Consider the following 107,593-nt stretch of genomic DNA (forward strand, 5'->3'; position numbering starts at 1 on the left):
GGTTCCCCTCACCCACCGTGGGCGTGCCGCTGCGGGGAACTGAGCGCCGTCCCCTTACCGGCCCCCGCACCCCCACCACCCGCCCCGGGGACCGGTAATGTGGGACGGATGACCACTGAGCAGCCCGGCAAGCCCGGCGGCACGCCGCCTCGCACGCCGCCGCGCACGCTGGCGGAGGATCTGCGGGCCCGCGGCGACGAAGCGCTGGCCGCGCTCCTCCGCGCCCGGCCCGACCTGCTCAGCCCGGTTCCGAACGACCTGACGCAGCTAGCGACCCGGGCGGCGACCCGCGCGTCGGTCGTGCGCGCGCTGGAGCGCCTGGACCGCTTCACCCTGCAGACCGTCGAAGCCCTCGCCGTCATGCCCGACGGCGGCGCCTACGCCGTACTCCGGGCGCTGATGACGGGCGACGCCGCGGACAGGGCCACCGACGCGGCCCTCCCGCACGCCGTCGGGAGCCTGCGCGCCCAGGGGCTGGTGTGGGGCGGCGAGGACCGGCTGCGGCTGGTGCGCACGGCACGTGACCTGCTCGCGCCGTCGGCGTCCGTACCGTCGCCCACCGGCCTGGGGCCGTCCGTCGCGGAAGCGACGTCCGGCATGTCGCCGGCGCGGCTGCAGGAGATCCTCGCCGACGTGGGGCTGCCCGCGACGCACGACCCGATGAGCGCGGTGGCGGCCCTGGCCGGGCTGTTCAGCGACCGCAAGCGGATGAAGAAGCTGCTGGCCACGGCGCCGGAGGGCGCCACCGCCGCGCTCGGCAAGCTGGCGTGGGGCCCGCCGTACGGCGAGGTCGGCGACGCCATCGCGCCGGTACGGGCCGCGACCGCCACCACGCCCGTGCAGTGGCTGCTGGCCAGGGGCCTGCTGCTGCCCGCCGGGCAGCACAACGTCGTGCTCCCCCGCGAAGCGGCCCTCCACCTGCGGGCGGGCCGCGCGCACCGCACCGTCGAGCCGGCGCCGCCGGCCGTCACGCCCGTCGAGCACTCTCCACAGGCTGTGGACGGCACCGCGGCCGGCCAGGCGTTCAACGCCGTCCGCACCGTCGAGGAACTGCTCAAGGCGTGGGAGACCGGCGGCCCGTCCGTGATGCGGGCGGGCGGCATCAGCGTCCGTGAGCTGAAGCGGGTCGCGACGGAGCTGGACGTGTCCGAGACGCTGGCCGCGTTCTGGCTGGAGTTGGCGTACGCGGCGGGGCTGCTGGCCTCCGACGGCGAGCTGGACGAGGCGTACGCGCCGACGCCCGCGTCGGACGACTGGCTCCGGCTGCCCTCGCAGGACCGCTGGACGGCGCTCGCCACGGCCTGGCTCTCCGCCACCCGCACCGCGGGCCTGGTCGGCAGCCGCGACGCCAAGGGCCGGGCACTGTCCGCGCTCGGGCCCGACCTCGACCGCTCCCTCGCGCCCGAGGTCCGGCGGCGCGTTCTCGAACTGCTCGCCGCGCTCCCCGAGGGGGCCTCCGCCGCCCCCGCGCAGCTGCTCGACCGGCTGCGCTGGGACCGGCCGCTGCGCGGCGGCGGGGGCACGGACGCGCTGCGCGCGGAGCTGCTGCGCTGGACGGTCACGGAGGCCGAGCTCATCGGCGTCACCGGCCGCGGCGCCCTGGCCGCCCACGCCCGCCCGTTCGTGGAAACGTCCCCGGCGGTGCCGCGCGGCCGCCGCACCAGCACGACCGCACCCGATACCGAAGCCGCGAACCGCCTCGCGCCGCTCCTCCCCGAGCCGCTCGACCACGTGCTGCTGCAGGCGGACCTCACCGCGGTGGCGCCCGGCCCGCTGGAGGCGCCGCTCGCGGAGATGATCGGCGTGCTGGCCGACGTCGAGTCCAAGGGCGGGGCGACGGTGTACCGGTTCACGCCGGAGTCCGTGCGAAGGGCGCTCGACGCCGGGCGGACCGCCGCCGACCTGCACGCCTTTCTCGCCGAGCACTCACGGACGCCCGTACCGCAGCCGCTCAGCTATCTGATCGACGATGTGGCCCGCCGGCACGGCCGGCTGCGGGTCGGCGCGGCCTCCGCGTATCTGCGCTGCGACGACGACGCGCTGCTCACCGAGCTGCTGGCGGACCGCCGGGCCTCCGGCCTCGGCCTGCGCCGCCTCGCACCGACCGTGCTCGCGGCGCAGTCCGCGCCGGAGACGCTGCTGGAGCGGCTGCGCGCGATGGGCTTCGCGCCGGCCGCGGAATCCGCCGACGGCGATGTCGTCATCACCCGCGCCGACGCCGTCCGCACCCCGCGAAGGGCCGCGCCCACCCCCGTCACCGACGGGCCGCCGGTCCCGGACGGCACGCTGCTCGGCGCCGCGGTCAAGGCGATCCGGGCCGGCGACCGGGCCTCCACCGCCGTGCACCGCGAGAGCGTCCCGGCCCCCGTGGCCAACGGCGGGCTGCCCAGGACGGCCGCGGCGGAGACCCTCGCCACCATGCAGGCCGCGGTGCTGACCGGCGACTCGCTGTGGATCGGCTATGTGAACGCGGACGGTGCGGCGAGCCAGCGCGTCATCGGCCCGGTGCGCGTCGAGGGCGGCTTCGTCACCGCCTACGACCACACCGCCGACGAGGTCCGCACGTTCGCCCTGCACCGCATCACCGGCGTCTCGGAACTGGCCGAGGACCCGGCCTGACCGCAGCGGTCAGGCGGCCTCGCGCCCGCGCAGACGCCGCCGCCCACCGCGTTCCCCGTCGGACTCGGACGGCCGCCGCCGCTGCCACCAGTGGTGGCGCCGGGGATGCAGGGCCCGGCCCAGCCGCCGGCCGAGCAGCAGGTAACCGATCAGTGCGCCGGTGGTGTTGAGGATGACGTCGTCGACGTCGAACGCCCGGCCCTCGACGATCATGCCCTGCGCCACCTCGACCAGCACCATCACGAACGCGGTCACGAGGACCACCCGCAGCAGGCCGCGCGTCTTCGGGAACAGGACGGGCAGCAGGACCCCGAACGGCACGCCCAGCAGCAGGTTGCCGCCGATCTGCTTCACCGTGTCGCGGAACGCCGGCTGGTCGACGTACTGGCGGATGGAGTCGCCGGGCTTCAGGTTCGTGTGGATGAGCGCGACCGACCCCGGCGACGGCTGGAGCGTCAGCTTCGCCAGCACCACGGCGAAGCCGACCATGCAGACGAAGGCCAGCAGCATCACCAGCGCACGGACCAGCCCGGCGCCGAAGGAACGCGGCGGACGTGCGTCGTCCCGTGCCTCGCGAATGGGCCGCGATTCCGGTTTCACCCTCGGTTTCGACGCCGGCTTCCGTGTGGTGTTCCACACGGGCTTCCACGACGCGGGCTTCCAGCGGGCCGCCACCTTCGAACGTGGCTTCTGCGGGCGCTTGGCCTGCTGACGGTCTCGGGCCGTCCGGAACAGATCCGTGCGGGTCATGTGTTCCCCCCATCAAGGTCGAGGTGGCGTATACCCCTTCCCCGCCGCCGTACGCGGTGCCGCCGCTGCCGATGACCGGGATGCGCGACACTGGAGGCTTGCCTCCATCACGAACCGAAGGGTGTGGCACTTGAACAACGGGCCTCTCATCGTCCAGAGCGACAAGACGCTGCTCCTCGAGGTCGACCACGAGCGCGCGGACGCGTGCCGCCGCGCCATCGCCCCGTTCGCGGAACTGGAGCGCGCTCCCGAGCACATCCACACCTACCGGCTGACCCCGCTCGGCCTGTGGAACGCCCGGGCCGCCGGACACGACGCGGAGCAGGTCGTGGACGCGCTCGTCGCGTTCTCCCGCTACCCCGTCCCGCACGCGCTGCTCGTCGACGTGGCCGAGACGATGGACCGTTACGGCCGTCTCACCCTCAGCAAGCACCCCGTCCACGGGCTGGTCCTGACCAGCACGGACCGGCCGGTGCTGGAGGAGATCCTCCGCTCGAAGAAGGTCCAGCCGCTGGTCGGCGCCCGGCTCGACCCGGACACCGTCGTCGTGCACCCGTCGGAGCGCGGCCAGATCAAGCAGACGCTGCTGAAGCTGGGCTGGCCCGCCGAGGACCTCGCGGGGTACGTCGACGGCGAGGCGCACCAGATCGACCTCAAGGAGGACGGCTGGGCGCTGCGCCCGTACCAGCAGCAGGCCATCGAGGGGTTCTGGCACGGCGGCTCCGGCGTCGTGGTGCTGCCCTGTGGAGCGGGGAAGACCCTGGTCGGGGCCGGTGCCATGGCGACCGCCAAGGCGACGACGCTGATCCTCGTCACCAACACCGTCTCGGCCCGGCAGTGGAAGCACGAGCTGATCAAGCGGACCTCGCTCACCGAGGAGGAGATCGGCGAGTACAGCGGCACCCGCAAGGAGATCCGCCCGGTCACCATCGCGACGTACCAGGTCCTGACGACCAAGCGGAAGGGCGTCTACGCGCACCTGGAGCTCTTCGACTCGCGCGACTGGGGCCTGATCGTCTACGACGAGGTGCACCTGCTGCCCGCGCCGGTCTTCAAGTTCACCGCCGACCTGCAGGCGCGGCGCCGGCTGGGCCTGACGGCCACCCTCGTCCGGGAGGACGGGCGCGAGTCCGACGTCTTCTCCCTCATCGGGCCGAAACGATTCGACGCGCCCTGGAAGGAGATCGAGGCGCAGGGCTACATCGCGCCGGCCGACTGCGTCGAGGTCCGCGTCAACCTCACCGACACGGAGCGGCTCGCCTACGCGACGGCCGAGCCGGAGGAGAAGTACCGCTACTGCGCGACGACCGCCTCGAAGCGGCGGGTCACGGAGGCGCTCGTCGCGAAGCACGCGGGCGAGCAGACGCTGGTGATCGGGCAGTACATCGACCAGCTCGACGAGCTGGGCGAGCACCTCGACGCTCCGGTGATCAAGGGCGAGACGTCCAACGCCCAGCGCGAGAAGCTTTTCGAGGCCTTCCGGCAGGGTGAGATCAGCGTGCTCGTGGTCTCCAAGGTCGCGAACTTCTCGATCGACCTGCCGGAGGCGACGGTCGCGATCCAGGTCTCCGGCACGTTCGGCTCCCGCCAGGAGGAGGCGCAGCGGCTCGGACGGGTGCTGCGGCCGAAGGCGGACGGGCACGAGGCGCGCTTCTACTCGGTGGTGGCGCGGGACACCATCGACCAGGACTTCGCGGCGCACCGGCAGCGGTTCCTCGCGGAGCAGGGGTACGCGTACCGGATCATGGACGCGGACGAGCTGCTGACGTAGCCCGCGCGGATCCGCCCCGCCGGAGGGTGACGGCCACGGCCGCCAGGAACGCCAGGCCCATCAGCGGGTATGGGGACGCGAGCGGTTGCTGCCACCAGGCGAGGTGGAGGTCGAGATCGCCGTCGTGGGGGGTGAGCCACATGCTGCGGCAGGCGAAAGCGGCCGCGGTCGCGAGGACCGCGGCGCGGCGCAGCGGGCGGCCGCGGGTGTGAGCGGCGAGGAGAGCGATCAGGGGGACGCACCACACCCAGTGGTGCGACCAGCTGATCGGCGAGACGAGGAGCGCGGTGACGGCCGCGCAGAGCACGCCCCACGCTTCGAGCCCGCGGCGGGAGGCGCGGACGGCGACGGCCAGGCCCGCGGCGGCGGTGAGGGCGGCCGCCGCCACCCAGACGAGGCCGGGGTGCGGGGTGTGCAGCAGCCGGGCGAGCAGCCCCTGGAGGGACTGGTTGTCGACGATCCAGCCCTTGCCGACGCGGTCGGTCTCGTACAGGCGCGTGGTCCAGAAGTCGACGGACGCGGCGGGCAGGACGGCGACCCCGACCAGGACGGTACCGGCGAACGCGCAGGCCGCGGTGGTGGCCTCGCGGGTGCGGCCGGTCAGGGCGAGATAGACGGCGAAGATCGCGGGGGTGAGCTTGATCCCCGCGGCGATGCCGACGGCGAGGCCCTTGCCCCGGGCGCCGTCGGGCCGGGACAGGTCCCACAGGACGAGGACCGCGAGCGCCAGGTTGATCTGGCCGTAGACGAAGGTCTGGAAGACCGGTTCCAGGCACAGGGCGCCGGCCGGGAGCGCGATCAGGGCGGCCGGGCCGGGGGCACCCCCGGCCGAAGGCTGGGGGACGGCGCCGCCGCGGCCCGTGCAGCGCAGCGACAGGTAGGTCAGGGCGGCGAGCAGCCCGAGGTTGCCGAGGACGAAGCCGCCGCGCAGAACGCCGAGGGGCAGCCATGTGGTGGGCACGAAGAGCAGCGCCGCGAAGGGCGGGTAGGTGGCCGGGAGGTTCCACCGGGTGACGCGGAAGCCGTAGAGGTCCTGTCCGGAGGCGACGGCGGCGCCTTCCGCGCGGTAGACGAGCATGTCCGCCATCGGGACCGGATACGTCGAGAAGAAGAGCGCGTATCCGGCGAGGGCGAGCGCCAGGGCCAGCAGGGATGCCAGGACGAGCAGCAGACGGCGGCGGGATGCGGCGCGTACGGTCGGTGGCGCCGGATGCACCTCGCTGAGAGCGGTCACCGCCGCGACGTTAGTGGACCGCCGGGTGGGGGCCGTGCTCCCTACGGGGTCAGCGGTGCTTGCCCTCGCTGCCGAGGAGGACCACCTCGACGGCGGTCTGCGCGAAGACGCGGACGGCGCGCAACGTGCTCCCCAGCAGGTGGCGGGGGTGTTCGTGGCTGGTGCCGAGGGCGGTGCTGCCGGCGGCGGAGGGGCCTGGGGCGAAGGTCTGTGTGGTCATGTCCCAAGGGTAGGAAATCCGCCGTTTGCAGTACATCGGGCGGAAGTCTGAACTCTCCCGTGTCACGTACGCCTCAGGGTTGACATCCGTCCCCTAGGTCGTGCCGGGGATCGACCCTGAGGGCCGTTCGGGGTGCCGCGAAAAGCATTCGCGGCGCTGCGGGCGGGAGCGTATGATCCACCGTCTTGCCGCCTCCCGATGGGAGCGCCGCCGCCCGGACGGAAACCGGCCGGCTTCTCTCTTCTTCCCTGCGTACGCACAAGCCGGAGGCAACGCCGTGCCCTTGCACGACCACGACCAGTCCCGTGACCAGTCCCCTGACGCGAACCCGCTCCTGACCGAGCAGACCCACCTCGCCGAATCCCGTTCCGCGCTGACCGCGATGCGCGCCGACGTGGAGGCGCTGGACATCACCGACGTGACCGGCAACTGGGTGAACGCCAAGATCCTCGCCGCCGAGATCGACAACCGGATCAAGGCCCTGGCCGACCTCTCGCACACCCCGCTGTTCTTCGGCCGGCTGGACTACCTGCACGCGCCCGGTAGGGAAAGCGAGAGGGGCAGCGCGCAGCGCTCCGGTGCAAGGGCGGTGGTGGGAGACGGGCGGGAAGAGGGCGCCGAGGGCGAGCAGTTCTACATCGGCCGCCGCCATGTGCACGACGCGCACGGCGACCCGATGGTCATCGACTGGCGGGCGCCGGTCTCGCAGCCCTTCTACCGGGCGTCGCGCGTCGAGCCGATGGACGTCCGGCTGCGCAGGCGCTTCGGCTACACCGGCGGGCAGCTGACCGCGTACGAGGACGAGCACCTCACCGACCCGGCGGAGGCCGCCACCTCCAGCAAGCTGCTGCAGACCGAGATCGAGCGGCCGCGCGTCGGCCCCATGCGGGACATCGTCGCCACGATCCAGCCGGAGCAGGACGAGATCGTCCGCGCCGGCATCGGCGGCACGGTGTGTGTGCAGGGCGCCCCCGGCACCGGGAAGACCGCCGTGGGCCTGCACCGCGTCGCGTACCTGCTCTACGCGCACCGCGACCGGCTCGCCCGCACCGGCACGCTCGTCATCGGGCCCAACCAGTCCTTCCTGCGGTACATCGAGCAGGTGCTGCCGGCGCTGGGCGAGTTGCAGGTCAAGCAGGCGACGGTCGACGACCTGGTCGCGCACGTCACGGTGCGCGGCACGGACCCGGCGGAGCGCGCCCGGATCAAGGGCGACGCCCGGATGGCGCAGGTGCTGCGGCGCGCGGTGCGCAGCGGCATCCGGATGCCGAAGGAACCGGTCGTCGTGGTCCGCGGGTCGCGGCGCTGGCGGATCCCCGCGTACGAACTCGAAGAGCTGGTACGGGAGCTGATGGAGCGTGACATCCGCTACGGCGCCGCCCACGAGGCGCTGCCGCAGCGGATCGCGCACAACGTCCTGGTCCGCATGGAGGAGGCCGGGGAGGCGCCGGACGACCGCGTCCAGGACGCGGTCGCCCGCACCCCCGCCGTCAAGGCCGCGGTGAAGGAGGTCTGGCCGAAGGCCGACCCGGCGAAGACGGTGCTGCGGCTGCTGTCCGACGCGGAGTTCCTCGCGGAGTGCGCGGAGGGCATCCTGACGCCGGAGGAGCAGGCGACCGTGCTGTGGGAGAAGCCGCCCCGCAGCCTGGCCTCCGCCAGGTGGGCCCCGGCGGACGCGGTGCTGATCGACGAGGCGCTGGACCTCGTACAGCGCACCCACTCGCTCGGCCACGTGGTGCTGGACGAAGCCCAGGACCTGTCCCCCATGCAGTACCGGGCCGTCGGACGGCGCTGCTCCACCGGGTCCGCGACGGTGCTCGGCGACATCGCGCAGGGCACCACGCCGTGGGCGACCGCGAGCTGGGAGGAAGCCCTCGCGCACCTGGGCAAGCCCGGCGCCCCGGTCGAGGAGCTGACCCGCGGCTTCCGCGTGCCGCGCGGGGTGATCGCCTACGCGTCGCTGCTGCTGCCCACGATCGCCCCGGGGCTGGCCCCCGCCACCTCGGTCCGCGAGTCGCCCGGCGACCTCGTGATCCGCCGGACGAGCGCGGAGGAGCTGGACTCCGCCGTGCTCGCGGCCTGCCGCACCGCCCTCGGCCACGAGGGCTCCGTCGGCCTCATCGCCGCCGACGACCGCATCGCGGCGCTCGCCGCCGCCCTGGACTCGGCCGGCCTGCCCTGCCTCGCCCCCGGCGAGGAGACCTCGGCGCAGGCCCGTCTCACCCTGGTCCCGGCAACGCTCGCGAAGGGCCTGGAGTACGACTACGTGGTCCTCGACGAGCCCGCCGCGATCGTCGCGGGCGAACCGGACGAGCGCACCGGCCTGCGCCGCCTGTACGTCGCCCTCACCCGCGCCGTCTCGGGCCTCGCCGTGCTGCACGCCAAACCGCTGCCGCCGGAGCTGGCCGGATAGGCCCTGCCGCGCCCTGACCGTGACCAGCAGATATGAGGAAGTTGTCAGGGCGCCGTAGCGATCGTGTTCGGGCCGCCGTCTGCGCTTACGCTCGCCCTCATGTGCGCACACGTGCTGGTCGCCGAGGACGACGAGAAGCAGGCCGAACTGGTCCGCCGCTATCTGCGGCGGGAGGGCCACACGGTCACCGTCGTCCACGACGGGCGCGCCGCCATCGAGGAGGCGCGCCGCCGGGAGCCCGACCTGCTCGTGCTCGACATCCAGATGCCGAGGGTGGACGGGCTGGACGTGGCCCGGGTCCTGCGGGCCGAGTCCGACCTGCCGATCCTGATGCTCACCGCCCGCTCCACCGAGGACGACCTGCTGCTCGGCCTCGATCTGGGCGCCGACGACTACATGACCAAGCCGTACAGCCCCCGCGAACTGATGGCCCGGATCCGCACCCTGCTGCGGCGCAGCCGCCCCCGCGTCCCGGACGCCGCCCCCGACCCCGTGCTGCGGGTCGGCGGGCTCACCGTGGACCCGGCCCGGCACGAGGTGACCGTCGACGGGAAGCCCGCCGACTGCACCCCCGGCGAGTTCCACATCCTCGCGGCCCTGGCCGCCCTGCCGGGACGGGTCTTCAGCCGGGCCCAGCTCCTCGACAGCGTCCACGGCTTCGACCGGTACATCACCACCAGGACGGTGGACGTGCACATCATGAACCTGCGCAAGAAGATAGAACCGGACCCCCGCCGCCCCCGCTACCTGGTGACGGTCTTCGGCGTCGGCTACAAGCTGACGGACGGCGGGCACGATGGCCCGTGAACCCCGGCAGGCCCGGGGCAAGGTCCCGTTCCGCAAGAGCCTGCTCGGACGGCTGCTGCTCTCCTTCGTCCTGGTCGCGACGTGCTCGGTCGCGGCCACCACCTGGCTCGCCGTGCAGACGACGTCCGGCTCCATCCAGCGGGAGCAGAGCCGCTACCTCGCCAACGACGCCCTGATCTACGGCAAGCTCGCCGAGTACGCGGCCACCCACGCGAACTGGGACGGCGTCGCCCCCACCGTCCGCCAGCTGGCCGCCACCACCCAGCGCCGCATCGCCGTCACCACCCAGGACCGGCGGCCGGTCGCCGACTCCGCGCCGGCGGGCTCCCCGCTCCCGCAGACCCAGTCGGCGGCCCTCGACCCGCTGCACGTCGACGCCACCATGGTCCCCGGCTCCACCGCCGGCGACATCGACCCGCGCGCCGTCGGCCCGTTCCGGCTGCTCCCCGCCGAGCGCAGGAAGCTGCACGACCTCGCCCGGCGCAGCGTCACCTGCCTCGCCGAATACTCGATCGCCGGCGAGATCGCCGAGGGCCCCAGCGGCCGCCCGTACATCAAGGTCGTCGGCGGCGACCCCGCCGGCATGCTCGACGATTACTGCGACGGCCGGCGGCTGGCCGCCGCGACGGCCACCGAGAGCTCGGCCGTCGCCGACCTCAACGCCCGGCTCAAGAAGTGCCTGACCGGCGAGAAGCTGCCGCCGCTCGAGCTCAACCCCGACCTCACCTGGGGCCGTTCGGGGCCCACGGCCGTCCAGTCGCCCGCCCCCCGGGCCCCGGCCCAGGATTCCGACGGACCGGCGCCGAGCGCGATGCCGATCCCGACCCCAACCCCGACGCCGACCCCCGTGGTCCGCGATCCGAAGAGCGGCGGCGTCACCGAGCGCAAGACCGCCGACTGCGTCGACACCGCGCGACGCGAGCAGCTCGGCGGCTTCGTCGCGCCCGCCGCGTACCTCTTCGTGACGGACCCGAGCGGCGCCACCACCCCCCGCTTCGCCCTCTCCCGCTCCAACACCCTGCGGATCGCCGGCGTCGCGGGCCTCGTCCTCGCCCTCGCCGCCGCGGTCACCCTCCTGCTCGCCGCCCGCCTCGTCCGACCCCTGCGCGCCCTCACCGACGCCGCGCAGCGCATGCGGGACGGCGACGACTCGGCGCGCGTCACCGTCGCCACCGGCGACGAGATCGGCCGGCTCTCGGCCGCGTTCAACGACATGTCCCAGGAGCGTCAGCGCCTCGCCGAGCAGCGCAAGGCCATGGTCAGCGACGTCGCCCACGAACTGCGTACCCCGGTCAGCAACATCCGGGGCTGGCTCGAAGCGGTGGAGGACGGCGTGGCGGAACCCGACGACGCCCTCAACTCCTCGCTCCTCGAAGAGGCGCTGCAGCTCCAGCACATCATCGACGACCTCCAGGACCTGGCCGCCGCCGACGCCGGGACGCTGCGCGTGCATCCCGAGGCGGTGCGCCTCGGCGACATCCTGGACCAGGTCGCCTCGGCCCACCGCGCCCGCGCCGCGGCCGCCGGGGTCGCCCTCACCGTCACCCCCGCCGACCTCGGCCTCCGGGCCGACCCGGTCCGCCTGCGCCAGGCCGTCGGCAACCTCGTCTCGAACGCCATCCGTCACACCCCACCGGGCGGCAGCGTCTCCCTGCGGGGCTACCCCGCCGACGACCACATCGTCATCGACATCACCGACACCGGCGCCGGCATCGCCCCCGAGGACATCCCCCACGTCTTCGACCGCTTCTGGCGGGCCGAGAAATCCCGCAACCGCTCCACGGGGGGCAGCGGCCTGGGCCTGTCCATAGTCCGCCAGCTGGCGGAATCCCACGGCGGCCAGGCCACCGCCGCGTCCCGCGGCCGGAACCAGGGCTCGACCTTCACCCTCCACCTCCCCGCCGGGGCCTGACCTGTGGGGCGCGAGGGGGGTGGGGCGGTCAGCCCACCGGCACCGGTGCGTCCAGCAGTGCTCGCCACTCTCTCGTCGCGGCGACGTCGACCGGGGAGGCCCAGCCCGCGGGGCGGACCGCTCCGCCGACGTGGAAGCCGTCGATCCCCGCCGCCCGCAGCGCCGGGAGGTGGTCGCGGGTCAGGCCGCCGCCTACCAGGATGCGGGGTTCGTAGCCCGGCTCCGAGGCCGGGCTGAGCGTCCGCGACGCCTCCGCGACCAGCACCGCGAGCCCGTCGTCGACGCCCGTCGGCGACCCGGCCGTCAGGTATGTGTCCAGTCCCGGCAGACCCGCCAGCTGCAAGCGCACCGCGTCACGGTCCGCCGCGCGGTCGATGGCGCGGTGGAACGTCCACCGGCAGCCGTCGATGACGTCGGTGACCGCGTAGACCGCTTCGAGGTCGGCCCCGCCGCGCGCGTCGAGGAAGCCGAGGACGAACTCGTCCGCGCCCTCGCGGCGCAGCCCCTCGGCCGCCGCGCAGAGCGCGTCGATGTCGCCCGCGGCGAAGCCGTCGGAGAGCCGGAGCATGACGCGCAGCGGAATGTGCACGGCGGCGCGGATCGCGGCGAAGGTCTCGCGGGACGGGGTGAGACCGTCCGCGGCCATGTCGGTGACCAGCTCGAGGCGGTCGGCACCGCCGGTCTGGGCCGCTACGGCATCGTCGACGCCGAGGGCGATCACCTCGAAAATTGGTCTAGACATATGAGCAAGAGTGCCACAATCAGCACCCCCGCGCGAGCCCTCAGGCGCACAATAGCCACCATGGCTGACACCCCCGCGACGACGCACCCGCAGCATGAGGCATTGCTCACCCAATGGTGTGACCTGCTGCGGCGCACCCGGGTCGCCCCGATTTCGGACACACACCCGTTCGCCCCCGAGGTCTACGGCGAGGACCTCCTGGGCCGCTGGGCCGAGGAGCAGCGGCGGTATCACACCACGGATCACCTGGTCGCCGTTCTCCACCACACCGTCGAGCTGGCCGCGTACGCCGACGACCCGGACGCCGTACTGCTCGCCGCCTGGTTCCACGACGCCGTCTACCGCCCGGACCGCTCCGAGAACGAGGAGCGCAGCGCCCACCTCGCCGAGCGGGCGCTGACCGAGGCGGGGGTCGACCCCGCGCGCACCGCCGAGGTGGTCCGGCTCGTGCGGCTCACGACCAGCCACGACCCGGCGCCCGAGGACCACAACGGCGAGGTCCTGTGTGACGCGGATCTCGCGGTGCTGGCCGGCGAGCCCGCCGCGTACGCCACCTACGCCGCCGCCGTCCGCCAGGAGTACGGCTTCGTGCCCGACGACGACTTCCGGTCCGGCCGCGCCGCCGTGCTGCGGCAACTGCTGGATCTCCCCCGGCTCTTCCGTACCCCCGTCGGCCACGAGCGCTGGGAGCACATCGCCCGCCGCAACCTCGGCACGGAGCTGGAGCTGCTCGTTGCCGCAGGCCCCACCGCCTGACCGGGAATACGCGGGCCACCCGAGGCGCTGACAACGGTTATGCCCCCCGCCGACGCCAGCCGCTCCCGCATGCCCATAGCCGTCTATGTCCTCGGCCTCAGCGTGTTCGCGCTCGGCACCTCGGAATTCATGCTCTCCGGCCTGCTGCCGCCGATCGCCGACGACCTCGGCGTCAGCATCCCGCAGGCCGGACTGCTCATCTCGGCGTTCGCGATCGGCATGGTCGTCGGGGCTCCGCTGCTCGCCGTGGCCACGCTCCGGCTGCCGCGCCGCACCACCCTGATCGCGCTGATCACGCTCTTCGGCCTCGGGCAGGTCGCCGGGGCCCTGGCGCCGAACTACGAGCTGCTGTTCGCCTCCCGGGTGATCAGCGCGCTGGCCTGCGCGGGCTTCTGGGCGGTCGGTGCGGCCGTGGCGATCTCGATGGTCCCGGTGAACGCGCGGGCCCGCGCGATGGCCGTCATGATCGGCGGACTGAGCATCGCGAACGTGCTGGGCGTCCCGGCCGGAGCCTTCCTGGGCGACCAGTTCGGCTGGCGCTCCGCGTTCTGGTCGGTGGCCCTGATGTCGGCGGTGGCGCTCGTCGGGGTGATCGCGCTCATCCCCCGCATACCGATCCCGGACTCCCGCCCCCGGCTCCGCGAGGAGCTGCGCATCTACCGCGACGGCAACGTATGGCTGGCCATCGCCATCACGGCCCTCGCGGCGGGCGGCGTGTTCTGCGCCTTCAGCTACCTCGCGCCGCTGCTCACCGATGTCGCCGGACTGCCGGAGGGTTCGGTCCCCGCGGTCCTGGGCCTCTTCGGGGTCGGCGCGCTGATCGGCACCGCCATCGGCGGCCGGTTCGCGGACGCCCACCTGTTCGGTGTGATGCTCAGCGGCATCACCGCGTCCACGGCCTTCCTCGCGCTGCTGGCGCTCACCGCGCAGAACCAGGTCGCCGTGATCGCGCTCTCGTTCCTGCTGGGCCTCTCGGCGTTCTTCACCGCGCCCGCGCTCAACGCCCGCATCTTCAACGTGGCGGGCGCCGCGCCCACACTCGCCGGCGCCACCACCACATCCGCCTTCAACACCGGCAACACGGCCGGTCCCTGGCTCGGCGGACTCGTCATCAGCGGTGGCTTCGGGTTCGCGGCCACCGCCTGGGCGGGCGCCGCCATGACCGCCGTCGCCATCGGCCTCGTGGTCGTCTCGCTGCGCCGGCACGGCGCGAGCCGCGTCGTCACGGGCAGCGTCGTCACCGGCAGTGCGGCGACCCACGTCCCGGCCCCCGCGGAAGCCTCACACTGACGCGTCACCCGGCGGGGCCTTGCGACGGCGCAGCCCCGCGCCGATGAGCCGCCGCACGATCTCCTTGCTGCCGACCTCCACCGCGCCCAGCTCGACGGCCGCGGCGTAACGCGCGGCCGGAACGTCGTAGTGGTCCCGCTCGAACGCGCGCGGCGGGCAGCCGATGCGGGCGGCGAACGCGTGGAGCTCGTCGTAGGACACGTCGCTCACCAGGTGCGACCACATGCGTCCGTGCCCCGGCCACGTCGGCGGGTCTATGTAGACGGTCATCGACCGACCGCCTCGGGATCTCCGGTGGCCACCATCGTCAGCTCAGCCCGCCGACCGGGGCGACGACCGCCCCCGCGGTCTCGCAGACCCAGTGCGGATCGGGCCCGAGCTCGGGCTCCACGGCGAGTCCGTGCGGCTCCTCGCACAGCGGGCACAGGGGCCAGCGTCCGAAGCGCGACAGCAGCGCGTCCTGGACGTCCTGGGCGACGAGCCCCGCGAGGAACTCGCAGCCCTCGGGCCACTGCTCCACCCACCAGCGCCGCTGCGCGACGGCGTTCTCGACCAGGGAGACGACGTCCGGGCCGGCGACGTCCCGGGCGGCGAGGTCGGCGAGGATGAGCGCCCGCGCACCGTGCAGGGCCCCTTCGAGATCACGATCCATCCGTCCATTCTGCCTGCTGTCCCCTTGACGCCCCACCGGACTGAAAATATCTTTCACGATGTGACGTACAGCGTGAAGGAAACTTTCCCCCCGCGGGCACGGCCATCGCGTGACGCGTCCGCCGCCCCCGCCGCCGTGCCCGCCAAGAGCCCCGACCCCGGGACGCTGGCGGCAATCGTCCGTACGGTCGGGCCGTCGATGACGCGCTCGATGCAGCGGGTGGCGGAGGCCGTGGCCAACGACCCCGCGGCCTGCGCGCACCTCACGGTGACCGCGCTCGCGCAGCGCACGGGCACCAGCGAGGCCACCGTCGTCCGCACCGCGCGCCTGCTCGGCTACCCCGGCTACCGCGATCTGCGGCTGGCGCTGGCCGCCCTCGCCGCCCAGCAGGCGGCAGGCGTCCCGCCCGCCGTGACGGCGGACATCGCCGTCGACGATCCGCTGACCGACGTGGTGGCGAAGCTGGCGCGCGAGGAGCAGCAGACGCTCGCCGACACCGCCGCGCAGCTCGACGTGGCGCAGCTGGAAGCGGTCGTCGGGGCGCTCGCCGCGGCACGCCGCATCGAGGTCTTCGGCATCGGCGCGTCCAGCCTGGTGGGCCAGGACCTGGTCCAGAAACTGCTGCGGATCGGACTGATCGCCCACGCGCACGGCGACCCGCACCTGGCCATCACCAACGCGGTCCAGCTGCGGCCCGGCGATGTGGCGATCGCGATCACGCACTCGGGGAACACCCATGACGTCATCGAACCGCTGCGGGTCGCCTTCGACCGGGGTGCGACGACGGTGGCGATCACCGGCCGTCCCGACGGGTCGGTCACCCAGTACGCCGACCACGTGCTGACCACGTCCACCTCGCGGGAGAGCGAGCTGCGGCCTGCGGCGATGTCCAGCAGGACCAGCCAGCTCCTCGTGGTGGACTTCCTCTTCATAGGCGTCATGCAGCGCACCTACGAGACCGCCGCACCCGCCCTGTCCGCTTCGTACGAGGCGCTGGCCCACCGGCACAGCCCGCGCGCCACCCGCTCCTGACGGAACGGCGGCGCCGGAATCCCTCCCGCGAGGGAACGCGGGACGTGGCAGACAGCTCCTAGCAGACAGCACCCAGAACGCAGCACCATGCCGTGACGCGATGACGTGGCGCCGCGGCTCACCGCTTCACGTAAGGACGTACGAACCGCATGTCCCCCTCCACCGACTCCGATTACACCGAGCTGCGCCGGGAACTGGAAACCCTCACCACCGAGGCGTTCCGGCCCGAGCTCGCCGAGATCGACCGGCAGTCCACCCTGGAGATCGCCCGGACGATGAACGCCGAGGACAGCACCGTCCCGGCCGCGGTCGCCGCGCAGCTGCCGGCCATCGCCGCGGCCATCGACGACATCGCCGAGCGGATGGCGCGCGGCGGGCGGCTGCTCTACGCCGGGGCGGGCACCGCCGGGCGGCTCGGCGTGCTCGACGCGAGCGAGTGCCCGCCGACGTTCAACACCGAACCCGGGCAGGTCGTCGGCCTGATCGCGGGCGGCCCGGCCGCGATGGTCACCGCGGTGGAAGGTGCGGAGGACAGCAAGGCGCTGGCCGCCGCCGACCTGGACGCCCTGGCGCTGGGCCCGGACGACACCGTCGTGGGCGTCTCGGCGTCCGGCCGCACCCCGTACGCGATCGGCGCCGTCGAGCACGCCCGCTCGCTGGGGGCGCTCACCGTCGGACTGTCCTGCAATTCGCCCTCGCCGCTCGCGGCGGCCGCCGCGCACGGCATCGAGGTCGTGGTCGGCCCGGAGCTGCTCACCGGTTCGACCCGGCTGAAGTCCGGTACGGCGCAGAAGCTCGTGCTGAACATGCTCTCGACGATCACGATGATCCGGCTCGGCAAGACGTACGGGAACCTGATGGTCGACGTCCGGGCGTCGAACGAGAAGCTGCGGGCTCGGTCCCGGCGGATCGTCGCCCTGGCGACGGGAGCGCCGGACGCCACGATCGAGGCGGCGCTGACCGCGGCGGACGGCGAGGTCAAGCACGCCGTCCTGGCAATCCTGGCCGGGGTGGACGCTTCCACGGCGGCGCGGCTGCTGGCGAAGAGCAACGGCCATCTGCGCGCGGCCCTGGAGTCGGCCGGCGCCTGACGCCCGCTCCCCGGCACGCACGGAAACGCCTGAGGGCGGCACCCCCGGTGGGGGATGCCGCCCTCAGGCGATTACCGCTACGGCCGACCGGATGGGTTGTTTTCACAACCCTTTGACCAGGCCTGATGACTGGCTATGCCAGTGCGGTGCACAGCTTAAGCACCGCCTTCAGCACAGCCTTTTGTCCTCTTTCGAGCCCTCCCGAAATGCGTAGAGGGATCGCCCGTCACGGCTTCTGCAGGAAGTAGCTGTCATGTGATCAGCCGGTGCGTCGGATGACGGCCCAGCTGCCCCATCCTGCGGCGGCTTCGGTGGTGTGCCAGTGGCCGGGGAGTGCGGCGGCGACGTCTTCGGCGGGCAGGTACAGCGGCCCGTCCTGACCGAGCTGGTTGATCCACAACAGCAGGCCGTCCGGGGCCAGGACCCGTGCGAGTTCGCCGGGGAACAGGAGCATGTCGATTGCCGCGACAGCGGCAATCGACGCGTTGGGCACGGGCAGTGCGCCGGCGTCGGCGCGTACGCGGGCCGGAGAGCGGCCGGCGGCCTGGTGGAGCATCTGCTCGGACAGGTCGAGGCTGATCACGGCAGGGAAGGCGGTCTCGAGGAGCGGGGTGAACTGGCCCGTGCCGGAACCGATTTCCAGGCAGGGGCCGTTCGGAAGGGGTCCGCCGCGGGTGAGGGCGTCGCGGAGCGGGTCGTCGCGGCCGGTGGCTTGGGTGCTGTCCCAGTCTGCGGCGAGCTGGTCGAAAAGTCCGCCGAGAAAGGTGGCTTCTGCAGCGGTCCAGGGGCGTCGGCCGGTGGCCAGGTCACGGGCGAAGGAGCGGAAGGCATCCGCTGTGTCCCTCGGTGGCAGCGGTTTCCCGTCCGGGCTGGGCAGGACGCGCGGCAGGGTGCGGCCCATGGGTCCAGTCGAGCACCGGCGGGGCGGTGCGGGGAGCGGCTCGGGGGTGGGTTGCTGGGCTCCATTCCCGGGTGGTGTTGCTGAGGGGTTAGCCATGGTTGGTGTGTCCTTGGTGGTTCCCGCTGTGTGGTGCCTGGGTGTGGGTGTCGTCGTGCCCGTGGTGGTCGTCGTTGGTGGCGGGTGCGCCGCCCATCATGCGGAGCATGTCGCGTCCGCCGGTGCGCAGGAATCGGATAAGGAGGGCGGCGGCCAGGAAGAGGAAGGCGATGTTGAGGAAGGTGGTGTAGTTCCAGGTGATGCCTTCCGTGGGGAGTTTTGCGTCGGCCTGGTCGGGGATGAGGCCGAGGCCGCCGAAGGTGAACTCCACGATGTATCCGGCGATGACGGTGGCCACGTAGAAGGTGCCGAGGAGAAACAGGGCCATCTTCGCCCCGTAGTACTTCCGGTAGATATTGAGGATCGGCAGGATCAGCAGGTCGGCGAAGATGAACGAGACGACTCCGCCGAAGCTGATACCGCCCTTCCACAACACCACCGCCAGCGGCACATTGCCGATCGAGCAGACGAACGACGCGATTGCCACCAGCGGGCCGATGACCGGCCCCCACAGTTTGGACGCCAGCGGGTGGCCCTCGAAGAAGAACGTGCTCCAGAACGAGTCGGGCACCCAGGCGGCGATGGCCCCGGCGATGAGCAGGCCGATCACCAGGTCCCGCAGGATCGCCGCCCATTCCATGACGAAGACATGGCTTGTCGAGGTGAAGCCCTCACCGGACAGCAGACGGCGGGCGAAGGAGCCTTCCCGCTGCACGGACATGTCCATCGCGGCGTGGCCCTCCATGGACCCGGCCAGTCCGCGGTCGGCCTGCTCGCGTGCCTGGCGCAGCAGCTTGTCGCGCAGGAACAGGCGGAACAGCACCGCGAGTACGACGATCATGATGGGCCCACCGACGAACTCCGCCGCGGTGAACTCCCAGCCCATCAGCAGCGCCAGGATGACGCCGAGCTCGACGACGAGGTTGGTGGAGGCGATCTCGAAGGCCATCGCGGCGGTGAAGTTCGCGCCCTTGCGAAACAGCGACCGGGCCAGGGCCACCGCGGCATAGGAGCACGAGGAGGAGGACGCGCCGAGGCCGGCAGCGATGGCCAGGGTGCGGGGGCGGTCGTCCCCGAGCAGGGTGACAACCGTGGACTTGCGAATGACCGCCTGGACCACGGCGGACAGGGCGAAGCCCAGGATGAGGGCCCAGGTGATCTCCCAGGTCATGGAACCGGCGATCGACAGGGCGTGCAGGACGGCGTCCACGCATATGCCTTCCGGGCGGAGGGAGGTCGACGGGCCCCGGGCCTTCACGTAGAGGAAGGCCCGGGCCCCGTACGGTGGTTAGAGCCGGTCGAGGATGGTGTTCATCTTCTCGATCTCGGCGGTCTGGGCCGTGATGACGGCGTCGGCGAGCTTCTTCGCGTCGGCGTTGTTGCCGTGCCTCTGCTCGTTCTTGGCCATGGTGACCGCGCCTTGGTGGTGGCCGATCATCAGCTGGGCGAACTTCTTGTCGAAGTCTTTGCCCCGGGAGGCCGTGAGAGCCGCCATGTCCTTGTCGGACATCATCCCGGGCATGCCGGACGAGTCGCCGGAGCTGTGATTCATGCCGGGCATGTCACCCATCGACGACGAGGCCGAGGGCTGCGGCTTTCCCCAGGACTTCAGCCAGAGCGTCATCGTCTTGATCTCGGGGTCCTGGGCTTTCTCGATCGCGGTGGCCAGGTCCTTGATCTCGGGGTCGGCGGCGCGGCCGTCGGCGAGCTTGGCCATCTCGATGGCCTGCTGGTGGTGCGGGATCATCTGCTGGGCGAACGCGATGTCCGCATCGTTGAACGCATCGCCCGGGGTGGCCGGGGCGGAGGTGTTGCTGCCCTGGCTGTGTTTCATGCCGGGCATGGATGAACTGTGTGACGTGGAGGTGCCGGAGGAGCCACAGGCCACGAGGGCCAGCGCGAGGGCGGCTGTGGTGCCGGTCGCCGCAAGGGTGTGGCGGCGGGCGGTGGGACGAGAGGCAGCGAACATGATGGTGGTCTTTCCGGGTGGGCGCACCACGCCGGGCGGGCGCGCGAAGCTGGCAGGACACGTCGCCGGGCCCGGTCGAAGATCCGGGTTCCGGCGCGGTCCGCTCAGGTCCGCGCGATACACACCGTCAGGAGCAGACTTCGCCCGCCTGGTGGCGGTGGTCCGCGCCGCGTCGGCCGGCCCAGGGGCACCGGCCGGTGCGCGAGAAGGCCGGCCGCCAGCACTGCGACGACGACCATGAGGGCGCTGCCAGCGGGCAGCGGGGTCCGGTCCCGAGCGGGAGTCGAGACGCACATCGCGCCGCGCATCGCCGACGCATCCGCAACGTGCTGCTGCGCGCCGGGAGGTGTCATCACCGTAGACGGTGCAGGCGTCATGGCCTCGGGGGCCGTGGAGTTCATCGCGGTGGTGGCATGGCCGTGCGCCGTTGGCGAGGCGGTGGACATCGCGCCGTGGCAGCCGTCAGCCGCGGTGGCCGGTGCGCCGTGCATGAGGAACAGGCCGAGCAGCACCGCGCACAGGGTCAGCAGTCGGGCGATGCTCCGTCTGCGCGCCTGTCCGGTGCCTGCCACTGCCGGTTCCCTTCTCTCACCATGTGGAGCGCCCCCGAGGGGCGCGACCTTCCGACCATACCCCGGGTGGGTACTTGGTGTCGGGGATCGCGTCCCGGCGGCCAGAGCCCGGGCCTGTTCGGGCGTCAGCCCGCATGGTGCGCCAGGAGGGCGTGCGGGTCGCCGCTGCCGGTGGTGTGGTCGGTGTGTACGGTGGCGGCGGTCAGCCGGGGAACGGCGTGGATCAGGGCGTGCTCGGCGGCAACCGCCAGGGCGTGTGCCTGCACCACGGTCAGGTGCGGGTCGACGACGATGTCGGCCTCGCCGCGCAAGGCGTGGCCGATCCACCGCATCCGCACCTGCCCGACATCGCGGACGCCGTCCACGGCCCGCAGGGCGCCTTCGGCGGCGTCGATCAGGGCGGGGTCGACGGCGTCCATCAGTCGGCGGAAGACCTCCCTGGCGGCGTCCTTGAGGACCATCAGGATCGCGGCGGTGATCAGGAGGCCGACGATCGGGTCAGCGAGCCGCCAGCCGATCGCGGCGCCGCCGGCGCCGAGCAGGACGGCCAGCGAGGTGAAGCCGTCGGTGCGGGCGTGCAGGCCGTCGGCGACGAGAGCGGCGGAGCCGATTCTGCGTCCGGTGGTGATGCGGTAGCGGGCCACCCATTCGTTGCCGATGAAGCCGACGACCGCGGCAGCGGCGACCCACGGCAGGTGGGTGATCTCCTGCGGGTTCAGCAGCCGGTCGATGGCGGTATAGGCGGCCAGGGCGGACGACGCGGTGATGGTGAGCAGGATGGCGATGCCGGCCAGGTCCTCGGCGCGGCCGAAGCCGTAGGTGAAGCGGCGGGTCGCCGCCCTACGGCCGAGGATGAACGCAATACCCAGTGGCACGGCGGTCAGCGCGTCGGCGCCGTTGTGGATCGTGTCGCCGAGCAGTGCCACCGATCCGGACAGCGCGAACACCAAGGCCTGGAGCACCGTGGTGATACCGAGCACGGCCAGCGAGATCCACAGTGTCCGCATGCCCTCGGCAGAGGACTCCATCGCCGAATCGACCTTGTCCGCCGCCTCATGGGAGTGCGGCGTGACCACGTGCGCGAGACGGTGCTTGAGCCGCGACCACCGGCCCGACCCGTCCTCCCCGTGATCATGGCCAGGCCCATGGTCGTGGCGGTGCCCGTGGTCTTCGTGACTGTGGCTGTGGCCGCCAGCCGGTCCATGACCGTTGCCGCCGTGCGCCGTGGCGTGCTCGCCCCCGTAGGCGCCTGCACGCTTGTCCTCGCGGTGAGGATCGGGGGTCGGGCACGTCTCGCTCACGGCAACTCACGCCTTCCGGTTCAGGGGGTCGTACAGCAGACCGGTTGGACACCGGCCGCCCATCCAACCATCATGTGCGTATGACTGCACGCATGCACCTATCAGGTGCGCATGGCCCGCAGGAGCGCACCGCAGGCGAGCGGTATGCCGTGGCCGCAGAGGTCCTGGGGCTGCTGGCCGACCGCACCCGCCTGGCCCTCGTGCATCACCTGACCGAGGGCGAGGCGGATGTGACGACGCTCACCGAGGCGTGCGGCGTGGCCCGGCCGTCGGTCAGCCAGCACCTGGCCCGGCTGCGCCTGGCCGGGCTGGTCACCACCCGCAAGGAAGGACGCCGGGTCATCTACGCCCTGCCGCACGGACACATCAAGCGCCTGGTCGACGAGGTGCTCAGGTCCGCCGACCATCAGCTCGGCAACCTCCCGCCCCACGACTGACAGGGTGAGGGGCGCTGCGCCGCCGACAGGGAGATGTCCGTCTGCTCCCCTTCGCCTGCGTTGACCACCTGCTGTCGGCGTACACGGCCCGCGCCCTGCTGGATGAGCACACCGCCGTGCGCGGGCCCGGCACCGGCTGGGACCTGCACGAATACCGCCCCTCCTCCTTGACCCACCTCGGCGAGGCGAGGGCGAGTCTGCTGATGCTGATGGCGAAGTCCCGGCACAAGAAGCCGGAGAACCTCCGCCGCTACTTCAAGCCGTCGGCAAAGGCAATCGCTGAGGTGACCACCCTGCTCGCCCCCGGCGACAGCCGCCGGTGACCGGTCTTGAGCAATCCTGGAAGAGCCTCTATCGGCCGCGGACTTCTGCTGTGCCGGAGTGTCGCGGGTGGGTCTCGTACATCCGCACGGCGACTGTCAGGCCGGAGGCGGCGGTGAGGGCGGCGACGGCCCAGATGGCGGTGGTCAGGCCGTAGGCGTCGGCGAGGGTACCGGCGAGGAGGGCGCCGACGGCGAAGCCGCCGTCGCGCCACAGCCGGTAGACGCCCACGGACCGAGCACGCCAGGCGGGGTGGGCGACGTCGCCGATGACGGCGAGCAGGGTGGGATAGACCAGGGCGGTGCCGAGACCGAGCAGGACCTGGGCGGCTGCCCAGACGCCGAAGGTGGTGCCGGTGGCGACCAGGGCGATGGCGACGGCCTGGATCAGCATGCCCGCGGTGATGAGGTGTTTGCGCCCGATCCGGTCGGACCACCAGCCGGTGAGGAGCTGACCCGCGCCCCATACGGCGGGGTAGATGGCAGCGAGGGCGCCGATCTGTCCGATGGACAGGCCGTGGGTGGCGAAGAGCAGGGGGAAGATGCCCCAGGCGAGGGCGTCGTTGAGGTTGTTGACCAGGCCGGCCTGGCTGGCGGCGGACAGGGCTTTGTCGGTGAAGCTGGTGCGCCGGGCGATCTGGGCGGTGGTCAACCCGGTTACGGCGGCGTCCTGTACGGGGTGGCGTGCGGCCTCTGCGCGGGCGTGGTCGCGGGTCTCGCGGACGACGAGGGTGGACAGGCCCAGGCCGAGGGCGGCGTAGGCGGCGCCGAGCAGGAAGGGTTCGGGGCGCAGGCCGTAGTGGGAGGCGATGGCGCCGGTGGCCATGGCGGTGGCGGCGAGGGCGCCGTATCCGGCGGCTTCGTTCAGGCCCATGGCCAGGCCGCGGCGTTCGGGCCCGGCGAGGTCGATCTTCATGATGACGGTGGTGGACCAGGCCAGGCCCTGGGAGGCGCCGAGCAGGATGTTCGCGGCGATAATCCAGCCCCAGGTGGGGCCCCACGCGAGCATGGCGGGGACCGGCAGGGCCAGCAGCCACCCGGAGATCAGGACGGGCTTGCGGCCATAGCGGTCGGACAGGGTGCCGGCGAAGAAGTTGGTGACGGCCTTGGTGGCGCCGAAGGCCAGGATGTAGGTGAGTGCGGCGGTGTAGCCGTCGAGGCCGAAGACCTGCTCGGCCAGCGGTGACAGGACGGTGCGTTCCTGGCCGAGCATGCCGCCGACCAGGGCGTTGACGGCGACGAGCAGGGTGAACTGGGCGAGGTTGGCGCGCAGTCCGAGCCGGATGCCGCCGTGATGGGGGGCGGTGGTGGTCACTCGCCCTCCTGTAGCGAACGACCGGTGGCCGCAGCCCAGTCGGAGGGGCCGCCGTCGAGGACGGCGAGTCCGTGTTGTCCGGCGCGTTGCAGCAGGCTGGCGGCGGTCATGGCGCGCTCGCCGTGCCCGCAGGCGACCACGGCACTGTCCGGGGCTTCGTCGGCGCGCGCGGCGAGGTCGCCGAGTTCGATGCCGACCGCGCCGGGGATGTGCCCGGCGGCATGTTCGGCGTGCTGCCGGATGTCGAGGACCGGCCGGTCGGCGATGCGGTCGGCGGTGAGGAGTTCGATGGTCTGCTCCTGGCCGCCGCCGGCGGTCCAGGCCGCCATCTCCAGGTGGCCCGCCAGGTGTTCGTAGCCGATCTTCAACGCCTGCCAGGTGATCTCGGTGAGGTCCTGACCCGGAGCGGTGACGACGACGAGCGGTGCGTCGTCGGGCAGCAGCCAGCCCAGCCAGGTGGCGAACTGGTCCCGCAGCGGGATGGAGACCGCTCCGGGAATGTGCCCGGCAGCGAAGTCGGCCACTGGGCGGGCGTCGACGAGCTGCCCGCCCTGGCCGAGCAAGGACCGCACCTCGGCAGGAGTGAGGACAGGGAGGGCGGGGGTATCGCCGAGGATGGCGGGGCCGTGCCGGTTGCGCTCGCCCAGGCGGTCGAAGTACGCCGGGTAGGAGCCGAGGCTGGCCAGCAGCTCGCGTACGAAGGTGTCTTCATCCGGTGCGGCCAGCAGTGCATTGGCCTGCTTCTGGGCGCCGATGGTGGTGGTGCGCTCGGCGCCGGGTGGGGCGGAGCAGAAGGAGCCCGCGCCGTGGGTGGGCCAGACCGCCGTCGCATCGGGCAGCTCAGCCAACCGGCGCAGCGAATGGTACTGGGCACGGGCAAGCTCCTCGGCGCGGTCGGCGCCCAGGAGGTCGGTGCGGGCGGCCGAGCCGACGATCAGTGAGCCGCCGGTGAAGACGCCCAGTTCGCGGACACCGTCCAGGAGCAGGAAAGACAGGTGCTCCTCGGTGTGGCCGGGGGTGGCCAGTGCCCGCAGCGTCAGCCCGCCGAGATCGGTCTCATCGCCGTCGCCCAGCCCGGTGTGCGCGAAGGCGCGGTCACCTGCCGAGGAGGCCAGCACGGTGGCCTGGTCGTCGGCCGCGAGCTGGACCGCGCCGGACAGGAAGTCGGCGTGCAGGTGGGTGTCGGCGGCGAACGCGATCGTCAGTGCGCGTCGGTCGGCCGCTGTTCGCAGGGTGCGCAGATCGCGGCTGGCGTCGACGGCCAGGGCGCGGCCGTCGCCGAGGTCGACGAGGTAGGCGCTGTTGCCCAGCCCCTCGTCGACCAGGGGTATCAGGTGGTCGTCGGCGAAGCCCATGGTCTTCTTCCTAACGGAGGAGTGGTCGTAGCGCGCGGCAGTGGCGCCGAGGACGGGGTGGCGTCACCCTCCCACTTCTCCTACAATATTCCATAGATTTATGGAGGATGAAATGGGAGACCCCGCGAACAAGGCGGCGCTGTACGACGCCTTCGCTGCCACCGGCAAGGCGCTGGGCAGCGGCAAGCGCCTGGAACTGCTCGACCTGCTCGCCCAGGGCGAGCGCCCCGTCGACGCGCTCGCCAAGGCGGCCGGGCTGAACCTGACCACCGCCTCGGCGCATCTGCAGGCCCTCAAGCAGGCCGGGCTGGTCGCGACCCGCCGCGAGGGGGTGCGCATCCACTACCGGCTGGCAGGAGACGACGTCGCCGCCCTGTACGCCCTGCTGCGCCAGGTCGCCCAGCGCCACCAGGCCGGGGTTGAGGCCGCGCGCACGGCCTATCTGGGGAGCGATGACGCGCCCGAGGTGGAGGTGGGGCGGGAGGAACTGCTGGCCCGCGTGGAGTCGGGTGCGGTCGTCGTCCTGGACGTACGCCCGGCCGAGGAGTACGCCGCAGGTCACGTCCCCGGCGCGCTGTCCATCCCCGTCGATCAGCTCGCCGACCGAATCGCGGAACTGCCGGACGACGTGGAAGTGGTCGCGTACTGCCGCGGCGCCTACTGCGTGCTCGCCTACGAGGCCGTCCGCCTGCTGCACGCGCGCGGCCGTCGCGCGGTCCGGCTGACCGACGGGATGCTGGAATGGCGGCTCGCCGAGCTGCCCGTGGCCACTGGAGCCACCGCGTGACCGCCGCCCATCGCGCCCTCGACGGCGGGCCGGTCTATCTGGACTACAACGCCACCACCCCCGTCGACCCCCGCGTCGCCGAGGCGGCGCAGCCGTACTTGGCACGGTGGTTCGGCAACCCGTCGAGTGGCCACGCCTACGCGGCCGAGCCGCAGCGTGCCCTGGCCCGCGCCCGCGCACAGGTCGCCGCGCTTCTCGGCGCCGAGGCCGGGGAGATGGTGTTCGCCGGCTCGGGCTCGGAGGCCGACAACCTCGCCATCCGTGGCGCGGTTCTCGCCGCCAAGGCCGACCGGCCGCATGTCATCACCCAGGTCACCGAGCACCCCGCCGTACTGGAGACCTGCCGCGCGCTGGAGCGCCTGCACGGCGCCGACGTGACCTACCTGCCCGTGGACCGGCACGGCCTCGTCGCTCCGGCGGACCTTCAGGCCGCGCTCACCCCATGCACCGTCCTCGTGACGGTCATGGCCGCGAACAACGAGACCGGCGCGCTCCAGCCCATCGCCGAACTGGCCCGCATCACCCGCGAGCACGGCGCACTCTTCCACTGCGATGCCGCCCAGGCCGCCGGAAAGATCCCGCTGGACGTCGGGGTGTTGGGTGTGGACCTGCTGGCGGTCGTCGGGCACAAGATGTACGCGCCCAAGGGCACCGCAGCGTTGTATGTCCGTGAAGGGGTAGTGCTCGAACCGCTGGTATACGGCGGCGGCCAGGAGTACGGCCTGCGCGCCGGCACCGAGAACGTCGCTCTCGCCGTCGCCCTGGGCACCGCAGCCGGCCTCGCCGCCGAAGAACTGGCCGATGGCGCCGACCACCGCCTCGCCGCACTGCGCGACGACCTCCACACCCGCCTGAACCAAGCACTGCCCGGCCGCGTCCACCTCAACGGCCCCACCAACAACCGCCTGCCCAACACACTGAACATCAGCATCGACGGCATTCGGGGCCATGAACTCCTCGCCGCTGTACCCGAGATCGCCGCCTCCACCGGCTCGGCCTGCCACAGCGGCGACCACCGGCCCTCACCGGTCCTGAGCGCCATGGGCCTGGACGACGACCGCGGCCTGTCGGCCCTGCGGCTGTCCCTGGGACGCTGGAGCACCACCGGCGACATCGACCAGGCAGTCAAGCTGCTGACCGACGCCGCCTGCACCACCGCCCGGCCGTAGGAGGATCCAGATGACCGCACCACACGACACGCCGCCGTCCGCCGCGGTGGCGGACCTGGGCGCCGCCCATGCCTCCGCTACCCTGCTGGAACGCCTCGCCGATTCCCTCGGCGCACGGGCCTCGGTAACCGCCGTCTTCGGCGAGCCGGTCACCCGCGACGGCGTCACCGTCATCCCCGTCGCCCGCGGTGGCTTCGGCTTCGGCGGTGGCACCGGACGGGAGGTGGGGGCCGCCAAGTCCGCCGAAGGCGGGGGCGGCGGGGGCGGCGCCGGAACGCAACCTCTGGGCTTCATCGAAATCACCGGCGGCAAGGCCACCTACAAGCCGATCCGCGACCCCTGGACCGACGTGGTCCTCCCACTGGCAGCCCTGCTGGCCGGATCAGCTCTCCCGGCGATCGGCCGCGCACTGAGGAGGCGTGGACATCACTGACACACGGCAGCGGATCTACGCTGCCCTCATGCCCGATCACGACCAGGACCTGGCCGAGGGCCAGCGCGCCCACTGGCAGTCCACGTACACCGCGCATCCGGGCATGTACGGCCGCCAGCCCTCGGCCCCGGCCGTGCATGCCGCCGAGACCTTCCGCGCCGCCGGAGCCGTGAGCGTGCTGGAACTGGGAGCCGGACACGGGCGCGACGCCCTGTACTTCGCCCGCACCGGTTTCACCGTCCAGGCCACCGACTTCAGCCCCACCGGCCTGGACCAGCTCCGCGATGCAGCCCGTAACCAGGGCCTGGCCGGGCGGGTGTCCACCGTCGTGCACGACGTGCGTGAACCCCTGCCGATGGCGGACGCTTCGGTGGACGCGGTCTTCGCGCACATGCTGCTGTGCATGGCGCTGTCCACCAAGGAGATCGAGGCGCTGGCCGGCGAGGTGCGCCGGGTACTGCGGCCGGGCGGAGTCTTCGTCTACACCGTGCGGCACACCGGCGACGCCCACTACGGGGCCGGCACCGCCCACGGCGACGACATCTTCGAACACGGCGGCTTCGCCGTGCACTTCTTCCCCCACAGCCTGGTCGACGCCCTCGCTACCGGCTGGGACCTCAACGAAGTCCACGCCTTCGAGGAAGGCGACCTGCCCCGCCGCCTGTGGCGCGTCACCCAGGCGGTACCCCGGTGACCGCCCGCCCCACGGCAAGTCCGGCCGCCGACATCACCGTGGACGGCACCGGGCTGCTGTGCGTCCAGCTCCTGCTGCTGATGCGCGGCCAGATCGAGGACGCCGCGGCAGGCACCGTCGTCCACGTGATCGCCACCGACCCGGCCGCCCCCCTGGACCTGCCCGCCTGGTGCCACATGACCGGCCACACCTACCTCGGCCCCGTCCCCGACTCCGACGACCGGGACGTGTACGCCCTCCAACTGACCTCACACGCCCACCGCACCTGCCGGGACGCGCCCTGGCACCCGCAGGCGCGCGGCCGCCCCAACGGGGCCACGTCCGGCCACGGCACGAGCGGTCCCGTCTGACCGGGGTCCGCTGCGGGCACGCGGCGGGCCGGGGTTCAGCGGAAGGCGAGGATGCGGAAAGCGTCGCGGAGGGTGGTGAGGGGTCCGCGGTCGCGGGTGTAGTAGAGCTTGTTGGTGAGCAGGACAGCCCAGCGTCCTTGTTTCGGGCAGAGCCACATCCCGGTGCCGGTGAAGCCGTAGTGCACCCAGATGTCGTCGGCCGCCTGTGAGCCGGGGGCGGGGTGCCAGAACAGGCCCCGGGCGGGCTCGAGATCCCCGGTGTACACCTGCAACGACTGGTGGACCCAGGGGGTCCCGAAGCCGTCCTGTGTCGCGGTGGCTGCCGGCTCCAGCAGGTGGCGCAGGAACACGGTGAGGTCGTCCAGCACGGAGAACACCCCGGCGATGCCGCACACCCCGCCCAGCAGCCGGGCGGAGAAGTCGTGGGCGGTGCCCTTGAGGTGGGCGCCGGCGTCGGGGTCGTATTCGGTGGGCGCGCATCGGGCCGCGACGGTCTGCGGCAGTGGGCCGAACTGTGTCTGGTTCATGCCGAGCGGTTCCCAGACCCGTGCGCAGGCGAGCTGGTCGAGACTGTGGCCGGTGAAGTGTTCGGCGAGGTAGCCCAGGATCAGGGCGGCCCGGTCGGTGTACTGCACCGCCTGCCCGGGTGGCCGGTGCAGGGCCTCGGCGAGGACGCCGGCCCGCACATGATCCGGGTCGGTGCCGTACAGGCCCTTGAGATTGGCCCGCAGCGGCAGCCCGGCGGTGTGGGTCAGCAACTGGTGAGCGGTGACAGCGGCCAACGGCTGCCCCGTCACCTGCGGCCAGTAGCTGCCCAACGGGGCGTCCAGCGCCAGCCTGCCCTCCTGCCACAGAGAGCCGACCACGGACCAGACGGCGAGGATCTTGGTGAGGCTGGCGACGTCGAAGACGGTGTCGGCGCGCATCGGCTCCTCGGGCCGAGCCGGGTCCAGGACCCCGGCGGCGCCGGTGTCCTGGACGCCACTCGCGTCGCCGACGGCCCACACCGCGCCGGGGTAGACGCGGTCGCGGACTCCGTCGTGCAGGAGCTGCCCGATGCGGTCGGTGGTGAGCGTCATGGTCTCCCCCGGTCAGTGGTGGCCGTCCCGCCAACCAGCGTAGTGAGGTCACCGTCCGGGGGCCGGGCAGCGCGCCCGGAACCCGGTCAGGTCAGTGTCCGACCGAGGTGGGCCAAAGCTGTGGCGGTAGCGCTGAGCGGGAAGCGGGCCGCGTTGGCGAGCCCGGCGGCCCGCAGATCGTCCAGGACAGTGGAATCGGTCCGTAGGCGCTGCACGGCGGCGGCCAGCGCAGTGGGGTCGGTGAAGTCGGTGGGCAGCCCAGCCGCCCCCAGGCTCTGGTTGAGCCCGGGAACGGGCTGGAACATGACCGGCAAGCCGCATGCCTGGGCTTCGAGGGCGACCAGGCCCATGGCCTCCAGAGTGGTGGACGGCATGAGCAGGGCGTCGTGGTCGGCGAAGGCCCGCCACAGCTCCTGCCGGTCCAGCCAGCCCAGGTACCGGACCGGGACGGCGGCGGTGCGCAGCAGTGGGGCCAATCCGCTGAACTCGTGTGCCGGTGCGGCGATGCTCAGTTCGGCGCCTGTGGTGCCGGTGAGGGTGCGCAGCAGGGTTTGGACGCCTTTCTCGGCGGTCAGCCGTCCGGCGTACAGCAGCCGCAGGACCCCGTCGGGGTCTCGGGGTGGGCGGGGTGGCGGGGTGGTGATCAGGTGGTCGGGGATGCCCCAGGGGATCTCGGCGACCTTCGTGGTGTCGAGGGCGGGGGCGAGCTCGCGCAGGTGGTCGGCCATCGCAGCGGTCGGCACCACGATGGCGTCGGCCGCGGCGGTGGTGTTGCGCAGGACCCGTAGTTGGGTGCGGTGGGCGGCGGCGAACAGCAGGTCCGTGCCGTGCACCAGCGCGATCCGTGGATGGTGGGGAAGGGCGCGGATCAGGGCGGGGGTCGCGCCGAACGTCAGATGCTGCAGATGCACCACCGCAACCTGATCCGGATCCAAGGCGACGGCCAGGGCCCGGCGCAGACGGTGGACGTAGGCCGTGAAGTCCGGCTCGTCCAATGCCTTGCCGCCCACGGACAGCAGTTCCAGACCGGCCGGACCGTCAGGGCGGGGGCCGGCGGGCTGGAGCATGAACGCGCGTGCGGGGATGAGCGGGCGGGGCCCGGTGTAGAGGTCGAGGAACAGCTCCACACTGCCGCCGGGACTGCCGGCCAGCAGGTCCAGGACGGTGGCTACCACCGGCGCCGGCCGGGGCGTGCTGTCGGGGGTCATCGGGGACCGCCGGGCAGTTCCTCATACAGCCGGGAGGTGTCGATGCCCTCGCTGTGCGTGTATTTCAGCCCGTGCCGCTGGTAGCTGGCCGGGGCCCCGTAGGTGCGCAGGAAGACCAGCTTCCCGAACGTCATCCCCGGATAGACCCGCACGGCTTTGGCGGCGCGAATCTCCAGCGTCCAGCGGATCGCGTGCCCGGCATGCCCCAGCGGCGCGGAGACGTGCACCCAGATGCCAAGGGTGCCGGTAGTGCGGTCCCCGTTGAGGAGTTGGGCGTACCGGTCGGAGCCGGTGTGCTCCAGGGTGTGGCCGAGATACAGGATTCCGGGCTCGAGGACGAACCCGTTGCAGGGCAGGGTGATTTCGGTGAAGGCAGTGGGCGCGGCGGCGTCGAGGTCGGTTTCGCAGATCCGGATCCGGTGCCCGAGGCGCCAGTCGTAGGCGTTCGGCGAGAGCCGGGCCGGGTCGTAGGGGTCGATGGTGAGGTCGCCCGCGGTGCGGGCGGCGGCGATGGCGGGGCCGGTCAGGATCATGACGCGACCACTCCCAGGGTGCGGTCGTCACGCCAGGCTCGGGAGGGCTGCGGGCCGACCGCGTCCTGGTACTTGCCGTCGTAGAGGTCGACGGGGCCGGCGGCGACGAAGAACATGATCTGCCCGATCTTCATGCCCGCATACACGCGCAACCGGCGCACCGGGGTGAGCATCAGGGTCCACTGCCCGAAAAAGCCCAGGTCGCCGATGGGGGCGGTGATCTCGACGAACAACCCGAGCCGGCCGACGGAGGAGCGGCCGAACAGCAGCGGCACGAAGGTGTCGGAGCCGACCTGTTCCAGGGTGTGGCCCAGGTAGAGCTGGCCGGGCTGCAGCACGAACCCGCCGTCGGTGATGTCGTGAGCGCGGGTCGGGTTGGGGCGGTGGGCGTCCAGGACCGGTTCGGTATAGGTCAGCAGGGTGGGCCCGAGGCGGATGTTGTAGCTGTTGGGGTTGACCTGGGCGGGCTCGAACGGGGCAATGCGCAGGCGCCCGTCGTGAGTGGCGGCGGTGATCTCCGGGCCGGTGAGGATCATCGCGTGGCTCCCTGGTCGAGTTCGAGCGGTTCGGTGGTCAGGACGTGGCGGACCGCGTGGCCCAGGCGGACGCCGGCGCTGCGGCCAGGTGCGCCCAGGTAGCTGTCGGCCAGGTATCGGGTCGTCAGGACCGTGTGGATCTGGCCCGGGAGCGGGTCGGGGGCGGTGGCCAGCGGTCCCGCGTGAGCGGTGAGGTGAGCCAGCAGACCGGGCACATCACCGGCGAGGAACGGAGGGACGGGGGCGTGGACAAGCTCGCCTGCGAACGGCTCGAGGGCCATCAGGTCCCCCAGCGTCAGCACCTCGCCGAGGGAGGTAGCCCGCAGCGCGGTCTCGTTCAGGATCACCGCGTCGACCCCCAGCCCGGCCTGTAATCGGGCGGCGGTCGCCGCGGCCAGGGGCCGGCGGTCCACGCCGCTGCCGCGCCAGCGCTGGGTGATAGGTCCAAGGGGTGCTGCCAGGCGCCGGCGCAACCGGTCGATCTCCCTCACGGGCGCGGTCAAGCCCGGGGGGATGCTGGTGGTCGGGGCGAACAGGTGGGTGTGGGCGGCCCAGCCCGCTCCCACCGGCTCGGCGGTCGCATACCCCAGGCCCAGTTCACGGCCTTTGACGACCAGGGTGTCCCCGACGGCCTGCGGGGCGTAGTGCTCGCTGTGGCAGTGCCCGGCGAAGATCACGTCCAGGAACGGGCAGGCTCGGGCGAGTTCGAGATCGTGGGCGAAGCCGGAGTGGGATAGCAGCATCCAGGCGTCGACCTCGTGCTGGTGGGCCAGGAACAGCTCGGCCAGGGCGCGGGCCGGGTCGATGACGCGGTCCCCGGCGCGCTGGTGAGCGGGAATCGCATCGAAGGCCTGCACCCCCAGCACCGCGGTGATCGCCACGGTGCGGCCGCCGATCCGGGCCCGGTGCAGGGGGCGGAACAGCAGGTCGCCGGTGCGGTCGTGAACGACGTTCGCACACACCGTGAGCGCTTGCAGTTCGGGTTCGCGGTGGTGGGGCCAGCCGTGGTTGCCCGGCGCGATCACGTCGTACAACGACAAGAGGATCTGGCGCTCGGTGGCACCGGCGCCGAGGCGGTAGTAGCCAGTGCCTTCGAAGAAGTCCCCGCAGTCCACCACCAGGCAATCGGCACGGGCAGCGTGCAGGTGGGCGAGGAGCGGGCGGGCGTTGTCGAGGGCGGAGTGCACGTCGGTGGTGGCCACGATCCGCGCCAGCGGCCGGGTGCCGGTCATCGGGGCACCTCGGTGATGTCGGCGCCCAGCGCCCGCAGTTTGGCCGGCAGGTCCGCGTGGCCGCGTCGCAGTTGCTCCAGCCCGGTCACCGTGGTGGTGCCGTCGGCGGTGAGAGCGGCGAGCAGTAGGGCGGACCCGGTGCGGATATCGGTGGCCCGCACCGTCGCGCCCGTCAGGCGCTGGGGTCCGGCCAGCCGGCACTGGGTAGGCGAGAGCGCGTCGATACGGGCCCCGAGCAGGCCGAGCTGGGGCAGCAGGTTGTGGTGGCGGCCGGGGTTGATGGCGTCGGCGAACAGGTGCGTGCCGGGCATGCCCAGGGCCAGGGTGAGCAGTGCGGGCTCGAAGTCGGCGTCGACCCCGTCGGGGGCCAGGGAGGCGGCGATGCGCAGCGGGCGCCCGGTCAGCTGGGGCGCGTCCGCGCGGACGGTAACCGCGTCGGGTTCGGCGGTGGCCGGTATCCCCAGCCAGGTCAGGGCCTCCACTACGGCGGTGACGTCGCGGCCGTCGATCCCTTCGATGCGGCCGCTGCCGCCGGTGGCGGCCACCGCGCACGCCAGGGTTCCCGCCTCGATCTTGTCGCCGGGCACCGTGAGAGTGACCGCCTCGGCCTGCGAGTGGGCTGCCGGTTCCAGGACGACCCGGTCCTCGCCGATCTCCACCGCCCACCCGGCGCCACTGAGCGCATCGAGGACGGCCAGCACCTCCGGGCACAGGCTCGGGTTGCCCAGTCGCAGCCGCACCCCGCCCGCCACCGCGCGCAACAGCGCGGCCGCCGTGGCGCCGCGTGAGCGGAATGGCAGTGTCAGGGACACCGCGGCGCGCGGGTTGCTGGTCGCGGTGACGGTGTAGTGGGTGTCGGTCAGGGCGACGGTGTCGCCGAAGACCCGGTACACGGCGAAGTGCACGTCCATGCCGCGGTCCCCGACCGGGCAGCCGCCCGGCCACGGCAGCACCGCCTGCCCGCACGCCGCCAACAGAGCGGGCACCAGGTAGTACGAGGCCCGCAGCCGCCCTGCCCCGGGCAGGTCCGGGACGGGGATGGTGGCGGTGGCGGTGGCGGTGGCGGGCAGGACGATGACGGTGGCCGGGTCGGTGACCGGCCGGGCGATGCGCACCCCGCACGACTGCAGGAGCGTGAGCAGGCCCTGGACATCGGTGCTGGCGGGGACATTGCTCAGGTGCACGGTCCGGCGCATCGTGGCGGCGGTTGCCAGCAGCGGCAGGGCGGCGTTCTTCGAACCGTCCACCCGCACCGTGCCGGCCAGCGGCGGGCCAGGGCGGACAGTGACGGCATCGAGGCCCGTTAACGGGGCGGGGACGCAGGTCATCACAGAGCTCCTCGAGGGGTGGTCAGGCAGCGGGGCAGGGAAGGGTGCAGCTGATCTGCTTGCCCAGCGGGGTCCGCTGGACGGTCCAGCCCGGAGCGAGGGCGTCCACGATCCACAGGCCCCGCCCGGACTCGGCCTGCGCGTTGTCCGGTAAGGCGCCCGTCCGGGCTGGGGCGCGGTCATCCAATGGGTCGTGGACCCGCACGTGCACGTTGTGCTCGCTTCGGCGGACGGTGACGACCACCGGCGCCCACGGCCCGCACAGGGCCGCGGCATTGCCGACGAGTTCCGAGGCCACCAACTGGGCATCCGAAGCCACCTGTTCGTCGTGACAGGTGGCGGTGACGGACTGAAAGACCTGGGCGCGCATGCGCCGCAGATGCTCGGGGCTGGTCGCCATGTGGAGAACGAAGCCGCCGGGACGCGGCAGGAGGTAGTACCCGCACGCGGCGGGCGAAGGCGGTGATGCGTGCGGCCCGGGATGGGCGGCGCTGTGGTGCATGTGGTGTGCTCCCCAGTCGAAAGCACGCCCCCAGGTCAATCGAGATGATCCGGTCCCGGGGGTCGTGCAGCGGGTCGGCAGGCACATCGGCGGCCGCGGTGAGGTTCGCGGGGGCCGGTGCACGGCAGCAGCACAGGAACACGATCAGCCAGTGGGCCGTTACGCGCCGCTACCGTGAGCCAGCATGCCCCCACCAAACTCGATTGGGCAATATGCCCAGCGAAATTTCCTCAGATCGGTTGTCCCGGCTCGTTCGGCGGGTCACACTGACACCATGGCGTGGAAGAGGAATCCGGCACCGCAGTCCGTGTACCGCCGTCAGCTCTCGTCCCGGCTACGGGAGTTGAGAGACCAGGCGGCTCTGACGCTGACCGAGGTGGCCAAGACGGTCGAGGTCAACCAGGGCTCGCTGAGCCGCATCGAGACCGGCGAGCGGGGCACCACCCCGGTCCTGGTCAAAGCACTCCTGGACGCCTACGGCGTCAGCGACGCCGAGACGCGCGAGGACATCTTGGACCTGGTGCGCGCCGACCAGGCGCAGAGCAAGCCGTGGTGGCGCAAGTACTCGGCCGTCATCAACACCACCCAGTACGGCGGCTACCTCGCGCTGGAATCCAGCGCCAACACCTTCCGCAACTACGAACCCCAGCTGGTGCCCGGCCTGCTGCAGACCGGCGACTACGCCCGCGAGGTCATCACCGCGATGCGCGTCGACCTCGACGCCAAGCAGATCGAGGCCCTGGTCACCGTACGGCTGGGACGCCAGGCGATCCTCGAGGGCGAAGGCGCCCCGAAGCTGTGGGCGGTGATCGACGAGGCAGCCCTACGACGCATCGCCGGCTCCCCGGCGGTGCTCAAGGGCCAGCTCGAGCACCTGCTCACCCTCGCGAAGCGCCCCAACATCACCGTGCAGCTGCTGGAGTTCGCGGCGGGGTTCCATCCGGGGCTGTACGGGTCGTTCATGCTCATGGGCTTTCCCGAGCCCAATCCGGACGTGGTGTGGGTAGAGAATCTGACCAACTCGGTGTACTTCGACAGCTCCGCGGACGTGGAGCGGTACACCGAGGTGTTCGATCACCTGCGGGCCCGTGCGCTGGGTCCGCCGGAGACCCGTGCCCGTCTGAGCACCATGATCAAGGAGTTGTGAGTGAGCACCGCCAAGCCCCACCCCGACGAACTGGACTACTCCGCTGTGACCTGGGAGAAGAGCCCGTTCAGCGGGGGCAACGACAACTGCGTGGAACTCGGCGTCATCGGCGACCTGATCGCCCTGCGCGACTCCAAGCGGCCCGAGCAGACCCCGCACCTGTACACCAGGGGCGAGATCGCCGCCCTGATCGCGGGCGCCAAGGCCGGCGCCTTCGACCACCTCGGGTAACCCACCCGCCGCCACCGGCCGCAATCGCGGCAACCGGCGGGTGACAGGCGACGGTTCGGCCTCAGGGTTAGTGAGGCCGAACCGTCGCGGTCATCGTGCCAGAGAGCACCGACACCACCGCCACAGTGCCAAGAGCTGCACGGAGGACGCCGTGAATCCCACGCACCGCACCGGGCGCCCCTTGTGCACTCCATCGGTGCACCGGCTGCACGTGCGCTGGGCGCCGAGAAGTTACGGTGCGTGCCACCTCATCGTGTCCCTGGTCCCCGACCAGGAAACCTCACTGACCAACGACGTTCGAACCGCGTCGGCCGCATTGCCTCGGGAGGTGCGATGGCATCTTTTCACTCGCGCAGGTGACTCTGCACGTCAGGGATTGGCATTGTGCACTTCGGGGCCACTAGGGTCACGCATTGTGCGCTCCATGACTTCCTGGGCCGACGCCCTGGCACTGCATTCTCCCGGCGAACTCCTTCTCCTTTTACGGGAAAAGAGGATTCAGGCCGAGGAAAGTGTTCACGCATACGGCCAGATGATTACCACACTGGAAGGCATCGTCGGCAGCGACGAGTTGTGGCACACGGTCACGATCCCCGACCAGGCGACGTCCGGCCCCGACCCCACCGAGCCACCCCCCGCCGGCCCGCATCCCGCCGACGGCCCCGCCGCGGAATCGACTGCGGACACCGAGGGCGAAAGTGGCGGGGCTGAGGATCTGGCCGACCAGGCCGAGGAGATGTTCTCTGGCTTCGACGACGCGGGGTTCGTCCCGCCGCAGCGGGCCGAACCGGCCGACCAGCCGCCACCCGCCACGAGGCGGCCGCCGCGCCGGGACCGGATCCTGGCGGTGGTGACGCCGACCCCGCTCAAGTGGTTCTCCTCCCAGGACCTGGCCGCTGCGATCGATGCCGGCTCCTACCGCAATCTGCGCGGGGTACTGAGCGAGATGGTGCGCGGCGGGGTGCTCCTCAAGAGCAAGAAGGCCGGCCAGAGGAACGTCTACTACCGTCTCGCGCCCGTAGTCGCCGGCGCGGAGGAAACGGTGGTCGGGGGGTAGCGCCCAAAAAGCAGGCACCTCCGGGATTACGGCCCGGAGGTGCCCCATATACGACGTCACCAAGGTCTCAAATCCGGGTTCAAGTCGCGGGGCGAGCTTAGCAACACTCTCGCAGCATTGTATTCACGCGCCGTGGCCGATCACCCGAAGGTGTGCCCCATTCCCGGGGTGTTGGGCGGTCATCGTGCTTGCGTTCCTATTCCTGTCACCCGGGCGGATTCCCGGCGCGGCCACAGATCCACGTCCAATTCCGTCTCCAGGCGGGCGACCGCCCCGAAGTCGGGCAGCACCAGGCCCCGCAGCGCGCGCTCGACGGTACGGCGGTTGACGCCGGTGATCCGCTCCACCGCGAACGGATTGAGCGCCCGCTCGGCGATGACGTCCCGCAGCCGGCGGGCGAAGACCTGCGCGTAGCGGGCGCTGACGGGCGCGTCCGCGCGCAGCGGCCCGTCGGGCCAGGACCCGGCGGCCAGGTAGCTGGCGGGGGCGTCGTCTCGGTTGCTGCGCGGCACGCTCCCACGGTAACCGCGACCAGGCGAGGAAATCCCTGTCCATCAGGGGATTTTCATCCGAACGGCGTTCGAATCTGGAAGACTGGTCTTACAAGACCAGTCGTTTCGGGGAGACGCCCATGCCGCGTCCGCTCGTCATGGGCGGCGTGCCGGTGAGCGATGTGCCCACCGCCATCGCCCTCTACCAGCCCACCAGCCTGCACCCCACCGCCTGGGGCGAAGTCGCAACCTTGGTGCGCTCTACGGTCACGGCCTTCGGCCCCGGTGACCCGTGGATGGCCGTGCGGCACCTCAGCGCGGTTGCGCGGTTCTGCGCCTGGGCGGCGTCGCAGTACCTGCCGCTGGAGACCGAGGCCCTGTTCACCCCCGACCTCGTCGAGCGCTACGCCCAGGTCGGCATGCCCACCCTCTCGCCCGTCTCGCGGGGAACTCACCGCTCCCGGCTGTCGGCGGTGGGCCGGGCCGTCACCCAGCGCGCGCCGTGGCCGCCAGTTCCCAAAGCCCTGCCGCGCAGCCACCTCGCCCTGCCCTATACCTGCGACGAGGTCGCCGGGTTCCTGGAGATCGCCGCGAAGCAGTCCACCCACAACCGCACCCGCATTGCGTACGGTCTGCTGGCCGGAGGCTTGGGCGCCGGTCTGACGCCGGGCGAGCATCTGGTCATCACCGGCCGGTGTGTCCACCAGGACGGCGAGGGCACCACGGTCCACCTGCCCGGCGCCAAGGCCCGCCCTGTGCCGGTGCTGGACGCCTACGCCTGCCTGATGCGGTCGCTGGCGGCCCGGTTTCCCGACGAGCCGCTCGTCGGGCGGTCCGGACGCACCGACCAGAGCCGCCTGAGCCGTCTGGTCGCCTACGTCGAAGTGCCGGGGTGGCTTCCGCCGCTCAGTGCGGCGCGCCTGCGCACCACGTGGATGGTCACGCTCCTTGCCGCACGCGTTCCGCTGCCCGCATTCCTGGCCGCCGCGGGACTGGCCAGCACCGGCAACCTCATCGAACTCGTCCCCCACCTGCCGCAACTGTCCGCCGCCGACGCCCAGCAGGTCATCGCCCACGCGCTGTCCGATCCACCGGGGCGGGGGCGCACTCAGTGAGCGGGCCGCTGCCCTGGCACCGCACCGGCCTGCACCGGCGGCTGACGATCGAGCAGGCCTACCGCCGCGCGACGCTGCTGGTGGACCGGTGCGGGCTGCTGCCCGCCGTCCGCGACGCCCTGCACTGCGAGGTGGGCGCCCCGCGCGAGTTCACCGCCCGCGCCCTGCTGGTGGGCCTGGCCGTGCACGCGCTGCGACTGGAGGACATGCATCTGACGAAGGTCCTCGACACCCTCACCGAACTCCCAGGCCACGCGCAGAAGGCACTGGGGCTGTCCGGGGAGGCCACCTACCGCATGGTCTGGCACGCCTTCACCCGCCTCATCGACGCCCTTCAGGCGGGAACCCTCGCCACCGCGCACAATCACCCGTGGGTCAACCGCACCACCGGGGAGCTGTCCCCCTGTCCTAAGGCATGCCCGTACGAGGCGATCACCACCACGGTGTTCATCGCACGGCTGCTGGACGCCTCGCTTCCCGAGACCATGCCGCTGACCGGGGCGGTGGCAGTGGACTCCACCGACTACGAGACCTGGGCCCGGCGCCGGTCCTGGAGCGGTCACCCCGACGTCGACCCTGACCACCTCCCGGTCCCAGACGGCACCCCCGCCGCCCCGACCAGGAAAGTGCGCGCCGTGAACGAACCGGGCTGGCCACGCGCCGGCCGCGACGGACGGGACCAGCACACCCACGACCACGACGCCCGCGACGGCTACCGCTCGGGCACCAACCTCAGCCCCGGCGGCGTCTTCTGCGGCCACGACCTCCACCTAGCCGTCAACGCCCGCGCGGTGGGCGGCCCCGAGGTGCCCTTCGTCATCACCGGCATGCACCTGGCCCCGGCCGGCGCCCACAAAGGCACGGCCGGCCTCACTGTCCTCGACCAGTTCCCAGCCGGCACCGGCCACCGCCGGCCCCAGCTGACGGAAGTCCTCGCCGACCGCGGCTACTCCTTCTGCACCCCCGCCCGCTGGGCCTACCAAGTCCGCGCCCGGGGCCTGGAAGCCGTCATCGACCTGCATCCCCGCCAGCGCGGCACCCACCCCGGCCCTCCCGGGACGAAGTTCATTGACGGCTGCCTGTTCAGTGACGCCCTGCCCCCACCGCTGCACGACCTGCCGGGCTTTCCCATCGGCATGCCCTCCGCCGCCAAGGCCGCACTGCGCGCCCAGTACGACCAGCGGGCGCAGTACGCCTTCACCCGGCACAGCCGACCCGACGGCGACGGCTACCAGCGGTTCAAAGGCCCGGCAGTCGCGGGCAAGGTCCGCTGCCCCAACTTCCCCCGCTCGATGCGCCTGCCGCAGACCCGGCCCCAGACACGCTGCACCCCGGGCGCGGACTGTGCCTGCGGGCAGACCCTCACCCTCCCGCCGGAGGCGATGGCGTGGACCCGGCAACGCAACCTGTGGGGCACCACACTGTGGGCGGCGGACTACGGGCGCCGCTCGGCGGTGGAGTCCAGCAACGCCGAGATCAAGACCCACCGGCTCCACATCGACCGCGGCTTCACCCGCGTGATGGGCACCGTCAAGAACAGCGTCCTGCTGGCCTTCGCGCTTGCCGGCCTCAACGTCATCCTCCTGCGCGCCTGGTACGCCAAGCGCACCCTGCCCGACCCCTGGGCCACCCTCACCGGCGAACCCCAACCCGCGACCGGGGGCAAGGCCAAACGCACCCGTGCCAAACGGCGCCCCAACACTCTGGCGACCCTCGCCGGCGATGCACCACCGGGCTAACCGGTCGTCGCCCCCACCACCCTCACCCCAGCGCCGAGCGGCACTCCGTCATGCCCGCACAGAGGCGAGCCATCTATCCCGACAGCTTGAAACCTGCACCTGCCCGCTCAGAGCAGTGTGACAAATAGGTAGAAATAACCTCACGGCATCGTGGCATCGCCGAGCAAAACAACCGTCTGAACACACGCCAGAACCCCCGGTCTGGAGCAATCCAGGCCGGGGGTTCTGTCAATTCAACCGCGCAGGTTGCGTGAACAACCCCGGATTTCTGACCAGAAGGTCAGAAGTCCATGTCGCCGCCGGGCATGCCGCCACCGGCGCCGGCGCCGGCTCCGGCCTTCTCGGGCTTGTCGGCGATGACGGCTTCCGTGGTGAGGAAGAGCGCGGCGATGGAGGCCGCGTTCTGCAGCGCGGAGCGCGTGACCTTGGCGGGGTCGATGATGCCTTCGGCGATCATGTCGACGTACTCGCCGGTCGCGGCGTTCAGGCCGTGACCGATGGGCAGGTTGCGGACCTTCTCCACAACGACGCCACCTTCGAGGCCACCGTTGACGGCGATCTGCTTCAGCGGGGCCTCGAGGGCCAGCTTCACGATCGCGGCGCCGGTCGCCTCGTCACCTTCGAGCTCGAGCTTCTCGAACGCGACGGCGGCCTGGATGAGAGCGACGCCACCACCGGCGACGATGCCCTCTTCGACGGCGGCCTTCGCGTTGCGAACGGCGTCCTCGATGCGGTGCTTGCGCTCCTTGAGCTCAACCTCCGTCGCGGCACCGGCCTTGATGACGGCCACGCCGCCCGCGAGCTTCGCCAGGCGCTCCTGGAGCTTCTCGCGGTCGTAGTCCGAGTCCGAGTTCTCGATCTCGGCACGGATCTGGTTGACGCGACCGGCGACCTGGTCGGCCTCGCCGGATCCGTCCACGATCGTGGTCTCGTCCTTGGTGATGACGACCTTGCGGGCACGGCCGAGCAGGTCGAGACCGGCGTTCTCCAGCTTGAGGCCGACCTCCTCGGAGATGACGGTGCCACCGGTGAGGATGGCGATGTCGCCGAGCATGGCCTTGCGGCGGTCACCGAAGCCCGGAGCCTTGACGGCGACGGACTTGAAGGTGCCACGGATCTTGTTGACGACGAGGGTGGAGAGCGCCTCGCCCTCGACGTCCTCGGCGATGATCAGCAGCGGCTTGCCGGACTGCATGACCTTCTCGAGGAGCGGGAGCAGGTCCTTGACGGACCCGATCTTCGAGTTGACGATCAGGATGTACGGGTCGTCGAGCGACGACTCCATACGCTCCAGGTCGGTCGCGAAGTAGGCGGAGATGAAGCCCTTGTCGAAGCGCATGCCCTCGGTGAGCTCAAGCTCGAGCCCGAAGGTCTGCGACTCCTCGACAGTGATGACGCCTTCCTTGCCGACCTTGTCCATCGCCTCGGCGATGAGCTCGCCGATCTGGGTGTCGGCGGCGGAGATGGAGGCCGTCGAAGCGATCTGCTCCTTGGTCTCCACGTCCTTGGCCTGCTCGAGCAGCTGGGCGGAGACGGCCTCGACGGCCTTCTCGATGCCGCGCTTGAGAGCCATCGGGTTGGCGCCCGCGGCTACGTTGCGGAGGCCTTCCTTGACGAGGGCCTGAGCGAGAACGGTCGCGGTCGTCGTGCCGTCACCGGCAACGTCGTCGGTCTTCTTCGCGACTTCCTTGACCAGCTCGGCGCCGATCTTCTCGTACGGGTCCTCGAGCTCGATCTCCTTGGCGATGGAAACACCATCGTTGGTGATCGTGGGGGCGCCCCACTTCTTCTCGAGGACGACGTTGCGGCCCTTCGGGCCGAGGGTGACCTTGACGGCGTCGGCGAGCTGGTTCATCCCGCGCTCGAGGCCGCGCCGAGCTTCCTCGTTGAACGCGATGATCTTGGCCATAGAAGTGGTCCTCCCGGACAGGGGTGGATTTCAGTGGACCGCGTGGCGCCCGCGACGGACGGCCTGCCGATCGCCGGGCTCTTCCCGGCGGTCGAACGGGCCTCGCCAACCCGGTCCTTCTGTCACTCTCACTGTCAGAGTGCTAACGCCAATGATTAGCACTCGCCCTAGTCGAGTGCAAGCGACTGTGGATAACTCGGGGTCCCGGAGGGGCGCCGCGCGCCCCTCTCGCCCACCGCCCGGAGCACCCCCGGACGCCCCCGGCACCGGGACGCACGAAGGGCCCGCGCCCCTGTCGGGACGCGGACCCTTCGGCGTGAGTGCGTAGCGTCGTCGGCGACGCTCCGGAGCTTCAGCCGGCCAGGCGGACCATGTCAGCCTGCGGCCCCTTCTGGCCTTGCGAGATCTCGAACTCGACCCGCTGGCCTTCTTCGAGGGTGCGGTAGCCGTCCATCTGGATCGCGCTGTAGTGGACGAAGACATCCGCACCACCGTCGACCGCGATGAAGCCGTAGCCCTTCTCCGCGTTGAACCACTTGACGGTGCCCTGAGCCATCCCTAACTCCCCTATTGCTGGCCCTATCGCGAATCCGCACTTCGCGGACCCGGGTCAGACCTCACCCCCGCCAAGGTCGGGGGCGTGCGCCGGAACGCGTCGACCGCGGCCGAATGTATCCGTACGGATGCCCTCTGCAACAGGTCAATCAGACGAGAATTCTGGGCACGACCGATCGGAAATACAGGGAGGAACAATAGAGATCCGGGGCAACTCGGACTGGACATACTTCGCCTACACGACAATCACCTCGCGAATTTGGCGATAAATCGCCGAACCGAGCGAGGGGGCGGGGCGGGAGTCCAGCGCAACTGTACCCCGGTTCAACTACCGCCCCCACGCAAAGGCCCCGCCCACCACAGGGTGGGCGGGGCATGATTTCACGCCGCGCTGGGTAGGGACGGAGGTCAGCCTCCGGCCACCGCCGGAATGATCGAGACATTCGCGCCGTCCGGGACCGAGGTCTGGAGACCTTCGGAAAAGCGCACGTCGTCGTCATTCACATAGATGTTCACAAAGCGCCGCAGCTTGCCCGTGTCATCGAGAACACGCGCCGAAATACCTGTGTGGTTCTTCTCCAGCGACGCAAGGATCTCGGAGAGCGTCGAACCCTCTGCCGGAACTTCTGACTGGCCGCCTGTATAGGTGCGGAGAATGGTCGGAATACGAACAGAAGCACTCATGCGAGGCCAGCCTCTCGGAACGCGGCAACGGTCGGGCGGATGACGGCGGTCGGGCCGGTGGTCGGAGCGACCGCGTCCAGGGTCTTCAGGCCGTCACCGGTGTTGAGGACGACGGTCTCCAGGGCCGGGTCGAGCTGACCGGTCTCGATGAGCTTCTTCAGCACGCCGACCGTCACCCCGCCCGCGGTCTCGGCGAAGATGCCCTCGGTGCGGGCCAGCAGCTTGATCGCGGCCACGCACTCCTCGTCGGTGACGTCCTCGACCGCTCCGCCGGTGCGGCGGGCGATGTCGAGCACGTACGGGCCGTCGGCCGGGTTGCCGATCGCCAGCGACTTGGCGATGGTGTCCGGCTTCACCGGGCGCACGACGTCGTGCCCGGCCTTGAAGGCCGCGGAGACCGGGGAGCAGCCCTCGGCCTGCGCGCCGTAGATCTTGTAGGGCTTCTCCTCGACCAGCCCGAGCTTGATCAGCTCCTGCAGCCCCTTGTCGATCTTCGTGAGCTGCGACCCGGACGCGATCGGGATGACGATCTGGTCCGGCAGCCGCCAGCCCAGCTGCTCACAGATCTCGTACGCCAGGGTCTTGGAGCCCTCGCCGTAGTACGGCCGCAGATTGACGTTGACGAAGCCCCAGTCCTCGCCGATCGGGTCGCCGATCAGCTCGGAGCAGAACCGGTTCACATCGTCGTAGTTGCCCTCGATGCCGACCAGCTCGCCGCCGTACACCGCGGCCATGACGACCTTGCCGGCCTCCAGGTCGTGCGGGATGAACACACAGGAGCGGAAACCGGCACGGGCGGCGGCGGCGCCGACGGCGCCCGCCAGGTTGCCCGTGGAGGAGCAGGAGAGCGTGGTGAGGCCGAAGGTGCGCGCGGCCTCCAGGGCGATGGCGACGACGCGGTCCTTGAAGGAGTGCGTCGGGTTGCCGGAGTCGTCCTTGACGTACAGGCCACCGGTGAGACCCAGCTCACGGGCCAGGTTGTCGGCCTTGACCAGCTTGGTCCAGCCCGGGTTCAGATTGGGCTTGTCGACCACGTCGGCCGGTACGGGCAGCAGCGGCGCGTAGCGCCAGATGTTCGCCGGGCCGGACTCGATCTGCTGGCGCAGCGCTTCCGGGTCACCGGTGGGGAGGTCGTAGGCCACTTCGAGCGGCCCGAAACACTCCTGGCACGCGAAGACCGGACCGAGCGGAACGCGTTCTCCGCACTCGCGGCAGGAGAGCGCGACGGCAGGACCGAAGTCGGCTCGGGTGTCCGGGGTGGTTCCAGTGGTGTCGATGGTCTGCACAGCCATGACGGCGAGGCCCTTTCTCCTCATCTTCCCCGCGACGACGATCGCCACGAGACGGAATTGGCACCTTCCCCACCTGGCCTCGCGTCGTCGACGACGAGATGCGGCGGGAGGGTTGCCGGGACTTCTGCGGGCCGTTCCCTCAGTCCCTCTGGATGAGCGCTGTGGCACCGGGCTCTCGCCCGGGCATTTGTTTTCCGTGGTGACCCCGGCATGCCGTGGTCACTCGCGTTGTTCAAGACTGTAACCGACGAGCCCGACACTTGAGAGGGTCGTCCGTACCGCGAGATGGGTCCCAGGGGTCCCCTCGCGGGGTGAAATCCATCCCCGCCCCCACACGATCAGGGAGTCACGCACGTGCTGGAAGAGGTGGAGCGCTGGCTCGATCGACGGTCCTGGTCCGCCGCCGACCGGCCCCTCGACCGGCTGCTCGCGGCCAAGCGTTCCGCGGGCGACCGGGGCACGGTCAGCGTGGTGCTGCCCGCGCTCGACGAGGAGGCCACGGTCGGTGCGATCGTGCGCACCATCCGCGACGAGCTGATGAGCGGTCCCGTCCCTCTCGTGGACGAGCTGATCGTGCTCGACTCCGGCTCCACGGACCGTACGGCGGAGATCTCGGCACGCGCCGGAGCCCGGGTCGTGCACCGCGACGAGATACTCCCCGACCTGCCCGCCGCGCCCGGCAAGGGCGAGGTGCTGTGGCGGTCACTGCTGGTGACGAGCGGCGAGATCGTCTGCTTCATCGACGCCGACCTGCGCGACTTCGACGCCCGCTTCGTCCACGGCATCATCGGCCCCCTGCTGACCGAGCCCGGCGTCCAGCTGGTCAAGGCCATGTACGACCGCCCGCTCGAAACCGGCGACACGATCGTGCCGGCCGGCGGCGGCCGCGTCACCGAACTCGTCGCCCGCCCCCTCCTCAACCTCCACTGGCCGCTCCTGGCGGGCTTCGTCCAGCCCCTCGGCGGCGAGTACGCGGCCCGCCGCTCCCTGCTGGAACGGCTGCCCTTCCCCGTCGGCTACGGCGTGGAGCTCGGCATGCTCATCGACGCGCTGAACACCGTCGGCCTGGACGCCCTGGCCCAGGTGGACGTAGGAGTACGCCACCACCGCCACCAGGACGGCCAGGCGCTCGGCCGGATGGCCGCCACGATCTACCGCACCGCCCAGGTACGCCTCGCCCGCGGGCAGCTGGTCCGTCCCGTCCTCACCCAGTTCCACCGGGGCCCCGGCGGCGGCTTCGAACCCTCGACCCACGAGGTGGCGGCCGAGGAGCGACCTCCCATGATCACCATCCCCGAATACCTCGACCACCGCGCGACCCGTCGCACGGGTTAGTGCGCTCACCCGCGCGGGGGGCGTGCCCCCGCGGCGGAGCCGCCGGCACGTTTGCGTCGCAGGACACCTGGCTAGGCTGGCGGCATGGTCGCTCATCGCGCAGCCCCGATCCTCGTCGCCTCCAACCGCGGGCCCGTCTCGTACACCCTCGGGGAGGACAACACCCTCACCGCCAAGCGCGGCGGCGGCGGCCTGGTGTCCGGGCTCAGCGCGATCGGACCCGACGCCGGCGCCGTCTGGGTGTGCGCCGCCATGAGCGAGGGCGACCGCGAAGCGGTCCGCCGCGGTGAGGGCGACACGCAGACGCGCATGCTCGGCATCGAGCCGGACGTCTTCGCCGCCGCCTACAACTCGATCGCCAACTCCGTGCTGTGGTTCGTCCACCACCTGCTCTTCCAGACCCACCTGGAACCCCTCTTCGACGAGAACTTCCGGCAGGACTGGGCCGCCTACGAGACGTACAACGCCGCCTTCGCGGACGCGCTCGCCGAGGAGGCGGCGGAAGGCGCCACCGTCCTGGTGCAGGACTACCACCTGTCGCTGGCCCCCGCGATGCTGCGCGAGCGCCGGCCCGACCTGCGGATCGGGCACTTCTCGCACACCCCGTGGGCGCCGCCGGACTACTTCCGGCTGCTGCCCGACGACATCGGGGCGGAGCTCCTCACCGGCATCCTCGGCGCCGACCGCGCCGCGTTCCTCACCCGGCGGTGGGCTGAGGCCTTCGCCGCCTGCTGCGCCGACGTGCTCGGTGCGGAGGTCGGCCAGGACGACGCCGGAGAGCTGACCGTCACCCACGAGGGCCGCACCACGCGGATCGGCGTGCACGGGCTCGGCGCCGACGCCGACTTCCTGCGGGAGCGCTCGCGCCAGGACGACGTCGAGGAGCGGCTGGCCGCGCTGCGCTCCGAGATCGGCCCCGGCCGGCGCACGATCGTCCGCGTCGACCGCACCGAGCTCTCCAAGAACATCGTGCGCGGCTTCCTCGCGTACCGGCAGCTGCTCACCGAGCACCCGGAGTGGCGTGAGCGCGTCGTGCACATCGCCTTCGCGTACCCGTCCCGCCACGACCTCGCGGTGTACCGCGAGTACACCGCGGAGGTGCAGCGGGTCGCCGACGAGATCAACGCGGAGTTCGGCACGGACGGCTGGCAGCCGCTGCTCCTGCACGTCAAGGACGACTTCGCGCGGTCGCTCGCGGCATACCGGCTCGCCGACGTGGCGCTGGTCAACCCGATCCGCGACGGCATGAACCTCGTCGCGAAGGAGGTCCCGGTCGTCTCGGACGACGGCGTGGCACTGGTGCTGTCCCGTGAGGCGGGGGCCTTCGAGGAGCTCGGCGACGATTCCCTGGTCGTGAACCCGTACGACCTGCGGGCGACGGCGCACGCCCTGCACGAGGCGCTCACGATGGCTGTCGACGAGCGCGCGGAGCGCACGAAACGCCTCGCGGCCTCGGCGACGGCGCTGCCGCCGGCGCAGTGGTTCCTGGCGCAGCTCTCGGAACTGGAACGCCCGTGACCGGGACGCCGGCGTGACGACGCCGAGCGGACCGGGCGCTGAGCCCGGCTCCGGCCCGGGGCGGCGTGGCTCCCCCGATGCGGGGAGCACGCCGCCGTGCGGGTCAGCCCAGCGCGTCCGCAAGGGCGTTGAGCAGGTCGACCACGCCCTGCGGGCCGTCGACGACGAGGTCGGAGCGGGCCACGAGTTCCGGGGGGACCTCGCCGGAGGTGGTGCCGCTGCAGACGAGGATGCCCGGGAGGCCCTCGCCGCGGAGGCGTTCGACCGCGCCGAACGCGGCGAGGTCGCCGAGGTCGTCGCCCGCGTAGAGCACCGAGCCGGCGCCGGCCTCGCGGAGGTAGGAGGCGAGGGCGACGCCCTTGTCCATGCCGGGGGGCCGCAGTTCGAGGACCAGGCGGCCGGGCTCGACGATGAGGCCGTGGCGGGCGGCGAGTTCGTCCAGAGGGCCGCGGAGGGCTTCGAACGCGGCTTCCGGGTCCTCGGTGCGGCGGGTGTGGACGGCGACCGCGCGTCCCTTGTCCTCTATCCACGTGCCGCGCCAGGCGCCGATCCGGTCGAGGAAGCCCGGCAGCTCGGCGCGCACGGCCTCGACGCCGGAGTGGTCACCGGCGGACTTCACCTCGCCGCTGACCGCGTCCCAGCGCTCGGCGCCGTAGTGGCCGAGGACGACGAGCCGCTCCAGCCCGGGTACGCCGGCGAAGCCGCCGTACCGGACCGCCACGCCCGCCGGGCGGCCGGTGATCACGGCGACCGCCGCGAGGTGCGGGGCGAGCCGGGCGAGGGCGGGCGCGGCGCCGGGGTGGGCGCGGGCGCTCTCGGGGTCGGGGACGATCGGCGCGAGGGTGCCGTCGAAGTCCAGAGCGACCACGGCGCGTTCGGGGTTCGCGAGGAACGCCGCGAGCCCTTCCTTGCCGTCGGACGTGGACGAGGTCAGCAGGTGACTGCTCATGCTCCGACCCTACCCAGGCGGGGAGGGGGTGGAGCAGGGGGCGTGCGAAGCAGTTCTCCGGAAGGGTGGTGACGGGCGACGGGCGGCAGCATCTGCCGCCAGCGTGTCCGCGTGTCAGCGCGACTCGCGGCGGGTGTCCCGCGCCCGGCGCAGCCGGTTGACGGTCACCGGGTCGTGGGCGAGCGCCCTGGGGTCGTCGAGGAGCGCGTTGAGGAGCTGGTAGTAGCGGGTGGCGGACATGCCGAGCCGCTCCCGGATGGCGCGTTCCTTCGCCCCGGGCCCCGCCCAGGTGCGGGCGGCGAGGTCGAGGACGGCCCGGTCCTGGCCGGTCAGGCCCCCGCTCTCGCTCTCCACCCGCGTCCCCTCGGCGTGACTCGTGACCACCGGACTACTTCACCTTCTGCGCGGCGTCCTGCGTCTCGGCGAAGCGCTGCAGGTCGCTGAGGACCGTCTTGGGGTCGGCGTGGACCGCGTTGCCGATGACCTTCTTCAGCTGGTCGTTGACCGGTCCCCAGGAGGTCTTGTCCACAGGGTAGAACTGGGCGGACGGCAGCAGGTCGATGAACTCGATGAGGTCCTTGTCCTTCGGGTCCTTGCGCATCGCCTGCATCGCCGAGTTGGTCACCGGCAGCAGCCCGTACTCGTCGAGGAACTTGACCGAGTTCTCCGCGCTGTAGGCGAACTGGAGGAACTTGCCGATCTCGCCGCGGTGGCCGTTCTGCTTGAAGGCCATCATCCAGTCGGCGACGCCGAGGGTCTCGGTGATCTTGCCGCCCTTGCCGGGGATCTGCACGGCCTTGACCTTGATGCCCTTGGCGAGCGCCTGCTTGAGCAGCGTCGGGTGGCCGTTGATCATGCCCGCCTTGCCGGCCAGGAAGGCGTCGAAGACGGTGCGGCGGTTGGTCTTGGCGGGGTCGCCGCCGGTGAGGCCGGGTGCGACGAGCTCGTCCTTGAGCCACTGGAAGGCTTCGACGTTCGCCTGGGAGTCGATGGTGTAGCTGCCGACGGTGTCGGTGTAGGCGCCCTGGTTGCCGAGCATCCACATCAGGGACTCGGCCTGCGGCTCCTCGGGACCGAGCGGCAGACCGAAGGGCATCTTGACGCCCTTGGCCTTCAGCTTCTTCGCGTCGGCCTTGATGTCGGCCCAGGTCGTGGGCGCGTCCTTGATGCCCGCGTCGTCGAACAGCGTCTGGTTGTAGAAGAACATCCGGGAGCTGGAGACGAAGGGGATGCCGTACTGGGTGCGGTTCTGCTCTCCCGCGGCGGCCAGGGAGGGGATGAAGTCGGCCTGCGCGCTGATCGGGAACAGCTCGTCGGCGGCGTACAGCTGGCTCTTGGACGCGTACGCGGCGTAGGAGCCGATCTGCGCTATGTCCGGGGCCTTCCCGGCCGCGACCATCTCGGCGACCTTGGTGTCGACGTGGTCCCAGTCGATGACCTGGATGTCGATCTTGATCCCGGAGTTCTTGGCCTCGAAGGCGCGGGCGATCTCGTCCCAGTACTTCTTGGAACTGGTGGCCGCGTCGGTGCCGTAGTCGGCCGCGACCATGTGGAGCGTGACGTCGCCCCCGAGGCCGCTGCTGCCGCCGCATCCACTGAGTGTCGTCAGAGCCAGCGCCGCCGCGATACCCGCTGCCGCCGTGCCCAGGAGCCGTCGCCGGTGCACCGTTGTCCTACCGCCTTCATCCGCCCGTCCCCGCACGTTGTCGGGGGCGTCAAGTGCCCGAGTCTGCCCGCGCTGCCCACCCAAGGTCTACACCACGGGGGTTTCGCTTCGGCAACACCCTTCCCCAAAGGTGAGGACAGAAGGGATGGAAGCGCGCAGACCTGGCGATTCACCTCCTCCCGAACGGTGATCTTCATGGCGTAAGTGGACTAGACCTTTCTTTGCGCAGAGGGGACACTGTCCCCCGTGAGACACGTCATCGCGCTCGATGTGGGCGGTACAGGAATGAAGGCTGCCCTGATCGGGGAGGACGGCACGCTTCTGCACGAGGCCCGCCGTCCGACCGGACGGGAACGCGGCCCCGAGGCAGTCGCCGCCACCATCCTCGGCTTCGCCGCCGATCTGCGGGACCACGGGATCCGCGAGTACGGCGAACCCGCCGCCGCGGCCGGCGTCGCCGTGCCCGGGATCGTGGACGCCGAGGCCGGCATCGCCGTCTACGCGGCCAACCTCGGCTGGCGCGACCTGCCGCTGCGCGCGCTGGTATCCGAGCGGCTCGGCGGCATCCCCGTCGCCCTCGGGCACGACGTGCGCACCGGCGGCCTCGCCGAGGGCCGCATCGGGGCGGGCAACGGGGCCGACCGGTTCCTCTTCCTCCCGCTGGGCACCGGCATCGCGGGCGCCATCGGCATCGACGGCCGCATCGAGGCGGGCGCGCACAACTCCGCGGGCGAGATCGGCCACATCGTCGTCCGGCCGGGCGGCCCGCTGTGCGGCTGCGGGCAGCGGGGCTGTCTGGAGACGCTGGCCTCCGCCTCCGCCGTCTCCCGCGCCTGGGCGGAGGCCAGTGGCGATCCCGAGGCGGACGCCGCGGACTGCGCCAAGGCCGTCGAGTCCGGCGACCCGCGCGCCCTGGCCGTGTGGCGCGAGGCGATCGACGCGCTCGCCGACGGCCTGGTCACCGGCATCACTCTTCTGGACCCCCGGGTCCTCATCATCGGCGGTGGTCTTGCCGAAGCTGGGGACACACTCTTCGGCCCGCTGCGTGCGGCGGTCGAGGAGCGCATCACGTTCCAGAAGCTCCCGCTCATCGTCCCCGCCGCCCTCGGGGACACCGCAGGATGCCTGGGCGCGGGTCTGCTCGCCTGGGATCTTCTCTCCGTGGAGGTAACCGCCTGATGGCCCCCGTAACGACAACGCAGCGCACGGTGCTGACCGGTGCCCGTGTGGTGCTGCCGTCAGGCGTGGTGGAGAACGGCCGGGTGACCGTCGACGGCGGCCGGATCGTGGCCGACGAGGCCGCCGAGGCGAACTCCCTCGATCTCAGCGGCCTCACGGTCGTCCCCGGTTTCGTCGACATCCACAACCACGGCGGCGGCGGGGCGTCCTTCACGTCGGGAACCGCGGACGAGATCCTCACCGGCGTCCGCACCCACCGCGAGCACGGCACGACCACCGTCGTCGCGTCGACCGTCACCGGTGAGATGGACGTGCTGGCCCAGCGCGCCGCGCTGCTGTCGGAGCTCGTCGAGCAGGGCGACCTGGCCGGCATCCACTTCGAGGGCCCGTTCATCTCGCCGTGCCGCAAGGGCGCGCACATGGAGTCGCTGCTGCGCGACCCCGACCCGGCCGAGGTCCGCAAGCTCATCGACGCCGCCCGCGGCACCGCCAAGATGGTCACCCTCGCCACCGAACTGCCCGGCGGGCTCGACTCGGTGCGGCTGCTCGTCGAGAACGGCGTGATCGCCGCCATCGGCCACACCGACGCGACGTACGAGCAGACGATCGAGGCCATCGAGGCGGGCGCGACCGTCGCCACACACCTGTTCAACGCCATGCCGACGCTCAACCACCGTGCCCCCGGGCCGATCGCGGCGCTGCTGGAGGACGAGCGGGTCACCGTCGAGCTGATCAACGACGGCACCCATCTGCACCCCGCCGTGCTGGAACTCGCCTTCGGCAGCGCGGGCGCCGACCGGGTCGCGTTCATCACCGACGCGATGGACGCGGCCGGCTTCGGGGACGGGCACTACGACCTCGGCCCGATGGCCGTCGAGGTCAAGGACGGTGTCGCCCGGCTCGTGGAGAACGGTTCCATCGCCGGGTCCACCCTCACCCTGGACACCGCGTTCAAGCGCGCCGTCACCGTCGACCGGCTGTCGCTGGCCGACACGGTGCGGGCCATCTCGGTCAACCCGGCCCGGCTGCTCGGCCAGTACGACCGCATCGGCTCGCTGGAGCCCGGCAAGGACGCGGACCTGGTGGTGCTCGACGCCTCGTACGACCTGGTCGGCGTGATGCGCAAGGGCGAGTGGATCGTCCGGCCCCCCGAGACCCGCTGAGGCGTCCGGAGGCCTCGCAGAAGCCCGCTGAGGCCCTCGGCGACGGCTTCCTGACGGCGGTCCGCCCCGACCGGGCGGGCCGCCGGCGGCAGCCTGCCGCCCGGCCCGTTACTTCTTGACCTGGCCTTCCTTCATCCACACCTGGTCGAGGTTGACGCCGCACTTGTTGCCCGGCGCGCAGGTGAGGGCCAGGGTGTTGGAGCCCTTCTTGAGCTCCACCCAGACGTAGGTGGTGGCCCACGCCTTCGTCCAGTCGGCGGTCTTCATGTAGTTGTGCATGTTCACCGGGTTGGTGCGGAGCTTGCCGTTCTCACTGAGCGTGAGACCGGCGTCCTCACCGACGTTGCCGAAGCTGATGAACAGCGTGTACGTACCGTCCTTCGGCACGTCGAAGGTGTACGAGGCGGTCGCGCCGACGGCGAAGTTACCCACGGACGTGCCGCCCGCGGCCTTGGCGCCCGGCTGCGCGTTGGACTGCGCGGCTCCGCCGGACAGGGCCAGCGCGGCGGCGTCCACGACCTTCGAGGCGAACTTCTCCGAGGTGCTGGCGGACGGGCTCGGCGTGACCGGGGCGCTGGTGACCGGCGGGGTGGACGGCTTGTCCTGCGCGGCGTCCTTCTTGCCGTCGCCGCCCGTCATGGCGAAGCCGATGCCGATGGCGACCGCGACGACCACCGCGATGGCGCCGATGAGCAGCCCCTTGCGGTTCGGACCCTGCGATCCGCCGCCGCTGCCGCCATGCGGCGCGTACGGGGTCTGCTGCGTCTGCTGGGTCTGCTGCGCGTACTGGGACGACTGGGGCTGCTGGGACTGCTGCTGCGCGTGGCCCTGGTCGTAGCCCGGCTGCTGCTGGGGCTGCTGGGGCTGCTGCTGCGGGTAGCCGTAACCGCCCTGCTGCGGCGGGCGGCGCTCGCCGACCCGCTGGACCTGGTTGTACGACGTGCGTGGCACGCCCGGCTGCGCCACCGGCGCGCCGTCGGTGGCCGCCCCGGAACCGTCGCCCTCGCCGCCCTCGGAGCGATAGAGGTACGCGAAGGGGTCGTCGTTCTCTGAGGCGCCGTTGTTGCCGGCCGTCATCCGCTGTTCACTCCCTAATGGCACATGCCCATCGCGGCGCGGTGCACCCATGGCTCATGATCGATGAGTCCGCGGCGCGGTCACAAGGCCTGCGCTCTCGCTTCCGCGGCATCGCGGGCGGACATGTTTGACCCACGGAACCCTACCCGGGTCGAGGGACTGCCCGCTCTGGCCTTCGACGCATCCCCAGGTGGTTCCGGTTCCGCTGTGACGGGACGCACGTCCGCGGGACGACCTACGGTGGTCCGGTGATCAACGAAGACGGCGACGACGACGGCCGCGCGTGGCCCGGCTGGCGGGACGCCACAGAACACGCCCTCTACGGGCCCGGGGGCTTCTTCGTGCGGGAACGGCCCGCCGCGCACTTCCGCACCTCCGTACACGCCTCCCCGCTCTTCGCGCGGGCCGTCGCCGAGCTGCTGCTGCGGGTGGACGAGGCGCTGGGCCGGCCGGACGCGCTGGCGCTGGTCGACGTCGGCGCCGGCTCCGGCGAGCTGCTGACCGGCGTCCTGGAGGCCCTGCCGGACGGGACGGCCGCGCGGGTGGCGCCGTACGCCGTCGAGCGGTCCGAGCGCCCCGCCGGGCTCGACGGGCGCATCACCTGGACCGCCGCCCCGCCGCGGGGCGTGCGGGGCCTGCTGTTCGCCAACGAATGGCTCGACAACATCCCCGTCGACATCGCCGAGGCCGACGGGGCGGGCGAGCCCCGCTACGTCCTTGTCGACCCCGCCGACGGCCGGGAGCGCCCCGGCGGGCCGCTGAGCGCCGAGGACGCGGCCTGGCTGCGCCGCTGGTGGCCGATTGCCGGGACGCCCGGTGCCCGCGCCGAGATCGGGCTCCCCCGCGACGCCGCCTGGGCGGCGGCCGCCGGTTCGCTGGACGCCGGGCTCGCCGTCGCCGTCGACTACTCCCACGAGCGGGCCGCCCGCCCCCCGTACGGCACGCTCACCGGCTTCCGCGACGGCCGCGAGGTGCCTCCGGTGCCCGACGGCTCCTGCGACCTCACCTCGCACGTCGCGCTGGACGCCGCCGGGGGCGGTGCCCCCCTCGTCACCCAGCGCGCCGCCCTGCGGGCCCTGGGCGTCTCCGGGGCCCGCCCGCCGCTCGCCCTGGCCTCCACCGATCCCCGCGGCTATCTGCGCGGTCTCGCCACCGCGGGCGAGGCCGCCGAACTCATCGATCCCGGCGGCCTCGGCGCCTTCCGCTGGCTCGCGACGCCCGTCGGCGACGCCTGCGACGGTCTGCTGCGGGTGTGACGGAGATCGCCGCCCGCAAGCGCGGCCGGAGGGCGGGCTGACAGAATGCCGTCCATGACGGAGACCACGATCGGCATCGGCGGCCAGGCCGAGGGCACCGACATGGTGCTGAACATCGGCCCCCAGCACCCCTCCACGCACGGAGTGCTGCGGTTGCGGATCGTGCTGGACGGCGAGCGGATCATCACCGCGGAACCCGTCGTCGGATACATGCACCGCGGCGCGGAGAAGCTGTTCGAGGCGCGGGACTACCGCCAGATCATCATGCTCGCCAACCGCCATGACTGGCTGTCGGCGTTCTCCAACGAGCTGGGCGTCGTGATGGCCGTCGAGCGGATGCTGGGCATGGAGGTCCCCGAGCGCGCGGTGTGGACCCGTACGCTCCTCGCCGAGCTGAACCGGGTGCTCAACCACCTGATGTTCCTCGGCTCGTACCCCCTGGAGCTGGGCGGCATCACCGCGGTGTTCTACGCGTTCCGGGAGCGCGAGGAACTGCAGAACGTCATGGAGGAGATCTCCGGCGGCCGGATGCACTACATGTTCAACCGGGTCGGCGGCCTCAAGGAGGACCTGCCGAACGGCTGGCTCGGCCGCGCCCGGCACGCCGTCGCGCAGGTCAGGTCGCGGATGGGCCGCTTCGACGACCTGGTGCTCGGCAACGAGATCTTCCGCGGCCGTACCCGCGGGGTCGGCACGCTGTCGGCCGAGGCGGTGCACGGCTTCGGCGTCAGCGGGCCGATCGCGCGCGCGTCCGGCGTGGACTTCGACCTGCGCCGCGACGAGCCGTACCTGGCGTACGGGGAGCTGCAGGACACCCTGCGGGTCGTCACCCGCACCGAGGGCGACTGCCTGGCCCGCTTCGAGGTGCTGCTCGCGCAGACCCACAACGCGCTGGACCTCGCGGACGCCTGCCTCGACCGGATCGGCGAGCTGCCGCAGGGCCCGATCAACCAGCGGCTGCCGAAGGTGCTGAAGGCGCCGGAGGGCCACACGTACGCGTGGACCGAGAACCCGCTGGGGCTCAACGGCTACTACCTGGTCTCCAAGGGCGAGAAGACCCCGTACCGGCTCAAGCTGCGGTCGGCGTCGTACAACAACATCCAGGCGCTGACGGTGCTGCTGCCCGGGACCCTGATCGCGGACATGGTGGCGATCCTGGGCTCGATGTTCTTCGTCGTCGGGGACGTCGACAAGTAGCCGGACCGGCCTCCGTTCAGGACGAGTGCGCGCGCAGGCCGCTGACGTCGATCTGCTCGGTCTCGTCGTGCTCGGTGAGGTCGATCACCTCGGCCGCCGCGAGCTGCGCCTCGTGCTCCGCGTACGCCTCCTCGCCGACGACGTCGGCGAGGTCCTCGTGCGCGCCGCCGGGCGTCTGGGTGCCGAAGAAGTCGAAGCCGCCGAGCGCCCGGCTGGCCGATCCGGCGCGGTGCGGCTGCGCGTAGGGCAGTACGGCGGCAGCCACGGCGGGCACGAGGCGGTGCTCACGGACCGGCAGGCCGCCGGTGGAGCGGGGGGCCGCCTCGGGTTCCGGGCGGCTGTGCGTCTCGGCGGACTCGGCCGGCTCCGCGGCCTCGGCCGCCGCGTGCCGTCCCTGGGGTTCGTCGTCGCCGTCGGCCGTGCTGCCGGCGGCCGCGGCGTCACGGCGCCTGGCCTCCTCGACGGTGCGCAGGGCCTGCTGGCGGGCGGCGTTGCGGTTGAGGTTCAGCAGCGCCTCGTCCGCCCTCTTGTAGGCGGCCGGGCCGACGAGCGAGGCGGCGATGGCCAGCGGCGCCTTGGCGGCTTCCAGCGCGAGCTGGCGGCGGCCTTCGAGGGCACGGGCGCGCTCACTCTCGGCCGTGGCGTAGCGGCGGAGCAGATCGGCGTGTTCGGTGCGCAGCCGGGCCAGCTCGGCGCGCTTGGCGCTCAGCCTGGTGTCCAGCCGCACGCGCAGCTCACGGGACTCGTCGAGGTCCGTCTCGAGCTCGGCTATGCGCTCGTCCGCGTGCCATTCGTCACGGGCGCGGGCCGTGGTGAGGTCGGCGACCCGGCGGCCGGCGGCCCGGTCCCACGTGCGCGCCATGACCGCGCCGCCGCAGGCGGCCACCGCCGCCGCCGCGACGACCGCGCGCAGCACCATCGGATCGGAGCTGAGCCAGGCGGCGGCGACACAGGCCGCCGCTGACCCGGCCAGCGTCATCGGGGGCAGCAGCCGGTGCAGTGGGGGTGAATGGCGGTGGCGTCCTCGTGGCATGGCTCGAAACTAGCGTGCGAATGGGACGCGTGGGGCCACGGGGCCCGATTTAGCGCGCTCTCTCCGGCATTGCGGGAGACGGTGAATACGGAGGGCATTCGGATCGACACCATGTGTGTCCGCAATGCCCTCCGTATCCCGCCCGGACCCTTTATGGATCTTTGCGCGACCGGCCGGTCGCGCCGGGCCCCGCGGGCCTCAGCTCTTGAGGAGACCCTTCGACTTCAGGTAGGCGGCGGCGACGTCGGCCGGCTTCTGGCGCTCCGCGTCGACCTTCGCGTTGAGGTCGGTGAGATCGGCGGTCGTGAGCGCCGCGGTGAGCTTTCCGAGAACGGTGGCGATATCGGCCGCGCCGGCCTCCTTGGCATTCACCACGGGAAGCAGGTTGTCCGCGTTCTGCAGCTTCTTGTCGTCCTCCAGGAGCACCAGGTTGAACTGGTCGAGGGTGGCGTCCGTGGTCGTGGTCAGCACCAGCTGGTCGGTGCCGTCCTTGACGGCCTGCTTGGACTGGACGGTGCCGACGCCCTTGGGGTCGATGCCGGTGATGTTGATGCCGTACTTGGACTTCAGGCCCGGCGAGCAGAAGGGCCGGTCCGGGCATTCGTCGCCGGCGGCCAGCTTGACCGGGATCTTGGCGGCACCGAGGTCGCTGAGGGTCTTCAGCTTGTGCTCCGCGGCGAAGTCCTTGCTGACGGCGAAGGCGTTCTGGTCGATGGCGGGACCGGCGTCGAGAACCTTCAGGCCCTTGGGCTCGGCGAAGGTCTTGAGCGCCGCCACCGTGGCCGCCACGTCGGCGGAGGCCACCGGAGCCGCCGTGGAGCCGTTCTTCTTGGTGTTGAAGTACTCGGCGAGCGTCGCCGCGTACTCGGGCACGATGTCGATCTGCCCCTTCTCCAGGGCCGGTTCGTAGAGCTCGCGGTTCTTGAGCGTCTGCACCGAGGTGGAGTAGCCGGCGTCCTTGAGGATCTGCGCGTAGAGCTCGGCGAGCACCGTGCTCTCGGTGAATCCGGCGGAGCCGATCACCAGGGCGCCCTTCTTCTCCCCGGAGGACGGGGGCGCGCTGTCGGAGGCGCCCTTCTCCAGGCTGTCGCCGCCGCAGCCGGTGACGCCGGTGAGGAGCAGTGCGGCGGCAGCGGCCACCATCGTGACGCGCAGCGTCGGGTTCATCGGTTCTCCATCCAAAGGGCACGAGACGTCATGACGTTCAGGGGGTCGCGGGGGTCGAGGCGGGGGCGAGGCTGCCGGACCGGGGGCGGCGACGGCGCCGCATCGGGTCGAGCAACCACTGCAACGCGATGAAGATTCCCTCGATCAGCAGCGCCAGTCCTGCCACCAGGACCGCGCCGGCCACCACCTGCGCGGTGATCTGCCGGTTGAAGCCGGCCGTGATGATGCGGCCGAGGCCGCCGCCGCCCGCCATGGCCGCGATGGTCGCGGTGGCCACCACCTGGACCGCGGCGGACCGCACACCCGTCCAGATCAGCGGAAAGGCCAGCGGCAGCTCGATGCGGAACAGCAGTTGCCCGCCCGTCATCCCCATGCCGCGGGCGGCCTCGACGACATCGCGGTCGGCCTCGCGCATGCCGACGTAGGCGTTGGTCATCAGCGGCGGCACGGCGAAGAGCACCAGCGCGATGATGGTCGGCCAGTCGGTGTCCGAGCCCATCGAGAACATCAGCAGGACGAGGATCGCGAACGTGGGCACCGCGCGGCCCACGTTCGAGATGTTCACCGCGAGCGCGCCGCCCTTGCCGAGGTGGCCGAGGACGATCGCGACCGGCAGGGCGATCAGGCAGGCCAGCGCCAGGCAGACGACGGTGAAGTACACATGCTCGCCCAGCCGGTGCCACACCCCGTCCGCACCATTCCAGTTGGCGCTGTCGTTCAGCCAGTCCCAGGCTCCGGATACCGCGTTCATCAGGCCGCCTTCCTGCTCCGCGCCCACGGGGTGAGCAGCCACTGCACACCCAGCAGCAGCACGTCGGCCGCGATGGCGATGACCACGCAGATCACCGAGGCGGTGAGCACCTGCGCCTTGAAGATGGTGTCGATGCCGGTGTAGATGAGGTTGCCGAGGCCGCCGTAGTTGATGATCGCGCCGACCGTGGTCAGCGCGACCGTCGAGACGGTGGCGATCCGCAGGCCGGCCATCAGCGCGGGCAGCGACAGCGGCAGCTCCACGGCGAACAGCAGCCGCAGCGGCCCGTACCCCATCCCGCGGGCGGCTTCTCTGACGTCCTCCGGCACGGATTCCAGGCCGGCCATGATGTTGCGCACCAGGATCGTCAGGGAGTAGAGCACCAGACCGGTGACGACGACCGCCGGGGAGATGCCGAAGACCGGCAGCAGCAGCGAGAACATGGCCAGCGACGGCACCGTGTACAGGACGGTGGCCAGCCCGAGCACGGGGCCCGCCAGGGGCCGCCAGCGCCGCGCGACCAAGGCCACCGGGAACGCGATGAGCAGCCCGAGGGCCACCGACACCGCCGTGATCCACAGGTGCTGGACGGTGGCATCGGTCAGCTCATGGCTGCGGGTGCGCAGGTACTCACCGCAGATCCAGTCGTTGGATATCAGACAGTTCTGCTTCGCCATGCCCCTCACCTCCCCCCACCCGGTCCGTACACTCGTCGAACACTTGGCCGACAACCACCTTGCGGTCGCCGCGTGGCCCGACCCTATCCGGCACCTCTGACAATCCGGTCGGCCCGCCCCGCAGCTGCAATACTCCCGCCACAATTCCCGGCGGAAAGTCGGGGAGAGTACGGTCTTGAGAACCCGTCAGTGAGGATTTCAGGCCCCGATGATCCGTTTCGAGAACGTCACCAAGCGGTACCCCGACGGCACGACCGCCGTCGACGACCTGTCGTTCGAGGTCGCGGAAGGGGAACTGGTCACGCTGGTGGGGCCGTCCGGCTGCGGCAAGACGACGACCATGAAGATGGTCAACCGGCTCATCGAACCGACCTCGGGACGGATCCTGGTGGAGGGCGAGGACATCGCCTCCATCGACCCGGTGATGCTGCGCCGCCGCATCGGCTACGTCATCCAGCAGGTCGGCCTGTTCCCGCACAAGAGCGTGCTGGAGAACACCGCGACCGTGCCCGCGCTGCTGGGCTGGAAGCGCGGGAAGGCCCGGGAGCGCGCCGCCGAACTCCTGGACCTGGTCGGCCTCGACCCCTCCGTCTACGGCAACCGCTACCCCGACCAGCTCTCCGGCGGGCAGCGGCAGCGCGTCGGGGTGGCGCGCGCGCTGGCCGCGGACCCGCCGGTGCTGCTGATGGACGAGCCCTTCGGCGCCGTCGACCCCGTGGTACGCGAACGGCTGCAGTCGGAGTTCCTGAAGCTGCAGGCCACCGTCCGCAAGACCGTGCTGTTCGTGACGCACGACATCGAGGAGGCGGTCCGGCTCGGCGACCGCATCGCGGTCTACGGCGAGGGCCGTATCGAGCAGTACGACACGCCCGCCACGGTGCTGGGCGCGCCCGCCACGCCGTACGTGGCCGACTTCGTCGGCGCCGACCGGGGGCTCAAGCGGCTGTCGGTGACGCAGATCGAGCCGGCCGACCTGGAGCAGCCGCCCACCGTCCGGCTCGACGACCCGGTGGAGACCGCCGCCGCGCGGATGCGCAAGGAGGGCTCCCGCTGGGCGGTCGTCCTGGGCACGGACGGCGCGCTGCACGGCTGGATCACCGTCGAGGCGCTGCTCGGCAAGGGCTCCACGGTCCGGGACCACGCCCGCCGCATGGAGGCGTGGGTGCCGATCGGCGCGACGCTCAAGCAGGCGTTCAGCGCCATGCTGCAGTACGACGCGGGGTGGATAGCCGTCGTCGACGGCGATCACTTCCTCGGCGTGCTGACGCCGGCGCGGCTGCACGAGGCGCTGCGCCGCTCGATCGACGCGGACGCGCACGGCGCGGACCGCGCCGACGTCACGATCGAGTCGATCGAGCGGGCCGGCTAGGGCCGCTCCAGGCTGCCCGAGGGCGTCAGCGGCGGGGTCACCGGGAGTCCCGCCGCGCGCCACGCCTGGAATCCGCCGTCGAGGTCGGTGGCGCGGTGCAGGCCCAGGTCCTGCAGGGACGCCGCGGCGAGGCTGCTGGCGTACCCCTCGTTGCAGATCACCACGACCGTCAGGTCGTGACCGGTCGCCTCCGGCAGCCGGTGGTCGCCGAGCGGGTCGAGCCGCCACTCCAGTTCGTTGCGCTCCACGACGAGGGCGCCGGGGATGAGCCCGTCCCGGTCGCGCAGCGCCGCGTAGCGGATGTCGACGAGGACGGCGCCGTTCGCGGCGGCCTCGGCGGCGGCCGGCGCGTCGAGGCGCTCCAGCCGGGTCCTGACGCGGGCCAGATGGTCGTCGATGCTGCGGGCAGCGGGCTGGGTCACCAGGTCTCCGGGTGTTCCACGACGTCGAGCCGCAGGGTGCGGCCGTCGCGGAGGTAGCGGCGGATCAGCGGGAGGGGCGGGTAGTAGGCGTGCACGGAGATGGCGTGCCGCTCGTCGGAGCGGTTGACGACCTGGTGGACGTGGTTGCGGCCAAAAGCGCGGCCTTTGCCGGCCGGCAGGGCGCGCGTCCTGTCCAGGCCCTCCGCCAGTTCGAGTGAGCTCCAGCCCTCGGACGGCAGCGGCACCGACAGGGACTCCTCGGTCAGCTCGCCGCCCGCGGTCACGAAGGCACCGTACGAGCCGCCGTGGTCGTGCCAGCCGGTCTCGGTGCCGGGCGGCCAGCCCAGCAGCCAGGCCTCGGCGCCGCCGGGCCCCTCCAGCCGGATCCAGGTGCGGTCCAGCGGGTCGAGCGCGAGCTGGGCGACCTTCTCCGGGTCGGCGGCGATGGAGCGGACGAAGTCGAGCAGCTCGGCCGCCGTGGGCGCGGCGGTGTGCGCCGGGCCGGGAGCGGGGGCCGTGGAAGGGGCCGCGGCAGAAGAGGTGGCCGGGGATGCGGCCGGGGACGCGGAGACAAGCGCTGGTGCGGACAACGGGGACCACCCTGGAGGGAGGCGCCGGCACGGCGCCGCGGCGGTCCGGAAACGGACGGAGGCGGCGGGCTAGGGCGCGGAGGTGAGCGGGACGGCGGGGTTCAACGTGAACCCGGACACACGCAGCCCGCGTACCGGACGAGGTCCAGGTGCACTCGCCGGTGAAGTCGCCGACCGATACCACTCACATCGAGGACTGAATCACGCCACCCTCGAGGCGGTCAACACGGAGTCTCAGATACCGGTCGCGGTGCCCTCGGGATCTTCGGGGAGCTTGCAGACCCGCTCCAGGAAGATCGCCGCGGCGACGACCGCGAGGCCGGCCAGGACCGCGAAGCCCGCGTAGATGGCCTGGTCCCGGCGTGGCGGGACGTCCCACTGGTAGAGCAGCAGGAAGACGCCGGTGCCGCCGTACATCCCCGCGACCAGGGAGGCGACCAGCGCGCTCGCCTGGCCGAAGACCACCGCGCGCGCCGCCAGCAGCGGGTCGACGCCCTTGGCGCCGGGGACACGGTCGCGCTGGGCGCGCAGCCGGACGCGCAGCGACAGCGCGGTCGCGGTGAGCACCACCGCGATCAGCGCGAGCACGATGGGCGCGGCCAGCGGGACGCTCGGCAGCGTGCCGAGCGAGTCCCACAGCTTGGCCCCGGCCCAGGAGAGCACCCCCGCCACCGCGAACAGTCCCAGCAGCGTTCTGATGCGCAGCGCCTTCACCGAGTGTTCGCCCCTCACATGGTTCATCTGCCGTTGTCGTCCTGCCAGTGGTGCGGCCGGTGCCGGTGAGGCCCGCCTGCCCGACCGTCTAACGCTTATTCGGGCAGCCGGAGTTCCACGTCACCGCGGGCCTGCACTCCCGCGTTGCCGACCGCTGCCAGCAACTCTGCCACCTCGCCGTGGCCCGGGAGCTCCGCCGACGGGTCCACGTCGTGCCAGGGGGCGAGGACGAAGGCCCGCTGGTGCGCCCGCGGGTGCGGCAGCGTCAGGTCGGGGTCCTCCGAGACGATGCCCTGGTAGGCAACGATGTCCACGTCGATGGTGCGCGGGCCCCAGCGCTCGCTGCGCACCCGCAGGAACGCCTCCTCGATCGCCTGGCCGCGCTCCAGCAGGGAGGACGGCGGCAGCGTGGTCTTCACCAGCACCACCGCGTTGAAGTAGTTGGCCTGGCTGCCGGGCTCGACGCCCCACGGCTCGGTCTCGTAGACCGGCGAGATCGCCTTGACGCGCACGCCCGGGGTGTCCTCCAGGGCGTCGATGGCGCCCTGCAGGGTCTCCAGCCGGTTGCCCAGGTTGCTGCCCAGCGCGATCACGGCCCGCTGGGGGTTGTGCAGCGTCGTGTCGGCGGCGTCGACCTGCGCCACCACGGACGGGTGCACGGGCTGCACGGTGGGGTCGGGACTCACGGGCGCCTCCGGGTGATGGTGATGGTCACGTCGTCGAACGGAACGGTGATCGGGGCGTCCGGCTTGTGCACCGTGACCTCGACCTCCTGGACCGCCTCGTGCTTGAGGCACTGGTCGGCGATGCGCTGCGCGAGGGTCTCGATCAGGTCGACCGGTTCGCCCTTCACGACATCCACGACCTCTTCGGCCACCACGCCGTAGTGGACGGTCTTGGTCAGGTCGTCCCCGGCCGCGGCAGGAGCTGTGTCCAGGCCGAGCACCAGGTCCACGACGAAGGTCTGGCCCTCCTCGCGCTCCCTGGGAAACACGCCGTGATTACCGCGGGCCTTGAGGCCGCGCAGCGTGACACGATCCACGAGATCACTCCTGCTGATGGTTCGGACGGACGGGCCGGGTCCCGGCATGTGTACGGGCCCGCCCGGAATCGAATCTACCCGCGATCACCGACAACGCGTGCCGACGGGTTGTCCGGGGGCGGGTCCCGCCCAGGTCAGGGGCGGTCGGACTCCGGCCCTTTACCCACCAGCCGGGCCGCTACCCGTCCACCGGCGGATTCTTGGCGCGAACGGGTGACGAGGTCGCCAACCCGGCGCAATCCCGGGTCGGCCGGGTGAACGCGGGATGGTCGGACGGCGTGTTTCAGGCGCCGGGTCCCGCGGCGGCGTCGTCGTTGTCATCATCATCACCGTCGGCGAGCACCGGAGACCCGTGGTGCACCCACAGCCGCCAGCCCTCCGGTGTGCGCCGGAACACATTGGTGGCGACCACCAGGGCCCCGACCAGGGTGCCCGCCGAGCCGTCCTCCTCGGCCGGTCCCCCGGTCAGGATGTTCTCGGTGCAGGTGACCAGGGCCGTGTCGCCGTCGACCGCGACCTCGACGTCGGTCAGGAAGAACTGGATGTACTCGGTGTTCGCCATGATCAGCGCGTAGGAGCGCATCACCTCGCCGCGCCCGCGCAGCACCGGCCACCCCGGGTGCACCACGGAGACGGTCTCGGCCAGCGGGCCGGTCAGGACGATCTCCTCCAGCGCGTCCAGGTCCGAGGTCTCGACCGCGTCGTAGAACGCCTGGTTCGCCTCCTCGACCTTCGCGGCCTCCGCGGTACGGGGCGTCATGCGGCACCCTCCGTACGCGCGGCGCCCTCGATGGCCCGCGAGACCCGGACCGCGTCCGCGCTCGCGTGCACCTCGTGCACCCGCACCGCCCAGGCGCCCTCGCGGGCGGCGATCGCCGACACCGCGGCGGTCGCCGCGTCGCGCTCCCTGGCCGGCGGCGGAGGGTCGCCGGCCGTCCCGGCCAGCACCCGCCCCAGGAACCGCTTCCTGGACGCGGCCACCAGCAGCGGGCGGCCCAGTTCGCGCAGCCGGCCCAGGTGCGCCATCAGTGCGAGGTCGTGCTCGGCGTTCTTCGCGAAGCCCAGGCCGGGGTCGACGATGATCCGGGCCGGGTCGATACCGCCGGCGACCGCCCGCTCGCACCCCTCCCGCAGCTCGGCGACGACCTCGGCGACCACGTCCCCGTAGACCGCCCTGTTGTTCATGTCGATGCTCTGCCCGCGCCAGTGCATGACGACGAACGGCACCCCCGCCGCGGCGACCACCGGGATCATCGCGGGGTCGGCGCCGCCGCCGCTCACGTCGTTGACCAGCCGCGCGCCGGCCATGACCGCCTGCTCGGCGACCGCCGCCCGCATCGTGTCCACACTGACCAGGACGCCCGAAGCGGCCAGCTCCCGCACCACCGGGATCACCCGGCGCAGCTCCTCGGCCTCCGAGACCCGGGCCGCGCCCGGGCGCGTCGACTCCCCGCCGACGTCCACGATGTCCGCGCCGGAGGCGACGAGGTCCATGCCGTGCTTGACGGCCAGCTCCGGGTCGAACCACTGGCCGCCGTCGGAGAAGGAGTCGGGCGTGACGTTGACCACGCCCATGACCGCGCAGCGGTCCCACTCAGGAAGACCGTCCACGAAGCCCCGCAGCGTATTCATACGCCCAGCGTAGGCGCTGGGCGGTCGACTACCGGTCGCTCAGCCGGCTGCTCAACCACTCCAGGGCGGGCGGGATCTCCCGGCCCCAGGTGTTGAAGTTGTGGCCGCCGCTCTCCAGGATGATCGACGACATGTGCGTGGGCGCCTTCGCGGCGCCGATCAGCCTCATCGTCTCCCGGTAGTTCGGCTCACCCTTCTTGCTGCTGGTCACCAGGAGGTTCACCGGCGGGTGCGGCAGGTTCTTCAGCCGCCACGCCAGGTTGTTCTGGAGTTCGAGCTTCTTGTCGCCGCCGAACAGGTCGCCGGTCGTCCGGTCGCGCGGCGCCTTGTAGTCGGCGGACAGGCCGACCGCGGCCGAGTACGCCTCGGGGTGCCGCATCGTCAGCTTCAGAGCGCAGTAGCCGCCCGTGGAGTCGCCCATGATCCCCCAGTTCCGGGCGTTGGTGCCGACCCGGAAGTGGCCGGACACGGCAGCGCGCAGGTCCTTGGTGAAGAACGTCTCCGTCTGGGGGCCGCCGGGGATGTCCATGCACTCGGTGTCCCGCGGCGGGGCGACCGTCGGCCGCATCATGATCAGTATGGTCGGCCTGGCCTTGCCCTCCAGGACCTGCTGGTGGGCGATCGACGGGTACTTCATCTTCTTGAAGAGCGCCTCGGCGGTGCCCGGGTAGCCGGTGAGGATCACCGACGCCGGGAACCTGCGCCTGGCGTCCTGGAAGTACTCGGGCGGCAGGTAGACATAGGCCTGGGTGGTGATGTCGGACGCGCCGCCCTGGAACACCACCTTCTGGATCTGGCCGCCGGTCGCCGGCACCGAACCCCCGGGCACGTTGACGTACTTGTGGCCGACCACCTGTAGCTGGTTGGCCGCCGCCGAGTGGTTGACGACGACGCCCGGCTCGGACTCCTGTCCGAACAGGTCGGCCCAGGACGCGTAGAAGCCGAACGAGTAGTTGGCGGCGAGCCCCAGCGCCGCGATCATCGACAACTGGGTGAAGAGCATCATGCCGACCCGCCCCAGCACCGCCGGGAGACCGCGCTTGGACAGCCGGGGCCAGAGCCATACGGTGGCCACGAACAGCACTACCGCGGCTATGACCGCCAGCAGTAGAACCTTCTTACTGGTGAGACCCATGTCGGATGACGTACTTTCCTGTCCGCGGCCCGGTTCCGGCTCCTTCTGACGGAACCTAGGGGCCTTTCTTCGCGTCCTAGAGGGCGCAAATTGTTCGTTACGAGAGCTGTTTGCGGAACATATCCCGCAATGTTGGGGCTTGGTGACCCATGTCTGTACAGGTAGATGGAGAACTCGGCTTCCGGGTTCCCTGGGCAGGTGCCCGTGTCTACTGATCGCGCCAACGCCGGTACCCGGCGTCCGCGGTTCCTCCGCTCCTCCTCCGTCCCGTCGGTCGTCGGTACCGCCGGGGCCGTGGTGGGGCTGCTCGACGTCGTCTCCGGCGTGTTCCCCGGTTTCCGCAACGGCCGGATGCACCACATGGCGATGGTCTTCCCCGGCACCATGAGTTCGCTCGCGGCGGCCGGGTCGGTGGTCACCGGCATCCTGCTGCTGATGCTGGCCCACGGCCTCAAACGCGGGAAGGTGCGCGCCTGGTGGGCGGCGGTGCTGCTGCTGCCGACCGGCGCCGCGACCCAGTTGGTCTACCGGCACTCGTACGTCGGCGCGACCGTCTCGCTGTTCCTGCTCGCGCTGCTGATCGTCCACCGGGGCCAGTTCAACGCCCTTTCGGACCCGCGCACCCGCTGGCGGGCGGCGGCCAACTTCGTGCTGCTCAGCATCGTCGGGCTCGGTCTCGGACTCCTGATCGTCAGCGCCCACCCGCGCGTCGAGATGGGCGATCCCAGCCTGATCGAGCGCCTGCAGCACGTGCTGTACGGGCTTTTCGGTTTCGAGGGCCCGGTGAGCTATACGAGTGACCGGGCCTCGGATGTCGTGGCCTACTCGCTCGGCGGCCTCGGCTTCCTGATCGCCGGCACCACCGCGTATCTGATCCTGCGTCCGGCGCGACCGGTCGCCGAGCTCAGCGGCGCCGACGAGGACCAGCTGCGCGAGCTGCTGGCCAAGCACGGTGCCCGCGACTCGCTCGGCCACTTCGCGCTGCGCCGCGACAAGAGCGTGGTGTTCTCACCGAGCGGCAAGGCCGCTGTCTGCTACCGGGTGGTGTCCGGGGTGATGCTCGCCAGCGGCGACCCCATCGGGGACGTCGAGGCCTGGCCGGGCGCCATCGAGCGCTTCATGGAACTGGCCCGCGCGCACGCCTGGATCCCCGCGGTCATGGGCTGCAGCGAGACCGGCGGCGAGGTCTGGACCCGCGAGACGGGCCTGGACGCGCTGGAGTTGGGCGACGAGGCCATCGTGCGCACCAGCGCCTTCACGATGCAGGGCCGGGCGATGCGGAACGTCCGGCAGATGGTCAAGCGCATCGAGCGGTCCGGCTACGTCTGCAAGGTGCGCCGGGTCCGCGAGCTGTCGGACGGCGAGCGCGAGCAGGTCCGGCTGGCCGCCGACGCCTGGCGCGGCACCGACACCGAGCGCGGCTTCTCCATGGCGCTGGGCCGGTTCGGTGACGTCGAGGACGGCGACTGCGTGGTCGTCACCGCCCACAAGGAGCGGGAGGACGGCGTCGAGTCGCCGCTGGGCGACCTGCGGGCCGTGCTGCACTTCGTCCCCTGGGGCAAGGACGGCATGTCCCTGGAACTCATGCGGCGCGACCGCAGCGCCGATCCGGGGCTCAACGAGCTGCTGATCGTCGAGGCGCTGCAGCACGCCCCGGAGCTCGGCGTCGAGAACGTCTCGCTCAACTTCGCGATGTTCCGCTCGGCGCTCGCCCGCGGCGAGCGGATCGGGGCGGGGCCGGTGCTGCGCGGCTGGCGGGGACTGCTGGTCTTCCTGTCGCGCTGGTTCCAGATCGAGTCGCTGTACAAGTTCAACGCGAAGTTCCAGCCGGAGTGGGTGCCGCGGTTCCTGGTGTTCCGCAACTCCCGTGACCTCCCCCGGATCGGTTTCGCCGCCATGCAGGCGGAGGGCTTCGTCACCCTGTCGCTGCCGCTGCCGGACGCGCTCCAGCGGTTCCTGCCGGGCCGGGCCAAGCGGGCCGCGCACACCGCGCCCTGCTACGCCAACAGCTCGGAGCCGGAGCGGGCGGTCAGAAGCGTCGCCTGAACCACCGCGCCACCCGTACGACGGAACCGCCGGATCCCACGCAGGGGTCCGGCGGTTCCGTCTGTTGCGGGAGTCCTCCGAGGGCTCAGCGGGCTCAGCGGGCGATGATGAGGCTCATCGCCTCGGAGCGGGTCGCGGGGTCGCGCAGCTGGCCGCGGACGGCCGACGTGATGGTCTTCGCGCCCTGCTTGCGCACCCCGCGCATCGACATGCACATGTGCTCGCACTCGATGACGACGATCACGCCGCGCGGCTCCAGGATGCGCATCAGCGAGTCGGCGATCTGCGTGGTGAGCCGCTCCTGGACCTGCGGGCGGCGGGCGTAGACGTCGACCAGCCGGGCGAGCTTCGACAGCCCGGTGATCTTGCCGTTGGAGGCCGGGATGTAGCCGACGTGGGCGACACCTATGAACGGGACCAGGTGGTGCTCGCAGCTCGACATCACCTCGATGTCCTTCACCAGCACCATCTCGTCGTGCCCGAGGTCGAACGTCGTGGTCAGGACGTCCTCCGGCTCCTGCCACAGGCCGGCGAATATTTCCTTGTACGCACGGGCCACCCGGCCCGGCGTCTCCCGCAGCCCCTCCCGGTCCGGATCCTCGCCGACCGCGATGAGGAGCTCCCGCACGGCGGCCTCGGCGCGCTTCTCGTCGAACACGCCGATGGTCCCCTCACCATCCAGCGTCACCGGGTCGGTCATCTGTGCCTCGTTCCTCGTACGGACCTGCGGAGACTGCAGGGGGTTGCACCAGCGGAAAGACCGCGCCCCCAAGGTTAAAACCCTGGGGGCGCGGTCTTCATTCCGGGATCACCTTCGCCGGCCGGCTGTCGCCGACCGGTTTCCGGTGGTCAGCTGTCGGTTCCGCTCCCCGAGTCCTCGGGGAGCTGCACCGTCTCGGTGGGCTTCTCGATGGCCGGGGTGGCGGTGCTGCTGCCGTTGGCGGACTGGCTGCCGTTGGTGAGCGCCAGCTCCTTGGGCGAGAGCACCGGCGGGCGGGTCGACGGCGTACGGCGCGAGGACCCGGTCCAGGCCGGACGCGGCGGGCGCCTGACGATGGCCTTGAAGATCTCGGCGATCTCCTCCTTGTTCAGCGTCTCCCTCTCCAGGAGCGCCAGAACCAGGTTGTCGAGAACGTCGCGGTTCTCGACCAGGATCTCCCACGCCTCGTTGTGCGCGGTCTCGATGAGCTTCTTGACCTCTTCGTCGACCAGCCCGGCGACCTCTTCCGAGTAGTCGCGCTGGTGACCCATGTCACGGCCCAGGAACGGCTCCGCGTTGTCCGAGCCGAACTTGATCGCGCCGAGCCGCTCGGTCATCCCGTACTGGGTGACCATCGCGCGGGCCGTCGCGGTCGCCTTCTCGATGTCGTTCGAGGCGCCGGTGGTCGGGTCGTGGAAGACCAGTTCCTCCGCCGCCCGGCCGCCCATCATGTAGGCGAGCTGGTCGAGCATCTCGTTGCGCGTCGTCGAGTACTTGTCCTCGTCCGGCAGGACCATCGTGTAACCGAGGGCCCGGCCGCGGGAGAGGATCGTGATCTTGTGCACCGGGTCGCTGTTCGGAGAAGCAGCCGCGACCAGGGCGTGTCCGCCCTCGTGGTACGCGGTGATCTTCTTCTCCTTCTCGGACATGATCCGGGTCCGCTTCTGCGGTCCGGCCACGACCCGGTCGATCGCCTCGTCGAGGGTCTCGTTGTCGAGCAGCTTGCGGTCCCCACGGGCCGTCAGGAGCGCGGCCTCGTTGAGCACGTTCGCCAGATCCGCGCCGGTGAAACCGGGGGTGCGGCGAGCGACGGCCCGGAGGTCGACGTTCGGAGCGACCGGCTTGCCCTTGGCGTGGACGTTGAGGATCTCCAGCCGGCCCATCAGGTCGGGGCGGTCCACGGCGATCTGGCGGTCGAAGCGGCCCGGACGCAGCAGCGCCGGGTCCAGGATGTCCGGCCGGTTGGTGGCGGCGATCAGGATGACGCCGCCCTTCACGTCGAAGCCGTCCATCTCGACGAGCAGCTGGTTGAGCGTCTGCTCGCGCTCGTCGTGACCGCCGCCCATACCGGCACCGCGGTGCCGGCCGACGGCGTCGATCTCGTCGACGAAGACGATCGCCGGAGCGTTCGCCTTGGCCTGCTCGAACAGGTCCCGGACACGCGAGGCGCCGACACCCACGAACATCTCGACGAAGTCGGAGCCCGAGATCGAGTAGAACGGCACGCCCGCCTCACCCGCGACGGCGCGGGCCAGCAGGGTCTTGCCGGTGCCGGGCGGGCCGTAGAGCAGCACGCCCTTGGGGATCTTGGCGCCGACGGCCTGGAACTTCGCCGGCTCCTGGAGGAACTCCTTGATCTCGTGGAGTTCCTCGACCGCCTCGTCCGCCCCCGCCACATCCGCGAACGTGGTCTTGGGGGTGTCCTTGGTGATCAGCTTGGCCTTGGACTTCCCGAACTGCATGACGCGGGATCCGCCGCCCTGCATCTGGTTCATCAGGAACAGGAAGACCACGACGATCAGCACGAACGGCAGCAGCGACAACAGGATGCTGACGAACGCGTTCTGCTTGGACGGCGAGACGGTGTACCCGTCGGGCAGCGTGCCGCCCGCGTCCGCCGTGCCGTCGATCTTCTTCTGGAGATCCGCGGCGATGGCAGTGCTCTGGTCGGCGCTGACGTAGCTCGCCTTGAGCTTGGTGCCCAGATCCTTGCCGCCGACCTTCGCGCCGTCGACGAGCTCGATCTTGATCATCTGCTCATCGCCGGTGGTGATCTCCGCCGACTTGAGAATGTTGTCCTTGCTGTGGATCGCTTGCACGACCTGGCCGGTGTCCACCGTCTTGTAGCCGCCGGAGGAGCCGACGACCTGCATGAGGACGACCACGGCGATGACAGCCAGCACGATCCACATGACTGGCCCACGGAAATAGCGCTTGACGTCCATCCATGCGGGGCGCGGACGCCCCGTCCCTCCTGCCACAGTGAGGCAGCGCGGCTCGATGGCCGCGCGCACATCCGGTGTATGACCCGACCTTCGGACGGTACCTCAGCATTGTCCACCGAGGCGTCCGCCAACCGTTAACAATCCCGGCTTCCCCTGCTCCAACGGCGGGAAAGGGTGCGGGGTTCCCCATTGTCGGCACGGGCTGCGCCGAACGGGGACATCCTCGGACGAACGGGGGCGTCAGCCGCCGTATACGTGCGGGGCGAGTGTTCCGACAAAGGGGAGATTGCGGTACTTCTCGTTGAAATCGAGTCCGTAGCCGACGACGAATTCATTCGGGATGTCGAAGCCGGTGTACTTCACATCGATCTCGACCTTGGCCGCCTCCGGCTTGCGCAGCAGCGTGCAGACCTCCAGGGAGGCCGGGCCGCGCGAGCCGAGGTTGCTGATCAGCCAGGACAGCGTCAGACCGGAGTCGATGATGTCCTCGACGATGAGCACGTCGCGGCCTGCGATATCGGTGTCGAGGTCCTTGAGGATGCGGACGACGCCCGACGACTTGGTGCCGGCGCCGTAGGAGGACACCGCCATCCAGTCCATCGTCACGTTGGTGGAGAGCGCGCGCGCCAGGTCCGCCATGACCATCACCGCGCCCTTGAGCACGCCGACGATCAGCAGGTCCTTGCCCGCGTAGTCCTTGTCGATCTTCGCGGCAAGCTCGATCAGCTTGGCGTCGATCTCTTCCTTGGTGATGAGCACCTTTTCGAGATCGGTGCCCATGTCGTTCTCGTTCACCTGTGTTGGTTCCTCAAGGTCTACGACGGTGAGAAGAACAGTCTGCCATTGCGCCGACGGGCCTCGACGCCGCCCGGCAGGTTGAGACCCTTCTGCCCCCGCCAGTCGGTGACCAGCCGGTCGATCTCCTCGATGTGGCGGGCGAAGAGGAATCCGGGCGGGGAACCGGCCGCGATGACCGCCCGGCGCAGTACCCGGCGGCGGACGGCGGCCGGCAGGGAGCGCAGCCGGAGCGCGTCCAGGGAGCCGTCGCCGTCGGCAACATCACGTTCGGCGGTGGCCGCCCACTGGTCCAGGGCGTCGGCGTCGTCACGGGAGAGCTGGGCGGTCCGGGCCAGCGCCTCGATGACGCCCTTGCCGAGGGACTTCTCCAGCACCGGCAGCGCCTCGTGGCGGACCCGGGAGCGGGTGTACGCCGGGTCGTGGTTGTGCGGGTCCTCCCACACGTCGATGCCCTGGGCCAGGCAGCCCTTGCGGACGGTGTCGCGGTCGAGCAGCAGGAACGGCCGGCGGTAGCGGCCGCCCGCGCCCGACACGGCGGCCATCCCGGACAGCGAGCGGGTGCCGGAGCCGCGGGCGAGGCCCAGCAGCACCGTTTCCGCCTGGTCGTCCCGGGTGTGGCCGAGCAGGACGGCGGCGGCGCCGCGCGCTTCGGCGGTGGCGTCCAGCGCGCCGTAGCGGGCGTCGCGGGCGGCGGCTTCGGGCCCGCCCTGGCGGCCGACGGTGACCCCGACGGCGTCCACGGGGTCCAGCCCGAGGCAGCGCAGGCGCGCGGCGACTTCGAGGGCGCGGCCGGTCGAGCCGGGCTGCAGCCCGTGGTCGACGGTGACGGCCCCGGCGCGCACGCCGAGTTTGGGGGCCTCGAACGCGAGGGCCGCGGCGAGCGCCATGGAGTCGGCGCCTCCGCTGCAGGCGGCGAGGACGAGGGGGTTGGGGGCGGGGGTGGCGATGAGGACGTCGTGAAGTACGCGGCGGACCGCCAGGCGTATCGCGGCGACCGTGGGGTGGGGACCCATGTCCGGTTCCCTCCTATGGAGGCTGTGAGGGTGATAACGCAAAGTAGCTAGATGGTGACAGAAGTCGGGGCTCTACCCGAGCATCGCACGGCTTACCCTGCGCTTACGGTCCCTCGGACGGGTGAACCGGAGGGCGTCGGGTGGTCACGAATCGCTGCGCCGGTGCACCCTTGCGACCCAGTCCGCCGGTTTGGCGATCTCCGCCTTCGTCGGCAGCGTGTTGGGCGACGTCCACACGCGGTTGAAGCCGTCCATGCCCACCTCGTCGACGACGGTGCGCACGAAGCGCTCGCCGTCCTTGTACTGGCGCAGCTTCGCGTCCAGTCCCAGCACCTTGCGCAGCACCTGGTCCAGCCGGCCCGCGCCGCTGGCCCTGCGCTGCTGGAACTTCTCCCGGATCTCCGCGACGGACGGCACGACGTCGGGTCCCACACCGTCCATCACGTAGTCCGCGTGGCCCTCCAGCAGCGACATGACGGCGGTCAGCCGGGCGAGGATCTCCCGCTGGACGGGGGTCTGCACGAAGTCCACGATGCTGCGGCCCTCGTCGGGCTCGTCGTCGGCGTCCTTGGCGCCGCCGCCGCCCGCGAAGGACTGGGCGGCCTCGCGGATCCGTTCGATGACGGTGGAGGCGTCCATCTCGGTCTCGCCGAGGAAGGACTGGATCTCGCCCTCGATGTGGTCGCGCAGCCATGGCACGGCGGTGAACTGCGTGCGGTGCGTCTCCTCGTGCAGGCACACCCACAGCCGGAAGTCGTGCGGGTCCACGTCGAGTTCCCGCTCGACGTGCACGATGTTCGGCGCGACGAGCAGCAGGCGGCCGGCGCGCGGCGCTCCCGGGCCGGGGACGACGGGGCCGGCGGGCAGCTCGCGGGTGGCGGGGGCGAACGTCTCGTACTGGCCGAGCACCCGGGACGCCAGGAACGACAGCAGCATCCCGACCTCGACGCCGGTGACCTTGCCGCCGACCGTGCCCAGCGCCATGCCGCCGAGGCCGCCGGGGCGGCGGTCCTGCATCTTGCCCAGCAGCGGCTTGAGGATCTCGCGGAAGCCGGCGACGTTCGCCTTCACCCAGCCCACCCGGTCCACGATCAGCACGGGCGTCCCGTTCGGCGGAGACACCGCGTCGCCGTACATGCGGGTGAACGCGTGCACGTGCTCCTCCGAGGAGCGCGCGTGCTTGCGCAACTCGGCCACGATCTCGCGCGCCTCGTCCCCGCTGACCTCCGGGCCCGGCCGCATCAACCGCTGTGCGGTCGCCACTGCGAGATTCCAGTCGACCATGTCGGCACCACCGATGCTCGTCATGCCTTCACGGTACGTTGCCGCTCCCGCTTTGGGGGTCGGATAACGCCCGGGTTCCGGGGACGGGGCCGGGGTGGGGCCCCAGGCGGGGCTGGGGTGGGGGTTCAGCAGCCGCAGGCGGCGAGGGCGGACGCCAGCCGGTCGAGGGCGGTTTGGGCGGCTGTCGCCGATGTGGCGCCCTGCGTGAGGAAGGCGAAGGTGAGCAGCCGGCCGCCGGCGGTGACGACGGTTCCGGTGATGGCGTGGACGCCGGTGAGGGTGCCGGTCTTGGCGCGGATCAGGCCGGCGCCGGAGGCGGGGCCGCCGCGGAACCGGTCGGAGAGGGTGCCGGAGAAGCCGGCGACGGGCAGACCGGTGAGGATCGGCCGCAGCTGGGGGTGTTGGGGCGACGCGGCCAGGGCGAGGAGCCGCGCGAGCTGTTCCGCGGACAGCGCGTCGGCGCGGTTGAGGCCGCTGCCGTCGGTGAACTTCGCCCCGCCCGACGGCAGTCCGAGCCGGGCCAGGGCGGCGGTGACGGCCTGCTGGGCGCCGTCGAAGCTCGCGGGCAGGTGCGCGGCGATCGCGGTCTGCCGGGCCAGGGCCTCCGCGATGTCGTTGTCGCTGTTGGTCAGCATCCGCTCGACGAGCGCGGACAGCGGCGCCGACCGGGCCGCGGCGAGCCGGGTGCCGGACGCGGCGGCGGGCGTTCTCGCCGGGGTGCCCGTCACCTTGATGCCGCGCGCCTTGAGCAGCTTCGCGAAGGCGGTGGCGGTGTCGCCGGCCGGGTCGGTGGAGCGGTCGGCGGGGCCGCGGTCGCTCTTGCCGAGGCGCCCCTCGTTGAGCATCAGCGGGGTGACCGGCGCGATGTTCTCGTTGCGGCCGATGGGATGCAGGACGGGACCCGAGTAGAGCGACAGGTCGTAGCCGAGCGAGGTGGCGGTGGTGCCGCGGGCGGCCAGCGCGCGGGCGGTGTCGTCGGCCAGGGTGCGCAGCGCGGCGGCGGTGAGGGTGGGGTCCCCGCCGCCCACGAGGACGGTGCTGTGCGGCCCGGCGGCCAGCACGGCCGTGGATATCCGGTGGTCGGGGCCGAGTACGGAGAGGGCGGCGGCGGCCGTCGCGATCTTTATGGTCGAGGCCGGCACGGACGGGGTCGCGGCGCCGGAGCCGTACAGCAGCCTGCCGGTGGCCGCGTCGATGACGGCTCCGGTGCGCAGCGGGCCGAGGGCCGGGTCGCGCAGCAGCGGGGCGAGCCGGGCGGCGAGCGCCTGCTGGGCGGGCAGCGTGCCCGGGTCCGTGGCGGGCGCGGTGAGCACCCGGGCGGCGGGCGGGGCCGCCGCCTCGACGGGCGGCGTCGTCCGGGGCCCGGGGGCGGGGCGGCCGTCCGCCAGGTGGGCCCGGGAGGCGGCCGCCGCCCGTTCCGCCGTACGCTGGCCCGACTCCCACGGTCCGGCCACGGCCACCGCCGCGAAGGAAATGGTCAGCCCGACTGCGGCCGACCCCGCCACTACCTGCCATGTTCTGGCGTCCGGCACCCCCGACCAGCCCCTTTCGCGACCACACACCTGCGTGGGAGACACTTAACCACCAGAAGTATGTGCTGATCATGGAGGAGTAGGGCCTTGGAGTTCGACGTCACGATCGAGATCCCGAAGGGTTCCCGGAACAAGTACGAGGTGGACCACGAGACCGGTCGTATCCGCTTGGACCGCCGGCTCTTCACCTCGACCAGTTACCCGGCCGACTACGGCTTCGTCGAGAACACCCTGGGGGAGGACGGCGACCCGCTGGACGCCCTGGTCATCCTTGATGAGCCGACGTTCCCCGGCTGCCTCATCAAGTGCCGCGCCGTCGGCATGTTCCGTATGACCGACGAGGCGGGCGGCGACGACAAGCTGCTGTGCGTCCCGGCTTCGGACCCGCGGGTGGAGCACCTGCGTGACATCCATCACGTGTCGGAGTTCGACCGCCTGGAGATCCAGCACTTCTTCGAGGTCTACAAGGACCTGGAGCCCGGCAAGTCCGTCGAGGGCGCCAACTGGGTCGGCCGCATCGAGGCCGAGGCCGAGATCGAGGCGTCCTACAAGCGCCTGAAGGACTCGGGCCAGGTCTTCCACAGCCACTGACACCTGGCCGACGGCCGTTGCAGTGTCGAAGTGCTGGAGTACCGGGAACGCCGGGCGGGCCCTTCGCGGGCCGGCCCGGCGTTCGCGCGTTCCGCCGCTCAGAAGCCCCTGGTGCGCTTGGCCGCGCGGCGCCGGGCCGGGTCGGCGGAGCCCGGGGTCTTGAGGAACATGCGGGCGATCTCCCCGCCGAGGTTCACCCCGATCGCGACGGCGAGGGCGAGTGCCGCGGCCTTCGTCAGGGAGGTGAACCCCTCCGCCGTGTGGTTCTGGGTGAAGGCGAGCAGCCCGAAGTACGTCGCCGAGCCGGGCAGCAGCGGGCCGATCGCGGCCGTGACGTACGGCAGGACCGACGCGTACCGGTAGCGGGCCATCAGCTGGCCGAAGAGGCCGACCAGGCCCGCCGCGGCCGCGGTGGCGACGACCGGGTTGGCGCCGAGCTGCTGGTGGAGCACCCCGTAGACCGTCCAGGCGACGCCGCCGTTGAGCGTGGCGAGCAGCAGCACCCCGCGCTCGCACTGCAGCAGCACCGCGAAGGCGAGGGTGAGGGACATCGCGGACAGCAGCTGCACCCAGGGGTGGTCGTAGGCGCGCAGCGCCTGCTCCGGGTCGAAGTCGGCGCCGAGCCGCACCCCCGCGTAGAGCACGATCGTGACGCCGAAGACGATGCCGACGACGAGGTACATGACCTCCAGCAGGCGGGCGGACGCGGTGATGTAGAAGCCGGTCAGGCCGTCCTGGACCCCTGCCACCAGGGCACGGCCCGGCAGCAGGGTGAAGAGTCCGCCGGTGATCACCGCGGACGCCTGGAGGTCGGTGGCGCCCGGCAGGTGGTCGGCGTAGAGGTTGACGACGATGCCCATCGCGGCGGCCGGCATCGCGGCGGCGGCGAACTGGTAGAACTCCGGCAGCCCGCGCCCGGCGCACAGCCAGGCCAGCCGGTCGCCGAGCATCGCGGCCAGCGCCGCCGCGAAGAAGATCAGCGGACCACCGCCGACCAGGATGCTCGCCGAGCCGGCCAGCAGCCCGGCGGCGCCGGTCAGCACCCAGCCGCTGTACGGGTGCCGGTTGCGTCGGATGGCGGCGAGCCGGCCGTAGGAGTCCTCCAGCGTCGCCTCGTGCGCGGTGATGTCGTCGACGAGCTGGAAGACCGCCGCCAGCCGCGTGTAGTCGGCGACCCGGCGGCGGACGGTACGGCTCGCGGTGAGCGGCGGCTCGACGAGGGACGGCTGGTACGAGATGCCGAGCAGCGTGAACGTGACGGTGGGTTCCACCCGGGCCAGACCGTAGGCGTGCGCGACGCCGAACATCGCCGCTTCGACGTCCTCGGCCCCCTCGCCGCCCGCGAGCAGCAGCTCGCCGATGCGCAGCGTGAGGTCGAGCACGCGGGGCACCGGCGGGCCGGCCTCGGGCTTGTCCGCGGGCAGCTCGGGCACCGGGCGTTCGGTGACCGGCATCCGGACCAGCTCGCGCATGCGGTCCTGCCAGGGGACGACGCCCTTGGTGAGCCGTATGACGGGGATGCCGTCGGGGGGTGTGAACGCGTTCCCGGCGCCGGCGCCGTAGGCGGCGGACGAGGCGGGCGCGGTGAAGGCGGAGCCTTCCGCCTCCGGTCCGGCCGGCAGCTCCACCCCGGTCGGTGCGGCGAACTCCGACGTCGTCGAGCCATCGGGTTCCGGGACCGGTGGCATCGGTACGCCCACGGGTGGGGTGAACTCCGACCGCGACTCGTCCGAGTCCGGCTTCTCTTCGTCCGACACGTTGACCGACCACCTCCGATGATCAGTGTGCAGGGCGCACCGCGTCGACCGCGATTCCCGCCCCGCCCACCGCACCGCCGGCCGGTGCCGGCTCCGCGCTACCGCGCCCGGTGGCGGCCGCCCCGGCCGGCGGAGCCGACGGGCGGCGGGGGCACGTCCGCGGGGGGCCGGGGGCCCTCCTTCTTCGACTTCGCGCGGGCCCGGAGGAACTCGATCGCGATCGGGACGACCGAGACGAGCACGATCGCGACCAGGATCAGCTCGATGTTCTTGTGGACGAACGCGATCTGGCCGAGCCAGTAACCGAGGAGGGTGACGCCGCCGCCCCAGAGCGTTCCGCCGATGATGTTGTAGGTGACGAACGTCCGGTAGTTCATCCGGCTGACGCCGGCGATGATCGGCGTGAACGTGCGGACGATGGGCACGAAGCGGGCCAGCACGATCGACTTGGGGCCGTGCTTCTCGAAGAAGGCGTGGGCCTTCTCGATGTTCTCCTGCTTGAAGAGCCGGGAGTCCGGCCGCCGGAAGAGCGAGGGCCCGACCTTGCGGCCGAAGAGGAAGCCGACCTGGTCACCGACGATCGCGGCGACGACGATGAGCAGCGTCACCAGCCACAGCGGGGTCTTGAGAGTGCCACCCGCGACCAGGAGTCCGGTCGTGAAGAGGAGCGAGTCCCCGGGCAGGAAGAATCCGATCAGCAGGCCCGACTCGGCGAAGACGATCAACAGCACGCCCCACAGGCCGAACGAGTTGATCAGGTGGTCGGGATCGAGCCAGCTGGGGCCCAGGGCGAGGTTCGTCACCGTTCAAACGTACCAATCGAATCGTTGCGCCCCCTGTGGGCGGCGGCCGGGCCCGATCCGTGCGCGACCCGTGACGGTTCGGTGAGGTATCAGCGCGGCGGAATTCGCGCCAGTCGAGTTGGCCGAAACGTTCCCCAACGCGGTGGTGGTGCATTACGTTCTCCGCAACGCCACCGCGTGCACCATGGGTACATCTCCTGTCACAGCATCTGAACTTTCTGGCGGATCCTGTTATGACGCGCGCCATCTCCATGCACGAACTCTCGAAGTTCTATCCGAAGCAGGCCGCCCCGGCGGTCGACCGGTTTAGCTTGGACATCGCCCCCGGCGAGTTCCTGGTGATGCTCGGCCCTTCGGGCTGCGGCAAATCCACTGTGCTGCGCATGATCGCGGGGCTGGAGGACATCAGCTCCGGGGAGCTGCTGCTGGACGGCGAGTACGCGAACAACCTCGCGCCCGGTGACCGCCGGATGGCGATGGTGTTCCAGAACTTCGCGCTGTATCCGAGCATGACCAGCCGGCAGAACATCGGGTTCCCGCTGCGCTTCGAGATGCCGGGTGAGGACCAGAACCCGCGGGTCGAGGAGACCGCGCGGATCCTGGGCATCGAGGAGATCCTGGACCGCTACCCCGGACAGCTGTCCGGCGGTGAGCGGCAGCGGGTCGCGATGGGCCGCGCCATCTCGCGGCATCCGTCGGTCTTCCTGATGGACGAGCCGCTGTCGAACCTGGACGCCAAGCTGCGCTCGCACCTGCGCGCCGAGATCGCCCGGCTGACCCGCGGAATGGGCGTCACCACCGTGTATGTGACGCACGATCAGGCCGAGGCCATGTCGCTCGGCGACCGCGTCGCGGTCATGCGCGGCGGGGTGCTGCAGCAGGTCGGGACGCCGCGCGACACCTACCACCTGCCGGTGAACGTGTTCGTCGCCGCGTTCATCGGAACGCCGCGGATCAATCTGCTGCAGGCCACGGTGCTGGCGCCGCTGGGCGGCGGCATGTGGATCGACTTCGGGCGGCAGCGCCTGGGGCTGCCGGAGCCGCTGAGCCTGGACCACCAGATGCTCCGCATCCAGCAGGGCCGCGACATCATCGTCGGGCTGCGCTCGGAGGCGGTGCGGATCGCGGCGCCGAGCGGCGCGCACGCGGGCGAGGTGGTGCTCAGCGGCATCGTCGAGCACGTGGAGTACCAGGGGCACGAGTGCCTGGTGCATCTGAACACCGGAGCGAAGCCGGCGGTCGTGCCGGAGCTCGAGGCGCCCCGGCTGCCCGTGCAGCGCACCCGTTCCGCGGCGCGGCGGGCGGCCGCCGGACCGGGCGGGCTGGGCAAGCTGGCGCGCAAGGCGGCCGGGCGGTTCCCGGGGCTGCTCCAGGAGCCCGACACGTCCGGCGCGGTCAAGGTGCTCGACCCGCCGCAGGCCGACCGCGCGGAGCAGCCGACCGGCGACCTGGTGGTCCGCACGGGCCCCGACATCCGGGTCCGGCCCGGGGACCGGGTGCCGCTCCTGGTGGACCTGGCGCACCTCTACATCTTCGACAACACCGGCCGCCGGATCTGCCCCGCTCCGGCGGAACAGCCGCGCCTGGAGTAGTCCGGCGTGCGGAGGCAGCCGTCAGGAGCCACCGTTCCCTCATGGGTATCGACGATTTCGGCGGCGGCCAGTCCGAGCGGTCCGACGTCCTGGTGGTGACCACGAACGAGGCGCCCGGCTACCGGGTCGAGAAGGTGATCGGCGAGGTCTTCGGGCTGACCGTGCGCTCCCGGCACATCGGGAGCCAGATCGGCGCCGGGCTCAAGTCGATGGTCGGCGGTGAGCTGAAGGGTCTGACGAAGACCCTGGTGCAGACCCGCAACCAGGCGATGGAGCGGCTGGTCGAGCAGGCCCAGGCCCGCGGGGCGAACGCCGTGCTCATGATGCGCTTCGACGTGACCGAGGCGGCCGACGTGGGCACGGAGGTGTGCGCGTACGGCACCGCGGTGGTGCTGGTGCGGGAGTAGCCGCCGCCCGGCCGTCCTTCCGGGCGAACGCCGACGTCCCGCGCGGCGCAAGTGACACACTTGTTCGCATGCTCGGGATAACTGATCTTTCCACGTACCTGGCGGGGCTGGCCCTGATCATCCTGCTGCCCGGCCCGAACTCGCTGTACGTGGTGTCGGTGGCGGCCCGGCTCGGGCCGCGCACCGGCTACCGGGCGGCGGCCGGGGTGCTGTGCGGGGACGCCGTGCTGATGATGCTGTCGGCGGGCGGGGTGGCGTCGCTGCTGCAGGCCAGCCCGGTGGCGTTCACCGTGGTCAAGCTCGCCGGCGCGGGCTATCTGACCTGGCTCGCGGCGGGCATGCTGCGCGGGGCGGTGGCGCTGTGGCGCGGGCGGGCCGAGCGGAACGCGGCGGCCCGCGGCGGGGAGGGCGCACCCCAGGAGAAGGCGGAGCGGCCGTTCCGCCGGGCGCTGGTGGTCAGCCTGTTCAACCCGAAGGCGATCCTGTTCTTCGTCGCGTTCTTCGTGCAGTTCGTCGACCCGGCGTACGCGCACCCCGGGCTGTCGTTCCTCGCGCTCGGCGCCTGGGCGCAACTGTTCAGCTTCACCTATCTGACGGTGCTCATCTTCAGCGGCACCTACCTGGCGGCGGCCTTCCGGCGGCGCCGGCGGCTGACGGCGGGACTGTCGGCGGGGGCGGGGGCGCTCTTCCTGGGCTTCGCCGCGAAGCTGTCGCTGGCCGGCACGGCGTGACCCACGGGGGCGGCGGGGGCTGAACTCCTGACGGGCGGCACGGCCGGGGGCGTCGTATCGTCCCGATGGGGACCCCTAGAGGAGGCACCATCATGAGCACGCTGCATGTCACCGTCACCGTCGCCGTCCGCTGCCCGGCCACCGTCTGATGGGGCTGCACAAGGGAGCCGGCGACTCCCGTCCACTCGCGGTCAACCCCTTCTACTCGGGCGACGCCGACCCTGTCGGCAGCATGCGCGCCGCGCCGCCCAAGCACCGGCTGCCGGACGGCCCCATGGCGCCGCACGTCGCTTACCAGCTGGTCCACGACGAGCTGATGCTCGACGGGAACTCACGGCTCAACCTGGCGACGTTCGTCACCACGTGGATGGAACCGCAGGCCGACGTACTGATGGCCGAGTGCCGCGACAAGAACATGATCGACAAGGACGAGTACCCGCGTACCGCCGAGCTGGAGCGGCGCTGCGTGGCGATCCTCGCCGACCTGTGGAACGCGCCCGATCCGGAGGCCGTCATCGGCTGCTCGACAACGGGCTCCTCCGAGGCCTGCATGCTCGCCGGCATGGCCCTCAAGCGGCGCTGGGCGAAACGGAACGCGGACCGCTATCCGGCGACGGCCAGACCCAATCTGGTCATGGGCGCCAACGTGCAGGTGTGCTGGGAGAAGTTCTGCGCGTTCTGGGAGGTCGAGGCGCGGCTGGTGCCCGTCAGCGGCGACCGGCTGCACCTGGACGCCGAGTCGGCCGTGGCGCTGTGCGACGAGAACACGATCGGCGTAGTCGCCGTGCTCGGATCGACCTTCGACGGATCGTACGAACCGGTCGCGGAGATCTGCGCGGCCCTCGACGCGCTCCAGGAGCGCACCGGCCTGGACGTACCGGTCCATGTGGACGGCGCGTCCGGCGCGATGGTCGCCCCCTTCCTCGACGAGGACCTCGTCTGGGACTTCCGGCTCCCCCGCGTCGCCTCGATCAACACCTCGGGCCACAAGTACGGGCTGGTCTACCCCGGCGTCGGCTGGGCGCTGTGGCGTGACCGCGACGCCCTCCCCGAGGAGCTGGTCTTCCGCGTCAACTACCTCGGCGGCGACATGCCGACCTTCGCCCTCAACTTCTCCCGGCCGGGCGCGCAGGTCGTGGCGCAGTACTACACGTTCCTGCGGCTGGGGCGTGACGGCTACCGCACCGTCCAGCAGAGCAGCAGGGACGTGGCGATGTCGCTGGCCTCGCGGATCGAGGAACTCGGCGACTTCCGGCTGGTCACCAGGGGCGACCAGTTGCCGGTCTTCGCCTTCACCACCGTCGACGGGATCAAGAACTACGACGTCTTCGACGTGTCGCGCCGGCTCCGCGAACACGGCTGGCTGGTCCCCGCGTACACCTATCCGGCCGATCGCGAGGACCTCGCGGTCCTGCGGGTGGTCTGCCGCAACGGCTTCTCCGACGACCTGGCGGACCTGCTCATCGAGGAGCTCGCCCGGCTGCTGCCCGAACTCCGCCGCCAGAGCGAGCCACTGGACCGCCCGGGAACGGTGGCGACGGCGTTCCACCACTGAGGACGCGGTGTCGTGGACGGTCGCGCGATCAGCGGCGTCGTGGGCTGCTACGCGCTCAGCGGCGCCAGGGCGATGGGGCGGACGCGGCCCTCGATCATGGCGCCGAGGCCCTGGACCGCGCAGACGTCGGGGCGTTCGGCGAGGGAGACCGGGACGCCGGTCGCGTGCCGCAGCATGACGTCGAGGCCGGGCATCAGGGCGCTGCCGCCCGCGAGCGTGATGCCCCGGTCGGCGAGATCGGCGACCAGGTCCGGAGGGCAGCGGCGCAGGACGGTGCCGATGGCGTCGAGGACCGCCGTGAGCGGGGTGCGCATCGCGTGCCGCACGCCGTCGGCCTCGACGAGGACGGTACGGCCGAGGCCGCTGACGACGTCGCGGCCGTAGACCTCGGTGCTCCCGACGGCCGACCCCACGCTGCTGAACACGTGGTGCAGCGGGCGCACGGACTGGCTGGGGAGCATCAGCTCGTGCTGGTTGCGCAGGTGCTGCACGACCGCGTGGTCGATGGCGTCGCCGCCCACCGGCACGGTCTCCGCCGAGACGATCGAGCCGAGCGACAGGACCGCGATCTGCGTCGTGGCCGCCCCGCACAGCACGATCATGGTGGCCTCGGGGTGCTCGACGGGCAGTCCACAGCCGGCCGCCGCGCAGATCAGCGTGTCGACGAGTTCGACCCTGCGGGCGCCGAGCCCGAAGAGGGTCTCGGTCGCCGCGCGCTGCGCGAGCGGGTCACTGCCGTGCGGCATGCAGACGGCGGCGCGGGCCATCGGCGCGCGGCGCCAGGACGTGCGCAGTTTGTCGCGGAGGAGGTGGCGCAGCATCCGCTGGGCCATGGCGATGTCGACGACGCTGCCGTTGCTCACCGGCCGCACCACGCGGATGTGCTCCGGGGTGCGCCCTTCCATCTGCTCGGCGCGGGCGCCGACCGCGATCAGCAGGCCGGTCGTGATGTCGACGGCGACCACGCTCGGCTCGTCGACGACCAGGCCGACGTCCTTCAGGTGGACACGGGTCCTGGTGGCCCCGATGTCGAAGGCGACCGAGCAGCGGCGGATCTGGTCCAGGGTGGGGTTCACAGCAGCGGCTCCGCGTCGGCGGTGGGGCGGTAGTTGGCGAGGGACCAGATCACGAAGACGTCGATCGCGATGATCGTGATCGCCCAGATGGGCTGGTAGGGCATGAACATGAAGTTCGCGAAGATGTGGAGCGCGGCCAGGCCGATACCGGCGATCCGCCCCCACGGGGCGCCCTTGAGCACGCTGTAGCCGACGACGGCCGCGATGATGCCGAGGATGAGGTGGATCCAGCCCCAGGTCGTCAGGTCGAAGCGGAAGGCGTACCCCGGGGTGGTGAGGTACACGTCGTCCTCGGCGATGGCGATGATGCCCTGGAGGATCGCCAGCACACCGGAGACGAGCAGCATGACGCCGGCGAAGACGGTGCCCCCGGCGGCCCAGCCGCTCGCGTGGCGGTCGGCCGGAGGGCGGTCACCGCTCCAGGAACCCCCCTGCGGGGTGGATGGCGGAGTGGACGCGGTGGGTGAATCCTGGCTCACAACGGGCTCCCGAGTTCGCGACGACCAGCACGACGGGAGCATTGATCATGATATTCCCGTCTTACGGACAAAAGGATCAACTGTCCGGAACGATCCCGCCACCGGAGATGGGCCGTTCGGGGGGCGGGGCCGGAACCGGGCCGCCAACGGATGCGCTTTCCGGCCCGGCGGCCGACGATGAGTGGTGGCCGCTGTGGTCAGGGGCCTGCCTGCGGCGACGCACTGACGGCGAGGGAGGCGGACGCGTGCACCCTGACGCCGACGCGGACTCGAACGTCATCCTGCGGGGCATCCTTGAGGGCACGTCGGCCGGCGTGGGCATCCTCGACCCCGGCATGCGCTACGTGTACGTCAACCCGGCACTGGCCAGGATCAACGGCGTGCCCGCCGAGGCACATCTCGGCCGGACCATCGCCGAGGTGCTGCCCGGCATCGACGGCCGCGAGGACGTGCTGCGCGCCGTACTCGCCGACGGGCTGCCGCGCGAGGTGACGTCCAGCGGCCACACGCAGGCACCGTCGGGACTGGAGCGGCGGTACTGGCACGGCGCGTACCACCGGCTGGAGGCCGAAGGCGCGGTGATCGGCATCGTCGGCATCGTGCTGGAGGTGACCGCCTCGCGGCAGCAGCAGCGCGACCTGGAGCAGGCCCGGGAACGGCTCACCCTGCTGGACGCCGCCGCGACCCGGATCGGCACGACGCTCGAAATGGACGCCACCTGCGGGGAACTGGCGGACTTCCTGGTGCCGCTGCTCGCCGATGTCGCCTCCGTCGAGGTACTGCCGGTCACGCAGGACGAGGGCAGCGGGCGCCCGGCGCGCGGCTCGCTGCGGATGCGCAGGACCGCGCTGTCGTCCGTGCCGAGACTGCGCGAGCGCGCGCGGGTGTTCGGCGTGGCGGGCGAGTACGTGGACTACCAGATCGGCTCCGCCATCCCGCGCTGCCTGGAGACCGGCAAGCCGCTGATGCAGAACCTGCTGTCCGACGAGGAGCTCGTCCGGGCGGCCCCCAACACCGAACGCCTCGCCGCGTACCGGGCGGCGGGCATCCACTCCGCGCTCGTCGTACCGCTCTCCGCGCGCGGCCAGCCGATCGGGACCGTGACCCTGGTGCGGGCCGGGGACTCCCCCGGTTTCACCGCCAGGGACGTCGTCGTCGCCCAGGACCTGGCAGGACGGGCGGCCATCAGCCTCGACAACGCCCGCCGCTTCACCCGGGAGCACGACATCGCGCTCGGCCTGCAGAGCGCCCTGCTGTCGGAGCCCAGCAGCCCGCACCCGAACATCGAGGTGGCGTCCCGCTACCTGCCCGCCGGCAGCAGTGCGCTGGTCGGCGGCGACTGGTTCGACGCGGTGCGACTGCCGGGCGGCAGGACGCTGCTGGCGATGGGTGACGTGATGGGGCACGGCGTGGAGGCGGCCGTCGACATGAGCCACTACCGCGCGATGCTGCGGGTCGTCGCCGCCGATGACGAACCGCCGAACCGCGTCCTGGAGCGACTCGACGCCCTCATCGCCGCGAAGGAGACGGGCCGCCCCGCCACCTGTCTGCTGGTCCTGGTGGATCCGCGGCGCGGCCGCACCTGGTACGCCAGCGCCGGGCATCTGCCGCCCGCCGCCTTCGGCCCGGACGGCAGCGCGGGCCTGATCCGCATCCCCACCGGGCCGCCGCTGGGGACCGGGCTCGGCGGCTACCAGCTGGCCAGGGGCCGGTGCCGCCCCGGCTGGGTGCTGCTGCTCTACACCGACGGCCTCGTCGAGCGCCGGGGCGAGGACATCGACGTGTCCCTCGCCCGGCTCGCCGCGCTGCGGCTGACCCCCCAGGGCAGCCTGGAGGAACTCCTCGACCAGGTGCTGGCGCGCCTCGTCGAACAGGCCGTCGATGACGACGTGGCGGTCCTGGTGGCCCGGGTGGTCGCGCCTTAGGCGTCGGCGGACCCGTCAGGGGACGCGTCCGGGGACGGGCGGCGTCGGCGGCCCGGCGATCACGGGCGCCGTGGGCAGCCCGCCGGTGGCGGGGGCCGGGGCGGGCGGGGCGACGGGCAGCAGGCGCACGCCGTGCTCGCGCAGCCACGGCACGGGATCGACCGCCGAACCCATCTCGGGCGTCACCCGCACCTCGAAGTGCAGATGCGGACCGGTGGAGTTGCCGGTGGTGCCCGACAGCGCGATCTGCCGGCCCGCCGGAACCCGCTCGCCGACCTTGACCTGCAGCAGCGACAGGTGCGCGTACTGCGAGAAGTACCCGTTGCCGTGCGCCAGGACGAGCTGGTTGCCGAACCCGTCGCCGCAGGTGGCCCGGACGACCGTGCCGGCGCCGACCGCCCGTACCGCCGTGCCCTCCGGCACGGCGAAGTCCTGGCCGGTGTGCCGGTTGGCCCAGCGGTCGCCGGACGCGGCGAAGCCGGCGGACAGGGTGTAGCGGTCGACGGGCGCGGTCCAGGGGGCGCGCACCGGGAGGCCGGTGCCGGGCCGCGGCATCTCCTCGGGGATGGCGAACGCGCACTCCTGCGGGGAGGCCAGCCGGGCGGATCTGGCGGCCTCCAGCCGCCGCAGCAGCTCGCGGGCCCGCCGCAGCTTGGCCGTGATCTCCTCCCGCAGCCCGGCCGCGCGCGTGGTCTGCTCGTCCAGTTCCCCGAGCGCCCGGTCGGCCGCGGTCCTGTCCCGCCGCAGACGTTCGGTCGTCGTCGCCACGGTGTCGAGCAGGCTGGTAACCGCCTCGTCGCTCTTGCGCAGCCGCCCCATCTGGTCGAGCAGGTCCTCGGGCGAAGGGGAGAGCATCAGCGCGGCGGCGGCCGGCAGCCCCGCGGAGCGGTACTGCATCCGGGCCAGCAGGCCGATGCTCTCGTGCAGCCCGTCCATCCTGCGCTGACCGAGCGTGACGGACCGCCGCAGCCGGGCGGCCGTGGCGCGCTGCCGGTCCGCGGCCCGCCGGGCGTCGACGTACGCGGTGGTGGCGTCGGCGGCCTGCCGGTACGTGGCGTCCACCTCGGCGGACACGTCGCCGTAGCGGTCGTCGGCGCGCGCCTGCTGCCCGCCACCGGGGGGAACCGGGAGGAGCGGGAGGGCCGGCAGGACCGGCAGCGCCGTCAGCAGTCCGGCGCAGAGCAGCACGACGAGCGACCGGACGGCCGACCCGCGGACGGTGACGGTTCCTGACATCGGAGGATCATCGCGCCGCACCCGCCGCCAGCGCGCGGGACACGCGGCGTGCCGCCGGCTCTCCGCCGTTCGGCCCTACCGTGTAGGCGCGTTCCCGCGGATGGTCACTTTCCGTGGTCGTTGCCGACAGACTGGGGTCTCCGTGACCGCCACCGGACCCCGGGACGGTCTCCCGGCGGCGGTCACGGGCCAGTCGTCCTGCCCGTCCGCGCTATTCGGCGTCGTCCAGCCGGAATCCGACCTTCAGCCCCACCTGGTAGTGCTCGACCTCGCCGTCCACGATGTGGCCGCGCATCTGGGTGATCTCGAACCAGTCGAGACCCCGGAGAGTCTGCGACGCCCGGTGGATCCCGTTGCGGATCGCGGCGTCGATGCCTTCGTGCGAGGTGCCCACGATCTCGGTCACCCGGTACGTGCGGTCGGTCATGGCGTTCTCCCGGCGTAGTGGGGTCGGTTCAGTCGGTCTACGAGGCGGTCGGTGCTGGGGCGGTCGGCGTGCGGATGACGGCCCTCTGACCACGGTGCCCGAAGGGCCGCCGCTCCGCATTCCCGCAAAACCGGACATAAGCTCTTGTACTCGACCGTCTTCCGCCGGAGGAGAGGAAGCGCGTGGACCGCCTGTCCAGCCCCTGGCCCCTCCCCGTCCGCTGCATCCCGCCGGTCCTCGTTCTGACGGCCGTCCTGTTCGACCTCTTCACCCCCATCGACTACCACGGCGGCCCGCTGCTCGCCGCGGCCTGCGTGACGGCAGGGGCGGTGCTCTCGTTCCTGGCCGCCCTGCTGCTCACCACCGGCGCCCTCGGGGCGATAGTCGGACTGACGGTGCGGCACGAGTCCTTCGGACACGTCCTGGGCGCCGCCGAGATCGGCAACGTCCTGCTGGCCGGCCTCATCGGCCTCGCGGTGAACCGCCTCGTCGCCCGCTACGGCCGCAGCCTGGCCACCGTGCGGACGGTGTCGGAGGCCGCCCAGCGGGCGATCCTGCCCACCCCGCCGGAACGGATGGGACCGCTGGACATCGCGGTCCGTTACCGCGCCGCGCAGAGCGAGGCGCGGATCGGCGGGGACGTCTACGCCGTCGAGGACTCCCCGTACGGCACCCGGCTGCTGATCGGCGATGTGCGCGGCAAGGGGCTCGGCGCGGTCGCGGCGGTGTCAGTGCTGCTCGGCGCCTTCCGGGAGGCCGCCGAGTGGGCGCCCGACCTGCCGGAACTGGCCGGCCGGCTGGAGCACGCCCTGGCCCGCGAGGGCGCCCGCCGGTCGGGCGAGGACCAGACGGAGGGCTTCACGACGGCGCTGGTCGCCGAGTTCTCCGCGGACTGCCGCACCCTGCGGCTGCTGAACCGCGGCCACCCGGCCCCGTACCTGCTGGTCGGCGGCACGGTCGTGGCCCTGAACGCCGTCGAACCCGATCTGCCGCTCGGTATGGGCCAGCTCAACGGCCACCGCTCGGCGCCCGACACCCACGTACTGCCGCCCGGCGGCAGCCTGCTCCTGATCACCGACGGGGTGACGGAGGCCCGCGACAGGTCCGGGGTGTTCTACGACCCCGCCGTACGGCTGGCGGGCCGCGGGTTCCAGGGCCCGCGTGAGGTGATCGACGCCCTGGTGGGCGACGTCGAGGAGTGGACCGGCGGCAGCGGTACGGACGACATGGCCGTGCTCGCCGTCAGCTACCACTCCCCCGCGGCGCCCGCACCGGCGGCCGCACGTCCAGGGTGATCCTGCCGCCGTCGGCCGCCGCCCGGGAGACGCAGACCAGCATGTTCGTGTCCGTGCGGCGGGCCGCCGCGCTGCCCGCGTGGGCGACGTCGCCCGTGAGGACCGGGAGCCGGCAGGTGCCGCAGAAGCCCTGGCGGCAGGAGTAGCCGGTCTCCGGGCGCTGTTCGACGAGGACGGAGAGGGCGGAGCGGTCGGCGGGGACCGCGAGGACCGGCCCGTCCGGGCCGAGTTGCAGCTCGAACGGGGTGCCGTCGACGACCGGGGCCGCCGCGAAGCGCTCGAAGTGCAGCCCGCCGGCGCCGGTCGCGGGGAACGCGTCGCGCACGGCGGTGATGAGGGGCGGGGGGCCGCAGAGGTGGACGGAGGTGCCCGGTCCCGCTCCGGCCAGCAGCAGTTGGGGGGTGGGGACGCCGTCCGTGTCGTCGGTGCGGACGGTCACCCGGCCGGAGCCGCCGTCCAGCGCGGCCACCTCGTCGAGGAACGGCAGGGTCGCGCGGCTGCGCCCCGTGTAGACGAGCCGCCAGTCCACGCCCGCCGCCGCGGCGGCCCGGACCATGGGCAGGATCGGGGTGATGCCGATGCCGCCCGCGATGAACAGGCAGGCGCCGCCCGGCGCGTAGGCGAAGGCGTTGCGCGGGCCGTGGGCGCGCACTTCCGTGCCGGGCGCCAGCGTCTCGTGGATCTCGCGGGAGCCGCCGTCGCCGTTCCCGATGCGCCGCACGGCGATCCGGTAGGTGGCCGGGTCGGCGGGATCCCCGCAGAGGGAGTACTGGCGGCGGCGTCCCGACGGCAGGTCGAGGTCCAGGTGCGCGCCCGGGTGCCAGCCGGGCAGCGGCCCGCCGTCCACCGCCGCGAAGCGCAGGCTGACGACGTCCTCCGCCTCCCGCCGCACCTCGGTGACGACGAGCCGCAGGGAGCGGTCGACCGGCCGCGGCTCGCGGCGCTTGCGGCGGGCGCTCTGCCACAGCAGGAAGGGCGTGACGCGCGCCAGCAGGGCGAGGATCGCGTCCGGGCGCGGGTCGGTGGCGCTGCGCGGCGGCGGCGTCCGCAGGTCGTACTCGGTCTCGGTGCTCACGTTCGGTCCTTCGACATCCTTCGACCGGTCCGGCGGATCAGCGGTGGGCGGCACGCGCGGCGGGCGAAGCCGCGAGGTAGGCGACGGCCTGGGTCGTCGAGCCGTAGTGCGAGGGGTGGTAACCGGGCCGCAGATAGCCGAAGTACAGCCGCACCAGGCTCGCCGGGCTCGGCAGCACGCCCTTGCGCGAGGCCCGGAACCAGTCGCGGAAGCGCGGCTTGTCGCGGCCCGGGATGCGTTCGGGGTCGGCGGCCATCAGGTAGCGCAGGCCCCGGACCCACCAGTAGAGGAGGACGGGGAAGGCCACGACATGGGCGCGGACCCGGTTGCGGTAGCGGCCGTCGAGGTGCGTGAACAGGTCGTAGGCGACCGCCCGGTGCTCGACCTCCTCCGCGCCGTGCCAGCGGTACAGGTCGAGGATCTCGGGGTTGTGGTCGGTGCGGTCGATCGCGTCGGCGTTCAGGATCCAGTCGCCGAGGTACGCGGTGACGTGCTCGATCGCCGCGATGATCGCGACCCGGTCGATGATCCAGCCCTGCGCCTTCTTCCCGGTCAGCTCCCGGTCGCCGAGCATCTTGCTGAAGAACCAGCGCAGTTGCTCGGTGTACGGGTGGGTGTCGAAGCCGACCTTCCTGAAGTGCGTGAGGACGGTCTGGTGCGACGCGGAGTGCGTCGCCTCCTGGCCGATGAAACCGATGACGTCCTCGCGCAGCCGGTCGTCCCTGATCATCGGGACGGCCTGCTGGAAGACGGTGATGAACCAGTCCTCGCCCTCGGGCAGCAGGATGTTCAGCACGTTCGCGAAGTGCGTGGTGAACGGGTCGCCGTCGATGTAGTGCATCGGCAGGCCCGTCCAGTCCCACCGGACGTCGCGGGGGGTGAGCACCAGGTTGTCCGGCTCGGTCGCGGTCATTCCCGTCCTGCCTTCCGTGCGGCGGACGTCCCGGGCGCCGCCGCGCCCCGCGTCCGGTCGGTGCGGTCGATGAGTCGCGCCGTGAACTCCGCGACCAGGTCGGGACGGAACGCGGGCAGCCAGTGCCCGCCGTCCACGAGGTGGATCTCGGTGTTCGGCGCCCAGTCGGTGATCTCGGTCTGCCACGGCGCGAGCACGAACAGGTCCCGCCGGGGCGCGAGGACCTGTGCGGGCAGCTCGGCGCGCCGGGTCCGGGGCCGCAGCGTGCGCGGCAGCACGTTGGCCCGGTAGAGCTTGAGTCCCGCACGGTTGCGGGACGCGAGTCCCCGGCCGTAGCCGGCGGGCGGCTCCCCGGTCTCCAGCCGCCGGGCGGCCTTCGTCACCGCGTCGAGCACGCCCGCGCGGCAGGCGAGTTCCGCGATGCCGGGCAGGTGGAAGAAGCCCACGTAGCCGGAGGCGAGCGACTGCAGGGCGAAGTGCCGGAGCCTGCGCGGGCTGGGGCGCAGTTGCGCCCGGAACCAGCGGCCGGTGTGGTCCAGGTCCGGGCCGGAGATCGACGTCAGGGACGCGAAGCGGTGGGCGGTCCCGGGCACGGTCACCGTGTGCCAGCTCTGCACGGAGCCCCAGTCGTGCGCCAGGACGTGCACGGGCGCGTCCGGGCTGACGGCGTCGGCGACGGCGGTGAGGTCGGCGGCGAGCTGCGGGAGCCGGTAGTCCCGGTTCCGGCGCGGTACGCCGGAGGCGCCGGAGCCGCGCACGTCGTACGTCACGACGTGGAAGCGGTCGGCGAGGCGCCGCACGACGCCGTCCCAGACACCGTGGTCGTCGGGGAAGCCGTGCACGCACACGACCGTCGGTGCGGTCGGTTCGCCGTGTTCGTGAACGGCCAGCCGGACGCCGTCCGAGGCCGTGACCCATCGCTGCGACATGGCGGTCACGATGGCAGCTTGTTGACGCCGTGTCTACTAGTGGGAGGCGGGCAATGTTCCGCCCGGTCGCCGGGACGGGACGGGACGGCCGGGTGCATACCGCCCGGCCGTTGCCCCATCGAGACGCTTCCGCAATTCCTCCGATGCCTCCGGCACGGGCCCGCGTTCGTCACACCTGCAAAGGCCGACGAGCGCGTGGGGGAATCGCATGAAGCGGTACGAGGATCGGTACGAGCACCGTGACGAGCGGCAGGTGTCCGGGACGCGCACGAGGAACGCGCGCCGGGCCGCGGTGGCGGCGGCCGTCGCGGGCGGGCTGCTGCTCGCCGGGTGCAGCGGCGGAACCCCCGACGCGTCGCGGAACGGCAGCTCCGACAAGGCTCCGGTGCGCCCGGCCCCCGCGGCTCCGTTCAACGGGCCGGCCGCGTCGGCCGCCCCGGAGGGTGCGGCCAAGGACAGCTCGGGCGATGCCGGTGCGCAGAAGCGCGACCTGGCGGCGGCGCCCAGCTACCTGTCCACCTTCGCGCTGGACGTCGACACCGCCTCGTACGGGTACGCCAGGCGCACCCTGACCGGCGGCCGGCTGCCCGCCCCCGCCACCGTGCGCCCGGAGGAGTTCGTCAACAGCTTCCGGCAGGACTACCCGCAGCCCGAGGGCGACGGGTTCTCGGTCACGACCGACGGCGCCCGCATCGACGGCGCCCCGACCGACGACGTGCGTACCGACGGTTCCGCGGCCGACGGCTCCTCCGCCGACAGCACCTCGGTCGACGGCGAGGGCGGCTGGTCGCTGCTGCGCGTCGGTCTCGCCACGCGCGCCGCGCAGAGTACGGACCGGGCGCCCGCCGCCCTGACGTTCGTCGTGGACGTCTCCGGCTCGATGGCCGAGCCCGGCAGGCTCGACCTGGTGAAACAGGCCCTCGGCAGCTCGATCGACGCGCTGCGCGCGGAGGACTCCCTCGCGATCGTCACCTTCAGCGGCACGGCACGGGTGGAACTGCCGATGACCCGGCTGGGCGCCGTCGGGAGCCGCGGCCGGATCCACTCGGTCGTCGACGGCCTGGAGCCGCGCGACGAGACCAATCTGGCCGCGGGCGTGCAGGCGGGCTACAACGAGGCCGTCAAGGCCGCCCGGCCCGGCGTCACCAACCGCGTCGTGCTGCTCTCCGACGGCCTCGCCAACTCCGGCGACACCACCGCCGCCGCGATCCTGGACCGCGTCGGCTCGGCCCGGCGCGACCACGGCATCACCCTGTTCGGGGTGGGCGTGGGCAGCCAGTACGGCGACAAGCTGATGGAACAGCTCGCCGACAAGGGCGACGGGCACACGTCCTACGTCTCCGAGCCCGAAGCCGCCCGCAAGCTCTTCTCCGAGCAACTGCCCGCCAACGTGGACCTCAGGGCCCGCGACGCGAAGGCGCAGGTCGCCTTCGACCCGCGGACCGTGAGCGAGTACCGGCTCATCGGCTTCGACGACCGGGCCGTCGCCGACGACGACTTCCGGGACGACACGGTGGACGGCGGTGAGGTCGGCCCCGGGCACACCGTCACGGCCCTGTACTCGGTCCGCCTCAAGGCGGGAGCCTCCGGCCACGTGGCCACCGCCACCGTCCGGTGGCTCGACCCGTCCACCCGCGCACCCCACGAGCGGTCCGGCACGGTCGAGGCCTCCGCGCTCACGTCCCCGCTCTGGACCGCCGCCCCCAAGCGTCTCCAGGTCGACGCCGTGGCGGCCTACTTCGCCGACTGGCTGCGCGGCCGGGGCTCCGCCGGACGCATCCCCGGTGCCCCCGGCCTCCCGGCCCTCGCCGAGCACGCCACCAGCCTGGCGGGCAGCACCGAGGACCCGGCCGTCCGTGACCTCTCCCAGGCGGTGTCGCAGGCGCGCCGGCTGGCGGGCTGACGGACCTGGGCCTCCGTGGTCCACGGGCCGCCGTGGTCCACGGGCCGCCGTGGTCCACGGGCCGCCGTGGTCTACGGGCCGCCGAGCACGGCCCGGTCGGCCGCCGCGGTGCCGTGCGTCCAGCCCTCGTGGTCACGGCCCTTGAGCCGGTGGGAGGTCGTGGTGGGGAACATGCGGGTGGTGGTGTCGCGGACCGCGACGTCCCGCGCGGCGAGCGCGGGCAGCAGGCGCTCCGCCGGGAGGTCGGGGGCGTGGACGGCCTGCTCGGTGGCGTCCGCGAGGCGTTCGCGGATGCGGCCCGCGTAGGCGATGAGGAAGGACTGCCGGAAGTCCTTGGAGAGCGAACCGCCCTTCCGCGCCTTGCCGTTGCGGCCCTTCGCGGCGCCGCCCCCGGCCGCCGCCCGCGGGGTGCGCAGCATGGCGGCGTCCGCCTGGACGAGCAGCGAGGTGTAGAGCAGTTCGACGGCCTCCAGGTCGGGCTCGAAGCCGACGACCGTCGAGAAGCCGAAGTCGCCCGCCCACACCGCCTGGCAGCGGTTGGCGGCGGCCACGGCGTCGAGCAGCAGCGCCTTGGCGCCCTCGTAGGGCTGGTCGATGCCGATCCGGCAGGCGCCGGGGCAGCCTGCGCCGCCGGCGCCCGGTTCCGCGGCGATGAGCGCTTCGTCGATGCTGTGCCGGGCCATCAGCTGCTGGGCCTTCGAGCTGAGCGCCTCGGCCTCCTCGGGGAACTCGGTGGACTCGGCCTTGGCGAGCAGGGCGCGGATCCGGCCGAGCAGCGGGGCCGCGTGGCGGTCGGCGGCGGGACCCGGCGCCGCGGCGGGCACCGTCACCGGGGTGATGCGGGGCAGCCGTCCGAGCAGGCGCAGGAGTTCGAGGACGGAGACGGCGGCGGAGAAACCGTCGAGCCGTTCGCGGCGGCCGTGGGCGGCGAGGAGGGTGCCGGTGCCGTCCCACGGGGCCGCCGCCCGCAGCTCCGCGAGCTGGGCGGCCCAGCGCGGGTCCTTCGTCGCGGCGTCCGCGGGGGCCGTGCGGGCCTCGGCGGTGATCAGGCCGGCGGCGAGGCGGGCGTGTCCGTCGGTGAGCCGGCGGCGCGCGATGCGCACCACGTCGGCGGGTTGCCAGCCGCGCGTCCAGCAGGACCGGACGAGCCGGTCGGTGAGCGCGAGCAGCGCGCTGTTCGCGGCGTGCGCGGCATCCGGGCCGGCGCCGCCGGCGGCGGCCAGGGCCGAGGCGCTCAGGTCGACGGCGTCCTCGGCGTCGGCGTCCGCCGCGTTGAGCGCACCGAGGTACGCCCGCTCGATCACGTCCTGCACGTCGTTCTCCGCCACGTCCGCCGCTTCGCCCTTCGACTCGCTCTGCCACCACATCCGGGCGCTGACCGACGACCCGCACCCTGCTCCCCACCCGGTCAATTCTGCGGGAGGGCCGCCGCGCTACTCGCCCTGGGCGGTCTCCACGCTCTCGTGGAGGTCGGTCGCGGCCTCCACGGCCGCCGCCGCGGACAGCAGGAGGCAGCAGGCGAGGAGGGCGGCCACCAGGCGCGGCCCGCGGGCCCGCCGCGGTCCGGCCGGCGGTGCGGCGTGCAGGAGGGCCGCGACGCGGCGCCGCACGGGGCCGGCGGTGGCGCCGAGCGCGGCCCGGGGCCGGGCCCGCGGGCCGGTCGTCGCCGAGGCGCGGGCGGCGCGGCCCACCGCGCGCGCCGCGAGGCGGCGGTCGCCGACGGCGGACGCGGCGGACTCGTCGGCCCAGCGCTCCAGCGCGTACGACAGCGGCGCCCGCAGCCCGCGCAGCAGCGGATGGCAGGTGGCGGCGAGCGCGGCGACGACGAGGAAGCGGTGGTGGTGGCCGGCGAGATGGGCGCGCTCGTGGGCGAGCAGCGCCTCGCGCTCGCCGGGCCGCAGGGCCCGCAGCATGCCGGTGGTGACGACGATCCTGCCGGGCCGCCCCGGCAGGGCGTACGCGTCGGGCTCGCTGTCCCGCAGGACGGCGAGCTCGCCCGAGGGCGCGCAGCCGCCGGTGGCGGCGCGCGCACGGACCAGCTCGGCGCGGTAACGGCGGCCGGTGAGGGTCACCGCCGCCGCGCAGACGGCGAGCAGCAGCGCGGCGACGCAGGCGGCGGGGGCGGTCAGCTCCGCGCCGCCGAGGCCGGCGAAGCCGCCGAGACCGCCGGAGCCCGCGCGCAGCAGCGGCAGGGTGAGGTGGCCCAGGGCGGCGACCGGCGGCAGCAGCAGGGCGCCCTGGGCGGCCAGCAGGGCGAGGGCCAGGGTGCTGCTCGCGGCGAGGACGGCGGCGGTGCAGGCGAGCAGCCAGGCGGCGGCGCGCGGTGCGAGGGAGGCCGCGAGCCTGCGGGCGACGGGGACCGCGAGCAGCGGCATCAGCAGCGGTGGGAGCAGGTCCGGGTTCACCGGGGGAGCCCCGGTCCGCTCTCCCCGCCCTGGGCCCGCGCACCCGGTTCCCCGCCGCTGTCGACGGCGGAGTCCGCGTCGTCCAGGAGGGCGCGCAGCAGCTGCTCGTCGTCGGTGCTCAACTGCGACACGAAGCGGGCCAGCACGGTCTCCCGGTCCTCCTCCTTGTCCAGCTCGGTGCGCATCCGGAGGGCGGCGAGGCCCGGGGAGTCCTGCGTCGGGGTGTAGGCGTAGCCGCGCCCCGACCTGGTCCTGGCGACGGCGCCCTTGTCGTGCAGCCGCGCCAGGATGGTGGTGACCGTGGTGCGGGCGAGGGCGCTCCCCAGGCCGCGCTGGACGTCGGCGGGGGTGAGCGGTCCTTCGGCGGCCCACAGCGCCGCCAGGACGCTCGCCTCCAGTTCGCCCGGCGGGCGGCGCGCCGGATGTGTCTCTGGCATGAACGCCCCTTCCACCTGATTCGTCTACAGTGCTGTAGACCGTCTACGCGACTGTAGTCGGCCGGGTGCGGCGCTGATCGCCCCCCGCAGCCCATTATGGGAGGGCCCTCCGACAATGCCCCTGCCCCTGGCCACGCCCCTGCCGGACGCTGTTCATCAGGCAGTACCGCTGGCGGTCAACCTCCTGGACGCCCACGACCTGCTGGCGACGTTCGGCGCGATCGGCATCGCCGTCGTGCTGTTCGCGGAGACCGGCCTGCTGATCGGCTTCTTCCTGCCCGGCGACTCACTGCTGTTCACCGCCGGCCTGCTCTGCGTCCCCGGCGCGTCGGACGTGGTGCATCTCTCGCTCTGGCAGGTCCTCCTCGCGGCGTCCGCCGGGGCACTGCTCGGTGCGCAGACCGGCTACTGGATCGGCAGGCGGGGCGGCCCGCCGCTGCTCGCCCGGATCCGCAATCCGCACCTGCACGACGGCGTCGGCCGCGCCGCCGAGCTGCTGGAGCGGTACGGGCACGCCAAGGCCATCGTGCTCGCGCGCTTCGTCCCGGTGGTGCGGACCGTGCTCAACCCGATGGCCGGCGTGCTGAACGTGCCCGCGCGCACCTTCGCCGTCTGGCAGGTCATCGGCGGCCTCGTCTGGTCCGTCGGCCTCGTGCTCGGCGGCTACGCGCTCGGCTCCTCGGTCCCGCACGTGGACAAGTACCTGCTGCCGATGGTCGCGCTCATCGTCATCGTCTCGCTCACCCCGCTCGCCCTGGAGCTGTACCGCTCACGGGCCCGCGTCAAGGCGGCCGGCGCGGGAACCGACGCCGGTTCCCCGGCGGGTCCCGGCGCCGACGCGCCGGAGAGCCTGTGAACTCCGGGATCGACCGACCGGACGGGTGCGCCGACTACGAGGTGTGAGTCCGCGCCGCGGGTGCCGGGGCCGGCTCCGCGTCCGCGGAAGCGGCGGACGCGGTCACGGTCCCGTCGGCGCCGTCGGCCTTCAGCGCACGCGCCTCCGACTTCAGAATGCGCAGCGACTTGCCCAGGCCGCGGGCGGCGTCGGGCAGCTTCTTGGAACCGAACAGCATGATCAGAACCAGCGCCACCACGATCAGGTGCCACGGTTCCAGCCCGTTACGCAACACGGGGATCCTCGCTTCGCTTGGAGCGGGCCCAGGGGTGCGCCTGGAGAGCCCGGAGGGATATGCGTCGACTGTCGCATTGTCACCCGGACGTACGTCCCATCAGCCCCTGAGCTCCCCAAACATCGGCAAAGGCTGTGCATGCCGCGGTCCCGGCCCGCAGCCCGGCCCTCGGCCCCCGCTCCCACTCCCGGCCCTCACCCCTGGCCCTGGTCCAGCTTCTTCCACTCGGGGCTGAGCGCCATGGCCCTGAGACGGGCGATGGTGAACACCGGCGCGGGCCGGGTGGCCGGCCGGTGGTAGCCGCTCGCGTTCAGCTCGGAGATGACGATCCGCCGGCCGTTGGGGCGCAGGATCTGGACGATCCACTGCACGGTCCCGGTACCGCCCTTCTCCGCCGACCCCTGGGAGACCTTCACGCGGGTGCCGTCGGCGAGCGTCTCGGCGCCCGAGAAGAACGTCAGGGTGTCGGGGCTCGTGGGCGACCAGTGCTCCACGTTCACCTCGATCAGCGACTGGCCGTGGCCGTCGTCCACGGCCACCTGCGCGAAGTCCCCCGAGTCGTCCGCGTCGGCGCGGTGCATGCCGGCCGGGATCAGCCCTTTCAGAACGCCACTGATCGCAGGTCCCCGCACGGTGGAACTCGCCTCGCCGGTGGCGGTGGGGGCGGTGGTGGCGGCCGGGGCGGTGGTGGTGCCGGGCAGCGGCTGGTCCGTCGGGGTACCGGCCGGGCCGAGGGCGTCGAAGACGGGCTTCCAGTGCTCCACGCTCACCAGCACGGTCAACTGCGCGGCGGTCAGCGGCGGGTCCGGGCGGGTGTCCGGTGCGCCCTTCTCCGCCGCCGAGTTCCACTCCAGCGCGTCGACGACATGGCCGTCCGGGGTGGTCAGGGTGGCCTGCCAGTTCTTGGTGCTCACCCGGTGGTCCGGGTACTCGTACCCCTTGACCAGGACGAGTACGGAGCCGTCGGCGAGCACGGAGCGGTCGCACGAGTCGTACTGCGCGTACACCCGGTCCGGGCAGCGGGTGCCGGGATCCGTGCCCTTTCCGACAGGGGCGTGGTTCAGGCTGACACTGACCAGCCCCGGCCCGTGTCCGTCGTCGAAGACGACCTGCGCGTACGGGGCTCCGATCGGGTCGCCGGTCCCCTTCCCGCCGCTGCCGCGCCCCTGCTCACCGGTGGTCGTGCCGGGTGGCAGCGCCGACTTGAGCAGGGCGATCATGCGCTGCGCGGTGACCGGCTCACCCGACGCGAGAGCGACGGTCTTCGGTCCGCCCTTCCCGACGGGGCTCTCGTCGACGTGGTGCCCGACCGAGCCCGACAGCCCGCCCGCCATGAGCCCCCCGACGGCGACCAGCGTGAGCGTCGCGGCACCGCCCGCGACGGCGGCCCTGCGGCGCAGCCGCATGACCCGCCCACGCGCCGCACCACCGTCCACCAGCGCCCTGTTGTCGGTGGAGAAGGCGTCGGCCGCCCCGCGTATGGCGTGGCCGAGGTCGTCCTCGAAGGGGTCCGAGGGCGCGAAGGGGTCGAAGGGCACGGGGACCACCGTTTCGTATGGCGTATGGCTTGGGGGTGGGTGGCGAGGGGGCGTGGGGCGTTTGGTGCGGGGGGCGTCGGGGTGTTGTCGGTGATGTTGCCTGTGGGGAGGACCAGGAATCAGTTCGCGGCGAATTCGGCCAGCGTGCCACCGAGCAGTTCGCGCAGTTTCGCCAACGCCCGGACGGAGCGCGTCCGCACGGAGCTGGACGACGCCCGCATCGCGTCGGCGGTCTCCTCGATGCTGCGGTCCTCCCAGTACCGCAGCACCAGCACCGCGCGGTCCTTGGGTGCCAGCCGGCCGAGCGCGTCGAGGAGCGTCAGGCGCAGCGTCGTGTCGACGCCCGCTTCGCCCATCACGTCCGGCAGATCGGCGATGGGGCGTTCGCGGCTGCTGCGCCGTCGCTGGTGCGAGAGGAAGACCCGCACCAGGACGGTCTGCGCGTAGCCGGCCGGGTTGTCGATCTTGGAGGCCCGCCCCCAGACCACATACATCCGGCCGAGGGTCTCCTGGACGAGATCCTCGGCGAGATGAGTGTCACCGCTGGTCAGCAGGCATGCCGAACGGAAGAGATGTCCGGCGCGGTTCGCGGCGAACTCCAGATAGCCGTCCTCGTGCGTCTGCCGCATTCACCCCCCGATCGCCGTGTACACCTCATTGACGCGCCAGAGGTGCCTGAATGTTTCACGGCCCGGAAGGATTTCCGCAAGCTTCCGACGTCAGGCGGCGACGGTGACCGACCCCTGACCGAGAGCGGAGACGACGGCCGGCCCCGTGACGGGAACGGGGGACGCGTCGACCGGCTTGCCGCCGCCCTTGGCGAAGACGATGACCCGCAGGACGATGAAGCGGCCGACACCGGCGAGCCCGGAGGCCGACAGGTACACGCCCTGCTCCAGGAGCGCACCCGGGTTCGGGTGCACCGCGTGCAGCCCGAGCAGCGCGGCGGTGGTGAACAGGTAGCAGATCGCTGCCGTCAGACCGGACTTGACGTGGTCGCTCAGCCGGGCCCGCCCGGCCTGGAAGGTGAAGCGGCCGTGGAGCTCGGTGGCGAGCAGGGTGGAGGCGACGGTCACCAGGGCGTTGGCGAGTGCCAGGGGCAGCCGGTCCGTCAGGAGCAGCAGGACGGCGCTGGACAGCAGCCCCACGCCCCCGCCGCACACGACGAACCGCACGAAGGCCGCTATCGGCCCGGTCCCGCCTCGTGGGTGGTCGGTGCTCCGCTCGATGCTCCCCGTGGTCTCCATGTCCCCTAGGATCCCGTAACCCACTGACAGCGCGCTGACTTTAACTGTCCGGTCGCTGACCGCCCGCTGACACGGGGCCCGCCGAGCTGTCACGATGGGTGAGATCGCAGGAGGAATGCATGACAGAGGTGTTTCTACGGCGTCTGAGCCGCTGGCAGGCCGAGGCGCAAAGAGAGGCCTTCGCAGACCTCTACGTCGAGGCCTACCGTGGCGCCCAGGGCGAGGAGTTCCACAGCCGGCAGAGTTTTCTGGAGCGCTTCGAGGACCATGTCCAGCACCCCGGATTCGATATGACGATCGCAGGCGACCCGGCGCTCGTGGGCTTCGCATACGGCTTTCCTCCCGATCGCGGAGGCGAGTGGTGGCAGGGGTTCGTCGGCGGGGTCCCGCAGGATCTCGAGGAGCACACCGCCTCCGGTCAGGTCTTCGCCGTCGTCGAACTGCTCGTCCTCCCCTCCCACCGCCGCCTCGGGGTCGCGGGCCGGCTGCAGGACATGCTGCTGTCGCGCAGCGACGCGGCCGTCGCGTCCGTGCTGGTCGAGACGCCGAACGCGCCGGCGCTGGCCGCGTACCGGGAGTGGGGCTGGTCGAAGAACGGCGAGGTCCGGCGCCGGCAGGACCACATGTTGTCGGTGCTGGAATCGTGGGGCCGCAGCCTCGCGGATTGACGGAGCCGCGGGCGGTGGGAAGGGCCTGGGCGGCGTGGGAGGGGTTCCCGCGCCGCGGCCCGTCCTCACGGTCCTCACGGTCCTCACGGCAGCAGCAGGGTCTTCCCGACGACGTCGCGGCCCTCCATCGCCCGGTGCGCGTCGGCGGCGCGTTCCAGCGGGAACGTCTGCCCGATGACGGGCCTGATCCGTCCCGCCGCGGCCTCCGCCAGCACGCGCCGCAGCAGCCGGTGGGCGGTGTCGGGCGTGAACTGCGCCTGCTCGATGCCGCGTACGGCCACCTCGCGCCGGCGCGCCTCCTCGGGGTCGATGGACGCGAAGCCACCCGCGGCCGCGCCGTGCGCGGAGAACTGCCCGCCCCGGGCCGTCAGTTCGAACGCGGACCGCCCGATCTCCCCGCCGACGCCGTCGTAGACCATGTCCGGCCCGGCGCCGCCGGTCGCCTCGCGCACCCGCTCCTCCCAGCCCGGCAGCGAGTAGTCGACGACGGCGTGGGCGCCCAGCTCCGCCAGCAGGTCCAGCTTCCGCTTGCCCCGGGCAGCGGCGACGACGCGTTCCCCGGCCGCCAGCGCCAACTGCACCATGAGGATGCCCAGCCCGCCGCCGGCCCCCGTGACCAGCACCCACTCCCCCGGCTTCGTCCGGGCGGCGTCGGCCAGGCCCAGGGCGGTGGTGCCGTCGTGCAGCAGGGCGGCGGCCTCGCGCGGGCCGAGCCCGTCGGGTACGGCCACCAACGCTTCGACGGGCGCCAGAGCGAGCTCGGCGTACCCACCGCGGTCACCCAGGCGGGCGGCGACGGCTCGGCCGACCCAGTCGGACCCGACGCCCTCGCCCACGGAGAGCACCCGCCCGGCGACCGCGCCGCCCGGCACGTACGGCGGCCGCACCGGCATGAAGTCCTGGGCCAGGCCCGCCCGGATCCGCGCCTCGAAGAGGATCACGTCGGCGGCCTCGACCCGCACGACCACCTGACCGGGTCCGGCCACCGGATCCGGCAGTCGCGTCGCCACCAGAACCTCGGGTCCCCCGAACCGCGTCACCTGAATCGCCCGCATGTCCCACACTCCTCGTGGTCGCCACCTGCTGCTTCTTCCACGAGGAAGTCTCGGACTTGAACCAAGGTTCATGTCAAGGAGGGGATCAGGAGGGGATGCGGTCCCGTCAGGCCGCGTCGAGGCGCGCGAGGTCGGCGGCGGTGAGAGTGACGCCGTCGGCCGCGGCCGAGTCGCGGATCGTCGCGGGCCTGCTGGCGCCGGGGATGGGCACGACGACCGGGGACTTCGCCAGCAGCCAGGCGAGAGCGATCCGCTGCGGACCGATCCCGCGATCCCGTGCGACCTCGTGGAAGGCGGCGAAGGGAGTCGTGGGGGCGGCGGTGGTCGGCGCCGGCGGGCCGTCGAGCGAGCTGCGGGAGATGCCGCCGAGCGGGCTCCACGGCAGGAAGGCGATCCCGAGCTCGTCGCACAGCCGCAGCTCGGCCGCACTGTCGCGGACGGCGGGCGAGTACTCGTTCTGCACCGAGGCCAGCCGCCCGCCGAGGATCGCGTCCGCCTCCCGGATCTGGTCGGCGTCCACGTTGGAGACGCCCGCCATCCTGATCGTGCCCGCGTCCAGCAACTCCCGCAGCGCACCCACCGATTCGGCGAACGGAACCCGGGGATCCGGCTTGTGCAGCTGGTACAGCCCGATCGCGGCACCGCCGAGCCGCCGCAGCGACTCCTCGCAGGCCCGCTTCAGCCGCTCCGGATCGCCGTCGACGGTCCACGAACCGTCCCCGGGCCGGCCGCGGCCACCCTTGGTCGCGACGAGAACGGCCGACGTGTCACCGCCGTAGGCGGCGAGGGCGCGGGCGATCAGCGTCTCGTTGTGACCCCGCTCGTCCGCGTGCCAGTGGTAGGAGTCGGCCGTGTCGATGAGCGTCACCCCCGCGTCGAGCGCCGCATGGACCGTGGCGAAGGCCCTGGCCTCGTCCGGCCGCCGTTCGATGGACAGCGGCATGGCGCCGAGGCCGATCGCGCTGACGGGAACGTCACGGATCCGCCGCGCCCCGGCGCCGCTCACACCCGCACTCGTGCCCGTCCCCATGGCCGTCCTCATGCCCGGACCCCCGTCTCGGCGATGGCGCCGGGCAGCCACTCCGTGACGGCGGAGAAGGGAAACCCCAGACCGGTGGCGCGCGAGTTGTCCATCGCGTAGTAGCGGTCGAACGAGAACGGCGACACGTCATCGCCCTGGCCCGCGCGGAGGAACGCCGGTCGCGCCGCCCCGATCCCCGTCGCGACCAGCTCGCTCAGCTCCGCCGCGCTCAGCTCACCGTGCGAGTTGGCGTTGACCGGTCCGGTGAAGTCGGCGCCGGCCGCCCAGTACAGGAACTCGGCGATCTCACGGTCGTGGATGAACGTGGACGGGTACTCCTCGGCGTGCACCACGACGGACCGTCCCGCGCGGACCCGGTCCACGTAGTGGTCCAGCCGCCCGGTGAACTCCTCCGCGCCCCCGCCCAGCACGTGCGCGCTGCGCACGGAGACGAACGCGAAGGCCGGATCCTGACTGAACACGGCCTCCGCCTGCCGCTTGCCCTCGGCGTAGTGCCAGTCCTCGCCGACCAGCTCCTTGAACGCCGCTTCCTCCCAGGGGAGTTCGAGGTCGACCGGCCAGGTGCCGGGATCCACCGCGTCCTCGCCGACCGGGCGCTGGTGAAGGGGGGCGGGGTCGAACGTCGCCGGGTCGTAGACCTCCATCGTGGACGTCATGACGTAGCGCGAGGTGCGATGACGGAAGACGCGCTTGGCGATGGCCGCCTGGCGCGGCGTGTAGCAGACCTGATCGATGACGACATCGAACCGGCGGTCGCCCAGGGCGGCTTCGAGCGCCGCCTCGTCGTCGCGGTCCGCGACGAGATGGGTGACGCCTGGTGGGGGCGGTGCCGAACCGCGGTTGACGACCGTGACGTTGACACCCTCGTCGCGCAGCCGCAGGATCAGCCGCTTGCCGAAGTACCGGCTGCCACCGATGACGCAGACCTCGCGCACGTCGTCCCCCATGCCCCGCACCTTCCCCCACCAGGCAGGACGCCCCCGCCTCCGGTACCAAGTGTTACTGTCCCGAACCGGCATCTGAAGGGGAGATCATGGGACATTCAACGGCGCTGCCAAAAGAACCGCGCCATCTGCGCGGTCTCGCCCACGATTCCTCAGTGGCCCTCGACAGCGTCGATACGCGGCTGCTCGAACTCGTCCAGACCGAGGGCCGGATCACTCTCAGTGAGCTGGGCCGGCGGGTGAGCCTCAGCCCGGCAGCCGTGGCGGAACGGATCCGGCGGCTGGAGGGCAACGGCACCATCACCGGGTACTCCGCCGTGGTCGCCCCGGACCGGCTGGGCTACGGCATGCTCGCGTTCGTCCGGGTGTCCCCGCACGGCGGCTACACGCTGCGACACCCCAGGACGCTGGAACTGATGGAGCGCCCCGAGATCCTGGAGGTGCATCACGTCGTCGGCGAGGACTGCTGGATCCTCAAGGTCGCCGTGGCCGACACCTCGCACCTCGAGGAGATGCTCGAACAGATCTCGGCCCTGGGCCGCACCACGACGTCGATCGTGCTGTCCTCCCCCGTCGAGCGGAAGGTCATCACGCCGATCGACCGCTGAGGGGGCGCCCCCCTCAGGCGCCCCCTCAGGCGTCGCCGGTCCGCCAGGCGTCCGCGCCCGCATGGGTGGCGGCCTGCGAGGCGACCTTCGCCTGCCGGAAGGCGCGCGCGGCGAGTTCGGCCGGCGCCACCTCCATACGACGGACGAACCCCCGCCCCGCGTTCAGCAGCGTGACGCCGATCATGACCGTCCCGGCCAGCCCCAGCACCGCCGCGACGCCGGTGACGGCCACGCCCACCGCGAGCATCCGCGTGTCGACGTCGATTCCGTACGCATTCATCCGATTGATCGCCATGCGCCCAGCCTGCGTGCCCGAACCGTCTTCCGCACGCCGGGCGGGGCCGTCCGGGACACTGATCCGGCGACCACAGCACTCTGACAACTTCCTCACAGGTGCCTGCCAGCCTGTCGATCATGCCGGCTGTCGCGCGGCGACCGCCGGACGCGGCGTCCGCCGGGCGCGACAGCCGCTCCGCCCCCGATCGGCCGTACCCCCGATCGCCGCGTGACCCGATCGACCGTCAACGGAAGGCCCCACCATGTCCTACCTCCGCACCTTGCGCACCGCAGCCGTCACCGCAGTCATCGCCGGCACGGTGCTGCTGCCGGCCACCGGGGCGTTCGCGGCCGAAGCGAGCGCCAAGCCGACCCCCACCCCCACTTCCGCCCCGGCCACCGACGCCCCCCGGCCCGGGCGCGGGTGGGGGTGGTGGTCGGGGCGGGCCGGGG

At 72.1% G+C, this 107,593-nt stretch carries 106 protein-coding genes, 2 pseudogenes and 1 riboswitch; of the genes and pseudogenes, 41 read left to right on the forward strand and 67 right to left on the reverse strand.

The annotated features are described in order from the left end of the window. Positions 1 to 108: 108 nt before the first annotated feature. The gene (locus O3X23_RS04420; RefSeq protein ID WP_269269762.1) at positions 109 to 2,619 is read left to right on the forward strand and encodes a helicase-associated domain-containing protein; all 2,511 of its coding nucleotides are present in this window, start codon (positions 109 to 111) and stop codon (positions 2,617 to 2,619) included. Between the two features lie 9 nt (positions 2,620 to 2,628). On the opposite strand, the gene O3X23_RS04425 is transcribed toward O3X23_RS04420, so the two are convergent. Beyond that, a complete protein-coding gene (locus O3X23_RS04425) occupies positions 2,629 to 3,369 on the reverse strand; it encodes a VanZ family protein (protein WP_269269763.1) in 741 nt (246 codons plus the stop codon). Between the two features lie 130 nt (positions 3,370 to 3,499). Here O3X23_RS04425 and O3X23_RS04430 point away from each other — a divergent pair, with 130 nt between their 5' ends. Continuing rightward, complete coding sequence (locus O3X23_RS04430; RefSeq protein ID WP_269269764.1) at positions 3,500 to 5,140, forward strand: DNA repair helicase XPB; 1,641 nt, start codon at positions 3,500 to 3,502, stop codon at positions 5,138 to 5,140. On the opposite strand, the gene O3X23_RS04435 is transcribed toward O3X23_RS04430, so the two are convergent. Further along, the gene (locus O3X23_RS04435; RefSeq protein WP_443047751.1) at positions 5,112 to 6,374 is read right to left on the reverse strand and encodes a glycosyltransferase 87 family protein; all 1,263 of its coding nucleotides are present in this window, start codon (positions 6,372 to 6,374) and stop codon (positions 5,112 to 5,114) included. The two genes, O3X23_RS04430 and O3X23_RS04435, sit on opposite strands and share 29 nt — an antisense overlap. 49 nt (positions 6,375 to 6,423) lie before the next feature. Then, on the reverse strand, positions 6,424 to 6,594 hold the full coding sequence (locus O3X23_RS04440) for a hypothetical protein (RefSeq protein ID WP_269269765.1): 171 nt from the start codon (positions 6,592 to 6,594) through the stop codon (positions 6,424 to 6,426). 277 nt (positions 6,595 to 6,871) lie between these two features. Here O3X23_RS04440 and O3X23_RS04445 point away from each other — a divergent pair, with 277 nt between their 5' ends. The 3 genes from O3X23_RS04445 to O3X23_RS04455 all read left to right on the forward strand — a co-directional run bounded on the left by O3X23_RS04445 (position 6,872) and on the right by O3X23_RS04455 (position 11,726). Continuing rightward, positions 6,872 to 9,007: a HelD family protein gene (locus O3X23_RS04445; protein WP_269269766.1), complete on the forward strand. Its 2,136-nt coding sequence runs from the start codon at positions 6,872 to 6,874 to the stop codon at positions 9,005 to 9,007. A gap of 99 nt (positions 9,008 to 9,106) precedes the next feature. Then, positions 9,107 to 9,814 (forward strand): response regulator transcription factor, encoded by a 708-nt coding sequence (locus tag O3X23_RS04450; RefSeq protein WP_269269767.1) that lies wholly within the window; start codon positions 9,107 to 9,109, stop codon positions 9,812 to 9,814. Continuing rightward, positions 9,804 to 11,726 carry a sensor histidine kinase gene (locus tag O3X23_RS04455; RefSeq protein WP_269269768.1) on the forward strand — a complete coding sequence of 641 codons (1,923 nt, stop codon included), beginning with the start codon at positions 9,804 to 9,806 and terminating at the stop codon, positions 11,724 to 11,726. The genes O3X23_RS04450 and O3X23_RS04455 overlap by 11 nt, the downstream gene beginning before the upstream one ends. A 28-nt stretch (positions 11,727 to 11,754) precedes the next feature. On the opposite strand, the gene O3X23_RS04460 is transcribed toward O3X23_RS04455, so the two are convergent. Beyond that, complete coding sequence (locus O3X23_RS04460) at positions 11,755 to 12,468, reverse strand: copper homeostasis protein CutC (RefSeq protein WP_269269769.1); 714 nt, start codon at positions 12,466 to 12,468, stop codon at positions 11,755 to 11,757. A gap of 60 nt (positions 12,469 to 12,528) precedes the next feature. On the opposite strand from O3X23_RS04460, the gene O3X23_RS04465 reads away from it, so the two are divergent. Beyond that, positions 12,529 to 13,224, forward strand: coding sequence for an HD domain-containing protein (locus tag O3X23_RS04465; RefSeq protein WP_269269770.1), 696 nt, complete (start codon positions 12,529 to 12,531; stop codon positions 13,222 to 13,224). A 69-nt stretch (positions 13,225 to 13,293) separates the two neighbouring features. Next, on the forward strand, positions 13,294 to 14,514 hold the full coding sequence (locus O3X23_RS04470; protein WP_269269771.1) for a Cmx/CmrA family chloramphenicol efflux MFS transporter: 1,221 nt from the start codon (positions 13,294 to 13,296) through the stop codon (positions 14,512 to 14,514). Here O3X23_RS04470 and O3X23_RS04475 read toward each other — a convergent pair. After that, complete coding sequence (locus O3X23_RS04475; RefSeq protein WP_269269772.1) at positions 14,506 to 14,784, reverse strand: DUF4031 domain-containing protein; 279 nt, start codon at positions 14,782 to 14,784, stop codon at positions 14,506 to 14,508. The two genes, O3X23_RS04470 and O3X23_RS04475, sit on opposite strands and share 9 nt — an antisense overlap. Positions 14,785 to 14,821: 37 nt before the next feature. Then, the gene (locus O3X23_RS04480) at positions 14,822 to 15,166 is read right to left on the reverse strand and encodes a hypothetical protein (protein ID WP_269269773.1); all 345 of its coding nucleotides are present in this window, start codon (positions 15,164 to 15,166) and stop codon (positions 14,822 to 14,824) included. Positions 15,167 to 15,226: 60 nt separating this feature from the next. Between O3X23_RS04480 and O3X23_RS04485 the strand changes: the two genes are divergently transcribed. Both O3X23_RS04485 and murQ read left to right on the forward strand, forming a co-directional pair. After that, positions 15,227 to 16,198 (forward strand): MurR/RpiR family transcriptional regulator, encoded by a 972-nt coding sequence (locus O3X23_RS04485; RefSeq protein WP_443047754.1) that lies wholly within the window; start codon positions 15,227 to 15,229, stop codon positions 16,196 to 16,198. Positions 16,199 to 16,347: 149 nt separating this feature from the next. Further along, positions 16,348 to 17,289 (forward strand): N-acetylmuramic acid 6-phosphate etherase, encoded by a 942-nt coding sequence (murQ, locus tag O3X23_RS04490; protein WP_269269774.1) that lies wholly within the window; start codon positions 16,348 to 16,350, stop codon positions 17,287 to 17,289. Between the two features lie 259 nt (positions 17,290 to 17,548). On the opposite strand, the gene O3X23_RS04495 is transcribed toward murQ, so the two are convergent. From O3X23_RS04495 to O3X23_RS04515, 5 genes are all read right to left on the reverse strand, one after another. Continuing rightward, the gene (locus O3X23_RS04495; RefSeq protein ID WP_269269775.1) at positions 17,549 to 18,190 is read right to left on the reverse strand and encodes a class I SAM-dependent methyltransferase; all 642 of its coding nucleotides are present in this window, start codon (positions 18,188 to 18,190) and stop codon (positions 17,549 to 17,551) included. 88 nt (positions 18,191 to 18,278) lie between these two features. Further along, positions 18,279 to 19,496, reverse strand: coding sequence for a permease (locus O3X23_RS04500; protein WP_164295823.1), 1,218 nt, complete (start codon positions 19,494 to 19,496; stop codon positions 18,279 to 18,281). A 78-nt stretch (positions 19,497 to 19,574) separates the two neighbouring features. Further along, positions 19,575 to 20,129: a DUF305 domain-containing protein gene (locus tag O3X23_RS04505; protein ID WP_331283877.1), complete on the reverse strand. Its 555-nt coding sequence runs from the start codon at positions 20,127 to 20,129 to the stop codon at positions 19,575 to 19,577. 230 nt (positions 20,130 to 20,359) lie between these two features. Further along, positions 20,360 to 20,827 (reverse strand): hypothetical protein, encoded by a 468-nt coding sequence (locus O3X23_RS04510; RefSeq protein ID WP_269269777.1) that lies wholly within the window; start codon positions 20,825 to 20,827, stop codon positions 20,360 to 20,362. A gap of 125 nt (positions 20,828 to 20,952) precedes the next feature. Beyond that, the gene (locus tag O3X23_RS04515) at positions 20,953 to 22,128 is read right to left on the reverse strand and encodes a cation diffusion facilitator family transporter (protein WP_164295818.1); all 1,176 of its coding nucleotides are present in this window, start codon (positions 22,126 to 22,128) and stop codon (positions 20,953 to 20,955) included. 80 nt (positions 22,129 to 22,208) lie between these two features. Between O3X23_RS04515 and O3X23_RS04520 the strand changes: the two genes are divergently transcribed. Together O3X23_RS04520 and O3X23_RS04525 are read left to right on the forward strand one after the other, a co-directional pair. Continuing rightward, a complete protein-coding gene (locus O3X23_RS04520) occupies positions 22,209 to 22,565 on the forward strand; it encodes an ArsR/SmtB family transcription factor (protein WP_164295816.1) in 357 nt (118 codons plus the stop codon). A gap of 71 nt (positions 22,566 to 22,636) precedes the next feature. Further along, positions 22,637 to 22,888, forward strand: a pseudogene (locus O3X23_RS04525) (site-specific integrase); the annotation flags it as partial. Between the two features lie 28 nt (positions 22,889 to 22,916). On the opposite strand, the gene O3X23_RS04530 reads toward O3X23_RS04525, so the two are convergent. Further along, the gene (locus tag O3X23_RS04530) at positions 22,917 to 24,200 is read right to left on the reverse strand and encodes an MFS transporter (protein ID WP_269269778.1); all 1,284 of its coding nucleotides are present in this window, start codon (positions 24,198 to 24,200) and stop codon (positions 22,917 to 22,919) included. Further along, positions 24,197 to 25,555: an MBL fold metallo-hydrolase gene (locus O3X23_RS04535; RefSeq protein WP_269269779.1), complete on the reverse strand. Its 1,359-nt coding sequence runs from the start codon at positions 25,553 to 25,555 to the stop codon at positions 24,197 to 24,199. The genes O3X23_RS04530 and O3X23_RS04535 overlap by 4 nt, the downstream gene beginning before the upstream one ends. A 112-nt stretch (positions 25,556 to 25,667) precedes the next feature. On the opposite strand from O3X23_RS04535, the gene O3X23_RS04540 reads away from it, so the two are divergent. Genes O3X23_RS04540 through O3X23_RS04560 form a run of 5 tightly spaced genes read left to right on the forward strand, consistent with a single transcriptional unit; the run spans position 25,668 to position 28,988 of the window. Next, entirely contained in the window at positions 25,668 to 26,342 is a 675-nt protein-coding gene (locus O3X23_RS04540) for an ArsR/SmtB family transcription factor (protein ID WP_269269780.1), read from the forward strand. After that, positions 26,339 to 27,511 carry a cysteine desulfurase family protein gene (locus tag O3X23_RS04545; RefSeq protein ID WP_269269781.1) on the forward strand — a complete coding sequence of 391 codons (1,173 nt, stop codon included), beginning with the start codon at positions 26,339 to 26,341 and terminating at the stop codon, positions 27,509 to 27,511. Before O3X23_RS04540 ends, O3X23_RS04545 begins: the two co-directional genes overlap by 4 nt. 10 nt (positions 27,512 to 27,521) lie before the next feature. Beyond that, positions 27,522 to 27,944 carry a spore germination protein GerW family protein gene (locus O3X23_RS04550; protein WP_269269782.1) on the forward strand — a complete coding sequence of 141 codons (423 nt, stop codon included), beginning with the start codon at positions 27,522 to 27,524 and terminating at the stop codon, positions 27,942 to 27,944. A 28-nt stretch (positions 27,945 to 27,972) separates the two neighbouring features. Further along, positions 27,973 to 28,638 (forward strand): class I SAM-dependent methyltransferase, encoded by a 666-nt coding sequence (locus O3X23_RS04555; protein ID WP_269269783.1) that lies wholly within the window; start codon positions 27,973 to 27,975, stop codon positions 28,636 to 28,638. Beyond that, positions 28,635 to 28,988, forward strand: a complete 354-nt coding sequence (locus O3X23_RS04560) for a sulfurtransferase TusA family protein (RefSeq protein WP_269269784.1) — start codon at positions 28,635 to 28,637, stop codon at positions 28,986 to 28,988. The genes O3X23_RS04555 and O3X23_RS04560 overlap by 4 nt, the downstream gene beginning before the upstream one ends. Before the next feature lie 35 nt (positions 28,989 to 29,023). Here O3X23_RS04560 and O3X23_RS04565 read toward each other — a convergent pair whose 3' ends face one another. The 7 genes from O3X23_RS04565 to O3X23_RS04595 form a co-directional block, all read right to left on the reverse strand. Next, entirely contained in the window at positions 29,024 to 30,067 is a 1,044-nt protein-coding gene (locus tag O3X23_RS04565; RefSeq protein ID WP_269269785.1) for a serine hydrolase domain-containing protein, read from the reverse strand. 86 nt (positions 30,068 to 30,153) lie between these two features. Beyond that, a complete protein-coding gene (locus O3X23_RS04570; protein ID WP_269269786.1) occupies positions 30,154 to 31,275 on the reverse strand; it encodes a glycosyltransferase family 4 protein in 1,122 nt (373 codons plus the stop codon). Further along, entirely contained in the window at positions 31,272 to 31,808 is a 537-nt protein-coding gene (locus tag O3X23_RS04575) for a dCTP deaminase (RefSeq protein WP_269269787.1), read from the reverse strand. Before O3X23_RS04575 ends, O3X23_RS04570 begins: the two co-directional genes overlap by 4 nt. Then, positions 31,805 to 32,344, reverse strand: coding sequence for a dCTP deaminase (dcd, locus tag O3X23_RS04580; RefSeq protein WP_269269788.1), 540 nt, complete (start codon positions 32,342 to 32,344; stop codon positions 31,805 to 31,807). Before dcd ends, O3X23_RS04575 begins: the two co-directional genes overlap by 4 nt. Further along, positions 32,341 to 33,576, reverse strand: a complete 1,236-nt coding sequence (locus tag O3X23_RS04585) for a metallophosphoesterase (protein WP_269269789.1) — start codon at positions 33,574 to 33,576, stop codon at positions 32,341 to 32,343. The genes dcd and O3X23_RS04585 overlap by 4 nt, the downstream gene beginning before the upstream one ends. Next, positions 33,573 to 34,904, reverse strand: coding sequence for a UDP-N-acetylglucosamine 1-carboxyvinyltransferase (locus tag O3X23_RS04590; RefSeq protein WP_164295795.1), 1,332 nt, complete (start codon positions 34,902 to 34,904; stop codon positions 33,573 to 33,575). Before O3X23_RS04590 ends, O3X23_RS04585 begins: the two co-directional genes overlap by 4 nt. A 22-nt stretch (positions 34,905 to 34,926) precedes the next feature. Further along, positions 34,927 to 35,406 (reverse strand): ATP-binding protein, encoded by a 480-nt coding sequence (locus O3X23_RS04595; RefSeq protein WP_164295793.1) that lies wholly within the window; start codon positions 35,404 to 35,406, stop codon positions 34,927 to 34,929. A gap of 274 nt (positions 35,407 to 35,680) precedes the next feature. Between O3X23_RS04595 and O3X23_RS04600 the strand changes: the two genes are divergently transcribed. From O3X23_RS04600 to O3X23_RS04610, 3 genes are all read left to right on the forward strand, one after another. Beyond that, complete coding sequence (locus O3X23_RS04600; RefSeq protein ID WP_164295791.1) at positions 35,681 to 36,553, forward strand: helix-turn-helix domain-containing protein; 873 nt, start codon at positions 35,681 to 35,683, stop codon at positions 36,551 to 36,553. Next, entirely contained in the window at positions 36,554 to 36,784 is a 231-nt protein-coding gene (locus tag O3X23_RS04605) for a DUF397 domain-containing protein (RefSeq protein ID WP_164295789.1), read from the forward strand. A gap of 424 nt (positions 36,785 to 37,208) precedes the next feature. Beyond that, the gene (locus tag O3X23_RS04610) at positions 37,209 to 37,841 is read left to right on the forward strand and encodes a hypothetical protein (protein ID WP_269269790.1); all 633 of its coding nucleotides are present in this window, start codon (positions 37,209 to 37,211) and stop codon (positions 37,839 to 37,841) included. Positions 37,842 to 38,020: 179 nt separating this feature from the next. Here the strand turns inward: O3X23_RS04610 and O3X23_RS04615 are convergent, their stop codons facing one another. After that, on the reverse strand, positions 38,021 to 38,353 hold the full coding sequence (locus O3X23_RS04615; RefSeq protein ID WP_269269791.1) for a transcriptional regulator: 333 nt from the start codon (positions 38,351 to 38,353) through the stop codon (positions 38,021 to 38,023). 119 nt (positions 38,354 to 38,472) lie between these two features. Between O3X23_RS04615 and O3X23_RS04620 the strand changes: the two genes are divergently transcribed. After that, positions 38,473 to 39,447, forward strand: coding sequence for a hypothetical protein (locus O3X23_RS04620; protein ID WP_269269792.1), 975 nt, complete (start codon positions 38,473 to 38,475; stop codon positions 39,445 to 39,447). Then, on the forward strand, positions 39,444 to 41,186 hold the full coding sequence (locus O3X23_RS04625; protein ID WP_269269793.1) for a hypothetical protein: 1,743 nt from the start codon (positions 39,444 to 39,446) through the stop codon (positions 41,184 to 41,186). The genes O3X23_RS04620 and O3X23_RS04625 overlap by 4 nt, the downstream gene beginning before the upstream one ends. A 280-nt stretch (positions 41,187 to 41,466) precedes the next feature. On the opposite strand, the gene groL is transcribed toward O3X23_RS04625, so the two are convergent. The 4 genes from groL to thrC form a co-directional block, all read right to left on the reverse strand. Beyond that, a complete protein-coding gene (groL, locus tag O3X23_RS04630) occupies positions 41,467 to 43,095 on the reverse strand; it encodes a chaperonin GroEL (protein ID WP_138355905.1) in 1,629 nt (542 codons plus the stop codon). Between the two features lie 352 nt (positions 43,096 to 43,447). Further along, the gene (locus tag O3X23_RS04635; RefSeq protein WP_009339379.1) at positions 43,448 to 43,651 is read right to left on the reverse strand and encodes a cold-shock protein; all 204 of its coding nucleotides are present in this window, start codon (positions 43,649 to 43,651) and stop codon (positions 43,448 to 43,450) included. Between the two features lie 407 nt (positions 43,652 to 44,058). After that, complete coding sequence (locus O3X23_RS04640; RefSeq protein ID WP_269269794.1) at positions 44,059 to 44,334, reverse strand: MoaD/ThiS family protein; 276 nt, start codon at positions 44,332 to 44,334, stop codon at positions 44,059 to 44,061. Continuing rightward, positions 44,331 to 45,626, reverse strand: a complete 1,296-nt coding sequence (thrC, locus tag O3X23_RS04645) for a threonine synthase (protein WP_269269795.1) — start codon at positions 45,624 to 45,626, stop codon at positions 44,331 to 44,333. Before thrC ends, O3X23_RS04640 begins: the two co-directional genes overlap by 4 nt. Positions 45,627 to 45,643: 17 nt before the next feature. Beyond that, positions 45,644 to 45,785, reverse strand: a riboswitch (SAM riboswitch). Positions 45,786 to 45,980: 195 nt separating this feature from the next. Here thrC and O3X23_RS04650 point away from each other — a divergent pair. Together O3X23_RS04650 and O3X23_RS04655 are read left to right on the forward strand one after the other, a co-directional pair. Continuing rightward, entirely contained in the window at positions 45,981 to 46,961 is a 981-nt protein-coding gene (locus O3X23_RS04650) for a glucosyl-3-phosphoglycerate synthase (RefSeq protein WP_269269796.1), read from the forward strand. An 84-nt stretch (positions 46,962 to 47,045) separates the two neighbouring features. Next, entirely contained in the window at positions 47,046 to 48,479 is a 1,434-nt protein-coding gene (locus tag O3X23_RS04655; RefSeq protein WP_269269797.1) for an alpha,alpha-trehalose-phosphate synthase (UDP-forming), read from the forward strand. Positions 48,480 to 48,582: 103 nt separating this feature from the next. Here the strand turns inward: O3X23_RS04655 and otsB are convergent, their stop codons facing one another. The 3 genes from otsB to O3X23_RS04670 form a co-directional block, all read right to left on the reverse strand. Continuing rightward, positions 48,583 to 49,428 (reverse strand): trehalose-phosphatase, encoded by an 846-nt coding sequence (gene otsB / locus O3X23_RS04660; protein ID WP_269269798.1) that lies wholly within the window; start codon positions 49,426 to 49,428, stop codon positions 48,583 to 48,585. Positions 49,429 to 49,542: 114 nt separating this feature from the next. Continuing rightward, the gene (locus O3X23_RS04665) at positions 49,543 to 49,812 is read right to left on the reverse strand and encodes a DUF3263 domain-containing protein (protein ID WP_269269799.1); all 270 of its coding nucleotides are present in this window, start codon (positions 49,810 to 49,812) and stop codon (positions 49,543 to 49,545) included. Positions 49,813 to 49,816: 4 nt separating this feature from the next. After that, positions 49,817 to 51,094: an extracellular solute-binding protein gene (locus O3X23_RS04670; protein WP_269269800.1), complete on the reverse strand. Its 1,278-nt coding sequence runs from the start codon at positions 51,092 to 51,094 to the stop codon at positions 49,817 to 49,819. Positions 51,095 to 51,340: 246 nt separating this feature from the next. Between O3X23_RS04670 and O3X23_RS04675 the strand changes: the two genes are divergently transcribed. Together O3X23_RS04675 and nagA are read left to right on the forward strand one after the other, a co-directional pair. Next, entirely contained in the window at positions 51,341 to 52,273 is a 933-nt protein-coding gene (locus O3X23_RS04675; protein ID WP_269269801.1) for an ROK family protein, read from the forward strand. Then, positions 52,273 to 53,436 (forward strand): N-acetylglucosamine-6-phosphate deacetylase, encoded by a 1,164-nt coding sequence (gene nagA, locus O3X23_RS04680; RefSeq protein ID WP_269269802.1) that lies wholly within the window; start codon positions 52,273 to 52,275, stop codon positions 53,434 to 53,436. Before O3X23_RS04675 ends, nagA begins: the two co-directional genes overlap by 1 nt. A gap of 108 nt (positions 53,437 to 53,544) precedes the next feature. Here the strand turns inward: nagA and O3X23_RS04685 are convergent, their stop codons facing one another. Next, on the reverse strand, positions 53,545 to 54,513 hold the full coding sequence (locus O3X23_RS04685; RefSeq protein WP_269269803.1) for a carbohydrate-binding protein: 969 nt from the start codon (positions 54,511 to 54,513) through the stop codon (positions 53,545 to 53,547). A 248-nt stretch (positions 54,514 to 54,761) separates the two neighbouring features. Between O3X23_RS04685 and O3X23_RS04690 the strand changes: the two genes are divergently transcribed. Beyond that, positions 54,762 to 55,769 carry an SAM-dependent methyltransferase gene (locus O3X23_RS04690; RefSeq protein WP_269269804.1) on the forward strand — a complete coding sequence of 336 codons (1,008 nt, stop codon included), beginning with the start codon at positions 54,762 to 54,764 and terminating at the stop codon, positions 55,767 to 55,769. A 45-nt stretch (positions 55,770 to 55,814) separates the two neighbouring features. Then, a complete protein-coding gene (locus O3X23_RS04695) occupies positions 55,815 to 56,966 on the forward strand; it encodes an NADH-quinone oxidoreductase subunit D (protein WP_269269805.1) in 1,152 nt (383 codons plus the stop codon). Positions 56,967 to 56,982: 16 nt separating this feature from the next. On the opposite strand, the gene O3X23_RS04700 is transcribed toward O3X23_RS04695, so the two are convergent. The 4 genes from O3X23_RS04700 to O3X23_RS04715 all read right to left on the reverse strand — a co-directional run bounded on the left by O3X23_RS04700 (position 56,983) and on the right by O3X23_RS04715 (position 60,594). Next, complete coding sequence (locus tag O3X23_RS04700; RefSeq protein WP_269269806.1) at positions 56,983 to 57,999, reverse strand: hypothetical protein; 1,017 nt, start codon at positions 57,997 to 57,999, stop codon at positions 56,983 to 56,985. A 198-nt stretch (positions 58,000 to 58,197) separates the two neighbouring features. Further along, complete coding sequence (locus O3X23_RS04705; protein ID WP_443047769.1) at positions 58,198 to 59,142, reverse strand: ABC transporter substrate-binding protein; 945 nt, start codon at positions 59,140 to 59,142, stop codon at positions 58,198 to 58,200. A 61-nt stretch (positions 59,143 to 59,203) separates the two neighbouring features. Further along, positions 59,204 to 59,917 carry an ABC transporter permease gene (locus O3X23_RS04710; RefSeq protein WP_269269808.1) on the reverse strand — a complete coding sequence of 238 codons (714 nt, stop codon included), beginning with the start codon at positions 59,915 to 59,917 and terminating at the stop codon, positions 59,204 to 59,206. Then, on the reverse strand, positions 59,917 to 60,594 hold the full coding sequence (locus O3X23_RS04715) for an ABC transporter permease (protein WP_269269809.1): 678 nt from the start codon (positions 60,592 to 60,594) through the stop codon (positions 59,917 to 59,919). The genes O3X23_RS04710 and O3X23_RS04715 overlap by 1 nt, the downstream gene beginning before the upstream one ends. Positions 60,595 to 60,802: 208 nt before the next feature. On the opposite strand from O3X23_RS04715, the gene O3X23_RS04720 reads away from it, so the two are divergent. Then, positions 60,803 to 61,963, forward strand: coding sequence for a betaine/proline/choline family ABC transporter ATP-binding protein (locus O3X23_RS04720; protein WP_269269810.1), 1,161 nt, complete (start codon positions 60,803 to 60,805; stop codon positions 61,961 to 61,963). Here the strand turns inward: O3X23_RS04720 and O3X23_RS04725 are convergent. From O3X23_RS04725 to O3X23_RS04760, 8 genes are all read right to left on the reverse strand, one after another. Beyond that, positions 61,960 to 62,385 (reverse strand): rhodanese-like domain-containing protein, encoded by a 426-nt coding sequence (locus tag O3X23_RS04725; protein WP_269269811.1) that lies wholly within the window; start codon positions 62,383 to 62,385, stop codon positions 61,960 to 61,962. The genes O3X23_RS04720 and O3X23_RS04725 overlap by 4 nt on opposite strands. Further along, the gene (locus tag O3X23_RS04730; RefSeq protein WP_269269812.1) at positions 62,382 to 62,975 is read right to left on the reverse strand and encodes a cysteine dioxygenase; all 594 of its coding nucleotides are present in this window, start codon (positions 62,973 to 62,975) and stop codon (positions 62,382 to 62,384) included. Before O3X23_RS04730 ends, O3X23_RS04725 begins: the two co-directional genes overlap by 4 nt. A 234-nt stretch (positions 62,976 to 63,209) precedes the next feature. Next, positions 63,210 to 63,689, reverse strand: a complete 480-nt coding sequence (locus tag O3X23_RS04735; protein WP_269269871.1) for a DUF3180 domain-containing protein — start codon at positions 63,687 to 63,689, stop codon at positions 63,210 to 63,212. Positions 63,690 to 63,784: 95 nt separating this feature from the next. Then, on the reverse strand, positions 63,785 to 64,375 hold the full coding sequence (folK, locus tag O3X23_RS04740; protein ID WP_269269813.1) for a 2-amino-4-hydroxy-6-hydroxymethyldihydropteridine diphosphokinase: 591 nt from the start codon (positions 64,373 to 64,375) through the stop codon (positions 63,785 to 63,787). Beyond that, a complete protein-coding gene (gene folB / locus O3X23_RS04745; RefSeq protein WP_138355885.1) occupies positions 64,372 to 64,731 on the reverse strand; it encodes a dihydroneopterin aldolase in 360 nt (119 codons plus the stop codon). Before folB ends, folK begins: the two co-directional genes overlap by 4 nt. A gap of 283 nt (positions 64,732 to 65,014) precedes the next feature. Further along, the gene (locus O3X23_RS04750) at positions 65,015 to 65,491 is read right to left on the reverse strand and encodes a nuclear transport factor 2 family protein (protein ID WP_269269814.1); all 477 of its coding nucleotides are present in this window, start codon (positions 65,489 to 65,491) and stop codon (positions 65,015 to 65,017) included. Further along, positions 65,488 to 66,363, reverse strand: a complete 876-nt coding sequence (gene folP / locus O3X23_RS04755; RefSeq protein WP_269269815.1) for a dihydropteroate synthase — start codon at positions 66,361 to 66,363, stop codon at positions 65,488 to 65,490. Before folP ends, O3X23_RS04750 begins: the two co-directional genes overlap by 4 nt. 28 nt (positions 66,364 to 66,391) lie before the next feature. After that, on the reverse strand, positions 66,392 to 67,498 hold the full coding sequence (locus O3X23_RS04760; RefSeq protein ID WP_269269816.1) for an alpha/beta hydrolase: 1,107 nt from the start codon (positions 67,496 to 67,498) through the stop codon (positions 66,392 to 66,394). A 165-nt stretch (positions 67,499 to 67,663) separates the two neighbouring features. On the opposite strand from O3X23_RS04760, the gene O3X23_RS04765 reads away from it, so the two are divergent. Beyond that, positions 67,664 to 69,544, forward strand: coding sequence for a phosphatidylglycerol lysyltransferase domain-containing protein (locus O3X23_RS04765; RefSeq protein ID WP_269269817.1), 1,881 nt, complete (start codon positions 67,664 to 67,666; stop codon positions 69,542 to 69,544). Positions 69,545 to 69,638: 94 nt separating this feature from the next. Here O3X23_RS04765 and folE read toward each other — a convergent pair whose 3' ends face one another. From folE to dacB, 6 genes are all read right to left on the reverse strand, one after another. Then, entirely contained in the window at positions 69,639 to 70,244 is a 606-nt protein-coding gene (gene folE / locus O3X23_RS04770) for a GTP cyclohydrolase I FolE (protein WP_269269818.1), read from the reverse strand. A gap of 149 nt (positions 70,245 to 70,393) precedes the next feature. Next, positions 70,394 to 72,469 (reverse strand): ATP-dependent zinc metalloprotease FtsH, encoded by a 2,076-nt coding sequence (gene ftsH, locus O3X23_RS04775; RefSeq protein ID WP_269269819.1) that lies wholly within the window; start codon positions 72,467 to 72,469, stop codon positions 70,394 to 70,396. 240 nt (positions 72,470 to 72,709) lie between these two features. Next, on the reverse strand, positions 72,710 to 73,249 hold the full coding sequence (hpt, locus tag O3X23_RS04780) for a hypoxanthine phosphoribosyltransferase (RefSeq protein WP_138355918.1): 540 nt from the start codon (positions 73,247 to 73,249) through the stop codon (positions 72,710 to 72,712). Positions 73,250 to 73,284: 35 nt separating this feature from the next. Continuing rightward, positions 73,285 to 74,280, reverse strand: coding sequence for a tRNA lysidine(34) synthetase TilS (gene tilS / locus O3X23_RS04785; RefSeq protein ID WP_269269820.1), 996 nt, complete (start codon positions 74,278 to 74,280; stop codon positions 73,285 to 73,287). Between the two features lie 144 nt (positions 74,281 to 74,424). Continuing rightward, positions 74,425 to 75,588 carry a zinc-dependent metalloprotease gene (locus O3X23_RS04790; protein ID WP_269269821.1) on the reverse strand — a complete coding sequence of 388 codons (1,164 nt, stop codon included), beginning with the start codon at positions 75,586 to 75,588 and terminating at the stop codon, positions 74,425 to 74,427. A 101-nt stretch (positions 75,589 to 75,689) separates the two neighbouring features. Next, entirely contained in the window at positions 75,690 to 77,096 is a 1,407-nt protein-coding gene (gene dacB / locus O3X23_RS04795; protein ID WP_269269822.1) for a D-alanyl-D-alanine carboxypeptidase/D-alanyl-D-alanine endopeptidase, read from the reverse strand. Between the two features lie 87 nt (positions 77,097 to 77,183). Here dacB and O3X23_RS04800 point away from each other — a divergent pair, with 87 nt between their 5' ends. Beyond that, positions 77,184 to 77,687, forward strand: a complete 504-nt coding sequence (locus tag O3X23_RS04800; protein ID WP_269269823.1) for an inorganic diphosphatase — start codon at positions 77,184 to 77,186, stop codon at positions 77,685 to 77,687. Between the two features lie 98 nt (positions 77,688 to 77,785). Here O3X23_RS04800 and O3X23_RS04805 read toward each other — a convergent pair whose 3' ends face one another. Both O3X23_RS04805 and O3X23_RS04810 read right to left on the reverse strand, forming a co-directional pair. After that, positions 77,786 to 79,375: a threonine/serine ThrE exporter family protein gene (locus O3X23_RS04805; protein WP_269269872.1), complete on the reverse strand. Its 1,590-nt coding sequence runs from the start codon at positions 79,373 to 79,375 to the stop codon at positions 77,786 to 77,788. Between the two features lie 167 nt (positions 79,376 to 79,542). After that, a complete protein-coding gene (locus tag O3X23_RS04810) occupies positions 79,543 to 80,247 on the reverse strand; it encodes a DedA family protein (protein ID WP_269269824.1) in 705 nt (234 codons plus the stop codon). Positions 80,248 to 80,480: 233 nt separating this feature from the next. Here O3X23_RS04810 and O3X23_RS04815 point away from each other — a divergent pair, with 233 nt between their 5' ends. From O3X23_RS04815 to O3X23_RS04830, 4 genes are all read left to right on the forward strand, one after another. Continuing rightward, positions 80,481 to 81,839 carry an ABC transporter ATP-binding protein gene (locus tag O3X23_RS04815; RefSeq protein WP_269269825.1) on the forward strand — a complete coding sequence of 453 codons (1,359 nt, stop codon included), beginning with the start codon at positions 80,481 to 80,483 and terminating at the stop codon, positions 81,837 to 81,839. A gap of 41 nt (positions 81,840 to 81,880) precedes the next feature. Next, entirely contained in the window at positions 81,881 to 82,246 is a 366-nt protein-coding gene (locus O3X23_RS04820) for a YbjQ family protein (protein WP_269269826.1), read from the forward strand. 68 nt (positions 82,247 to 82,314) lie between these two features. Beyond that, positions 82,315 to 82,977, forward strand: coding sequence for a leucine efflux protein LeuE (gene leuE / locus O3X23_RS04825; RefSeq protein WP_269269827.1), 663 nt, complete (start codon positions 82,315 to 82,317; stop codon positions 82,975 to 82,977). Between the two features lie 148 nt (positions 82,978 to 83,125). After that, complete coding sequence (locus tag O3X23_RS04830; protein WP_269269828.1) at positions 83,126 to 84,532, forward strand: glutamate decarboxylase; 1,407 nt, start codon at positions 83,126 to 83,128, stop codon at positions 84,530 to 84,532. A gap of 47 nt (positions 84,533 to 84,579) precedes the next feature. Here the strand turns inward: O3X23_RS04830 and O3X23_RS04835 are convergent, their stop codons facing one another. Beyond that, positions 84,580 to 85,608, reverse strand: coding sequence for a rod shape-determining protein (locus O3X23_RS04835; RefSeq protein ID WP_269269829.1), 1,029 nt, complete (start codon positions 85,606 to 85,608; stop codon positions 84,580 to 84,582). Further along, on the reverse strand, positions 85,605 to 86,087 hold the full coding sequence (locus O3X23_RS04840; RefSeq protein WP_269269830.1) for a DUF7144 family membrane protein: 483 nt from the start codon (positions 86,085 to 86,087) through the stop codon (positions 85,605 to 85,607). The genes O3X23_RS04835 and O3X23_RS04840 overlap by 4 nt, the downstream gene beginning before the upstream one ends. A 245-nt stretch (positions 86,088 to 86,332) precedes the next feature. Here O3X23_RS04840 and O3X23_RS04845 point away from each other — a divergent pair, with 245 nt between their 5' ends. Further along, complete coding sequence (locus O3X23_RS04845; protein WP_269269831.1) at positions 86,333 to 88,012, forward strand: SpoIIE family protein phosphatase; 1,680 nt, start codon at positions 86,333 to 86,335, stop codon at positions 88,010 to 88,012. A 15-nt stretch (positions 88,013 to 88,027) separates the two neighbouring features. Here O3X23_RS04845 and O3X23_RS04850 read toward each other — a convergent pair whose 3' ends face one another. Together O3X23_RS04850 and O3X23_RS04855 are read right to left on the reverse strand one after the other, a co-directional pair. Next, entirely contained in the window at positions 88,028 to 89,248 is a 1,221-nt protein-coding gene (locus O3X23_RS04850; RefSeq protein WP_269269832.1) for a M23 family metallopeptidase, read from the reverse strand. A 211-nt stretch (positions 89,249 to 89,459) separates the two neighbouring features. After that, positions 89,460 to 89,675: a dodecin gene (locus O3X23_RS04855; RefSeq protein WP_269269833.1), complete on the reverse strand. Its 216-nt coding sequence runs from the start codon at positions 89,673 to 89,675 to the stop codon at positions 89,460 to 89,462. Positions 89,676 to 89,857: 182 nt separating this feature from the next. Here O3X23_RS04855 and O3X23_RS04860 point away from each other — a divergent pair, with 182 nt between their 5' ends. Beyond that, a complete protein-coding gene (locus O3X23_RS04860; RefSeq protein ID WP_269269834.1) occupies positions 89,858 to 90,970 on the forward strand; it encodes a PP2C family protein-serine/threonine phosphatase in 1,113 nt (370 codons plus the stop codon). Here the strand turns inward: O3X23_RS04860 and O3X23_RS04865 are convergent. Genes O3X23_RS04865 through O3X23_RS04875 form a run of 3 tightly spaced genes read right to left on the reverse strand, consistent with a single transcriptional unit; the run spans position 90,918 to position 93,887 of the window. Beyond that, a complete protein-coding gene (locus tag O3X23_RS04865) occupies positions 90,918 to 92,045 on the reverse strand; it encodes a PDR/VanB family oxidoreductase (protein WP_269269835.1) in 1,128 nt (375 codons plus the stop codon). The genes O3X23_RS04860 and O3X23_RS04865 overlap by 53 nt on opposite strands. Before the next feature lie 37 nt (positions 92,046 to 92,082). Next, the gene (locus O3X23_RS04870; RefSeq protein WP_269269836.1) at positions 92,083 to 92,958 is read right to left on the reverse strand and encodes a metal-dependent hydrolase; all 876 of its coding nucleotides are present in this window, start codon (positions 92,956 to 92,958) and stop codon (positions 92,083 to 92,085) included. Further along, the gene (locus O3X23_RS04875; protein WP_269269837.1) at positions 92,955 to 93,887 is read right to left on the reverse strand and encodes an alpha/beta fold hydrolase; all 933 of its coding nucleotides are present in this window, start codon (positions 93,885 to 93,887) and stop codon (positions 92,955 to 92,957) included. The genes O3X23_RS04870 and O3X23_RS04875 overlap by 4 nt, the downstream gene beginning before the upstream one ends. Before the next feature lie 208 nt (positions 93,888 to 94,095). Between O3X23_RS04875 and O3X23_RS04880 the strand changes: the two genes are divergently transcribed. Continuing rightward, a complete protein-coding gene (locus tag O3X23_RS04880) occupies positions 94,096 to 95,790 on the forward strand; it encodes a vWA domain-containing protein (RefSeq protein WP_269269838.1) in 1,695 nt (564 codons plus the stop codon). Positions 95,791 to 95,861: 71 nt separating this feature from the next. On the opposite strand, the gene O3X23_RS04885 is transcribed toward O3X23_RS04880, so the two are convergent. The 3 genes from O3X23_RS04885 to O3X23_RS04895 all read right to left on the reverse strand — a co-directional run bounded on the left by O3X23_RS04885 (position 95,862) and on the right by O3X23_RS04895 (position 98,632). Next, a complete protein-coding gene (locus tag O3X23_RS04885; RefSeq protein ID WP_269269839.1) occupies positions 95,862 to 97,157 on the reverse strand; it encodes a DUF2786 domain-containing protein in 1,296 nt (431 codons plus the stop codon). Between the two features lie 66 nt (positions 97,158 to 97,223). Continuing rightward, positions 97,224 to 98,195, reverse strand: a complete 972-nt coding sequence (locus O3X23_RS04890) for a M56 family metallopeptidase (RefSeq protein ID WP_269269840.1) — start codon at positions 98,193 to 98,195, stop codon at positions 97,224 to 97,226. Next, on the reverse strand, positions 98,192 to 98,632 hold the full coding sequence (locus O3X23_RS04895) for a BlaI/MecI/CopY family transcriptional regulator (RefSeq protein WP_269269841.1): 441 nt from the start codon (positions 98,630 to 98,632) through the stop codon (positions 98,192 to 98,194). The genes O3X23_RS04890 and O3X23_RS04895 overlap by 4 nt, the downstream gene beginning before the upstream one ends. 115 nt (positions 98,633 to 98,747) lie before the next feature. Here O3X23_RS04895 and O3X23_RS04900 point away from each other — a divergent pair, with 115 nt between their 5' ends. Beyond that, positions 98,748 to 99,488 carry a DedA family protein gene (locus O3X23_RS04900; RefSeq protein WP_269269842.1) on the forward strand — a complete coding sequence of 247 codons (741 nt, stop codon included), beginning with the start codon at positions 98,748 to 98,750 and terminating at the stop codon, positions 99,486 to 99,488. A 34-nt stretch (positions 99,489 to 99,522) separates the two neighbouring features. Here the strand turns inward: O3X23_RS04900 and tatA are convergent, their stop codons facing one another. The 4 genes from tatA to O3X23_RS04920 form a co-directional block, all read right to left on the reverse strand. Then, entirely contained in the window at positions 99,523 to 99,762 is a 240-nt protein-coding gene (gene tatA / locus O3X23_RS04905) for a Sec-independent protein translocase subunit TatA (protein ID WP_269269843.1), read from the reverse strand. 194 nt (positions 99,763 to 99,956) lie between these two features. Then, complete coding sequence (locus O3X23_RS04910) at positions 99,957 to 101,300, reverse strand: hypothetical protein (RefSeq protein WP_269269844.1); 1,344 nt, start codon at positions 101,298 to 101,300, stop codon at positions 99,957 to 99,959. Between the two features lie 119 nt (positions 101,301 to 101,419). After that, positions 101,420 to 101,929, reverse strand: coding sequence for a SigE family RNA polymerase sigma factor (locus O3X23_RS04915; RefSeq protein WP_269269845.1), 510 nt, complete (start codon positions 101,927 to 101,929; stop codon positions 101,420 to 101,422). A 90-nt stretch (positions 101,930 to 102,019) separates the two neighbouring features. Then, positions 102,020 to 102,547 carry a GtrA family protein gene (locus tag O3X23_RS04920; RefSeq protein ID WP_269269846.1) on the reverse strand — a complete coding sequence of 176 codons (528 nt, stop codon included), beginning with the start codon at positions 102,545 to 102,547 and terminating at the stop codon, positions 102,020 to 102,022. A gap of 119 nt (positions 102,548 to 102,666) precedes the next feature. Here O3X23_RS04920 and O3X23_RS04925 point away from each other — a divergent pair, with 119 nt between their 5' ends. Continuing rightward, positions 102,667 to 103,215 (forward strand): GNAT family N-acetyltransferase, encoded by a 549-nt coding sequence (locus tag O3X23_RS04925; RefSeq protein ID WP_269269848.1) that lies wholly within the window; start codon positions 102,667 to 102,669, stop codon positions 103,213 to 103,215. Between the two features lie 83 nt (positions 103,216 to 103,298). Here O3X23_RS04925 and O3X23_RS04930 read toward each other — a convergent pair whose 3' ends face one another. The 3 genes from O3X23_RS04930 to O3X23_RS04940 form a co-directional block, all read right to left on the reverse strand. Beyond that, positions 103,299 to 104,270: a zinc-binding dehydrogenase gene (locus O3X23_RS04930; protein WP_269269849.1), complete on the reverse strand. Its 972-nt coding sequence runs from the start codon at positions 104,268 to 104,270 to the stop codon at positions 103,299 to 103,301. Between the two features lie 106 nt (positions 104,271 to 104,376). Next, the gene (locus O3X23_RS04935; RefSeq protein ID WP_269269850.1) at positions 104,377 to 105,300 is read right to left on the reverse strand and encodes an aldo/keto reductase; all 924 of its coding nucleotides are present in this window, start codon (positions 105,298 to 105,300) and stop codon (positions 104,377 to 104,379) included. A gap of 8 nt (positions 105,301 to 105,308) precedes the next feature. Next, on the reverse strand, positions 105,309 to 106,259 hold the full coding sequence (locus O3X23_RS04940; RefSeq protein WP_269269851.1) for an NAD-dependent epimerase/dehydratase family protein: 951 nt from the start codon (positions 106,257 to 106,259) through the stop codon (positions 105,309 to 105,311). A gap of 86 nt (positions 106,260 to 106,345) precedes the next feature. Between O3X23_RS04940 and O3X23_RS04945 the strand changes: the two genes are divergently transcribed. Then, entirely contained in the window at positions 106,346 to 106,864 is a 519-nt protein-coding gene (locus tag O3X23_RS04945) for an Lrp/AsnC family transcriptional regulator (RefSeq protein ID WP_269269852.1), read from the forward strand. 25 nt (positions 106,865 to 106,889) lie between these two features. On the opposite strand, the gene O3X23_RS04950 is transcribed toward O3X23_RS04945, so the two are convergent. Further along, the gene (locus O3X23_RS04950) at positions 106,890 to 107,159 is read right to left on the reverse strand and encodes a hypothetical protein (RefSeq protein ID WP_269269853.1); all 270 of its coding nucleotides are present in this window, start codon (positions 107,157 to 107,159) and stop codon (positions 106,890 to 106,892) included. A gap of 244 nt (positions 107,160 to 107,403) precedes the next feature. Here O3X23_RS04950 and O3X23_RS04955 point away from each other — a divergent pair. Then, positions 107,404 to 107,593 (forward strand): annotated as a pseudogene (locus O3X23_RS04955) (hypothetical protein); the annotation flags it as partial.

The organism is Streptomyces sp. H39-S7 (assembly GCF_027158205.1).
In the GTDB taxonomy this organism is placed as follows: Bacteria; Actinomycetota; Actinomycetes; order Streptomycetales; family Streptomycetaceae; genus Actinacidiphila.

Bases quoted from the DNA above. Each gene is read 5' to 3' on its own strand.
- O3X23_RS04420 (WP_269269762.1), top strand. From the start codon at position 109: ATGACCACTGAGCAGCCCGGCAAGCCCGGCGGCACGCCGCCTCGCACG.
- O3X23_RS04425 (WP_269269763.1), bottom strand. From the start codon at position 3,369: ATGACCCGCACGGATCTGTTCCGGACGGCCCGAGACCGTCAGCAGGCC.
- O3X23_RS04440 (WP_269269765.1), bottom strand. From the start codon at position 6,594: ATGACCACACAGACCTTCGCCCCAGGCCCCTCCGCCGCCGGCAGCACC.
- O3X23_RS04450 (WP_269269767.1), top strand. From the start codon at position 9,107: ATGTGCGCACACGTGCTGGTCGCCGAGGACGACGAGAAGCAGGCCGAA.
- O3X23_RS04455 (WP_269269768.1), top strand. From the start codon at position 9,804: ATGGCCCGTGAACCCCGGCAGGCCCGGGGCAAGGTCCCGTTCCGCAAG.
- O3X23_RS04460 (WP_269269769.1), bottom strand. From the start codon at position 12,468: ATGTCTAGACCAATTTTCGAGGTGATCGCCCTCGGCGTCGACGATGCC.
- O3X23_RS04465 (WP_269269770.1), top strand. From the start codon at position 12,529: ATGGCTGACACCCCCGCGACGACGCACCCGCAGCATGAGGCATTGCTC.
- O3X23_RS04470 (WP_269269771.1), top strand. From the start codon at position 13,294: ATGCCCATAGCCGTCTATGTCCTCGGCCTCAGCGTGTTCGCGCTCGGC.
- O3X23_RS04475 (WP_269269772.1), bottom strand. From the start codon at position 14,784: ATGACCGTCTACATAGACCCGCCGACGTGGCCGGGGCACGGACGCATG.
- O3X23_RS04480 (WP_269269773.1), bottom strand. From the start codon at position 15,166: ATGGATCGTGATCTCGAAGGGGCCCTGCACGGTGCGCGGGCGCTCATC.
- murQ (WP_269269774.1), top strand. From the start codon at position 16,348: ATGTCCCCCTCCACCGACTCCGATTACACCGAGCTGCGCCGGGAACTG.
- O3X23_RS04495 (WP_269269775.1), bottom strand. From the start codon at position 18,190: ATGGGCCGCACCCTGCCGCGCGTCCTGCCCAGCCCGGACGGGAAACCG.
- O3X23_RS04505 (WP_331283877.1), bottom strand. From the start codon at position 20,129: ATGCCCGGCATGAAACACAGCCAGGGCAGCAACACCTCCGCCCCGGCC.
- O3X23_RS04520 (WP_164295816.1), top strand. From the start codon at position 22,209: ATGACTGCACGCATGCACCTATCAGGTGCGCATGGCCCGCAGGAGCGC.
- O3X23_RS04535 (WP_269269779.1), bottom strand. From the start codon at position 25,555: ATGGGCTTCGCCGACGACCACCTGATACCCCTGGTCGACGAGGGGCTG.
- O3X23_RS04540 (WP_269269780.1), top strand. From the start codon at position 25,668: ATGGGAGACCCCGCGAACAAGGCGGCGCTGTACGACGCCTTCGCTGCC.
- O3X23_RS04550 (WP_269269782.1), top strand. From the start codon at position 27,522: ATGACCGCACCACACGACACGCCGCCGTCCGCCGCGGTGGCGGACCTG.
- O3X23_RS04555 (WP_269269783.1), top strand. From the start codon at position 27,973: ATGCCCGATCACGACCAGGACCTGGCCGAGGGCCAGCGCGCCCACTGG.
- O3X23_RS04565 (WP_269269785.1), bottom strand. From the start codon at position 30,067: ATGACGCTCACCACCGACCGCATCGGGCAGCTCCTGCACGACGGAGTC.
- O3X23_RS04570 (WP_269269786.1), bottom strand. From the start codon at position 31,275: ATGACCCCCGACAGCACGCCCCGGCCGGCGCCGGTGGTAGCCACCGTC.
- O3X23_RS04575 (WP_269269787.1), bottom strand. From the start codon at position 31,808: ATGATCCTGACCGGCCCCGCCATCGCCGCCGCCCGCACCGCGGGCGAC.
- dcd (WP_269269788.1), bottom strand. From the start codon at position 32,344: ATGATCCTCACCGGCCCGGAGATCACCGCCGCCACTCACGACGGGCGC.
- O3X23_RS04585 (WP_269269789.1), bottom strand. From the start codon at position 33,576: ATGACCGGCACCCGGCCGCTGGCGCGGATCGTGGCCACCACCGACGTG.
- O3X23_RS04590 (WP_164295795.1), bottom strand. From the start codon at position 34,904: ATGACCTGCGTCCCCGCCCCGTTAACGGGCCTCGATGCCGTCACTGTC.
- O3X23_RS04595 (WP_164295793.1), bottom strand. From the start codon at position 35,406: ATGCACCACAGCGCCGCCCATCCCGGGCCGCACGCATCACCGCCTTCG.
- O3X23_RS04600 (WP_164295791.1), top strand. From the start codon at position 35,681: ATGGCGTGGAAGAGGAATCCGGCACCGCAGTCCGTGTACCGCCGTCAG.
- O3X23_RS04610 (WP_269269790.1), top strand. From the start codon at position 37,209: ATGACTTCCTGGGCCGACGCCCTGGCACTGCATTCTCCCGGCGAACTC.
- O3X23_RS04620 (WP_269269792.1), top strand. From the start codon at position 38,473: ATGCCGCGTCCGCTCGTCATGGGCGGCGTGCCGGTGAGCGATGTGCCC.
- groL (WP_138355905.1), bottom strand. From the start codon at position 43,095: ATGGCCAAGATCATCGCGTTCAACGAGGAAGCTCGGCGCGGCCTCGAG.
- O3X23_RS04635 (WP_009339379.1), bottom strand. From the start codon at position 43,651: ATGGCTCAGGGCACCGTCAAGTGGTTCAACGCGGAGAAGGGCTACGGC.
- O3X23_RS04640 (WP_269269794.1), bottom strand. From the start codon at position 44,334: ATGAGTGCTTCTGTTCGTATTCCGACCATTCTCCGCACCTATACAGGC.
- thrC (WP_269269795.1), bottom strand. From the start codon at position 45,626: ATGGCTGTGCAGACCATCGACACCACTGGAACCACCCCGGACACCCGA.
- O3X23_RS04655 (WP_269269797.1), top strand. From the start codon at position 47,046: ATGGTCGCTCATCGCGCAGCCCCGATCCTCGTCGCCTCCAACCGCGGG.
- otsB (WP_269269798.1), bottom strand. From the start codon at position 49,428: ATGAGCAGTCACCTGCTGACCTCGTCCACGTCCGACGGCAAGGAAGGG.
- nagA (WP_269269802.1), top strand. From the start codon at position 52,273: ATGGCCCCCGTAACGACAACGCAGCGCACGGTGCTGACCGGTGCCCGT.
- O3X23_RS04685 (WP_269269803.1), bottom strand. From the start codon at position 54,513: ATGACGGCCGGCAACAACGGCGCCTCAGAGAACGACGACCCCTTCGCG.
- O3X23_RS04695 (WP_269269805.1), top strand. From the start codon at position 55,815: ATGCCGTCCATGACGGAGACCACGATCGGCATCGGCGGCCAGGCCGAG.
- O3X23_RS04700 (WP_269269806.1), bottom strand. From the start codon at position 57,999: ATGCCACGAGGACGCCACCGCCATTCACCCCCACTGCACCGGCTGCTG.
- O3X23_RS04705 (WP_443047769.1), bottom strand. From the start codon at position 59,142: ATGGTGGCCGCTGCCGCCGCACTGCTCCTCACCGGCGTCACCGGCTGC.
- O3X23_RS04710 (WP_269269808.1), bottom strand. From the start codon at position 59,917: ATGAACGCGGTATCCGGAGCCTGGGACTGGCTGAACGACAGCGCCAAC.
- O3X23_RS04715 (WP_269269809.1), bottom strand. From the start codon at position 60,594: ATGGCGAAGCAGAACTGTCTGATATCCAACGACTGGATCTGCGGTGAG.
- O3X23_RS04720 (WP_269269810.1), top strand. From the start codon at position 60,803: ATGATCCGTTTCGAGAACGTCACCAAGCGGTACCCCGACGGCACGACC.
- O3X23_RS04750 (WP_269269814.1), bottom strand. From the start codon at position 65,491: ATGACGCCCCGTACCGCGGAGGCCGCGAAGGTCGAGGAGGCGAACCAG.
- folP (WP_269269815.1), bottom strand. From the start codon at position 66,363: ATGAATACGCTGCGGGGCTTCGTGGACGGTCTTCCTGAGTGGGACCGC.
- O3X23_RS04760 (WP_269269816.1), bottom strand. From the start codon at position 67,498: ATGGGTCTCACCAGTAAGAAGGTTCTACTGCTGGCGGTCATAGCCGCG.
- O3X23_RS04765 (WP_269269817.1), top strand. From the start codon at position 67,664: ATGGAGAACTCGGCTTCCGGGTTCCCTGGGCAGGTGCCCGTGTCTACT.
- folE (WP_269269818.1), bottom strand. From the start codon at position 70,244: ATGACCGACCCGGTGACGCTGGATGGTGAGGGGACCATCGGCGTGTTC.
- ftsH (WP_269269819.1), bottom strand. From the start codon at position 72,469: ATGGACGTCAAGCGCTATTTCCGTGGGCCAGTCATGTGGATCGTGCTG.
- hpt (WP_138355918.1), bottom strand. From the start codon at position 73,249: ATGGGCACCGATCTCGAAAAGGTGCTCATCACCAAGGAAGAGATCGAC.
- tilS (WP_269269820.1), bottom strand. From the start codon at position 74,280: ATGGGTCCCCACCCCACGGTCGCCGCGATACGCCTGGCGGTCCGCCGC.
- O3X23_RS04790 (WP_269269821.1), bottom strand. From the start codon at position 75,588: ATGACGAGCATCGGTGGTGCCGACATGGTCGACTGGAATCTCGCAGTG.
- O3X23_RS04805 (WP_269269872.1), bottom strand. From the start codon at position 79,375: ATGCCACCGGTCCCGGAACCCGATGGCTCGACGACGTCGGAGTTCGCC.
- O3X23_RS04815 (WP_269269825.1), top strand. From the start codon at position 80,481: ATGACGCGCGCCATCTCCATGCACGAACTCTCGAAGTTCTATCCGAAG.
- O3X23_RS04820 (WP_269269826.1), top strand. From the start codon at position 81,881: ATGGGTATCGACGATTTCGGCGGCGGCCAGTCCGAGCGGTCCGACGTC.
- leuE (WP_269269827.1), top strand. From the start codon at position 82,315: ATGCTCGGGATAACTGATCTTTCCACGTACCTGGCGGGGCTGGCCCTG.
- O3X23_RS04830 (WP_269269828.1), top strand. From the start codon at position 83,126: ATGGGGCTGCACAAGGGAGCCGGCGACTCCCGTCCACTCGCGGTCAAC.
- O3X23_RS04850 (WP_269269832.1), bottom strand. From the start codon at position 89,248: ATGTCAGGAACCGTCACCGTCCGCGGGTCGGCCGTCCGGTCGCTCGTC.
- O3X23_RS04855 (WP_269269833.1), bottom strand. From the start codon at position 89,675: ATGACCGACCGCACGTACCGGGTGACCGAGATCGTGGGCACCTCGCAC.
- O3X23_RS04870 (WP_269269836.1), bottom strand. From the start codon at position 92,958: ATGACCGCGACCGAGCCGGACAACCTGGTGCTCACCCCCCGCGACGTC.
- O3X23_RS04875 (WP_269269837.1), bottom strand. From the start codon at position 93,887: ATGTCGCAGCGATGGGTCACGGCCTCGGACGGCGTCCGGCTGGCCGTT.
- O3X23_RS04880 (WP_269269838.1), top strand. From the start codon at position 94,096: ATGAAGCGGTACGAGGATCGGTACGAGCACCGTGACGAGCGGCAGGTG.
- O3X23_RS04885 (WP_269269839.1), bottom strand. From the start codon at position 97,157: ATGTGGTGGCAGAGCGAGTCGAAGGGCGAAGCGGCGGACGTGGCGGAG.
- O3X23_RS04895 (WP_269269841.1), bottom strand. From the start codon at position 98,632: ATGCCAGAGACACATCCGGCGCGCCGCCCGCCGGGCGAACTGGAGGCG.
- O3X23_RS04900 (WP_269269842.1), top strand. From the start codon at position 98,748: ATGCCCCTGCCCCTGGCCACGCCCCTGCCGGACGCTGTTCATCAGGCA.
- O3X23_RS04915 (WP_269269845.1), bottom strand. From the start codon at position 101,929: ATGCGGCAGACGCACGAGGACGGCTATCTGGAGTTCGCCGCGAACCGC.
- O3X23_RS04920 (WP_269269846.1), bottom strand. From the start codon at position 102,547: ATGGAGACCACGGGGAGCATCGAGCGGAGCACCGACCACCCACGAGGC.
- O3X23_RS04925 (WP_269269848.1), top strand. From the start codon at position 102,667: ATGACAGAGGTGTTTCTACGGCGTCTGAGCCGCTGGCAGGCCGAGGCG.
- O3X23_RS04930 (WP_269269849.1), bottom strand. From the start codon at position 104,270: ATGCGGGCGATTCAGGTGACGCGGTTCGGGGGACCCGAGGTTCTGGTG.
- O3X23_RS04935 (WP_269269850.1), bottom strand. From the start codon at position 105,300: ATGGGGACGGGCACGAGTGCGGGTGTGAGCGGCGCCGGGGCGCGGCGG.
- O3X23_RS04940 (WP_269269851.1), bottom strand. From the start codon at position 106,259: ATGGGGGACGACGTGCGCGAGGTCTGCGTCATCGGTGGCAGCCGGTAC.
- O3X23_RS04945 (WP_269269852.1), top strand. From the start codon at position 106,346: ATGGGACATTCAACGGCGCTGCCAAAAGAACCGCGCCATCTGCGCGGT.
- O3X23_RS04950 (WP_269269853.1), bottom strand. From the start codon at position 107,159: ATGGCGATCAATCGGATGAATGCGTACGGAATCGACGTCGACACGCGG.